The 115,343-nt window shown below is 43.7% G+C and carries 99 protein-coding genes and 8 tRNA genes (1 of these 107 running past the window's edge); 86 read left to right on the top strand and 21 right to left on the bottom strand.

Translation table 11 applies throughout. From position 1 onward, the window contains the following. From MHI51_RS24405 to MHI51_RS24345, 13 genes are all read left to right on the top strand, one after another. Positions 1–6: the 3' portion of a hypothetical protein gene (locus MHI51_RS24405; protein ID WP_076278200.1), read on the top strand. Its footprint begins 288 nt before the window's first position; 6 of the gene's 294 nt are visible here — the last part of the coding sequence; the start codon falls outside the window, past its left edge; its stop codon occupies positions 4–6. An 87-nt stretch (positions 7–93) separates the two neighbouring features. Continuing rightward, positions 94–168 (top strand) — tRNA-Glu (locus MHI51_RS24400). Positions 169–257: 89 nt separating this feature from the next. Beyond that, positions 258–333 (top strand) — tRNA-Val (locus tag MHI51_RS24395). A gap of 89 nt (positions 334–422) precedes the next feature. Further along, positions 423–499 (top strand) — tRNA-Met (locus MHI51_RS24390). A gap of 25 nt (positions 500–524) precedes the next feature. Then, positions 525–602: transfer RNA gene (locus tag MHI51_RS24385), tRNA-Asp, on the top strand. Positions 603–616: 14 nt separating this feature from the next. Continuing rightward, a tRNA-Lys gene (locus tag MHI51_RS24380) sits at positions 617–689 on the top strand. Positions 690–725: 36 nt separating this feature from the next. Continuing rightward, a tRNA-Gly gene (locus MHI51_RS24375) sits at positions 726–800 on the top strand. Between the two features lie 10 nt (positions 801–810). Beyond that, positions 811–887 (top strand) — tRNA-Arg (locus MHI51_RS24370). Positions 888–906: 19 nt separating this feature from the next. Beyond that, positions 907–985: transfer RNA gene (locus MHI51_RS24365), tRNA-Leu, on the top strand. A 201-nt stretch (positions 986–1,186) separates the two neighbouring features. Further along, positions 1,187–1,756, top strand: a complete 570-nt coding sequence (locus tag MHI51_RS24360) for an RNA polymerase sigma factor (protein ID WP_036687464.1) — start codon at positions 1,187–1,189, stop codon at positions 1,754–1,756. Positions 1,757–2,440: 684 nt separating this feature from the next. Then, on the top strand, positions 2,441–3,985 hold the full coding sequence (locus MHI51_RS24355) for a radical SAM/SPASM domain-containing protein (RefSeq protein ID WP_076130852.1): 1,545 nt from the start codon (positions 2,441–2,443) through the stop codon (positions 3,983–3,985). A 69-nt stretch (positions 3,986–4,054) separates the two neighbouring features. Continuing rightward, positions 4,055–4,243, top strand: coding sequence for a hypothetical protein (locus MHI51_RS24350; protein WP_036687467.1), 189 nt, complete (start codon positions 4,055–4,057; stop codon positions 4,241–4,243). Positions 4,244–4,574: 331 nt separating this feature from the next. Next, the gene (locus MHI51_RS24345; RefSeq protein WP_405173314.1) at positions 4,575–6,428 is read left to right on the top strand and encodes an ATP-binding cassette domain-containing protein; all 1,854 of its coding nucleotides are present in this window, start codon (positions 4,575–4,577) and stop codon (positions 6,426–6,428) included. A 226-nt stretch (positions 6,429–6,654) separates the two neighbouring features. Here MHI51_RS24345 and MHI51_RS24340 read toward each other — a convergent pair whose 3' ends face one another. Next, a complete protein-coding gene (locus tag MHI51_RS24340; RefSeq protein ID WP_051491512.1) occupies positions 6,655–7,008 on the bottom strand; it encodes a BlaI/MecI/CopY family transcriptional regulator in 354 nt (117 codons plus the stop codon). Positions 7,009–7,412: 404 nt separating this feature from the next. Here MHI51_RS24340 and MHI51_RS24335 point away from each other — a divergent pair, with 404 nt between their 5' ends. From MHI51_RS24335 to MHI51_RS24310, 6 genes are all read left to right on the top strand, one after another. Beyond that, a complete protein-coding gene (locus MHI51_RS24335) occupies positions 7,413–8,348 on the top strand; it encodes a D-alanyl-D-alanine carboxypeptidase family protein (protein WP_076220371.1) in 936 nt (311 codons plus the stop codon). Positions 8,349–8,391: 43 nt separating this feature from the next. Next, positions 8,392–9,060 (top strand): hypothetical protein, encoded by a 669-nt coding sequence (locus tag MHI51_RS24330; RefSeq protein ID WP_036687472.1) that lies wholly within the window; start codon positions 8,392–8,394, stop codon positions 9,058–9,060. Further along, positions 9,050–9,913, top strand: a complete 864-nt coding sequence (locus MHI51_RS24325; RefSeq protein ID WP_076220372.1) for an ABC transporter ATP-binding protein — start codon at positions 9,050–9,052, stop codon at positions 9,911–9,913. The genes MHI51_RS24330 and MHI51_RS24325 overlap by 11 nt, the downstream gene beginning before the upstream one ends. After that, positions 9,906–11,114 carry a hypothetical protein gene (locus MHI51_RS24320; protein WP_076185530.1) on the top strand — a complete coding sequence of 403 codons (1,209 nt, stop codon included), beginning with the start codon at positions 9,906–9,908 and terminating at the stop codon, positions 11,112–11,114. The genes MHI51_RS24325 and MHI51_RS24320 overlap by 8 nt, the downstream gene beginning before the upstream one ends. Before the next feature lie 18 nt (positions 11,115–11,132). Then, positions 11,133–12,278: a hypothetical protein gene (locus MHI51_RS24315; protein WP_076220373.1), complete on the top strand. Its 1,146-nt coding sequence runs from the start codon at positions 11,133–11,135 to the stop codon at positions 12,276–12,278. A 71-nt stretch (positions 12,279–12,349) separates the two neighbouring features. After that, positions 12,350–13,507 carry a hypothetical protein gene (locus MHI51_RS24310; RefSeq protein ID WP_143761926.1) on the top strand — a complete coding sequence of 386 codons (1,158 nt, stop codon included), beginning with the start codon at positions 12,350–12,352 and terminating at the stop codon, positions 13,505–13,507. Positions 13,508–13,677: 170 nt separating this feature from the next. On the opposite strand, the gene MHI51_RS24305 is transcribed toward MHI51_RS24310, so the two are convergent. Continuing rightward, entirely contained in the window at positions 13,678–14,178 is a 501-nt protein-coding gene (locus MHI51_RS24305; RefSeq protein WP_076221073.1) for a ParA family protein, read from the bottom strand. A 653-nt stretch (positions 14,179–14,831) separates the two neighbouring features. Between MHI51_RS24305 and MHI51_RS24300 the strand changes: the two genes are divergently transcribed. The 3 genes from MHI51_RS24300 to MHI51_RS24290 are packed head-to-tail and all read left to right on the top strand — an operon-like array spanning position 14,832 to position 18,857. Beyond that, positions 14,832–16,817 carry an AraC family transcriptional regulator gene (locus MHI51_RS24300; RefSeq protein ID WP_405173313.1) on the top strand — a complete coding sequence of 662 codons (1,986 nt, stop codon included), beginning with the start codon at positions 14,832–14,834 and terminating at the stop codon, positions 16,815–16,817. Further along, complete coding sequence (locus tag MHI51_RS24295) at positions 16,804–17,853, top strand: FecCD family ABC transporter permease (protein WP_405173312.1); 1,050 nt, start codon at positions 16,804–16,806, stop codon at positions 17,851–17,853. The genes MHI51_RS24300 and MHI51_RS24295 overlap by 14 nt, the downstream gene beginning before the upstream one ends. Beyond that, positions 17,850–18,857 carry an iron ABC transporter permease gene (locus MHI51_RS24290; RefSeq protein ID WP_076098983.1) on the top strand — a complete coding sequence of 336 codons (1,008 nt, stop codon included), beginning with the start codon at positions 17,850–17,852 and terminating at the stop codon, positions 18,855–18,857. The genes MHI51_RS24295 and MHI51_RS24290 overlap by 4 nt, the downstream gene beginning before the upstream one ends. 265 nt (positions 18,858–19,122) lie before the next feature. Here the strand turns inward: MHI51_RS24290 and MHI51_RS24285 are convergent, their stop codons facing one another. Together MHI51_RS24285 and MHI51_RS24280 are read right to left on the bottom strand one after the other, a co-directional pair. Beyond that, positions 19,123–20,415 (bottom strand): GHKL domain-containing protein, encoded by a 1,293-nt coding sequence (locus tag MHI51_RS24285; protein WP_405173311.1) that lies wholly within the window; start codon positions 20,413–20,415, stop codon positions 19,123–19,125. Continuing rightward, a complete protein-coding gene (locus MHI51_RS24280) occupies positions 20,408–21,145 on the bottom strand; it encodes a LytR/AlgR family response regulator transcription factor (RefSeq protein WP_405173310.1) in 738 nt (245 codons plus the stop codon). The genes MHI51_RS24285 and MHI51_RS24280 overlap by 8 nt, the downstream gene beginning before the upstream one ends. Positions 21,146–21,301: 156 nt before the next feature. Here MHI51_RS24280 and MHI51_RS24275 point away from each other — a divergent pair, with 156 nt between their 5' ends. Both MHI51_RS24275 and MHI51_RS24270 read left to right on the top strand, forming a co-directional pair. Beyond that, a complete protein-coding gene (locus MHI51_RS24275; protein ID WP_179087026.1) occupies positions 21,302–22,243 on the top strand; it encodes an ABC transporter ATP-binding protein in 942 nt (313 codons plus the stop codon). Continuing rightward, a complete protein-coding gene (locus MHI51_RS24270; RefSeq protein ID WP_076219804.1) occupies positions 22,240–23,022 on the top strand; it encodes a hypothetical protein in 783 nt (260 codons plus the stop codon). The genes MHI51_RS24275 and MHI51_RS24270 overlap by 4 nt, the downstream gene beginning before the upstream one ends. 210 nt (positions 23,023–23,232) lie before the next feature. Here MHI51_RS24270 and MHI51_RS24265 read toward each other — a convergent pair whose 3' ends face one another. The 3 genes from MHI51_RS24265 to MHI51_RS24255 all read right to left on the bottom strand — a co-directional run bounded on the left by MHI51_RS24265 (position 23,233) and on the right by MHI51_RS24255 (position 26,965). Continuing rightward, positions 23,233–24,153, bottom strand: coding sequence for an aldo/keto reductase family oxidoreductase (locus tag MHI51_RS24265; RefSeq protein WP_038573011.1), 921 nt, complete (start codon positions 24,151–24,153; stop codon positions 23,233–23,235). Between the two features lie 162 nt (positions 24,154–24,315). Further along, positions 24,316–25,506: an enoyl-ACP reductase FabV gene (fabV, locus tag MHI51_RS24260; protein ID WP_341003640.1), complete on the bottom strand. Its 1,191-nt coding sequence runs from the start codon at positions 25,504–25,506 to the stop codon at positions 24,316–24,318. A 523-nt stretch (positions 25,507–26,029) separates the two neighbouring features. Beyond that, positions 26,030–26,965, bottom strand: coding sequence for an aldo/keto reductase (locus tag MHI51_RS24255; protein ID WP_076185518.1), 936 nt, complete (start codon positions 26,963–26,965; stop codon positions 26,030–26,032). 183 nt (positions 26,966–27,148) lie between these two features. Between MHI51_RS24255 and MHI51_RS24250 the strand changes: the two genes are divergently transcribed. The 11 genes from MHI51_RS24250 (at position 27,149) to yajC (ending at position 40,054) form a co-directional block, all read left to right on the top strand. Further along, complete coding sequence (locus MHI51_RS24250) at positions 27,149–28,123, top strand: ornithine cyclodeaminase family protein (RefSeq protein ID WP_076220086.1); 975 nt, start codon at positions 27,149–27,151, stop codon at positions 28,121–28,123. A gap of 14 nt (positions 28,124–28,137) precedes the next feature. Further along, a complete protein-coding gene (locus MHI51_RS24245) occupies positions 28,138–29,298 on the top strand; it encodes a dipeptidase (RefSeq protein ID WP_076277213.1) in 1,161 nt (386 codons plus the stop codon). 11 nt (positions 29,299–29,309) lie between these two features. After that, entirely contained in the window at positions 29,310–31,436 is a 2,127-nt protein-coding gene (locus tag MHI51_RS24240; protein ID WP_076281189.1) for a CocE/NonD family hydrolase, read from the top strand. Between the two features lie 786 nt (positions 31,437–32,222). Continuing rightward, positions 32,223–32,948, top strand: coding sequence for a BofC C-terminal domain-containing protein (locus MHI51_RS24235; protein WP_076130403.1), 726 nt, complete (start codon positions 32,223–32,225; stop codon positions 32,946–32,948). A 245-nt stretch (positions 32,949–33,193) separates the two neighbouring features. Further along, positions 33,194–33,697, top strand: coding sequence for a crossover junction endodeoxyribonuclease RuvC (gene ruvC, locus MHI51_RS24230; protein WP_036677679.1), 504 nt, complete (start codon positions 33,194–33,196; stop codon positions 33,695–33,697). After that, the gene (gene ruvA / locus MHI51_RS24225; RefSeq protein ID WP_036677675.1) at positions 33,694–34,311 is read left to right on the top strand and encodes a Holliday junction branch migration protein RuvA; all 618 of its coding nucleotides are present in this window, start codon (positions 33,694–33,696) and stop codon (positions 34,309–34,311) included. Before ruvC ends, ruvA begins: the two co-directional genes overlap by 4 nt. A 36-nt stretch (positions 34,312–34,347) precedes the next feature. Further along, positions 34,348–35,355, top strand: a complete 1,008-nt coding sequence (ruvB, locus tag MHI51_RS24220) for a Holliday junction branch migration DNA helicase RuvB (RefSeq protein WP_036677672.1) — start codon at positions 34,348–34,350, stop codon at positions 35,353–35,355. Between the two features lie 32 nt (positions 35,356–35,387). Next, positions 35,388–37,487 carry a SpoIID/LytB domain-containing protein gene (locus MHI51_RS24215; protein WP_405173309.1) on the top strand — a complete coding sequence of 700 codons (2,100 nt, stop codon included), beginning with the start codon at positions 35,388–35,390 and terminating at the stop codon, positions 37,485–37,487. Between the two features lie 9 nt (positions 37,488–37,496). After that, on the top strand, positions 37,497–38,525 hold the full coding sequence (gene queA / locus MHI51_RS24210; RefSeq protein WP_405173308.1) for a tRNA preQ1(34) S-adenosylmethionine ribosyltransferase-isomerase QueA: 1,029 nt from the start codon (positions 37,497–37,499) through the stop codon (positions 38,523–38,525). A gap of 21 nt (positions 38,526–38,546) precedes the next feature. Beyond that, positions 38,547–39,683 (top strand): tRNA guanosine(34) transglycosylase Tgt, encoded by a 1,137-nt coding sequence (gene tgt, locus MHI51_RS24205; protein ID WP_036677666.1) that lies wholly within the window; start codon positions 38,547–38,549, stop codon positions 39,681–39,683. A 50-nt stretch (positions 39,684–39,733) separates the two neighbouring features. Beyond that, positions 39,734–40,054, top strand: coding sequence for a preprotein translocase subunit YajC (gene yajC / locus MHI51_RS24200; protein ID WP_076206460.1), 321 nt, complete (start codon positions 39,734–39,736; stop codon positions 40,052–40,054). 95 nt (positions 40,055–40,149) lie between these two features. Here the strand turns inward: yajC and MHI51_RS24195 are convergent, their stop codons facing one another. Further along, complete coding sequence (locus tag MHI51_RS24195; RefSeq protein ID WP_232061443.1) at positions 40,150–40,989, bottom strand: phosphatase PAP2 family protein; 840 nt, start codon at positions 40,987–40,989, stop codon at positions 40,150–40,152. A gap of 93 nt (positions 40,990–41,082) precedes the next feature. After that, positions 41,083–41,475, bottom strand: a complete 393-nt coding sequence (locus MHI51_RS24190; protein ID WP_036677660.1) for a TIGR04086 family membrane protein — start codon at positions 41,473–41,475, stop codon at positions 41,083–41,085. A 226-nt stretch (positions 41,476–41,701) separates the two neighbouring features. On the opposite strand from MHI51_RS24190, the gene MHI51_RS24185 reads away from it, so the two are divergent. Beyond that, positions 41,702–42,466, top strand: coding sequence for a DUF421 domain-containing protein (locus MHI51_RS24185; protein ID WP_076277217.1), 765 nt, complete (start codon positions 41,702–41,704; stop codon positions 42,464–42,466). Positions 42,467–42,470: 4 nt separating this feature from the next. On the opposite strand, the gene spoVB is transcribed toward MHI51_RS24185, so the two are convergent. Beyond that, positions 42,471–44,069 (bottom strand): stage V sporulation protein B, encoded by a 1,599-nt coding sequence (gene spoVB, locus MHI51_RS24180; protein ID WP_076130398.1) that lies wholly within the window; start codon positions 44,067–44,069, stop codon positions 42,471–42,473. 196 nt (positions 44,070–44,265) lie between these two features. Here spoVB and MHI51_RS24175 point away from each other — a divergent pair, with 196 nt between their 5' ends. The 6 genes from MHI51_RS24175 to MHI51_RS24150 all read left to right on the top strand — a co-directional run bounded on the left by MHI51_RS24175 (position 44,266) and on the right by MHI51_RS24150 (position 51,135). Continuing rightward, positions 44,266–44,517 (top strand): post-transcriptional regulator, encoded by a 252-nt coding sequence (locus MHI51_RS24175; protein ID WP_036677655.1) that lies wholly within the window; start codon positions 44,266–44,268, stop codon positions 44,515–44,517. A gap of 221 nt (positions 44,518–44,738) precedes the next feature. Further along, positions 44,739–45,989, top strand: a complete 1,251-nt coding sequence (gene secD, locus MHI51_RS24170) for a protein translocase subunit SecD (RefSeq protein WP_076277218.1) — start codon at positions 44,739–44,741, stop codon at positions 45,987–45,989. After that, positions 45,979–46,881 (top strand): protein translocase subunit SecF, encoded by a 903-nt coding sequence (gene secF / locus MHI51_RS24165; protein WP_052097271.1) that lies wholly within the window; start codon positions 45,979–45,981, stop codon positions 46,879–46,881. Before secD ends, secF begins: the two co-directional genes overlap by 11 nt. Before the next feature lie 143 nt (positions 46,882–47,024). Further along, positions 47,025–47,975 carry a cation diffusion facilitator family transporter gene (locus MHI51_RS24160; protein WP_036677651.1) on the top strand — a complete coding sequence of 317 codons (951 nt, stop codon included), beginning with the start codon at positions 47,025–47,027 and terminating at the stop codon, positions 47,973–47,975. A gap of 29 nt (positions 47,976–48,004) precedes the next feature. Continuing rightward, positions 48,005–50,407: a single-stranded-DNA-specific exonuclease RecJ gene (recJ, locus tag MHI51_RS24155; RefSeq protein WP_076218788.1), complete on the top strand. Its 2,403-nt coding sequence runs from the start codon at positions 48,005–48,007 to the stop codon at positions 50,405–50,407. 209 nt (positions 50,408–50,616) lie between these two features. Then, positions 50,617–51,135 (top strand): adenine phosphoribosyltransferase, encoded by a 519-nt coding sequence (locus tag MHI51_RS24150; RefSeq protein WP_036677647.1) that lies wholly within the window; start codon positions 50,617–50,619, stop codon positions 51,133–51,135. 253 nt (positions 51,136–51,388) lie between these two features. Here MHI51_RS24150 and uraA read toward each other — a convergent pair whose 3' ends face one another. Beyond that, positions 51,389–52,702, bottom strand: coding sequence for a uracil permease (gene uraA / locus MHI51_RS24145; protein ID WP_038572987.1), 1,314 nt, complete (start codon positions 52,700–52,702; stop codon positions 51,389–51,391). Positions 52,703–53,015: 313 nt separating this feature from the next. Here uraA and MHI51_RS24140 point away from each other — a divergent pair, with 313 nt between their 5' ends. The 10 genes from MHI51_RS24140 (at position 53,016) to MHI51_RS24095 (ending at position 63,253) form a co-directional block, all read left to right on the top strand. Continuing rightward, a complete protein-coding gene (locus tag MHI51_RS24140) occupies positions 53,016–55,196 on the top strand; it encodes a bifunctional (p)ppGpp synthetase/guanosine-3',5'-bis(diphosphate) 3'-pyrophosphohydrolase (protein ID WP_036677643.1) in 2,181 nt (726 codons plus the stop codon). 21 nt (positions 55,197–55,217) lie between these two features. Next, entirely contained in the window at positions 55,218–55,661 is a 444-nt protein-coding gene (gene dtd, locus MHI51_RS24135) for a D-aminoacyl-tRNA deacylase (RefSeq protein WP_036677641.1), read from the top strand. A 133-nt stretch (positions 55,662–55,794) separates the two neighbouring features. Next, a complete protein-coding gene (locus MHI51_RS24130; protein ID WP_179087027.1) occupies positions 55,795–55,950 on the top strand; it encodes a hypothetical protein in 156 nt (51 codons plus the stop codon). Between the two features lie 150 nt (positions 55,951–56,100). Continuing rightward, positions 56,101–56,610, top strand: a complete 510-nt coding sequence (locus MHI51_RS24125) for a type 1 glutamine amidotransferase domain-containing protein (protein WP_076105448.1) — start codon at positions 56,101–56,103, stop codon at positions 56,608–56,610. 48 nt (positions 56,611–56,658) lie between these two features. Beyond that, positions 56,659–57,108, top strand: a complete 450-nt coding sequence (locus MHI51_RS24120) for a hypothetical protein (protein WP_036677637.1) — start codon at positions 56,659–56,661, stop codon at positions 57,106–57,108. Between the two features lie 366 nt (positions 57,109–57,474). Beyond that, on the top strand, positions 57,475–57,612 hold the full coding sequence (locus MHI51_RS24115; RefSeq protein WP_155288182.1) for a hypothetical protein: 138 nt from the start codon (positions 57,475–57,477) through the stop codon (positions 57,610–57,612). A gap of 192 nt (positions 57,613–57,804) precedes the next feature. After that, on the top strand, positions 57,805–59,058 hold the full coding sequence (hisS, locus tag MHI51_RS24110) for a histidine--tRNA ligase (protein WP_036677635.1): 1,254 nt from the start codon (positions 57,805–57,807) through the stop codon (positions 59,056–59,058). Between the two features lie 55 nt (positions 59,059–59,113). Next, positions 59,114–60,898 (top strand): aspartate--tRNA ligase, encoded by a 1,785-nt coding sequence (gene aspS / locus MHI51_RS24105; RefSeq protein WP_405173307.1) that lies wholly within the window; start codon positions 59,114–59,116, stop codon positions 60,896–60,898. 61 nt (positions 60,899–60,959) lie between these two features. Further along, on the top strand, positions 60,960–61,715 hold the full coding sequence (locus tag MHI51_RS24100) for a ThiF family adenylyltransferase (RefSeq protein WP_076277219.1): 756 nt from the start codon (positions 60,960–60,962) through the stop codon (positions 61,713–61,715). Positions 61,716–61,954: 239 nt separating this feature from the next. Next, the gene (locus MHI51_RS24095; protein ID WP_342410082.1) at positions 61,955–63,253 is read left to right on the top strand and encodes an NCS2 family permease; all 1,299 of its coding nucleotides are present in this window, start codon (positions 61,955–61,957) and stop codon (positions 63,251–63,253) included. On the opposite strand, the gene MHI51_RS24090 is transcribed toward MHI51_RS24095, so the two are convergent. After that, the gene (locus MHI51_RS24090; RefSeq protein ID WP_405173306.1) at positions 63,248–63,826 is read right to left on the bottom strand and encodes a hypothetical protein; all 579 of its coding nucleotides are present in this window, start codon (positions 63,824–63,826) and stop codon (positions 63,248–63,250) included. The genes MHI51_RS24095 and MHI51_RS24090 overlap by 6 nt on opposite strands. A gap of 194 nt (positions 63,827–64,020) precedes the next feature. Between MHI51_RS24090 and MHI51_RS24085 the strand changes: the two genes are divergently transcribed. From MHI51_RS24085 to MHI51_RS24040, 10 genes are all read left to right on the top strand, one after another. Continuing rightward, positions 64,021–66,204 (top strand): UvrD-helicase domain-containing protein, encoded by a 2,184-nt coding sequence (locus MHI51_RS24085; protein WP_076218484.1) that lies wholly within the window; start codon positions 64,021–64,023, stop codon positions 66,202–66,204. 391 nt (positions 66,205–66,595) lie between these two features. After that, on the top strand, positions 66,596–66,877 hold the full coding sequence (locus MHI51_RS24080) for a CD3324 family protein (protein WP_076129667.1): 282 nt from the start codon (positions 66,596–66,598) through the stop codon (positions 66,875–66,877). Between the two features lie 295 nt (positions 66,878–67,172). Beyond that, positions 67,173–68,477 carry a replication-associated recombination protein A gene (locus MHI51_RS24075; protein WP_076129668.1) on the top strand — a complete coding sequence of 435 codons (1,305 nt, stop codon included), beginning with the start codon at positions 67,173–67,175 and terminating at the stop codon, positions 68,475–68,477. A 379-nt stretch (positions 68,478–68,856) separates the two neighbouring features. Then, complete coding sequence (locus MHI51_RS24070) at positions 68,857–69,873, top strand: ABC transporter ATP-binding protein (protein ID WP_076129669.1); 1,017 nt, start codon at positions 68,857–68,859, stop codon at positions 69,871–69,873. Continuing rightward, a complete protein-coding gene (locus MHI51_RS24065; RefSeq protein WP_036677615.1) occupies positions 69,860–70,795 on the top strand; it encodes an ABC transporter ATP-binding protein in 936 nt (311 codons plus the stop codon). Before MHI51_RS24070 ends, MHI51_RS24065 begins: the two co-directional genes overlap by 14 nt. 4 nt (positions 70,796–70,799) lie before the next feature. Beyond that, positions 70,800–71,762 (top strand): oligopeptide ABC transporter permease, encoded by a 963-nt coding sequence (opp4B, locus tag MHI51_RS24060; protein WP_036677612.1) that lies wholly within the window; start codon positions 70,800–70,802, stop codon positions 71,760–71,762. A gap of 27 nt (positions 71,763–71,789) precedes the next feature. Continuing rightward, positions 71,790–72,695 carry an ABC transporter permease gene (locus MHI51_RS24055; RefSeq protein ID WP_076129671.1) on the top strand — a complete coding sequence of 302 codons (906 nt, stop codon included), beginning with the start codon at positions 71,790–71,792 and terminating at the stop codon, positions 72,693–72,695. A 19-nt stretch (positions 72,696–72,714) separates the two neighbouring features. Next, a complete protein-coding gene (locus MHI51_RS24050) occupies positions 72,715–74,562 on the top strand; it encodes an oligopeptide ABC transporter substrate-binding protein (protein ID WP_076218485.1) in 1,848 nt (615 codons plus the stop codon). A gap of 292 nt (positions 74,563–74,854) precedes the next feature. Further along, complete coding sequence (locus MHI51_RS24045; RefSeq protein WP_076218486.1) at positions 74,855–77,587, top strand: glycoside hydrolase family 9 protein; 2,733 nt, start codon at positions 74,855–74,857, stop codon at positions 77,585–77,587. 32 nt (positions 77,588–77,619) lie between these two features. Next, a complete protein-coding gene (locus MHI51_RS24040) occupies positions 77,620–80,604 on the top strand; it encodes a glycoside hydrolase family 48 protein (protein WP_405174074.1) in 2,985 nt (994 codons plus the stop codon). A gap of 368 nt (positions 80,605–80,972) precedes the next feature. Here MHI51_RS24040 and mnmA read toward each other — a convergent pair whose 3' ends face one another. Then, positions 80,973–82,094, bottom strand: a complete 1,122-nt coding sequence (gene mnmA, locus MHI51_RS24035) for a tRNA 2-thiouridine(34) synthase MnmA (RefSeq protein WP_405174073.1) — start codon at positions 82,092–82,094, stop codon at positions 80,973–80,975. Between the two features lie 293 nt (positions 82,095–82,387). Here mnmA and cymR point away from each other — a divergent pair, with 293 nt between their 5' ends. Beyond that, positions 82,388–82,807, top strand: coding sequence for a cysteine metabolism transcriptional regulator CymR (gene cymR, locus MHI51_RS24030; protein WP_036677599.1), 420 nt, complete (start codon positions 82,388–82,390; stop codon positions 82,805–82,807). A 199-nt stretch (positions 82,808–83,006) separates the two neighbouring features. On the opposite strand, the gene MHI51_RS24025 is transcribed toward cymR, so the two are convergent. From MHI51_RS24025 to MHI51_RS24015, 3 genes are read right to left on the bottom strand one after another with little or no spacing between them, the layout of a single operon-like run. Then, on the bottom strand, positions 83,007–83,462 hold the full coding sequence (locus tag MHI51_RS24025; RefSeq protein ID WP_076179368.1) for a GNAT family N-acetyltransferase: 456 nt from the start codon (positions 83,460–83,462) through the stop codon (positions 83,007–83,009). Positions 83,463–83,504: 42 nt separating this feature from the next. Continuing rightward, the gene (locus MHI51_RS24020) at positions 83,505–84,149 is read right to left on the bottom strand and encodes a YitT family protein (protein ID WP_341003626.1); all 645 of its coding nucleotides are present in this window, start codon (positions 84,147–84,149) and stop codon (positions 83,505–83,507) included. Beyond that, positions 84,146–84,592, bottom strand: coding sequence for a GNAT family N-acetyltransferase (locus MHI51_RS24015; RefSeq protein WP_076129675.1), 447 nt, complete (start codon positions 84,590–84,592; stop codon positions 84,146–84,148). The genes MHI51_RS24020 and MHI51_RS24015 overlap by 4 nt, the downstream gene beginning before the upstream one ends. 128 nt (positions 84,593–84,720) lie before the next feature. Here MHI51_RS24015 and MHI51_RS24010 point away from each other — a divergent pair, with 128 nt between their 5' ends. Continuing rightward, positions 84,721–85,173 (top strand): MarR family winged helix-turn-helix transcriptional regulator, encoded by a 453-nt coding sequence (locus MHI51_RS24010; RefSeq protein WP_076218488.1) that lies wholly within the window; start codon positions 84,721–84,723, stop codon positions 85,171–85,173. Between the two features lie 165 nt (positions 85,174–85,338). Here the strand turns inward: MHI51_RS24010 and MHI51_RS24005 are convergent, their stop codons facing one another. Next, on the bottom strand, positions 85,339–85,782 hold the full coding sequence (locus MHI51_RS24005) for a carboxymuconolactone decarboxylase family protein (protein WP_076179371.1): 444 nt from the start codon (positions 85,780–85,782) through the stop codon (positions 85,339–85,341). Positions 85,783–86,053: 271 nt separating this feature from the next. Between MHI51_RS24005 and MHI51_RS24000 the strand changes: the two genes are divergently transcribed. The 3 genes from MHI51_RS24000 (at position 86,054) to MHI51_RS23990 (ending at position 88,918) form a co-directional block, all read left to right on the top strand. Next, positions 86,054–86,428: a hypothetical protein gene (locus MHI51_RS24000; RefSeq protein ID WP_076129677.1), complete on the top strand. Its 375-nt coding sequence runs from the start codon at positions 86,054–86,056 to the stop codon at positions 86,426–86,428. A 158-nt stretch (positions 86,429–86,586) separates the two neighbouring features. Continuing rightward, positions 86,587–87,795, top strand: coding sequence for a glycosyltransferase (locus MHI51_RS23995; protein ID WP_076185497.1), 1,209 nt, complete (start codon positions 86,587–86,589; stop codon positions 87,793–87,795). A gap of 22 nt (positions 87,796–87,817) precedes the next feature. Beyond that, a complete protein-coding gene (locus MHI51_RS23990) occupies positions 87,818–88,918 on the top strand; it encodes a glycosyltransferase family 4 protein (protein WP_256721839.1) in 1,101 nt (366 codons plus the stop codon). Positions 88,919–89,167: 249 nt separating this feature from the next. On the opposite strand, the gene MHI51_RS23985 is transcribed toward MHI51_RS23990, so the two are convergent. Continuing rightward, the gene (locus MHI51_RS23985; RefSeq protein WP_405173305.1) at positions 89,168–89,836 is read right to left on the bottom strand and encodes an SOS response-associated peptidase; all 669 of its coding nucleotides are present in this window, start codon (positions 89,834–89,836) and stop codon (positions 89,168–89,170) included. Positions 89,837–89,992: 156 nt separating this feature from the next. Between MHI51_RS23985 and MHI51_RS23980 the strand changes: the two genes are divergently transcribed. The 6 genes from MHI51_RS23980 (at position 89,993) to leuS (ending at position 96,781) form a co-directional block, all read left to right on the top strand. After that, positions 89,993–90,448 (top strand): DUF523 domain-containing protein, encoded by a 456-nt coding sequence (locus MHI51_RS23980; protein ID WP_076129681.1) that lies wholly within the window; start codon positions 89,993–89,995, stop codon positions 90,446–90,448. A 128-nt stretch (positions 90,449–90,576) separates the two neighbouring features. Further along, positions 90,577–91,728, top strand: coding sequence for a cysteine desulfurase family protein (locus tag MHI51_RS23975; protein ID WP_076129682.1), 1,152 nt, complete (start codon positions 90,577–90,579; stop codon positions 91,726–91,728). 92 nt (positions 91,729–91,820) lie between these two features. Further along, positions 91,821–92,342 (top strand): PRC-barrel domain-containing protein, encoded by a 522-nt coding sequence (locus tag MHI51_RS23970; protein ID WP_036677560.1) that lies wholly within the window; start codon positions 91,821–91,823, stop codon positions 92,340–92,342. A 14-nt stretch (positions 92,343–92,356) separates the two neighbouring features. Continuing rightward, a complete protein-coding gene (locus tag MHI51_RS23965; protein WP_036677557.1) occupies positions 92,357–92,566 on the top strand; it encodes a hypothetical protein in 210 nt (69 codons plus the stop codon). Positions 92,567–92,745: 179 nt separating this feature from the next. Beyond that, positions 92,746–93,813, top strand: coding sequence for an AI-2E family transporter (locus MHI51_RS23960; protein WP_036677553.1), 1,068 nt, complete (start codon positions 92,746–92,748; stop codon positions 93,811–93,813). Between the two features lie 517 nt (positions 93,814–94,330). Continuing rightward, the gene (leuS, locus tag MHI51_RS23955; protein ID WP_076277227.1) at positions 94,331–96,781 is read left to right on the top strand and encodes a leucine--tRNA ligase; all 2,451 of its coding nucleotides are present in this window, start codon (positions 94,331–94,333) and stop codon (positions 96,779–96,781) included. 61 nt (positions 96,782–96,842) lie between these two features. Here the strand turns inward: leuS and comER are convergent, their stop codons facing one another. Beyond that, the gene (comER, locus tag MHI51_RS23950; RefSeq protein WP_036677548.1) at positions 96,843–97,694 is read right to left on the bottom strand and encodes a late competence protein ComER; all 852 of its coding nucleotides are present in this window, start codon (positions 97,692–97,694) and stop codon (positions 96,843–96,845) included. Positions 97,695–97,881: 187 nt separating this feature from the next. On the opposite strand from comER, the gene MHI51_RS23945 reads away from it, so the two are divergent. From MHI51_RS23945 to MHI51_RS23915, 7 genes are all read left to right on the top strand, one after another. Continuing rightward, positions 97,882–98,583, top strand: a complete 702-nt coding sequence (locus MHI51_RS23945; protein ID WP_076277228.1) for a ComEA family DNA-binding protein — start codon at positions 97,882–97,884, stop codon at positions 98,581–98,583. 113 nt (positions 98,584–98,696) lie between these two features. Next, positions 98,697–99,215, top strand: coding sequence for a dCMP deaminase family protein (locus MHI51_RS23940; protein WP_076137388.1), 519 nt, complete (start codon positions 98,697–98,699; stop codon positions 99,213–99,215). A 114-nt stretch (positions 99,216–99,329) separates the two neighbouring features. After that, positions 99,330–102,020, top strand: coding sequence for a ComEC/Rec2 family competence protein (locus MHI51_RS23935; RefSeq protein ID WP_076277241.1), 2,691 nt, complete (start codon positions 99,330–99,332; stop codon positions 102,018–102,020). Between the two features lie 830 nt (positions 102,021–102,850). After that, complete coding sequence (locus MHI51_RS23930) at positions 102,851–104,914, top strand: glycosyl hydrolase 115 family protein (protein WP_405173304.1); 2,064 nt, start codon at positions 102,851–102,853, stop codon at positions 104,912–104,914. 134 nt (positions 104,915–105,048) lie between these two features. Beyond that, positions 105,049–105,588: an RNA polymerase sigma factor gene (locus MHI51_RS23925; RefSeq protein ID WP_076220530.1), complete on the top strand. Its 540-nt coding sequence runs from the start codon at positions 105,049–105,051 to the stop codon at positions 105,586–105,588. Further along, entirely contained in the window at positions 105,585–106,703 is a 1,119-nt protein-coding gene (locus MHI51_RS23920) for a hypothetical protein (RefSeq protein ID WP_076220529.1), read from the top strand. Before MHI51_RS23925 ends, MHI51_RS23920 begins: the two co-directional genes overlap by 4 nt. A 72-nt stretch (positions 106,704–106,775) precedes the next feature. Further along, entirely contained in the window at positions 106,776–107,792 is a 1,017-nt protein-coding gene (locus MHI51_RS23915; protein ID WP_076179378.1) for a LacI family DNA-binding transcriptional regulator, read from the top strand. 548 nt (positions 107,793–108,340) lie between these two features. On the opposite strand, the gene MHI51_RS23910 is transcribed toward MHI51_RS23915, so the two are convergent. After that, a complete protein-coding gene (locus tag MHI51_RS23910) occupies positions 108,341–109,291 on the bottom strand; it encodes a sugar kinase (RefSeq protein WP_076221033.1) in 951 nt (316 codons plus the stop codon). Positions 109,292–109,637: 346 nt separating this feature from the next. On the opposite strand from MHI51_RS23910, the gene MHI51_RS23905 reads away from it, so the two are divergent. The 6 genes from MHI51_RS23905 (at position 109,638) to MHI51_RS23880 (ending at position 114,680) form a co-directional block, all read left to right on the top strand. Then, complete coding sequence (locus tag MHI51_RS23905; RefSeq protein ID WP_038572952.1) at positions 109,638–110,279, top strand: bifunctional 2-keto-4-hydroxyglutarate aldolase/2-keto-3-deoxy-6-phosphogluconate aldolase; 642 nt, start codon at positions 109,638–109,640, stop codon at positions 110,277–110,279. Between the two features lie 238 nt (positions 110,280–110,517). Further along, positions 110,518–110,754 carry a hypothetical protein gene (locus MHI51_RS23900; protein WP_038572950.1) on the top strand — a complete coding sequence of 79 codons (237 nt, stop codon included), beginning with the start codon at positions 110,518–110,520 and terminating at the stop codon, positions 110,752–110,754. 308 nt (positions 110,755–111,062) lie between these two features. Further along, positions 111,063–111,611 carry an RNA polymerase sigma factor gene (locus MHI51_RS23895; protein WP_036677530.1) on the top strand — a complete coding sequence of 183 codons (549 nt, stop codon included), beginning with the start codon at positions 111,063–111,065 and terminating at the stop codon, positions 111,609–111,611. Next, positions 111,608–112,858, top strand: a complete 1,251-nt coding sequence (locus MHI51_RS23890; RefSeq protein WP_076277231.1) for an anti-sigma factor — start codon at positions 111,608–111,610, stop codon at positions 112,856–112,858. Before MHI51_RS23895 ends, MHI51_RS23890 begins: the two co-directional genes overlap by 4 nt. 276 nt (positions 112,859–113,134) lie before the next feature. Beyond that, entirely contained in the window at positions 113,135–114,154 is a 1,020-nt protein-coding gene (gene holA / locus MHI51_RS23885) for a DNA polymerase III subunit delta (RefSeq protein WP_036677525.1), read from the top strand. A gap of 37 nt (positions 114,155–114,191) precedes the next feature. Next, positions 114,192–114,680 (top strand): hypothetical protein, encoded by a 489-nt coding sequence (locus MHI51_RS23880; protein WP_076219578.1) that lies wholly within the window; start codon positions 114,192–114,194, stop codon positions 114,678–114,680. Positions 114,681–114,838: 158 nt separating this feature from the next. On the opposite strand, the gene rpsT is transcribed toward MHI51_RS23880, so the two are convergent. Next, positions 114,839–115,111, bottom strand: coding sequence for a 30S ribosomal protein S20 (gene rpsT / locus MHI51_RS23875; protein ID WP_036677521.1), 273 nt, complete (start codon positions 115,109–115,111; stop codon positions 114,839–114,841). Positions 115,112–115,343: the final 232 nt, after the last annotated feature.

Here is a 115,343-nt window from a genome sequence, read left to right as displayed (position 1 = left end):
GAGTAAAAAGAAAAATAATTAGTTTAGGTATTGCTATACTTAATAATACATGATATAATCTTTTTTGTTGTCAAAACAATTTGTTTTTAAAACGGCCCGTTGGTCAAGGGGTTAAGACACCTCCCTTTCACGGAGGTAACATGGGTTCGAATCCCATACGGGTCACCATTTCTTCTTGAAACAGCATTAGACTTCTAGAAAAAATGGTTGCATTACAGGTTTGATTGTGGTATGATAATTAAGTTGCTTCTTTACATGGAGGCTTAGCTCAGCTGGGAGAGCATCTGCCTTACAAGCAGAGGGTCGGGGGTTCGATCCCCTCAGCCTCCACCATAACACATCCCCAAAAGTGAAGTTAATGCTTCACTAAGGATTCCGGATACTTTCCGGGGGATCCAAGGGAATTAATACTTTTTTACTGACGCGGGGTGGAGCAGCCCGGTAGCTCGTCGGGCTCATAACCCGAAGGTCGCAGGTTCAAATCCTGCCCCCGCAACCAATTTTCATTAAGCAATTATTCTTCTGGAACCGTGGTGTAGTTGGCCTAACATGCCTGCCTGTCACGCAGGAGACCGCGGGTTCGAATCCCGTCGGTTCCGCCATTTTCTTGCTTTATGAGCCATTAGCTCAGTTGGTAGAGCACCTGACTTTTAATCAGGGTGTCGAAGGTTCGAGTCCTTCATGGCTCACTTCTTTAGTGAGTCGGACATCAATACATACCGTGTGCGGACGTGGCTCAGCGGTAGAGCATCGCCTTGCCAAGGCGAGGGTCGCGGGTTCGATTCCCGTCGTCCGCTCCATATAAATTTTGCGCCCTTAGCTCAGCTGGATAGAGCGTTTGACTACGAATCAAAAGGCCGGGAGTTCGAATCTCTCAGGGCGCGCCATATTTTAACTTAATACTTTGCCGGTGTGGCGGAATGGCAGACGCGCTCGACTCAAAATCGAGAGGGAAACCGTGGAGGTTCGAGTCCTCTCACCGGTATATCGAAAAAAAACTTGTAAGATTGCTTCCAGCAATTTTACAAGTTTTTTTTATTTTCTAAATATAGCTATTTATAGTGGTCTTTTTGTTTCGCTGAATGCTTCTAGTAGCATATATTGTGAATCATACATCACTTCCATAATAAGGTGGATCAACTATTATTATGTATTATAATGTAAATTAAAGGGAGTGAGAATATTCATGTTCTTCACCATCCTATCTACTGTAGAAGTTAACGAGGATGTTGTATTTCTAACAGAGCTATACGATAGGTATTATCCTATTATGAAAAAGAAGGCTTATGAGATCTTGCAGGACTATGATGTTGTTGATGATATGATACAGGAGTCCTTCGTCAGACTAATCAGTAAAGCCGCATTATTGCGTTCCCTAGACCTGCATAAACAAGTATCCTATCTGGTCCATACCGTACATAATACTAGTATTAATCATGCGAAGCAGCGCAAAAGACATCTGAATCATACCTCTTCAGGGATAACCGCTGACAGTATAGAGCAAATAGCCGACAAGCAGCCTAGCATCGAGGAGATGTATAGCCTCAAGGAGGATTACACAGAGATTGCCAAGATACTCAGTGAGTTATCAGAACGGGATCAGACTTTATTGTATAACAAGTACATTCTTGAATGGAGTGATCACAAGCTTGCTGCTTCTATGGATGTCCAAGCGGTGAATATTAGATCTTATTTGACCAGAGCCAGGCGCAGAGCAATGAAGTTGCTTCTTAAGAATGGCGGAAGTGGAGTATGAAGAAACATCTGAATAAGAAAAAAATAGAGGGAAATTACGAAGAGATCTTTATTTGCATGACCTTAGAGAGTAGAATATGCTGAACCTGCTGTACAGGAGAAGATAATAATACCCTTTATAGTATATCTCGGTGACATCTGTTTCGCTGACTATCGAGAGTGGGAGAACAATAAAGATTTATACGGATTATGATACTTCTATTACTCTCACCCTACAAAAGAGGTAAAACAGCAGCAATCAATGGTCTGATGTGAAGACTTGGACCTAGTCTTTCTCGAGCATGGGCTCACATGCTTCGAACGGGTTTAACTATGTCAATTCCGGGAATACCTACCGGGTGGTACATATAACAAAATTTGTGGAAAATAGTACGGTTCTGGAGACAATAAACTCCTATTCGTATGAATTCAAGTATTAAGACTCCGATTCTAGCCTAGCAAAAAAGAGCAGCGCTTATGCTGCTCTTTTTTGATTTAGAGTGTTGCAGGTTTCTATGCGAAGTTGTCTATTAAAATATGGGGCTCGGTTTAGTCTTATCAAGTAGAGTTTTCGCCTACTAAACTTCATAACCTAGATGTGGTAAGACCGAAAGTAACATATTAAAAAAATAATGTGTTGATATTTTTTTAATATGTTACTATAATAATATTCAAGAATTGTATTTTAATGGCAGGAGGTAATGAAATGGATTTATATAAAGATAACTTCGAAAACTTTTCAGAACTCTTTAATTACATCCAAGAATACAAAAAAGAAAAACCAGCACAAACAGCACTTTCCATAGGGAAGATATTCTCTGAACATAACTTTTACTACTTCTACGATAGTGGTACAAGTAAGGTTGTGATGCTTGACAATGATATAGCTCAGTTATTTGAATTGTTAATTTCCTCTAATAAAAGCTTAGATGAATTAAATCAATATATTTATGCTCACAACGTTAATGTAGATGAATTAATGACTTCAATTAATGAGGAGGATTTATTCAAAGGATTCAAAATTAAGCACTTATATAATGATATATCCCTAGAGTATATAAAAAATGAAATGAATACAGGGACAACGCAACTCATTTTAGAATTAACTGGAAAATGCAACATGCGTTGTCGCTATTGTATATACCATGATGGGTATCCTCACAATCGGGCGTTTACTTCAAAAAGAATGTCATCTGATACGGCGCTTAAATCTATTGATTACATGAAACTTTATGGGGATCAGCAGGAAGTTTCTATTACTTTTTACGGTGGAGAGCCTTTACTTGAATTCGAGCTATTAAAAGAAGTTATTGAATACTCGAAGGTTGCTTTAGCAGGAAGGACTATACAATTTTCTTTTACTACTAACTTGTCTGTATTAACCCCCAAAATGGCTGAATATTTTTCTACCGTTGACAATTTATCTATTCTTTGTAGCATTGATGGTCCCAAAGAAATACATGATATGTATCGAGTTTATAAGAATGGCTCAGGCTCATTTGATGACGTTTTCAAGAAATTCAAATTATTAAATAGTGTAGCTAGAAAAAATGGTAAGGAAATGCACATAAGTGCAAATGCGGTGTACATGCCTCCGTTTAGCGAAGAAAAGGTTTCTCAAATAGATGACTTTTTTACAAATTTAGATTTTACTCATGAAGATTTCCGATATCAATTAGGTTATGCCGGACCTGGTACTGTGCCTGAAGAATTGCTTAAAAGCTCCGATTATAATGACCAATCGCTACGACAATGGCAGGATAAGCAAATTAGTATTACTAGCAATTTGGAAGAAATCAAAGAACAAACTATCTTTAATTCACTTGATAGAATTCATAAAAGAAGCGTAACAAAAAGAGCTACTAATTTTGTGCCAATGAACGGTTGTTGTGTTGTTGGATCCCGACGATTATTTGTTTCCGCAGATGGCGATTTTCTCGCATGTGAAAGGATAGGAAACAGTCCTTCAATAGGAAATATAAATCAAGGGATTATTGAGGAAAAGATTTATAAAAAATATGTTTATGAATTTTCCGAAGTTTGGGAAAATATTTGCTCTGATTGTTGGGCTGCTAAACTTTGTAGTAGTTGTTATGTAGACAGAATGGATTCTTCGGGAGTCAGGGAACCTGATCTTGCAGAGTGTGAATATTATAGAAGTACAACAGAACGTAGTTTAAGGAATTATCACAACTTACTTAGGACATCACCGGAACAATTAGCAATCTTTAACGAAGATGTTCTTTTATAACAATTAATTTCTCGGTTTAATTGTTCTCATTTAAACCTGGATAAATACATAATGAAAGGAGGTGAGAATATGCTGAAAATTATGAATCCATATCAACAGCAAGCTATTGACAATGAGAGCATAGCTTTTCGTGCGCCATGTGTGTGTAACTCTAAATTAGCGAACCAAGCAGCTACTAAGGTTTCAGGAACTGGTTGTCAATGCTCTTGCATCGGTTCTGTAAATGAAGCGGCTAACCAAGACGCAGCAAGAAACTAGTTTTACAAACCAGCAGTATGTGTAATTCTCAATTAACGAACTATTCAGTTAAATAAAATTTCAGAACCTGATTGTAATTGCTCTTGCGTCGGTTCTGTAAACAACGCGTATAACTCCGACGCGGCAAGAAATTGAGTTTCACAATACAACAGTGTCTTCGTCCAATACCGACGAAGACACTGTTGTATTCAAATCTAAGGTTGTTAGACTGGAGTTACTCTTCAGAAGGCTATGACCTATATTGAAATACAATAACCATACCACATTATTCTTCAGGGTTTAGTCACGTCCTTAGTACTTAGAACACAATTAATACTGGAGGATAATTGAGATGAAGAAATTCAACAATTTTAGACACTTTAGTAACTACTTTGCTATTATAAAAACTACTCTAAGCGTATTATTCGCCTCTTCAAAAAAATACTTCATATTAATTTTAGTTTTAAGTTCTGTTATGGCTTTACCTGATATCATAAACTTAATTGTATGGCAGCATATAATAGATCAAATAGGTTCTCTTTTAATAAATGACAACAAAGATTATATTATCATAATATATCTCTTTCTTCTTCATTTCATTATTGTACTAATAAAATTAATTATTAATAAAACTACAAATTATGTAAAGGAAATTTATACTGTATTAGTTGATAAGTATATAACAAATAAAACTATTGAAATTGTAGACAGCATGGAAATGCAAGATTTCGAAGATCCAAGACTACATAATGACATCCAAAAAACAAATGACGAGTCAACAGTGAGAAGTATAGGTATTTTGAATAACATTGTTGAGATTATCATGAATATGACTTTATTCGTTGGTACAATAAGTATATTGGCATCTTACCAGATAAGTATAGTGATTATCATCATACTATCAATAGTCCCAAGTACAATAATTAATTTAAAATCTATGTCAAAGTTATTTGAAGTATATGATAAACGATATGAAAAAACTAGGTACTATAGTTCTTTAAAGGATATGATAGTTACATATGAAAATTTCAAAGAAATGAAATTATTTTCCAACATATCTTTTATACAGAATATCATTAATAATATTTTTGAAAAGATAATTGAGCAAGATAAAAATGTAAAAAGAACTTTGACTATAAAATCTACAGTAGGTGATTCTATTCAACATTTACTGACCTATTTATTGAAAATAATTATAGTTGTTAATGGTATTATGAGTAAACTGTCAATCGGTGTGATCATAATGAGTATTGAAACTGCTACCAAGCTGCAAAATGCTTTGATCAATTTAATAAGCTGTGCTTTGACACTATATGAAAATTGTTTGTATTTATTGAGCTTTGAGAGGTTAAACAAAATAAATTCAATAAAAAGCGAGGAAGTTAGGGAGGATTTAATAAAGGATTTTGTCGTGGATTCAATTGAGTTTATAGGAGTTTATTTTAAATATCCAAGCTCATGTAACCATATATTAGAAGATATAAATTTGACATTAAAAAAAGGATTTGATTATGCAGTTGTCGGATATAACGGAAGTGGAAAAACTACGTTGATCAAGATCATTTTAGGGTTATATGCACCAACAAAAGGCGAGATATTAATCAATGGCATTAATAGAACTATGTACGACAAGAAAGCCTATTTTGAGAAAATGAGCGCGATGTTTCAGGATTTTGTGAAGTTTCCGCTTACAATAAGAGAAAATATTGGAATTTCAATGGTTGATAATATTAACAATATGCCAGTTATAATAGAAGCTTCCGTCTTAGGTCAAGCACATGATTTTATTAATGAATTAAATAGGAAATTTGATACAAATTTATTGATTGGATGGGAAAATAGTGAGGATATTTCATCAGGACAATGGCAAAGACTTGCTATCTCAAGAAGTTTCGTCCGGGAAGCAGACGTTATGGTATTTGATGAACCAACAGCAGCTTTAGATGCTAAGACAGAAAGTGAAGTCTTTGAAAATATGGTAAACAAAAAAACAGAGAGGATTAATATAATTATTACTCATAGATTCACTAATATAAAAAATATTGATCAAATAATTGTAATACACGAAGGAAAAGTAGACGCTGTGGGTGATCATGATTTTCTGATTAGCAATAATAAAATATATGCGGAGCTGTATGACATTCAAGCAGACAACTATAAAGGATTCATTAAAGAGCCTGCTCTTGCAGGTGAGTTGTTGAAATAATATAAAGAGCTCAAAGCAGTAATCAGTGCTTGACAAAGTGTCCAAAAGGTGAAAATGGAAAAACATCTGATACTCCTGTATTGTTGTAATTCTCGAAGAAGGAATAAACAGATGTCTATATAATATATCAACAAAATGCTTGACATACTTAATTTTTCAGTTTTCATACTCGTCCTATATGAATTTTATCTTTAACTACGGTGAGATTAAACTTGGATTTGTATAACTACTTCAATTCTTTTAAACAATCTAACTCATTATTTTCTTTAAAATGTTCTACAAAGTTCGATACTGAAAAATTCTTAGCATTTATTTTTAAAATTTGCAACTGATATGCAGCATATTGTTCTGCACTTATAACAGGCTTATAACTTCTTGTTAGTACGGTGCCACTATATACAATGTCAGAAATTTCAATATATTCCTTTTTCAATAAATTCCGAACCGCTGCTTGAACGGTATTAATACCCAATCCGTCCCCTTTATCTGCGATGGCTGATGCGGTTAAATTTCCGCCATCTCGCCAAAAAACCAATAACACATCTTGTTCTTTTTGACTGATTCTAGGCAGTTTTTTCATTTCATTCACCTTTCATATAGTAGGTTGTGTTTATTATAATTGCTAAATTGCAATATATCAATCTTAAAATAGTGACATCATATTTTTTTATTCTTAAAATTTACTGGTTTGTTATTGGAGCATATTAAGGGATATATGAGTGATTTACAAAGAAAGAATCAACGTTAGGCAATACCAACATTGCAGTAAAATATTTAGATGATATTTTTTTGATGTCACTATTTATTTGAAACATTTTATATATAACGCTCGGTTGAAGTTCGTGTACGGCTGGATACTAATGAAGTAGAGAAGAATAGTAAAGCACAAACCATTTATTTAAGAAAAACTTAAGATCTACACACCTAGATTTTTAAGGTGTTGAATCTATACTTTGTACCAAGAAGAATAGGGAGAAAATGGAAATGGAGAAAGGTGAACGTAGCAAGCTAAAGAACAGGAAACCCAAGTTAGTAAGAATATCAGTATTCACAATTGTTCTTCTCGGAGTGCTAATAGGAACAGCAAGTAAACTGAATTTAGATTCACAAAAGGTCTTGCCATTCTTTGGACAGAACACTTATGCCAGTCCATATATTTATGTCTATGACAGAGAGTCTGATCAAGCCATTTACGAAGAAAGTGCGGGAGCCAAGGTTTATCCTGCTTCACTGACAAAAATTATGACCGCAATTGTCACCCTTGAGCATGTTGATGACTTATCTGTAATCGCGCCGGTAGACCGGAGAACGTTCGGTGAGCTTCTTGCAAGTAACTCTTCTATGGCCGGATTTCGCGAAGATGAGGAGGTTACCTACCAAGACTTGTTATATGGGACGCTTCTCACTTCTGGTGGTGAAGCGGCAAACACTTTAGCTGTCCATGTTGCGGGAAGTGTGGAAAATTTTGTTTTGATGATGAATGATAAAGCCGCTGAATTCAGCTTAAATGGTACACATTTCACTAGTCCTGAGGGCCTTCATGATGACAATCAGTATACAACCGCTTCAGACGTGGGAAAGCTTTTGGATTATGCATTAGCTAACGAGGATTTTAAAAAGATGTTTACTCAAGAGACATACCTGACGACATCAACAACAGACCATCCAGAAGGGATTCTGTTAGAATCGACGGTACTGAAGTACCTTAATGAAGATCAGCAAATCGGCTTCAAAATTATTGGAGGTAAATCGGGAACTACATCTGCTGCTGGACAATGTTGGGCAACACTTGGGTTAGTGAATAACCGTGAGTATATAGTCATCGTCATGGGGGCGCCATTAAAGGACATTAGTCATCCAGATCAGGCTCAGATTAGGGATACTTTAAATTTATACGGAAAATTAAGTCAGTTGAAATAAACGATAAAATGTAGAATTACATATAAAAAATGGAGGTGTCTTAGTGAAAAAAATCTTAATGTTTGTATTAACTATAACCATTTTGATTGGAGGAAGCCTCTACTTCCAAAATCAAAGCAGCTACTCAGAATATGCAAGCATACAGGATGATAAAACCATCTCAGAGGATTTAATTACCTTAGATAATAATCCGAAGGATGTAAAGTCAGAGAATAAGAATCCGGGCAATGAGGAATCTCCAAAGGATGCAACGCTAGATGATAAAAGGACTTTTGAGGATATTGCTTTGGACAAACGTCTTGATGAAGGGAGGAAAAAAAATGAAAGAACTTATCGGGAGCAAGGAAGAAAAGAGTCTTCAATTAGGCCAACAATAGAAGTTCCATCTCTTTCTATCGAGGATATAACAGGCATCTACAAAACAGTTGATGCATACATGAGAGAAAATTCAGATCGGTTTCCCGAACCAGCGGATAATGGCACTAGGGGAAACACTGATGATCCGAGAATCCAAAATATTCTATACAAGGAAGAAAAAACAGGTATCATAGCAGGATTCGAAAATGAAAATCTGTTCGCATGGGAAGTGAAAAAGCTGGACGGAGAATATACCAACCTCCTGTTAGGTAGAAAGTCTACGGGAGAAGAATGGCAAGTTCTCTCGGAAGGAGACGTATATCAATTGAGAGAGGAAATTAGCGATGGAAATTAAAGCGGAGAATTTAACAAGAACATTTGGAATGAAACGGGCAATCAGTGAACTAAATTTTACATTGCCTGAAGGTGTGTATGGGCTTTTGGGAGATAATGGGGCAGGGAAAAGCACCTTGATGAGAATCCTTGTGGCAATTGACCATCAAACTAGTGGTAAGGTTACCTTTAACGGCAAGGATATCTTCCATATGAACGACGACTACCGGAATCTTGTGGGATATATTCCCCAGGATTTCGAGGTTTATTCCGCGTTTACAGCAACAGAATATCTGGAATATATGGGAGCACTGAAGGGGTTGTCAAAAAAAGAACTGATGCACAAAGTTCCAGAGGTATTACAGTTTGTCAACCTGGAGAATGTTGCTAATAAAAAGGTCAAAACCTTTTCCGGAGGGATGAAAAGGCGGGTGGGCATTGCCCAAGCCATTATTAACGATCCGAAGATATTAATTTTTGACGAGCCCACCGCTGGGCTTGACCCCCATGAGCGAATCCGTTTTTCAAACATCATAAGCGAAATGGGACAGGACAAGATCATCTTGTTTTCTACCCACATTATTTCGGATATCGAAGCAATTACCACCAATGTGATCATCCTAAATCAGGGGAAAATTAAAGAGCAAGGTAATGTGCAAAAGATGTTATCCGGGATTAAAGGAAAAGTATTTACTGAGGAGATGGACAGAGAGCGACTGGCCTCCTTTAAAAAGGAGCACCTGATCGTACGGATCCGGCAGGAAGAAAACGTTGTTAATGTCCGTTACTTGGGAGAAAAGGAATCAGGCGCAATCGTATGCGAGCCCACGCTGGAAGATTACTACATCTACTTAGGGAGTGGGAGCCATGCGTAATTTCATTCCATTAGAACTGAAAAAAATATTAAATAAAAATACAGTAATTATCAGCCTACTCTTTCTCACTATTATTCTGATCCCCTGGATTCAAACCGCCAAGAGTATAGATGTCTTGGATGATGAGGGAACCATACATAGCGGTCTTGGAGGCTGGAAAATTTTAAGGGAGCGCACGGTTGAGGGCACGATGACGACGGATTATTTATTACAAATGAAACAAAACTACGAAAACAGCGTGGACAAACCTTATATTGAAGGCGAAGTAGATACAGATCGCAAGTTGGGAAAAAGATTAACTTTTCCTCACGATGCGCTGAACTGGGAACTGAACTTTCCATATATAAAGTACCGTGTTCTCGATAACAGCTTAAATTTAACGGATGAGCAGCTCTCCAATTTTTATGTAGATTGGAAGGGCAGTTTTACCGAATATTTATCCACTGAACAAAATCTATTTCCTTATACAGAGAAACAAATCGAAATCATATCCCAGAAAATGCAAAAAGTACCCACCCCATTTTTATTCAAATACGATAGTGGCTGGGAGTACCTGAAAATAGGTTTATTAAATACGATCTACCTTTTCTTTATGTTCTTGGCCTTTATCCTATGCGAAGGATTCTCCAAAAACAGCAGCAAAGGAATTGACAAGGTGACCTTATCCACCAAGGAGAGCAGGAGGAGGCTGCTCAGCTACAAGCTTGGTGCCGCTTGTGTGTTTTCTACGATAGCCTATTTTGTGTATATTGCGATCATACTGCTGTTTATTACCGCAGTGTATACGCTGCACGGCTGGGACTCTTCGGTTCAAATCGGAACAATTACATTTTATTCTATGAATCAGCTTCAAGAGGGGTTACTCTATATTTCCATGGGATACTTTTCCACACTTGTCGTGACGCATCTTATCCTGTTTTTGTCCGTGGTTTTTAAAAGAGGGAAACTGGTATTAGCACTTTCACTGATTTATTTTTATCTCGTAAATACTTATCAGATGGGGAGGGGGGCGCTGATTGAAAAAGTGATGGTCTTCATGCCCCAGAACTTTATCAATAATCTTATAGGCATAGAGAAATTATATTTTGTGGGTAATACTGTATTTCCTTATGTTTTTGTCGCCCTGTTTCTGGGTACTGTGTACATTCTCTTATCTCGAATCGGTATCTCTATATGGATGAGAAGATATTATTTACAGTAGAGGAAGGTAGGTGAAATCATGAGCTATTTATCAAAAGTAAACAGAAGTAAAATCCTAAACATAAACATATTCGGTTTTTTGTTGGCATTGTTTCTGATACTTACCTTTTACAACTTAGACACCATCAAAACAGGTTATTTAAATCAGGCAAGATATGAGGTAACAGATGGGACGGAATACCGGTATTTCTATCAACCGGAGGTATTGGATGAAGTTGAGATTAATAAAATTTTGGAAAAATACAGAGAACTTAGCCTACCAGAAGACAGGAATAAAGCGGATGTTGCAGATTTGCCAGCCTTGGATATAATTATCCAAGTGTATGGCTGGAACTGGACTGGAATACGGGATGTCTCAGCAGAACAATTTTATCAGGACAGGGCAGACATCATCAAAAGTGCACAGAAGGAAGCGGGGAGTTCTAGGGAAGGAATCAGCAACGGGAATTTTGCAGCGGCTTCTCTCTCCGAACCTATCCGGATGGGTTATGCCGAGGGATGGAAGAACGTTAACTCAGGGATGAGCCAGTGTGTTTTTATTGTCCTGGTTCTCATTTCCATTCTACTGGTCCCAATTTTTAATGAAGACGAGACCTTGGGCGTGGACGGACTGGTCAAATCCACGAGGTTTGGAAAACGTAAGCTGAGTAGGATACGGATTATCAACGCCTTCCAGCTCTCTTTATTGCTTTATCTGACGGCGGTAGCGATTTACATTACGCCTATATTCTTTATGTACGGTTTACAAGGAGCGGATTTGCCTATACAAAGTAGTCCACAATTTTTTTTATCAATGGTTGCGGTGAATTATTTCGAGCAGTTTTTAATCAACCTGGTTATTGGATATGTGGCAATCTCACTGATGACAGGGATTACTTTATTGATCAGCGTATTAGTCACACAGATTTATACTGGCTACGCCCTGTTACTATTCACCATAGCCATATCTTACGCCATTCAGATGAGCGAGGTATTCTTTCTGAAACATTATGTGGGCAATTTTCTGCCCATGCAGATAGCCAAGTTCAATAGCTATTACACAAGTTTTGAACCCTATGGAGGTATTTCTAGAATTATTGCCGTTCCTTCCATTACTGTTGCAGTTTTATTTATACTCCTACTATTTTTGCCAAGATGGATTAATAAAATGAGGTTTACTTCTTAGATTGAGCATTACGCATAAAGTTAAAACACATCAAGGATAAAAAAATGAAGTGAAGTTCGGAAAGAAGGTAGATGATGTATTCATTTTTTATTTTATGCGAAGCTGGATCAGAAAAAGATGGTATTAGCAACAACGGTTTAGCTCACGTTCTAGAGCACTTTGTTATACTGGCGATGCTCAAAGATTTTTTCACAGAGAAAGAAAGTAATTTGAGAGGACAAACAAGTTACTGCTATTGCTTATATAGTTGGAGCAATGCGAAGTACCAAGTAGGTTTAAACCTTATCTTTGAATTTGAAAACTATGTGAGGAGGATATTAGATAATAAAAATGAATATTATGACTTAATGTTAATGGCCATTAGAGAGGTCGAGGAAGAAATACTATCGAAACACAATGAGGTGGCAAAGATCAATGTAATGATTCATTTTTTAAATAAAGATATTGTTTCTCGACCAATAGGCCTACTTGAGGACGTAAAAAGTTTGAACGTTGACCAATTATTTGAGACTTTAAGTAGTATTTATGTAGCAGGAAATTTAAGATATTTCATTTTTAATCATGAAAAAAATGAGTTTGTTATTTCTGACTTGCCTCAAAAAACAAAGCGAAGAGGTTGTGTGGAAAAGCAAGAATTCCATGACAAAGAACTGGAACGGATAGCATCTAATTTAAATATAGATGTACAAATATTTAAATTATTTTGTAATAGTGATAAAAAAGTTGCACTTTCTAGTACTTATTTTTCTAAGATTTTTAACAAAGAACAAACGATTCTCAATGAATTGTACTTGATAAGTATTTGCAAATTATTAGATAAAGCTTATGGTGTCAAAAATAACTGTAAATTTGAAATTATATTTTTTAGTAATGAGGACTCTACTAGAATTTACTATATATTTGAATTAACGAGCAGCAATGATATTTACGAGACTCCAAATAAGATAACCATAGATGTGGAACAGATAATAAATTTCATGCTTGAAAGTGTAAATTTCCACGAGTTAAAAGAGGAGTTAAGGATAAATGTATACAGTAATAGATTTAGTCCAATAAGTCGAAGTGAATGCGAAGCAGAGATATTGAATAAAGTTTACTTTAATAATTTTCAAGTAATAAAAGATTATGAAGATTTTGCTGATATTTTACGGAATGTTACGATTGATAAATTCAAAGGATTCTTGTATTTTGCGTTAGGGGAGATAGATGACTTAATTATTTTTGAATAACGTAAAAGACAGGCCGACAGTTTTCCTCGCTTTGGAGTCTAGAGTCCATTTTCATTGATCAAAATAAACTTGCCGGACGACTGACTTCTATGATACACCACACTTTCACTAGATGAATGGTTTCATTATATAAATTGGTACGGGTGTCGCACCTGGTCATCAAGTCGCCCTCAATGCGAATATGTGGATTGATTCGCTTCTTTACCTTCACAATGATCTGAGCAGTTGAGTGCTACCAAAGCATTGATATTGAGTAAGCCAAGTGATGGAGTCGTGTCTATAATGATGTAGTCATAGTTGGCTTTCATCGGTTCCAGTAAAGTGGTCAATGTCTTTTCACAGCCATTTTCATCCCGTAGGTTAATTTCGGCAACAGACAGTTCAATGTTGCTAGGAATCAGGTCAATGTTACCTTGAGAATGAATGCACTCTTCGGGCGATGGAAGCGGTTCGTCCGTCATCATCGCGTTCTTGATGTTGAACATAGAGTAAGGGAGTTTATCAGGTTGTTCGATACCAAAGTACATCGTTAGATTCCCTTGAGGATCAAAATCAATCAGTAATATCTTTTTTCCTTCATTATATAAGGCGTAAGCCAGGTTATAAGTGGTGGTGGTTTTACCTGTACTGCCTTTTTGATTAGCGATAGTGTTTACTGTTGTTTTTCTCATATCAATTCCCCTCCCTGAAGCCAAAGCTTCGATATTATCTGTCAATGATAGGGAGCGGGCTGATCTGTTATAGTTCTCTCCGAGTTCTCTCATTTGTGCAAAAGCGACTACTATTTGAGAAGATTCCCGGAAGCCTTGCGGCGTTTAAATCTAACGAAAGAACCTGCAAAAAAACTTGATCTTACAAGGATTTTCGCGGGCTTTAGATTCCTTTTCTTTGACTTAGTTTCTGCTATCTTCCCGATAGCATGAGCGACTCAAAATCGAGAGGGAAACCGTGGAGGTTCGAGTCCTCTCACCGGTACCAACTAAATCAACTCAAAGTTCATTAGATACTATATCTGATGAACTTTTTTGTTTGTTTTTTTACAATTCCGTTCATGTCTGTGCCGGAAAACTTTTGATACATCCTTCAAGTGTGAATAAGAAATTGTACTTAGTTGTACTGAGGAAGATTAATGTAAGCGGATATGTGAATGAGATAGAGGCATTCCTGAGGAAGCTCCATTTCGAAAGCTATAAGCAATCATGATACTAAACAGCGATTGACAAAATAGAGGAACTACCTAATACTAATTGATAATCATTATCATTTATTGTGAAATATAATTAATTCAAATAGATTGTGGAGCAGATCGGAGTGTATTGCAAAGATGAGGCTGGAAGATCATATTTTCGCATGGAATTATGCCGCTGTTAAAGTACTTGATATTCGACATGCTGTGATGAAGCCTGGGGACAAGCTGCAAGGCTATGTATTACCAGCATGTGGATTTATCTACTGTGTGCGGGGTACGGCCAGCTTGAATCTCAACGGCATAGATTACGACGCAGACCGTCACTTTATTGTGCATGGTGGCAAGGGCATGAGACTAAGTATAGAGACAGGGAAGTTGTTTGAATACTATTTATTATTCTATAGAGCCTCCTTGCCAGGAAGAAAGGATTTAGCAAGACTTTTAGAACGCAGCAATCCATTTCGGATGCAGTATAGCTTCGAGTCTTTGGAGCCATTACCACTGCACTATCAACTAATGGCAATGGAACAACTTTGGGCACAAGGAAGCCAATTGGAAAGAATTCAAGTTAAAGGCTTGTTCTATCAGTTTATACATGAGTTATTAAAGCAGTTCACAAAGGATGGAATTAACCTCAGGCAACCGGATGTCATTGGGCAGGTTGTCCGTTATATTGAGGAGCATTATCGTCATAATTTATCACTAGAATCTATAGCGGAGCAATTTAATTACAGCCCTCGTCATTTATCAACGCGTTTTAAAGGGGAGACGGGGTTCAGCTTGATTGAATACTTGATACGATTCCGGCTTACACATGCAGAAGAGCTATTACGATGTACCGATGCTCCACTTCGCGATATTGCAGAAGAAGTTGGATATAACGATGTATATTACTTCAGTCGCATGTTCAGTAAATACAATGGTCAATCTCCCATCCGGTTCCGCAAGGAAAGCAGGCAGGTGAGCTCATCGGACAATCGTCCATTTACCACCGCCAAATTCTCCATTGGCGAGCACATATCCTCCCGATATAATGTTATTGAGTATGATAATCATTATCATTACTATTACCATAATGAAATAACCGGAGGGTCTTCACCTATGAGATTAACAAAGACGTCAAGTTTTATTGTAGCGATGCTGCTTAGCTTTACCTTGCTATTAAGTGCATGTGGATCTGCAAGTGTTGGTTCTAATGCCACAAATTCTAATGGATCCAAAGCTTCTGAAGTTACATCATCACCAGCAAATAATTCAACTGCAGCTGACAATGCCATTAAGGAGGCTCAGACAAGAACTATCTCTACAATAAAGGGAGATATTGTTGTTCCAGCTAATCCAAAGAGGGTTGTCGTGTTATACCTTCAAGGGGATCTTGTGGCCCTCGGCATTAAGCCAGTAGGGACTTCGAGTGTCTTTGAAGGAGCGGCCTTTGCAGAAGAGCTGGGGGGGATTGAAGATCTAGGTTCATGGTATGAGCCTAATCCAGAGGCTATTATGGCAGTAAAGCCGGACTTGATCATAGCTGCTTCTGAAGAAACTTACGAAATCCTTAAGGATATTGCACCGACCGTTCCAATTCCTTATGAAAAAATGGCGACGGATGAACGTGTAATGAAGATTGGCGAGGTATTTGGCAAGGAGCAGGAGGCACAAGCTCTATTAGATAATTTCCACGAGAAGTTGGAGAAGAGCAAGCAGCAGCTTGATGAACTTGGAATTTTGGATAAGACAGTAACCATTATCGAAGGCGGCAAAAAAGAGATGGCGGTGATCGATAGCAAGCTTTATGGAAGGGGCTCTCAGATCATTTATGAATATTTAGGGCTAAAAGCACCAGAGATTCTTCAGAAAAAGATTGATGGCAGAGAGAAGGCTACTGGAGGGTTTGTTTCCTTAGAGGTGTTACCTGAGTATATAGGAGACTTCGTGTTCCGCTCTGTATGGGATGGGGCTGATGATTTGTCGGACAATCCAATTTGGAACAGCATTCCAGCAATTAAAGAAGGTAGATTGATCGAAATTGGGTTTGATTTTTCATATTATTCCGATATCTACTCTCTTGATAAGCAGCTAGATTTTGTAGTTGAGAAGCTAGTGTCAGCGTATGAAAAAAAATAGAAAGCTAGATGATAGAACAACCGTTATCCCTGATTTAAGAGGGAAATCGTATTTCGGTCTGTTTCTACTCCTAGGGATACTGCTGCTGCTGCTTTCAGTAGCAGCTTCTATCTCATTTGGCTCTGCTTCTATGAGCCTGAAGATGGCATGGACAGCGATTTTTAATTTTGATCCTGAACTGACCGAGCATCAGATTATTCATGCCCTTCGTATTCCGCGTACAGCAGCTGATATTATTGCAGGTATGTGTCTCGCGGTAGCAGGAGCGGTTATGCAGGGCTATACGCGAAATCCCTTAGCAGATTCCGGATTAATGGGAGTAAATGCAGGAGCAGCACTTTCAATGGCCGTTACACTGGTTTTTCTTCCAGGACAACTGCAGACAACAACCTTGCTGGTTAGCTTTATTGGCGCAGGACTTGGAGCAGGATTAACGTATCTTGCCGCTTCATTGAATCGTTCAGGAATGACACCTCAACGACTGGTGCTAGCTGGAATATCAATTACAATGCTATTTGGAGCTGTGGGGTCATTTATCTCATTAAACTATGGAATTGGTCGTGCCCTTGCTTATTGGACTTCGGGTAGTGTGGCTGGAGCAACATGGGTGGAAATTAGGCTAGTTATACCTTGGTTCTTAGGTGGACTGGCTTTGTCACTATTCATTGCACGCTCTATCACTGTTTTAAACTTGGGGGAAGAGATTGCGAAAGGCTTCGGGCAACGGATCGTTCTCGTTAAGATGATAGCTACGCTTGCGGTCCTTTTACTAGCGGGTGTAGCTGTTGCACTTGTAGGGCCAATCGGCTTTGTTGGGTTGATTATTCCGCATATTATGCGTTTTTTTGTAGGTGTAGATTATCGTTATATTATTCCGGCATCAGCCATTTACGGCGGCGCACTTATGGTTGTAGCGGATATCGCAGGAAGGCTGATTAATCGTCCGGCAGAGACAGCACTGGGCATTATTTTTGCAATAATTGGTGTTCCTTTCTTCTTGCTAATTGCGAGCAAAGAGAGGAGAGCCTTCAAATGAATGTTGTTAAATCGCATAAGGCTACAATATGGATTCTATCTCTTTTAATACTGCTTATTGCAGGAGCTATTCTTAGTCTTAATATGGGAAAGGTGTCCCTCAATCCACTTGAAGTATTTCAAGTATTGCTTGGACAAGGTCCAGAGGAGCATAATCTCGTTGTTTATAAGTTTCGTCTTCCCCGGATCGTATTAGCGATACTTGTTGGATTTGGGATGGCACTGGCAGGTGCAGTTATGCAGGCTTTGCTGCGCAATGATCTGGCTGATCCCGGCATGCTTGGTATTAGCTCAGGTTCAGGTCTTATGGTGTTGCTGATTATCTCAACGGTAAGCATTCAAGGCGCCGCTATAACATTATTACTGCCGTCTATGGCATTCTTAGGTGGTCTGCTGGCAGCAGCTCTGATCTATGTTCTAGCCTATAGAAAACGTCGTATGATTTCTTCTACACGACTTGTCTTGACTGGTGTTGCGATCAATATGGGGTTTAGTGCGCTATCGCTATTCCTGACTTTAAAGCTTGATGACCAGAAGTATGAGTTTGCGCAGCGTTGGCAAGCAGGATATTTATGGGGTGACAAGTGGTCTTATATCAGCTTGTTGGCACCTTGGGTATTGCTGCTATTCGCATATATTCTTTCTAATTTCAGGACATTGAACGTCTTGGTGCTAGGCAACGAAATTTCGATAGGATTAGGTGTTGCTGTAAAGAAGAAATTTTTGCGCTTGGCAATTGCGGCTGTAGGCATAGCTTCTGGCTGTGTAGCGCTCGGGGGCTCGATCTTCTTTATTGGATTGATTAGTCCGCATGTGGCTCGCAAGCTGGTAGGTCACGACTACAAAGTGCTTCTACCTACTTCAGCGCTTATTGGTGCGCTATTGCTGCTTGTAGCGGATACGATTGCTCGAACGGTCAGCTTTAAGTCAGATATTCCCGCAGGAATTATTGTAACAATGCTGAGTGTGCCTTACTTCCTATATCTATTGATGCGTTCAAAATAAATACCGATAGGTTCCATTCCTCTCACCGGTATACTAAAAAGGTCTATAAAATTGCTTAATAAGCGATTTTATAGACCTTTTTCATTTTCAGAGCTTATTAAATTCCAGAAAAGTTTGATAAATATAAAAAAAATCCCCTTTCTCCTATCTTTAATAGAAAGGAAGGACTGTTCCCTATCTCGTTAATTGATCAAGATACCGGTGTGGCAGGAACTATATATCTTACCAGTAAAGATGAAGGAATCACTTGGGTTTATGATGAAGCTTATGATAAGCTTCTAAATCCTTTTTTTACAGGGACCATAAAAAGAACAATTTCGACTTGAAATAGATTATTGTTATATGAAATATCTACTAAGCCATTACTATCCTCTACGACCTTCTGGATACTTTTTAAGCCTATACCATGACCGGATTTATTAGTTTTTGTGGAGCAGATGTCGCCAAAACGATTCGTATGAATTTCATTCACATAAGGATTCTGAATCCGGATGAACAAGCTTTCGTTAAGATAATGCATATGTATGGTTATATAGCACTCTTCATTTCTTTTATCGCAACAAGCTTCAATGGCATTGTCCAGTGCATTTCCTAAAATCACACTGATAACTGTGGTGTCGAGCGTCAGCTGTACAGGGATGTTCAAGTCTAACTTGAAGGGGATCTGATGCTTCTCAGCGACCTGCTGCTTGTAGTTGATAATGGAATCAATAATCGTATTCCCGCTATTGCTAACGCCTATTGGATTGTCTATTTGCCCCAGTAAGTTGTCCAACTCATTTAGATTGGCAGCTTCACCGGATTGTACCTTTGCGCGTAAACCTATGAGAATATTTTTAATATCATGCTGGAACTTAAAAGATTCTTCCTGTATTTCTTTTGTCAAAAGATATTGATTTACATAGTAAGCATTTTGTTGCTCAAGTAAATAACTTTGGTTCTGCGCAGATTGGATAACTAACATACGGTCACATAAGATAAATATCAATAAATTTATAATGAGTAGTCCTGTGGATAGGATTGGAACAAGGGTAGGGAAGGACTGCATATAAAGGCTGGATGCGAAGCTGTAGATCCCTAGTGTGCTTATAGAAGGGCAAATAAATAATAGAACCCAATACCATTTAGATAACCCGCCATTTCCAAAGGCTTTAGCTACGCGCACGGATACAAAAGCTAATATAAACATCAGCAGCTTGGAAAGAAACTGGTTCAGAATATATCCCTTTGTCGAGTAAAATAGGGGTAGTGATAACTCACTAAGCGTAATAAGCGCAACCAGAAAAAGAGCGGCAACGATCCGCCATTTGATATTTCCATTGTAAAAAAAAGATAAGAGAGCAATCAGGCCAATATTGAGTATGAGTAGGATTGAGCCTGGCAGTGAGCTATAGTGCAGAAAGACAATACAGAGGAAATATAGAGAGTACACGATAACAAGATTGGCTTTGGTGGTAAGTCGGCTAACGAAACAATGGCTGTAGAAGTAATGAATGATGATAGGTAAAAGTGGAAACGTAACTAGATAGAATAACTCCTCCAGAAAGATATTATCCAACAAGACTCCCCCTGAATTTCAGATATTTTTTCTTAAAATCGGCACTGTATTTTGCACTAATGGGTAAGGCTTCGCCATTAAGGAGAATTACTTCCTGGTTACTGATTTCTTTAATAAAGTAAAAGTTAACGATGTAGGATTGATGGATTCGGACAAAATCGCTCACAGGAAGCTTCTGCTCTTCCTCGTTTAGTGTACTGTAGTAGTCATGTTGATCCTTGCAGGAATAAAGAATAATTCTCCGCCGGTTGCTTTCCAGATAGATGATATTTCGATAGGGGATTAGAATTTCTTTTCCTTTTTGCTGTAGTGATAAGAAGTTTTTTTTGCCTTGCTGCAGCTTGCGAATTACTTTTTCAATCGTAGAAATCAGTTTTTGCTTAAATATCTCTGAATCGATAGGCTTCTTTATAAATCCCGAGGGCTGAACATCGAAGAGTTGCAGATGATATTCATCATGACTAGAGACATAGATAAGCTGCACTAGATCATTTTCATCATTTCCCCGCAGTACATACCCAGCTTTTATTCCATCCATATCCGCCATTTCAATGTCCATAAAAATAATATCAAACGCGCAGGCCTCTTGAATGGCCTTAGTGAAGCTTTCTCCGGAATAAAAGATCGACACCTCTATTTTCCTTGTGAAATTCCTTTGAGTCTCCAGAATAAGTCTCTCTATTAATTCAGTAGTGGGAAAGTCATCATCACAGACAGCAATACGTATCACTTTATCATTCCTTTCGACAAGAATTGTCCAAAATATCCGGGAATTTGTCGACCATATAAGTCACATTATACAAATCCTTCTTAATAATTACATTAACTAACTTGATTGTTACAGTTTGAATGTAGAGTTCATGGCAACATGTTAGGATGTGGAAAAGTGAAAAGAGGAGTGTTTGATTTGACTCAAACGATCTTTGAGGCCAAAGGTTTAAGCAAACAATACGGAGAGTCTTTTGCGCTTCAGGATGTCTATATGACGATTGGGGTAGGAGATATTTATGGGTTTGTTGGCGAAAATGGGGCAGGTAAAACTACATTAATGAAGATAATAGGCGGATTGGTACATCCGACACATGGCGAAATCTCTCTTTTTGAAAAAAAGGACACAAAAGCTGTTCACGAGGCGAGGCGAAAGGTTGGATTTCTAATTGAAAGGCCAGCGCTTTATCCTAATCTAAATGCGAAGCAAAATCTTACGTTTTATTGCCGTGCGTTTGGGATTAAGGATAAGAGCAGAATTGCGGAAGTATTGCAGGCAGTTTCTCTGGCAGATGCCGGTTCTAAGCTAACCTCAGAATACTCCCTTGGGATGAAACAACGTTTAGGTCTGGCTATTGCTCTACTTAACGATCCCAAATTTCTGGTATTGGACGAGCCTATTAATGGTCTTGATCCGTCAGGCATTGTAGAAGTGCGAAAAATCCTGGAGAAGCTATCCAAAGAGCAAGGAGTGACTATACTAATATCCAGTCATATTTTAAGTGAGTTGCAGCTACTTGCGACCCAATACGGTTTTATTCATAAAGGAAGGTTAATCAAAGAAGCTTCTGCGGAGGAACTCTTGCATACGGCGGAAACAAAGATCTGTATTCGAACGGCTGATCCCGCAGCGACACTTCAGATTTTGAAAAGTGAACTCCAACTAGAAACCATTACGATCAGCGAAGCTGGAGAAATTCAAATTCCTAAAGAGAGTACAAATCTGGAAGAGCTGATGTCTTTTTTTCTACAGCGGGGCATCCATATTGAAGGGATTAACCTGTCGGCTCCAAATCTTGAGAACTATTATATGGATCTAATTGCTGGAGGTAACGAATGAGGAATTTTCTTGAGGCTGAAGCTTATTATGTAACCAAGGATCCCATGTTCAAGGGGATAAGTCTTCTTTTGCTGTTTGGAAGTGCCTTATTACTGGTTTGGATGGGGGTACAAGTAGGATTTGATATAGATGGTCCTTTAGAGCCTTTAATCACTAGCATTCAGTTATCTTTTTTTCTGTATTTTATCATCCCGATTTACGTTTGTTTTTTTGCTACCGAGGGATTTGAGTATGGGTCGGTTCAAACCATTATCGCTTCGGGTCAGAGCAGGTCATTATATTTACTGGGAAAATATCTGACCGAATTAAAAGTGGTATTATGGTGGGTAATTCAATTTTTTGGTCTTTTTTATGTATTGTATATGCTGGCAGCGCTTGTTACGGGTTCCCATATCGGAAATGAAAGCTTAGAGGGGAAGTTTATCGTTGCTATGGGGGCTATTGGATTCAATATTTTGTATCTCGCAGCTTATTCCGCTGTCGTGCTGTTGTTAGGAGTATTGATGAAAAAATCGGCTACCGCTGTTATTGCCACGTTTGTTTTTGTATTTGGCGATTTTCTGCTCAGTGGTTATCTTAAAGACTCATCATATGTATATCTGCGAATGGTTTCTGAAAATACGCTAACGACGCAAATTTTTAAATTCTCTGCTGTAAATTCACATGAAATATATACCCTAAACGAGGGTGTTCGTATGATCCTAATCCCTGTTGTAATCATAGGAGTTTGCTTGAGCGTTGCTTTAGTTTCTTTTGAAAAGAGAGATGTGCATCTATAGAAAGGAAGGATGGATTATGAAAAAGGATAACAAAAGAACAACTATGATCTTAAGTATTTCGGTAGTAGTTATTATTTTTTGTGTTCTTTTTGTGAGTATACGAATATCTTGACGCTGTCTATCTAGTTTTACTAGAACGTGAGGATTGAATCGCTCTCTGGTAAAAAAGCCACGGCGTACGTTAATAACGTACCTCGTGGCTTTAGGTGTTTATGGAAGGACATTGCCGGCAGCACGGTAGATTTCATACCATTCTTGCCGAGTGAGAGTAATATCGGAAGCTTTGGCAATATCACGCAAGCGCTGCGTATTAGTTGTGCCAACGACAGGCTGCATATTTGCCGGATGTCTAAGAATCCATGCGATGGCAATAGCTGTATTGGTTACGTCTTTTTCAGCTGCTAAGCGGTTAATGACCTCGTTCAATTCAGGGAACTTATCGTTATCTAAGAATACGCCCTCAAAGAAGCCATATTGGAAAGGCGACCAAGGCTGAATGGTCATGTCATGCAGGCGACTGTACTCCAAAATCCCGCCATCATGAACAACTGAACCGGAGTTAGTCATATTCACATTGAAACCTGTATCAATCATGCCAGTGACCATAATGCTCAATTGCAGCTGGTTGAACAGCAGCGGTTGCTTTACATTTTTCTTAAGCAGCTCGATTTGCAACGGGTTCTGATTGCTGACACCAAAGTGTTTGACCATACCTTTGCTTTCCAGAATATCAAAAGCCTCAGCGACTTCTTCTGGCTCGAATAGCGTATCAGGACGGTGAAGCAGTAGGACGTCGATATAGTCTGTTTTCAAGCGCTTAAGGCTGCCTTCCACGGATTGCAGGATATGTTCCTTGGAGAAATCAAAAAAACCGTTGCGGATTCCGCATTTGGTTTGGATCATCATTTTATCACGCATACCCGGATTGTTCTCCAGTACACCTGCGAATACTTCTTCGGCTTTGCCAGCTGCGTAGATGTCGGCGTGGTCAAAAAAGTCTATTCCGAGCTCGAGGGCACTATGTACATGTGTATCTGCTTCTTTTGCAGATAAATCAGCAATCCGCATACAGCCAAGCGAAATTTGTGACACCTCAAGTGCGCCGTTTGCTACACTAATTTTTTTAACCAAAAGTGACTCACTCCTTCGAATGTTAGTAGAACATGCAGTATTCAATCAAACCATATCATAAAGAGGGGAGGTAAGCCAATGTCTATCTAAAAGAGAAAGAGGTTATCTCAACAGTAGAATTCACTACTTCAGAGATAACCTCATTTGTCTATAGATCAGTTATTAATACATATTTGGAATGTCGACATTAGGATCAATGTCAGCTTCGTAGTCTACACCCTCTGTTCTAAAACCAAACAGGTTAAAGAAATCTTGGCGGTAGCCTTCAAGATCAGCAAGCTCACCTGCATTGTCGGTTGTCAGCTCGTCCCAACGTTTCATAACCTCAGTCTGAACATCCTCACGCATTTCCCAGTCATCAATTCGGATCAAGCAGCCTCCGTCAGCAGTAGCTTCGCCCCCACTGTAAAGATGCTCAGAGAATAAACGGTACATTTGTTCAATACAGTTCTCGTGCAGCCCTTTTTCCTTCATTACTTCATACAATGCAGAGATATAAAGAGGGACTACAGGAATCGCGGAGCTGGATTGGGTTACCAGAGCTTTGTTCACGGAAACAAAAGCACGTCCACCTTGAGTGGACAGGCGATCATTCAGTTGGATCGCTGTTTGTTCCAGATCATGTTTGGCTTGACCAATCGTTCCGTCGCGATAGATAGGGTGAGTGATTTCAGGCCCGATGTAGGAGTAAGCAACGGTTGTAGCTCCATCAGCAAGCACACCAGCTGCTTGAAGCTGATCGATCCACATTCTCCAGTCTTCGCCGCCCATAACTGCGATGGTCTGACGTACTTCCTCTTCTGAGGCAGGCTCAATAGTGGTCATGGAAACTTCACCTGTGTGGAAGTTCAAGGTTTTGTTCGTATAAGCGGTTCCCACCGGTTTAATGACGGAGGAGAAGGTTTCTCCTGTTACCGGATGAGTGCGGCGTGGTGAAGCGACACTATAGACAACTAAATCAACTGAGCCATATTCAGCTTTAATCAATTCAATGGTCTTCTCTTTGATAGCATCGGAGAAGGCATCGCCAACTATGCTGTGAGATTTAAGTCCAAGCTGCGCTGCTTGTTGTTCAAACGCTGCGGAGTTGTACCAGCCAGCAGAAGCTGTACGTTGACCTTCAGCAGCTTTATCAAAGAAAACACCAATGGTGTTGGCGCCCGCACCAAAAGCGGCTGAAATTCTGGAAGCTAGTCCGTATCCGGTAGAAGCGCCAATGACTAGTACATTAGCAGGTCCCTCAATTTTCTTTTGTGCTTTTACATATTCAATTTGTTGTTGTATTTGTTTGGCGCATCCCTCTGGATGGGCTGTTGTACATATAAATCCGCGAGTTTTAGGTTGAATAATCATCAAGGAATTCCCCTTTTTATAAAAATTAAAGTCCAATGTTACTTCAGAGAAAGTATAGCAAACAATATTTACTAATACAAAGAATTTAGGATATTGGAGAAGAATGACTGCTCTCCACTACGATCGACTGCCATCCGCTGCCGCTTACGGACCCAGATGACGTTATATGCAAATTTATCGCCTTTTCAGCAGGGTTTCGGACCCCAGAGACGTTATTGCATAGAAAAAGGTTCATATTAGGTGTATTTTGTGCCAATAGAGGCTATGAGGTCCGTTGGAATTCCAAATGTGCAATAATGCTGCGTTACGGGTCAACTGTGTCCGATAGGGCATTGTGCGGGGAGCTGTGATAGGTCGATCGAACGAACGTACGAAGGAAATAAAACGAACGAATGACGAATCTTACGAATCATGGCAATCGAACTATCTAACCCGAATCATCCGATGAACCAAAGCAGAAAAGGGGCTGCCCCAGCAGCCATTTCGTGGCCATGGGACAACCCCTTAATCTAATGAGGCTAGATTACGCCTTAAATATGGAATCTATAGTTTTGATCTCTTCTGGTGTTAGCTGCACCTTCAGCGTCTCTAAGTTGGAAACGATCTGCTCAGGACGTTTGGCGCCCGGAATAAGCGCATCGATGGAAGGTACGGTCAAATACCAGGCAAGTACGACATGTGCGACTTCGACCCCTTTGGCATTGGCAATCTGACGAACCTTGTCCACCTTCTCCAGGTTCTTGGCAAAGGTCTCCCCTTGAAATAGCGGGTCATTTTTTCTAATGTCGCTGAATGTATCGCCTTGCTTATATTTGCCGCCCAGCAGACCCGACGCAAGTGGGAAATAGGGCACGAAAGAAATGCCATGCTCCTGCGTATAAGGCAGCAAATCTTGTTCCGCATCACGATGCAGCAGATTGTAGTGGGATTGAAGAACATCCACATGACCGTCTTTGTTGGCTTCTTTCAGCTGATCAATGGAGAAGTTAGACACCCCGATGGCTCTAATCTTTCCTTCATCCTTCAGCTTCTTAAGTTCACCTACAGCTTCGTCCTTGGGTGTGCTTTCATCAGGGAAATGAATATAGTAAAGATCAATATAATCGGTCTGGAGGCGTTTCAAGCTGTCTTCTACAGACTGTCTTAGAAAAGCTGGAGAGTTGTCGAGTGTAATCTTGTCACCGGTAATCACGTGAGCGCCTTTAGTAGCAATGACCACATTGTCGCGGCCGCCTCTTTCCTTCAGCACTTCGCCAATCAGTTCCTCGGATCTTCCTGGTCCATAAATAAAGGCGGAATCAATAAAATTAATCCCATGATCCAGAGCGCTGCGCACAATATTTCTGCCGGTTTCATCATTTAAACCCGGAAATAAATTATGCCCGCCAACAGCATTGGCACCCAGACCCAGCGGGAGAACCTGCAGATTGGTTTTTCCTAAAGTTATTTTATTAGCCATAATCAATAGTCAGCTCCTTAAAATATAATACGTACTATATTAAGTATAGAGAATAACTCGGGTCAGGACAAATTTTGCTTTCCAGCTTTATACATGAATATTTAAACCGGATAAGTTATGATAGTAAGAAAAATTTTATATTCGCGTTCGTGCAATCATGATGAGGAGAAGGAGGTCCGTCTTATGCTAGTCATTAATCAAAATGAAGTGGCCGAACTGTTAGCTATGGAATCTTGCATCTCCGTTATGGAATCTGTTTTGAAGGCTCTTTCCGCTGGACAAGCCGTACAAAGCTTAAGACAAGTGCTTCCTTTACAAAAGAGTAATCTGCTCGGCTTAATGCCGGGTTATTTGCAGCATGAAGAGGTGGCTGGTGCCAAAATCATCAGTGTATTTCCCAGCAATCATGGTTCAGGCCTGCCTTCTCATCAAGGTCTTGTTACCCTATTCGATTCATCTACGGGTGTTCTGAAGGCTATAGTGGATGGACAAAAGATTACAGCCATTCGTACGGCGGCAGTCAGTGCAGCAGCAACCCGATATCTGGCCAGAGAGGATGCTGAGATCCTTGCTCTTCTTGGAACTGGGGAACAAGCAAAAAGTCATCTGGAAGCGATGTTGCGGGTTCGACCCATCCGTGAGATAAAAGTATGGAGCAGGAAGCTGGCAAAGGCACAGGATTTCCAAATAGAGATGAGCCAAAAATATGATGTGCAGATCATTGTTGCGGAGACAGTTCAAGCGGCAGTCAGCGCAGCGGATATCATTTGTACCGTGACAGCATCCACCGAACCTGTGCTCAAGGGAGAATGGCTGAAACCGGGTGTACATATCAATGCTGTTGGCGCATGTAGACCAAATGACCGTGAGCTGGATTCGGAGACCGTCCAATTAGCTAAGTTATATGTAGATCGGCTGGAATCCGCTCAGAATGAATCTGGGGATTATTTAATCCCGCTGAACGAAGGCAAAATCACAGCAGATCATATTGTCGGGGAGATTGGTGAGCTGATCAGTGGCACTATCGAGGGCAGAAGGTCCGCAGCTGACATTACTCTTTTTAAAGGATTAGGGCTGGCCATAGAGGATTTAGCAGCAGCTAATTTTATATATCATGAAGCTGTTAGATTACATAAAGGCACTGAAATTGCATTCTAAGGAGCGACTACACGATGAGCACTTATGAAGGTCTGTATGATTTCAAGTTGACGGAGCAAGAGGAGGAGCGGGCTAAACGCTTGCATGAGCAGAACATTATTATCGATCTGCTGTTTCAAGGTCCCTTATCTCCAAGCGCGATTCCAGACTCTATCTCTGACAGAATCAAAGAATTATGTGAGCCTTATAAAGATGAGCCAATGGTATACAGCAGTATGCCTGCAAAAATCATCACAAAGCTATCTGCGTGCGGAGAGATCCCTGAGTATAAAGAAGAGTGGTACAAGTCCGGAATTACAGCAGGGAACCGCGAACTTCATTTGGAATCCTTAGACAGCATCATTACAAGCATGGCAGAGGTACAGCTGCAATTCGATTCTGCAGATTGGTTAATCAAAGCCTTAACTGCCGAAGACATACGTGCTGCCAAGCGTAATGGTTATAAAGCGGGCATTATCACAGCACAAGAAACGGATGGTCTGGGCACGAATCTCGATCAATTAGATGTACTTTATAACTTCGGATTAAGAATTCTACAATTGACCTACAACAATCAGAACCAGATTGGGGCGGGCTGCGCAGAACAATCGAACGCCGGGGTCACTAATTTTGGGAAAAGATTCATTGCACGCTTGAACAAGCTGGGGATCATTGTAGATACGGGGCATTGCGGGAAACAGACTACATTAGATGCCTGCGCTTATTCCACAACTCCGGTGATTGCTTCACATACGGGTGTAGAGGCGATCTATCCGCATATGCGCTGTAAAAGTGATGAGGAGATAATCGCGATAGCCAAGACAGGCGGAGTTATTGGTATTTTTGCTATGCCTTGGTTTGTTCATGAAGATCCTAAACATACAACTATTGACCATGTGCTGGATCATATCGAATATGTAATCCGGCTTGTAGGCGTGGATCATGTCGGAATTGGAACGGATTGGCCGATGAGCGATGTGCTCTGGTCATTGGTTTATTTTAAAGAACATATCGCACCCAAGCTTGGATTCGCCAAAGGAGACGGTCCTTCTACAGAAACCATTGCTGGACTTGAGAAATATAGTTATTTTATTAACTTTACTAGAGGTTTGGTTGCCCGCGGTTATGCGGATGCAGATATTGCTAAGATTATGGGCGGCAACTGGCTGCGTGTATTTGAAGAAATTTGCGGATAGGGGATAAACAGATGACAACCTACTTACACACATCTACATTTAACGTCTACTTTTCTGGTGTTTATACAGGCAAAATTCATTTTACAGAGCAACAGATCATGCTAGCTAAGGTCGATCCGCGCAGAAGAACGCAAATGCAGGACAATGTGCTGGATGGACAGTTCAAGACCGTACTCCCGCTTCAAAAAATCCACAAACATTTGGATGCTTATGCTAAAGCAGAATGGGCAGAAGACGAGGTAGTGCTGAGTAATGGCGATATCTATCAAAAGCATATCCAGTATCAGGCGCAGATTGAAGGCCGCGAACTGACCTCACAAGTATGGGCGCTGCGCAAAGAGACGGCTCTGGACATTGTGACTTTGGACGGGGAGATTATCGCTTTTTTAACGCCGAATCGGTATGGTATTGAGCTTATGGTTAAAGCAGGTTATGAGAAGCTGACTCCTTTAGTGGTCTACGACGATCCTCTTCTATCCAAGGCAGAATATGGGGTGAACGATCTGGGCACTGATCTGATTCCGATGCGCGATGGGGTGAAGCTGGCGACAGATGTTTTTTTACCAGAGGGTATTAAGCCGGGAACTAAGCTGCCGACAATTCTCGTAAGAACATGTTATGACCGCAACGGAAAAAAAGAGATTTTTATGAGATGGGCCAATAAAGGTTATGCAGTAGTATCGCAGGATGTTAGAGGTCGGGCGGATTCGGAAGGCGAACTGATTCCTTTTTATAATGAACGGGATGACGGTTATGATACGATTGACTGGATTATTGCTCAGGAATGGTCGGATGGCAACGTCGGCATGTGGGGCGCATCCTATCTAGGTTTTGTTGTTGTGGCGGCGGCCACCAGTGGGCACCCGAATCTGAAGGCCGTTGTGGATGAAGTGAACGTGGGCTCTCCATTTGTTGATACCGTTCGCAAAGGGGGAACCCTTTGTTCTTGGCCATTGCTCTCTTGGACTCTTGCTCAATCTGTGGGTACTCGGACGGATTTTGATATCTTTGGAGGCATTACGGTGAATCCGGAAGCAGCCGTTGATGCAAGACCGATTAAAGAGATCCCTCAGCAAATGATTGGCAAAACATCAGGTCCATGGGATCTGTGGAGCCAGCATCCGGAGTATGATGATTTCTGGAAAAACTGTACTTTTACCGAGCGCGGTGATCAGGTGCAGGTGCCTATGTATGTTATCTCAGGCTGGTATGACGGCGACAGCGCCGGCGTATCGGAAACATGGAGAATGCTAACAGAACATGATGTGCCAAATCGAAAAATCCGTCTGGGCGCTTGGGAGCACGGGCCGAACAGAGCTAGAGACTACGAAGGCGTGAGCTTCGGCAATGATGCCGTAGTCTATGATTACGATGTTTCTGTGCTGCGCTGGTTCGACCGCTTCCTCAAAGGCATTCCAAATGGAATAGATCAGGAGCCTAGAGCCTCTTATTATGTTGTTGGTGAAAATCAGTGGAGAACGTCCGCGGATTGGACACCTGCTGAAGCCACAACTTCTTCCTTCTACCTTTCCAGCGGCGGGCGAGCGAATTCAGGACAAGGGGATGGGCAACTGCTTGCAGCGCCTGAGGAACATTCTCCTGAAGATACTTATATCTATAATCCTCATGATCCTATGAATGATAGCGGTGAACGAGAGCCTGAGAATTTGCGAAAATACGAGCTGCGCAATGATATTCTTGTCTACACTAGTGATATTCTGACGGATGAGCTGACTGTGGCCGGAGAATTGTCTGCGGTTATCTATGCTGCCAGCACTGGCAAAGATACGGATTGGGTTGTTACGCTTAGTGACGTGAATGAACAAGGGGACTCTATCCGGTTATCCAATTATATTGTCAGAGCTAAATACCGTCATGGATTGGAAGCGCCTGAGCTGCTGATTCCCGGGCAGGTGGAGAAATATGATATTTTCATGCCGAATATTGCTCATAGATTTGCTGTGGGGCACCGAATTCGGTTCTCGATTACTTCGTCCAGTAAATTCGTTGCTTTCCCTAATACAAATACAGGCAGTAATCCGTATGAAGATTCAGAAGCGATTACTGTGCTGCAGACTGTTTACCATAATCGTGAGTATCCGAGCCATGTGAAGCTGCCGGTGGTTCCTAACGCTTAAATGTGACTTTAATACGAAGAAAGGGCTGAACAAAGGTAAAGGGAATTAACACTTGAAGCTGAAGCTGCATTTGATGACAAATGATGCTTCAAGTGGCGTACCGAGTGAGTACCGAGTGAACACCGAGTGAGGCCTAGGTGAAACAAAAAGTGAAGAATGAGCTTATGCTTCAATTGAAGCGAAAAGTAAAACTCTTATAGAGCGATTAGGGAATTTCTCCCTGAAATTCTTTAGGATTCTGGTCGTCAGGCATATAATTGAGGAAAAACTCCCTAATTTTATGTCTGATTCCCCGGAAATAAGGAAAACAGCCTATTTATTAGGGAGGAATTCCCTGGTTTCGTTCATTTAGAGCAAATTTCTCCTACTTTCAGGGAGTTTTTCCCTAATTAGTTTTAGATCCACTCCGCACAACGCGCAAACGCAGAACACATACTCCCAGCACCAGAACGCATTCCCCAGCACGCAAACGCAGAACGCCTACATCGCCACCATCCCAAACGCCATCGCCCAATCCAATGGCATAGCGCACTAAGAACTAATAGTTATTGGCGAAGCAAAAGCTTTGGTGCAAGAAATGGTCGATTGTCATGAAATAGGTATCACCTAAGGCCGGTATGTGAAACCTCTCCCCAGAATCCCCCTTCCAGACTTATACCATAAATCTTGAACTATACTGCAAGGTCAACCTTGTATTTTTGGAGAAATGTCGATTATTCACAGAAAAGCGCATAAATGCTCCCTTCTTAGGTCACAATAGGGAAAAACCAGAATGAAGGGATTAACGTGAACGCGTTTCGCTTAAAAAAACAACTTTGGCGGCGATGGAGACGTTGGAAAAAGGCGCTTTGGGTAGGAGCTGCTTGTATAGCTTTTACTGTACTGGCTTGGCGCAGTATGCAGGTACCTGAGGAAATCAGTGGACTGCTGACGAATTCTAGCTGGGCGGATAGTGCCGATAGTGAGCTGGCCGCAGCTGTCTTTAAAGTAGGCGAGGACAGTGATGAGGCAAAAGAGAAGGGCACTTTAAATAATGAACAACTGCTGCAAACCATCACCCAAAGTGGGCTCAGCAGAACCGTTCATTTAAAAACAACCTATGTGTCCGGAGAAGAGATTCAGACGTTGCCGGGCGTAAAGAACCCGCTTCAGCTGAAGACTATAATCAATGAACACCCTGAATGGAGCGGTTGGATTAGTTCAGAAGGGGATTTGTGGCTGGAACAAAAAGTGAATGATTTATCGACAATGATAAAAAATGAAGCTTACATTGGTGTAGATGCGTTTGGGAATTTGACCTTGTTTAAAGGTCCGCCAGTTCAGGAGAAGGTACTGAAGACTTTTTTTCAAATGGATATGGGTTCCCTGAAATCCTCATTGCCGGAAAATATTTGGAAAGAGCTTCATGAGGGGATTCGTGTTCAGGATATTGAAGAGTACAACAGTGTGCTGTCTACCTTCAGTGATTATGCCCGCGAAGCTGCTGAGCATGTCATGCAGAACAAGCAATAGCTTTGGTAAAGCTGTCCTAAAGTCATTATTAATGGCTGAGGGCAGCTTTTTTGTGTGAAATGAAACGGGGAAGAGTCTTAACTGTAGGCCTAAAGTTGCCATTTCGCTGCAAACAGTAAACTTTTTTTCTCCCGCAAGGGGGATTTTTGCTATAATGGTTAGAAGGAATACATATGTTCGCTTCATGGCGGAGGAATGGATGAAAACGGTGGAATAATCTGCCTGTTATAGAGGAGAGATCGTGTTTGCGTATTTTGGGAATTGATCCGGGGCTGGCGATCGTTGGCTTTGGCTTTGTGGATAAGGAAGGACATAAACTGACCCCCGTCCAATATGGTTGTATTCAGACTGAGGCTCATACGCCTGAAGAAGAACGACTGCTGCATGTCTATGAAGGCATGGGTCAGCTCATTGATAAATATAAACCCGATGCTGTGGCGATAGAAAAGCTGTTTTTCGCTCGCAACGTTACTACAGCATTGCCAGTGGCGCAGGCCCGCGGTGTGACTATATTAGCTGCAGTACAGCGGGGTCTCCCCGTCTCGGAATATACACCTATGATGGTAAAGCAGGCTGTTGTGGGTTATGGTAAGGCTGAGAAACGGCAGGTCCAGGAAATGGTGAAGCTGCTGCTGAAGCTATCGGCGATTCCGAAACCCGATGATGTGGCGGATGCGCTGGCGGTAGCGGTATGCCATGCCCATTCGAGCAGTCTTAATTCTAAATTAAATGAGGTATTACGAAAATGATAGATTTCTTAAGAGGACCCGTCGTTCATTTGGAGTCGGAATATGTGGTGCTGGATGTGCAGGGAGTAGGATACCGGGTATTCTGCCCGAATCCTTATGCTTTTGCTAAAGTAGAAGGACCTGTAACGATCTATATTCATTACCAAACACGTGAGGACGCTACGCTATTATTTGGGTTCCCGACTCGTGAGGAACAAAAATTGTTCCGCAAGCTGATAGAGGTATCTGGCATCGGTCCTAGGGTTGCGCTTGGAATCCTGACAGGTGGAACACCGGATCAGTTGATTTCAGCGATTTATCAAGAGAATATAACGTTCTTAACGAAATTACCGGGCATTGGCAAAAAGACGGCACAGCGTATGATCCTTGATTTGAAGGACAAGCTGGACGGACTCAGTATGGCTTCAATGCAAACGGGATTGTTTGCAGTGCCAACGGAGGAAGCAACGGATGGATTGGCCTGGCAAGAGGCGCGGGATGCGCTTAAGGGGCTGGGTTATACCGAAAGCGAATTGGACCGCGTGTGGCTCGCGTTGAAGAAAGAGGGAGCAGAGACAGGAACTGTAGATGTGCTGATGAAGAAAGCACTAGGGCTGCTATATATAGCTAAGTAAAGCCGTACACATCCTAAAGAAAGGGAGCGATAGGAAATGGATGACCGGATTATATCCGCGAATTTGATGATGGATGAGCAGGCGGTAGAACTAAGCTTGCGCCCTCGTTATCTGGGAGAATATATCGGCCAGACTCAGGTGAAAGAAAACCTGAAGGTATATATAGAAGCGGCCAAAATGAGAAGCGAAGCGCTGGATCATGTGCTGCTGTACGGACCTCCGGGTCTGGGCAAAACAACGCTCGCTAATATTATCGCCAATGAGCTGGGTGTGAACCTGCGAACAACTTCCGGCCCTGCGATAGAGCGTCCAGGCGATCTTGCCGCTCTGCTGACGAATCTGCAGGAAGGCGACGTGCTTTTCATCGATGAGATTCACCGTTTGCACCGCACGGTTGAGGAGGTTATGTATCCTGCGATGGAGGATTTCGCGCTGGATATCATGATCGGCAAAGGGCCAAGTGCCCGTTCGGTACGATTGGATTTGCCGCCGTTCACACTGATAGGTGCCACAACCCGGGCAGGACTATTATCTGCGCCACTGCGTGATCGTTTCGGAGTGGTCAGTCGCCTGGAATTCTATAACATAGATGAGCTGAGTTACATTGTATCTCGAAATGCGGATCTATTAGGCATTGAGATTGTTGGCGATGCAGCAGAAGAGATTGCGCTTCGTTCGCGGGGAACGCCGCGGATAGCGAACCGCTTATTGAAGCGGGTCCGTGATTTTGCTCAAGTGCGCGGAGATGGAATTATAACTCCTGAAATTTCTGGGGAAGCATTGAAGATGCTCCAGGTAGACCCTCGTGGGCTGGACAGTATTGACCACAAGATGTTAAGTGCTATGATTTCAAGCTTTCGAGGCGGTCCTGTAGGACTGGATACGATTGCAGCTACGATTGGTGAGGAAAGTCAGACGATTGAGGACGTATATGAGCCGTACCTGCTGCAGATAGGTTTCTTGCAGCGGAGTCCGCGTGGAAGAATTGTAACCCCGGCCGCTTATCATCATTTAGGGCTTCCGCTCCCTCCGGAGCAGCACTAGTTCGTCACTACAATTATAAAGGAGGATGCTGGATGAAGCATACGAAGAGGAAATGGAGAGGGGTCGCCCCGCTAAGCAAAGGATTGCTTGCGGCTGCGCTTGCTGTAGGAAGTTTCCTGATCCCTGCGGGTGCCAGTCATGCCGATTCTAATAGCACGATACGAGTTGCTCTTTATGCTGATATTGGAAGTAAATATAAATCCACTGTGCCAGCAGTAACACTGCTATCAACGCAAAGCTTTACTTTGTTGTCGGGTCAAGCAGGAAGTGCTCCTTTGGTATCTGTCCCAGCACAGAAGCAAATTCGTGTAAGTCTGGACGGATATAGAGTTAAGGTGATGGAGGTTTCAAGCTGGCAGACAGCAGCGGATGCAGCTAAAAAGCTCCAATCCACCTCCGATAAACCGCAGATTTTTGCAATCTCCAGAAATGGAGCGACTGTGTATCAGTTGTACACGGGCGTCTATGCTAGTGAAGCAGCTGCCAAGGATGGGCTTACCCGTGTAGTCAAAGCAGGGTTGAGCATTCCTGCTGACCAAACCCCAGCAGTGAAAGGTAATAAACATTTATCAGCTGGCCGCTATTCTTCGGAGCAGGAAACAGATGTGGCGCTTAATAGCCTCACCGCAGCTGGTTTGGATGCTTGGAAGGTGTTTCTGACAGGAAACGATGGCAGTGCACAAGTAGAGGTATGGGTAGGCGAAGCTGCCAACGATAGTGATTTAACAGCTGTTCAGGCCGCTGTGTCTACGGCGGCACCACAATTTACGGTTTCGGTGGCGACCTCGCCTGGATTAATACTGCGTAAGGATGCCGGACTGGATTTTAGCAGTGAAACTCAAGCCGATCATTATCTGGTTTCTGGAAGCAATGCTAAATTTCTTGCTGCAGGCAGCGAGGTTGGGATTCAGTTAGTGGAAAGATCCAAGCGTACATATCGCGGAAATTTGGAACTGAGCAATTTGAGCGGATCGCTGGCTGTAATTAATGTAGTGCCGCTGGAGCAATATTTGTATGCCGTAGTTGGAGGAGAGGTTTCCTCCAGCTGGCCAGAAGAAGCGCTAAAAGCTCAGGCTGTCGCCGCCCGCAGCTATGCGCTGTCCCAAGGCAACCGTTTTGATGTAGCGAATGTAGTAGATACCACTCTTAGTCAGGTATATAACGGAATCGGGTCTGAAGCTCCCTCCATTATCAAAGCTGTAGATACTACTGCTGGTGAAGTGCTGATGAGTGGTGGTAAAGTTGTTGAGGCTGTATTTTCATCCAATAGTGGTGGTATGACAGCTGACCCTTCAGAGGTTTGGGCGAATGGTGGCGATGTATTTGCTAGTGTTCCAAGCGTTGAAGATGTTTCGGCAGCTGCTGCTAAGAAGTGGTATTATGTTCTGCTTGCGAATGGTACCTCTGGTTATGCACGTGAAGATAATATTAAATTGACGGGCAGCAAAACCGCTGCCGGACTCGATATAGTTACCGCTACAACCAAAGATGTGAATATACGTCCTCTGCCAGTTATTGAGAGCAGTGTTAGTGCAGTCGGAAAGCTGAATCCGGGTGAGAACGCTGTGGCTCTGGATAAAGTATATGAGTCTGGCAGCTATAGCTGGATCAAAGGGCCGTATACCTCTGCTGAACTTCTAAAAAGCCTGCAGGGTAAAACAACAAGCACGCTCCCTTCCAGCATCTCTAACCTGCAGGTCACCCAGCGCGGTCCTTCTGGAAGAGCGATTCAGGTGAAAGCTAATGGTCAGGCTCTGAATGTGAAATATCCTGATATGTTCCGCTCCGCGTTTAATGGATTACCTAGTACATTGTTTGATATTGTGGCACCCGGAAGTTATACTGTATTAGGCGCTGACGGCGCTACCGCCACAATTAGCAGCTCGCAGAGTGCTGGCGTGCTTTCCGCATCGGGGAAGGTTAATGTGAATGGCAGTGGAACTGTAGTGATGGGCGGAGATTCTGCGGCCAGAGTGATCACTAACAGCTCGGGCTTTCTGTTCATTGGACAAGGCAACGGCCATGGTCTAGGCATGTCGCAGTGGGGCGTGAAAGGCATGGCGGACAGCGGGTATGATTACAAGCAAATATTGCAACACTATTATAAGAACGTTACTATAGTTAAGGAATGAAGACAGACCATGAATGTAGATGCTTATGATTTTCATTTGCCGGAAGAATTGATTGCCCAGACACCTCTCGCTGATCGCAGTTCTTCTAGACTGCTTCTAGTGAATAAGGAGGATGGAGAGCTGGCTCACCGGCATTTTACCGATATTATTGATTATTTTAATCCCGGAGACACGCTTGTTCTAAATGATACGAGAGTCATTCCAGCGAGATTGTTTGGAGTGAAAGAAGATACTGGTGCTAAGGCGGAAGTGCTTCTCCTGAAGAATCTTGGGGATGATCGCTGGGAAGCACTTGTAAAGCCAGGGAAAAAGCTCAAGACAGGCGCGGTGATTATCTTTAGTGATGAGCTTCGTGCCGTTATCGAGGACGAAGCTGATATGGGCGGCCGTACGCTTCGTTTCATATATCAGGGTATTTTTCAGGAGATTCTGGACAGGCTGGGAACGATGCCGTTGCCACCTTATATTAAGGAAACACTGGATGATCGTGAACGATATCAGACTGTGTATGCTCGGCATGAGGGATCGGCCGCTGCGCCTACCGCAGGGCTTCATTTTACCCAAGAATTGTTGAAACAGATTGAGGCTAAGGGTGTAAATATCGCTTATATCACCCTTCATGTAGGTCTCGGTACTTTTCGTCCGATGTCTGTAGAGAAGGTTGAAGAGCATGTTATGCATTCTGAGTATTTCGTAATGTCTCAAGAAACGGCAGATACCATAAATGCTACTAAGGCACGAGGCGGCCGTATTATTGCAGTTGGCACAACGTCTTGTCGGACACTTGAAACGGTCGGAAGACAATGTGAAGGTGGTCCGCTTGTGGAATGCAGCGGCTGGACGGATATTTTTATCTATCCAGGGTATAAGTTCAGTGTAGTAAATGCGCTAATTACTAATTTCCACCTGCCAAAGTCTACTTTGGTTATGTTGGTTAGCGCTTTGGCAGGTCGGGAACATATTCTAGCTGCTTATGAAGAAGCTATAGAGCAGAAGTACCGATTCTTTAGCTTTGGAGATGCAATGTTTATTTATTAAGGTAAGAGGATGGGTTAACTTATGGCAGCAATTACTTATGAGCACATCAAAACGTGCAAACAATCCGGAGCCAGACTTGGAAGAGTCCACACTCCACATGGTGTGATTGAGACACCAGCATTTATGCCAGTCGGCACACAAGCTACAGTTAAGACCATGAGTCCTGAAGAGCTGAAAGAGATGGATGCCCATATTATTTTGAGCAATACTTACCATCTATTTCTAAGACCAGGCCATGATATTGTTCGTGAAGCTGGTGGACTGCACAAGTTCATGAACTGGGATCGTCCGATTCTGACAGACAGCGGCGGGTTTCAAGTATTCTCGTTAAGCGACATGCGCAAGATTACGGAAGAAGGAGTTCATTTCCGTTCCCATTTAAATGGGGATAAGAAATTCCTGTCTCCGGAAGTAGCGATGGAGGTTCAGAACTCTCTGGGTTCAGATATAATGATGGCATTTGATGAATGTCCTCCATTCCCGGCTGAATATGATTATGTGAAAAAATCACTGGAGCGCACCACGCGCTGGGCAGAACGCTGCCTGAAAAGTCATGCTCGTCCTAATGATCAGGGTCTTTTTGCTATCGTGCAAGGGGGCATGTATGAAGATCTGCGCCGTCAGAGCGCGGCTGATTTGACTTCCATGGATTTCCCGGGGTATGCTATTGGAGGGCTCAGCGTCGGAGAGTCCAAGCAGCTAATGTATGAAGTGCTGGATTATACAGTTCCCCTGCTGCCGCAAGGCAAACCTCGCTATTTGATGGGCGTGGGTTCACCGGATGCGCTGCTGGAAGGATCAATCCGAGGAGTAGACATGTTCGACTGTGTCTTGCCTACTCGTATTGCCCGTAATGGAACAACGATGACCAGTCAGGGAAGACTCGTTGTACGCAACGCTAAGTATGCCCGTGATTTCGGACCGCTTGATCCGGAGTGCAATTGCTATACATGCCGGAATTATTCCCGCGCTTATTTGCGTCATCTAATCAAAGCCGATGAAACCTTCGGACTTCGATTGACGACATACCACAATTTGCACTTCTTGTTGGATTTAATGCGTAAAGTGCGTGAAGCCATCAAGGAAGATCGGCTGCTTGATTTTCGCGATGAGTTTTTCGCCAAATACGGATTATATGATAATCTTAAAGGCTTTTAGGGTTTGATTTAAGAGTCATGCTTTAATGTACTTTGAAAGGGGGGAGAAATATGATTCAATCGTTTCAATATGCAGCTAACACAGGTGGTGGAGGTAGTATACTAGGTCTAGTAGGTCCCTTTGTCCTTATGTTTGTAGTATTCTACTTCTTGCTGATTCGTCCGCAACAAAAGAAGACCAAAACTCGTAACGCAATGTTGAAAGCTCTGAAAAAGGGCGATAAAATCGTTACTATTGGAGGGCTTCACGGTACGATCATGGAAATTTCCGATGATATCGTGGTTCTGCGGGTCAACGATGTAACTAAGCTGACTTTTGATCGCGGTTCCATCAGCCACGCTGTGGCGACGGATGTCGAAGAGAAAGTATAGACTTGTTATTTAAGTACATAAAAAGCGGTGTCTTCTCATTGGAGAGGACACCGCTTTTTTGATATTTAAGGTTATTAAGATTTAGCAGTTTAACTTTAACGTACATTTGTTACGCGGCTCGGAACGGTAAGCGATTCTTCACGTCCCCGCAAAGTTAATTTGGCGAGTTGAACGCCAACTGTAGAGGCTAGTACGGCTAGCAAGGTTCCACCAATCATATCTGTAAGCCAATGAATGCCCAGATAGAAGATTCCAAAGACGATTACAACTGCGGAAATACTAGTGATGACCATCCAGCGGCGGTTCCCTGAACGGAAGGCCAGAAGTGCCATTGTAACAGATATGGACGTATGTAGACTCGGGAAGCAGTTATTGAGACCGGATAGCGGTCTATATTCCTGTTCGAATTTCGGAAATACATCCAGCATAGTAAATTTGACGCCTGCTGGCAGATAGGACCAAACCTCGTTTACCGGGAAGTAAAGATAGAATGGAATCGCCAAGGCATAGTTGATAATAATAGCATAGCAGGTGGCATATAACATCACCCGGTTTTTATCTAACAGATAGACTCCTAATGAAGCTGCTAGAACGGACTGAAGCATGAAAATGTAGAAAAAGACGATGATCGGTGTTAACCATGGACTGTAGAATATATCCTGAACGGCTTGGACAAAATGACCCTCTAGGCCAAATATAAACGGCGTATAATCAGAGGTAAGATGCATTTTTTGTTCAATTTGCAGTTCATATTTATTTATGGCTAATACGCCAAACATTCCTGCAATCAGCAACAAAAACTTATAGGATCGCAGCATCTCTTTCCCAATTTCAACCAATGCCATGAGTGGATTACGTTTAGCGCCAATCCATACTAATATCACTACTAATGCAACTGTGTACAAAACAATATGGTTCATTGATTGGTAAAACAAAGCAATCGAAGCCTCCTTGATCTCTTAATGAAGTCAGTGATCACAGTTTAACATATTTTCAAGGAATGTTTCGAATTTAATGGAATTATAATTTTAGCTTTTTTGTAAATTAACGCCAAACATTCCGCCGAGAGCGCCAATTGCTGCAGCTGCCAGAACCCATAGCAGATCCACACCAGAGGGTGCGCTGTCCAGTGCCAAAAAACCGATCAACAGAACGATAATCCCATAAAATGCGCCTGTAAGACTTCCTTGATACCAGCCTTTGCTCGTGGCTCTGCGACCGGCGGTTAGTCCTCCGAATGCTGCAGCTATGCCGTGTACAATGTACGTGTACATTGAGAGATCCTGCTCCTTCAGACTGCTGCCCCATAACAAAAGTGAGAGGACAAACGCACCCATCAGCATCCAAAGGAATGATCGACATAGGCCAGATAACACAGGATTGGCTATTCTCCACGAGAACATGCGCCGGATTAAATACATGGTACAACCTCCTAAAGTTTTTTTGAGGAAAAAGAATCAACATAGTTATTATTCATTGTATGGGATGGCTTGCCCCAATAGTACAAGAAAGGGCATTGCAGCCTTTTTACCATTAATTAATATGCCGGCTTCCGAATGTTCCCTGCACAGAGCGGTCAGAATAGGGTTACATTAATCCACCCGGGGAAACAAGTCTGCGGGTGAGAATGGAGGGGAGCGAAGCTATATGTTCCAGCATATCTCTACCCATATTTTCTTGACCGTGCTGATGTATTTCTTCATATTCCTGTGTATGCGCATCATGGGGAAGAGGGAAATAGGTAAGCTGTCTGTATTTGATTTAACGATCTCCATCATGATTGCCGAGATTGCTGTTTTTGTGCTTGAGGATATTAATCGGCCGATCTATGAGGGAGTCGTTCCGATGGCAACATTGGTGTTGATACAGGTGGTTGTGGCTCAGCTCAGTCTTAAGAGCAGAAAGCTCAGACTTTTAATGGACGGCAAACCGAGCATACTCATTTCTGGCGGCAAGCTGCACCGGGGCGAAATGCGTAGGCAGAGATATAATATTGATGATCTGCTGCAGCAATTGCGTGGACAGAATATCGCCAGTCCTGCTGACGTGGAATTTGCGATCCTGGAGCCTAGTGGGCAGCTAACCGTATTCGAGAAAGAGAAGGGGAGTGCATCCTCTAATCCATCAGGCAATAGCAGTGCAGCTGCTGAGCATAAAAAGAGTGACGATAATAAAGGGAACAAGAACCGTAAGATAGAGCTGCCGAAGAATAAGATCAGATATGAAGGACTTCCAATCCCTCTGATTATGGATGGAAAGGTGCAGGATCAGAATTTAGAGATGATTGGAAAAACCAGATTTTGGCTAAGAACTCAAATTCGCCAAAAGGGAGTATCTGATTTCAAAAATGTTTTTCTATGCTCCATAGATCATAAGGGCAGAATTTATGTCGACCGTTTGGACAACAGATAGCTTTTTAAAGCCTGCGTTTGATAAACGGCAGACGGTCCAAATCACGAATTGAGATGAGGCCAGCTAACAGACTGATTCCGAAATACAGGACCATTCCTATCGCAGAGGCAAATATAAATTGAATCCATTGTACATCTGCAATGGGAATGGAAGTGTATACATAATGCACGCCCGCTCCCATAATGACCATTGCACATAAGGTTTTTATGGTTTCGGTTACTCTTAAAGATAATGAAATAAGACTGACCACACTGTATCCGTGAAGCAGCGTAACCAGAATGCTGTTCACAATAATGGCTATGATGGCGCCGTAAATTCCATATTCAGGTTGCGATGCCAGTATTACGATCAGAATGATTTTGACTACTGCTCCAATTAAGGTATTGATGAGTGCCCTGCCCGGTCGATCCATAGCTTGCAGCGCAGCTTGTAAAGGAGCTTGAACATAAATGAACAAGGCGAATGGAGCCATGAGCTTCAGCATAGGAGCTGTATCCGCGTTACCATATAACAAATTGCATAGCGGAACCGCCAGGATATACATAAGAACAGCAAAAGGAGCCCCTGTTACCAGCGCAAGCCGCAACGCTTGATGCATACGCTTGTGAATGGTGGGCAAGTCCTTTCTTGCCGCAGCTTCTGATATGGAAGGAACCAGAGACACAGCAAGTGAAGAGGTTAATGCCCCGGGCAGCAGCAATAAAGGAACAACCATCCCTTGTAAAGACCCGTACTGAGCTGTAGCGGCAGCAGCGGCTATACCTGCCAAGGCGAGACTGCGCACAGTAATAATAGATTCCAGCAGATAAGAAAAAGAGCCTACAAGCCGACTTGCCGTAACGGGAATGGATATGCCTAGTAACCGCCGTAATATGGGGGAGTTGGCTTTCACACCTTGTGTATCAGATGGGATAACCTCCGGCTCGAGAGCGGGTTGCTCTGGAGTCGGATTTGTCTGCTTTTTATCTTTTTTAGTAATGACATAATATTGCCACAGAATCGCTAACATTCCGCCAATTTCTCCTACCGTCACACCTAACATCGCTCCAGCCGCTGCCATAGCAATACCCTTAGGAAGCAACAACCAGGAGAACCAGAGCATAAAGAATATTCGAACTAAAGATTCGAAGATGGAGGAGAGCGCCGATGGTATCATGTTCTGCTTGCCTTGGAAATAACCGCGGTAAATTGCAGATACGGCGACAATCCCAATCATTGGGATCATGGCAATAAACGTATAATAAACCCGATGGTCTGTTAAGATAACATTGGAGACCCATGAGGCACTTACCAAAGCAACCAATGTAAAGAAGATTGCAAGTCCAATACTAAGAGCAAGTCCAGTACGTAAAATCAGCCGTGATTTTTCAGGCCGATTCTCTCCTTCTGCTTCCGCCACCATCTTGGCTATCGCCAGTGGAATCCCGCCTGTAATGACAGTAACCAGCACAAGAAAAAAAGGATACGCGAGCTGATACAGACCCACACCTTCTGCTCCGATAATACGGGGTAAAGCAATCCGGGGAATAAATCCAAGCATCCGATTAATGATGCCGGCGGCTAGCAAGATTAAAGTTCCTTGTATAAAGCTCTGTTTCTTCAAAGGTCACGCCTTCTTCCCAAAATGAAATAAAACGCTGGCGAACTTGTCTATTCTTATGGATATGCTGTACCCCTATCTCGGCATGCCTTGTTTTAGTGGCATTAACTTTTTGTGACGGAAGAAGGAAAGCGAAGAACAAGAGTCGAATATCTATGGTGAGCATACGAACATGAGCGATCTTTGGAGGTGTCAACACGTGGAATCGGAACAGTGGAATCATGATCAACATAGTGAAGAAATCGAAGCCATGTGCCGCAGCAAAGCTGAAGAATTCCGGCTCCTCGGCTATGAGTATGTAACCAGCAAGGATATTTGGGATTGCATCAGCCGTAATTATGATAAGGAAGGCTTGCCTCCCCTACATAAGCTGGTAAACGACATTTATTCCTTGAAAGCCAATAGTTACATGAATTATTTGACTATTGCGGCCTATCGGGGGTTGAACTGAACAATAAACCACATATTTCTTTTTGCGAACTGCCTGATAAAGCAGTAAAGTAAGAGAATAATAACTCCACATCTCCTATTAAAACGGATGTCTTGCTGATTTAGGCAGGGGCGGCCGTTTCTTTGTGTGAGTATAGCTCTATCAATGCTGTGAATTGACGGTCATTTCGCGTGTAGCTATAATAGGAATATTGAGTTAATGAAAGGGGAACTAGCTAGAGCATGAAGAGACTAATGGGCTTTTTTATTACCGTGCTCGTTTTGACAGGCGTTATGGCATTTACTACTCCTGGACTGCTGGACAAGGTTAGACTGGGTCTTGACCTGAAAGGCGGATTTGAGATTTTGTATCATGCTGAGCCTATGGAAGCGGGAGCAGCATTGTCCCGAGCTTCTCTGCTGAAGACAGCGGAAAGCTTAGAAAAACGGGCGAATGCGCTCGGAACAAGTGAACCAGAGGTAACTACTGAAGGTACGGACCGTATCCGTTTGAAAATTGCGGGCGTAACGGATGAAGCCGAGGTTCGTAAAAAAATGAAAGAACCTGCAGTTCTGACCTTCCGTAGTGCTGCTGAAGGTGACGCTGAGGGAACTTACAGCAAAATCGAACTGGTAGGTAGTGATTTTGTTGAAGGTGCTGCAGAAGTTGGACGGGATAACCTGAATCAGCCAATCATCAGCATCAAGATTAAGGACAAGGACAAATTTGCAGAGATTACTAAACGTCTCTTAGGAAAGAATCTCGCAATTTACTTGGATGAGAACAAACTATCTGACCCTACGGTACAAGCAGTACTTACCGATGGCAGTGCTTCTATTTCGGGCAGCTATACAATTAAGGAAGCACGTGAACTTGCAGACACCATTAACCTAGGTGCATTGCCACTGAAGCTGACGGAGAAATATTCCCAAAGTGTGGGTGCTACCCTAGGTAAGCAATCGCTTGATCAAACGATTCGAGCAGGTCTGCTGGCTTCTGTGATTATCCTTATTTTCATGATCGGAATGTATCGTTTGCCAGGTCTTTTGGCTAGTTTTGCCTTGCTCTTGCATACATGGGCACTAATTGCAGTCTTCGTCTTTGCAGACTTTACCTTGACGCTGCCTGGTATAGCCGCATTTATTCTGGGTATAGGTATGGCGGTCGATGCCAATATCATTACCAACGAACGGATAAGGGAAGAAATGCGCAGTGGAAAAAGTATACTGTCCTCCGTTAAAGCAGGGAATAAATCCTCTTTCCGGACAGTAATGGACTCCAATGTGACTACTATTATTGTGGCAGCAGTTATGTTTGCCTTCGGTACAGGTGCGGTCAAAGGCTTTGCATTGGTGCTGATTGTAGAAATCGTGCTGAGTATCGCCACGAATCTTTATTTCTCCCACTGGTTGCTTAGCCAGCTTGTCAAAGCGGGTAAGCTGAACAAACCGAAGAGCTTCGGTGTTAAGGAGAGTGAAATCCGTGCGCTTTAAGAAAGAGCTTGATTTCGTACATTTGAGTAAATATTTCTATATTTTCTCTATCGCATTGACAGTAGCAGGATTGATTTTCCTGGCGACATTTGGCCTGAATTACAGCGTTGACTTCAAAGCTGGATCTAATGTGGACATCTCCCTATCCAAGAATTTGAACTTGGATCAGGTTAAGACTGCAACTAGTGCAATCGATGTCGATCATGAACCGACGATTTCGTTTGGTGATCAGCGTGTGAATATTCGTTATGACGAAGTTCTTGATGAGGCTCAAGATGAAGCCCTAAAAGCTGAAATCCTTAAACTGGATGACAAAGCATCGTTTGAAATTAACACCGTGGACACTGAAATGGCAAAAGAATTGGCACGTAATGCTATTTATGCAGTTCTGATTTCTTGTCTGGGGATTATTATTTATGTAAGTATTCGTTTTGAATGGCGTTTCGCCGTGGCATCGATTGTGGCCTTGCTCCATGATGCCTTTATCGTAGTCGCGCTCTTCTCTATCTTCCGTTTGGAAGTGGATTTGACGTTCATTGTAGCGGTGCTTACGATCATCGGTTATTCCATCAATGATACGATCGTTATCTTTGACCGTATCCGTGAGAATTTACGTTTTGGTAAACAGAAAACTTATGAAGACTTGAAACACCTTGTGAACAAAAGTGTGGCTCAAACGCTCATGCGTTCTCTCTATACTGCATTTACCGTATTTATTGCGGCGTTCTTCCTGTTATTGTTCGGAGGCGAGTCGATTAAGATGTTCTCGCTTGCGATGGTAATCGGCTTGCTCTTCGGAGCTTACTCTTCCATCTTTATTGCAAGTCCACTCTGGTTAGTGCTTAAAAAGCGTGAAAAGGTTAAAGTGAAGAGCAGCCCGAATAAAGGTTAGAAGAAATTAGCATCGAAGTTCTACTTTTCTTATACGTTTAAGAAAGCCGCGTCAAATGCGACGCGGCTTTCGAAATCTTTAGGGTCATGTCATGTGTATTGAATCATCATGAGATTACTTGCTATTGGTAAGGAGGGCCTCGTATGAATAAAGAACGATCACCGCAAAGCGAGACGGTTGCTTGGACAGGGATCATTAGCGATGTTACTTTGGCAGTAGCTAAGGGGAGTTTTGGCTATATTTCAGGGAGCAAGGCATTAATGGGGGATGCTTTGTATTCCGGAGCAGATGCAGCAGCTAAACTGGCGGATATTCTTCCGTGGCGCTCTGAGCAAGGGAGAAAGAGTAAGCAACGGATCGAAGAACGGCGGGGCACTAAGGAGCCGCTGCTGGCTATACTTTTTTCGGTATTTATTCTTATGGGGGGACTGCAGATCGCATTCTCTGCAATCCGCGACTTAACAGATGGAAAATCATCCACACACGGACAGCTGGCGTTTGTAACCGTCTTAGTATCTATTGTGTTTAAAGAAGCTGTTTTTCAATATCAATATCGCTACTTTAAAAAAATAGGTGATGGCAGTCATGCTGCATATGTTAATAGTCATCGTTTCAGCTTATATACATCTATCACAGTATTAGTCGGAATTTCGTTATCCATGGGTGGTACCTATTGGCATCCTCTATCTTATATGGATCCTATTGCTGCACTCTTAACCGGAGTTTTAATTCTTCGTAAAGGCTATTCACTCATTGCTAGCTCTATTAACACTAAAAATGCGCAGGAGCTTCCTTCGGAGGAAGCCGCTAATTTTATTGAAACAGTGCAACGTGTTCATGGCGTCATTCGCGTAGAACATTTGAAGGCACTTGAGCAAGGGAATTATGTGAATCTTCAAGTGAAAATCAGTGTAAATCCGCGGATTACGGTGATGGAAGCACAGGATATTTCGGAATGCGCTAGGAAGCTGCTGCAGCACCGGTTTGTTCATGTCGGTGAGGTGCATATGGACGTTGTTCCTTATGATCCCGGCTATCCGTACAAAAGCAATTATGAATTGCCGGATAATGATATTCCTACGTTGCTTCAGTAGTTTGCAAGGTGAGAGAAAGGTGAGTTCTATTGCTTTATTCAAAAACAAGATGGCAATCTCCGGCAGCCAATCCCGACACAGTTAGGGATATGGCCCGGAGCCTTTCTATTTCTCCACTCTTATCCTCACTATTAGTAAATAGAGGAATGAACACGCCTCATGAAGCGCTAAGCTTCATGGATGGCAGTGAGGAAGAACAGCATGATCCGTTCCTACTCAAAGGAATGGCTGAAGCGGTTCCTAGAATTAGAAAGGCTTTAAAAGATGAAGAACATATTCTTATTTATGGCGATTATGATGCCGACGGGGTGTCCAGCACAGCACTTATGATTCATCTGCTGCGCTATTTAGGCGCTTCCTTTGATATTTATATCCCACACCGCTCTAATGAGGGCTATGGGCTGCATAATCATGCCCTGGATTGGGCTTTACAGCAAGGTGTCTCCTTAATCATTACAGTAGATACTGGCATTAGCGCTTATCATCAGGTTGCTTACGCTAATGAACTGGGGATCGATGTGATCGTTACGGATCACCATGAACCTCCTGAGCTTTTGCCAGAGGCCTATACGCTTATTAATCCCAAGCTGCCAGATTGCCCTTATCCGTTCAAAGGATTAGCGGGTGTAGGTGTGGCTTATAAGCTTGCTCAGGCTATTCTAGGGGAAGAGACTCCCACAGAATGGGCAGAGATTGCAGCGATAGGAACGGTTGCGGATTTAATGCCGCTGCTTGGCGAGAACCGTGAGATTGTTAGAAATGGCTTGGAAAGTATGCGGCATTCAAGTTTCCCGGGGATTCGTGCCTTACTCGCTGTCAGCGGTGTGAATATGAGCACTGTGAGTGCGGTCAATATCGCTTTTGGCATGGCGCCGCGCATCAATGCCAGTGGTCGCCTGGACCATGCTGGACGGGCTGTGTCCCTCCTCACTACCGAGCATGCGGCTGAGGCAGAGCAGCTAGCTGGAGAGCTTGACCTGCTTAACAAAGAACGCCAATTGGTGGTAGAAAGAATTGTTGTTGAGGCCACTGCCAAGCTGGAGCAGATGACACAGGGTGGCGAAATCCCAGACATCATTGTTCTTGCTGATCATGGCTGGAATGTGGGTGTGGTAGGTATAGTGGCTTCCAAACTGCTGGAGCGTTATTATCGGCCTGTGATCATTCTGGATGTACATCCAGAGACCGGAATGTGCAAAGGTTCTGCTCGCTCCATACCTGGACTTGATATCTACGCTGCACTTTCTTCTTGTTCTGATTTAATGGATCATTTTGGAGGTCATCCAGCCGCTGCGGGAATGAGCCTGCATCGGGATGGATTAGAAGCCTTTGCTGCAGCATTAAATGAATATGCGTCCGGGGTGTTAACGCCAGAGCATTTCGTTCCTGTTGCTTCCGCTGATGCAGAGGTGTCAATCTCGGATTTATCACTGCAGACCGCGCTAGAATTGGAAAGGCTTGCACCTTTCGGAATGTCTAATCCGTTGCCGAAGTTTATTATTCGTGGGGCTACCGTGAAAGAGACACGTACAATGGGTCAAAATGGAAAACACCTGAAGATTGTATTGCAGCATGGGAAAAACAGCATTGAAGCCTTGGCGTTTGGTAAAGGCGCTTTATCCAGGCTGCTACCGGCGGGTACTACGATCAACGTGTTAGCTGAGCTGTCGATCAATGAATGGAATGGCTCACGCAAATCACAGCTGATGCTGCAGGATTTATCTGTGCAGGATGCCCAGTTATTCGATCTTCGTGGTGCTGCTGACGCTGTACGACAAGCCGCACATATTAGAGAACTACTTCTTCCTTATAGTGGTGCGGGTCCGTATCGAGCTGCTGCAGTGTTTCAGAACGGACGTAGTACGCCTGCAAGTGAATTGATAGGAATGTCTTTATGGGTATATGATAAAGAAGCTGGCATTAGCGCTGCTGTTAAGGATGAGCCCCTTCAGGAATCAGGGCATGTCTCTCTGTTATGCTTACTGGATATGCCGGAGACTCCTGAACAACTGGATGCGCTACTCCAAACCTTTCCTAATGCTGATAATATTGCGTTATTGCATTCTATCAAGGATGGCCGAGAACGACTTATTACTCCGACACGGGATCATTTCAAAATACTATATAAACTGTTGGCTTCGATCACCTCAGTTGCAACGCCTGAGAACGAAGTTTTGCTGCGGTTAAGCCGCCAGTCCTCGTTAAGTATCCGCATGCTTAACAACATGCTTGATGTGTTTGAGGAGCTTGATTTTATTAAAAGAAGTCAGGGAAGTGTGGCGTTTATTACTCAGCCAGTAGCTAAAAGTCTGACAGCATCGAGTCATTTTGTTAGACTGGGACAGATGGCGGAGATGGAGCAATACTTCATGGAGGGCAGCCTGTCAGAGTTACAGGACTGGATGTTATCGCGTCGTTTAGGCGTATCATAATCCATGCAAATATGAGATGCTGAGCGTACCCAACGGTGTATAAAAATGCAACGCTCATATAACAAAGTGAATGCTTACGAAGCAAGTTTTGCCGATCTGAAATCAATGCAGCTTATGCTAACAAAACAAAGTGAATGCTTACGAAGCAAGTTTTGTCGATCTGAAATCAAAGCAGCTTATGCTTACAAAACTTATAGGAGATGATAAATTTGGATTTTAAAGATAGTATTCGTGTGATTCCTGATTTCCCTAAAGAAGGTATTAGTTTTAAAGATATCACCACATTGCTTAAAGACGGTGAGGCTTACCGCCAAGCGATTGACGCGTTGAAAGCTCTCGTAGCGCATTTGGAAATCGACGTTATCGCTGGACCAGAAGCACGTGGCTTCGTAGTTGGAGCACCTCTTGCTTATGCGATGGGAGTAGGTTTTGTGCCGATTCGTAAAAGCGGCAAGCTTCCATATGAGACTATAGAGGTAGGTTATGATCTTGAGTATGGCAAGGACACCCTTGCTGTTCATACAGATGCCATCAAGCCTGGTCAAAAAGTATTGATCGCTGATGATTTATTGGCTACTGGTGGAACCATTGCTACTTCGGTTAACCTTGTAGAACAGCTTGGCGGTAAAGTGGTAGGTGCTGCTTTTCTGATTGAACTGGTTGAGCTTGCTGGGCGTAATAAGCTTTCTGGAGTTGAAGTTCTTTCCTTGGTGAATTACGAGGATTAATCTTGTAAAGTTTGTCTTTTCCCGGGAAATAAACGGGGATTCGGCGCTCGAATTATGCTGAAAAGTGCAAAGATTAACGCGTGACACAAAGTGTGGAAGTTAAACATTAATTGGAAAATGTAAGATAATAACAGCAACTCTCTGCCTTGTAGCGGAGAGTTGCTGTTTTGTATCTGCGTTAATAAAAAAAGCTGCCCAAGTCCATAAATGGATGTTGGAGCAGCTTTTTTAAAATTCTATTTTTTATAACCGATTAATGGGCAGTTTTATCACTTTCTCCGCCATCATTAGACAGTCCAAGCACTTCAATGAGTTTGAAGAACAATGCCAATACGATACCAACAATTGTAGCCAGCGCCATACCACTTAGTTTAACGTTGCCCATAGTAAGGGTTGTACCACTGATTCCGACAACGAGTACCAACGTAGCCATGATCATGTTCGTAGCCTTGGAAAAATCAACTTTTTGCTCAACGAAAATACGTAATCCGGAAGCCGCAATTACACCAAACAGCAACAGGGATACACCACCCATTACAGGGGTTGGAATATTAGCGATGACGGAGGAGAAAGTACCAGAGAATGAAAGGAGAATAGCAATCACCGCTGCGCCGCCGATTACATATACCGAATATACTTTAGTCAACGCCATAACCCCGATATTTTCACCGTAGGTTGTATTTGGAGTAGAACCGATAAAACCGGAGATAATTGTAGATATCCCGTTCCCCATCAGAGAGCGGTCAAGTCCAGGATCTTTTGCCAAGTCTCTGCCGACAATATTGCTTGTAACAAGTAAATGTCCAATATGCTCAACAATAACAACTAATGATACCGGGATAATAGTGAATATTACATTCCAATCAAATGAAGGAGTAACAATGGAAGGATGCGCTAAAAATTTTGCATTAGAGATAGCAGCGGTATCCACCATTTTCAAAATATATGCTAAACCATAACCAGTGACGATACCAATAAGGATGTGAATGATTTTTGGAAAACCGCGGAAGAGTACAGCTCCAATTACAGTTACACCAAGTGTCACCATAGAAAGTGCGATTGTTTTGCCATCTGGAGTCCAGTCTGCAACTGCAACGCCTTCAGGAGCAATAAGTCCTGCCATTCGTGCGGCAACAGGTACAAGTTCAAGTCCGATCGTAGCTACGATCGCTCCCATTACTGCTGGAGGGAAAACAACATCAATCCATTTGGTTCCTGCATAACGAATGATCAATGCCACGAGCACGAATATAATACCAGTGACGATAAAAGCACCCAAAGCAAGCGAGTATCCTTTCATGTGATCATTTGGGTAACGACTGAGTACTGACAATACCGGTGCAATAAAGGCAAAGCTGGAACCAAGGTACGCAGGGATTTTACCACGACAGATCCAAATGTACAGCAATGTACCGATACCATTCATAAGCAAAATCATTCCAGGGTCGACCCCGAACAAGTTAGGCACTAGCACTGTACTGCCAAACATGGCAAATAAATGCTGGAGACTTAATAGAAAGCCTGGGCCCCATGGAAGTTTTTCGTTAACTTGAATTTCGCGTTGCAATGGAGTTCACTCCTCTTTCTTATCTGATATTAGGTTGTCCGGCGAAAATCCGCCTTTACTAGATTAAATAGAACTTGGCTTTTTTACAACAACATTTTCACAAGTGTTATTAATTTGTCCGAATTTAATTACTTTTACTTCTGGAATACCATGAGATGGCAAGTGTTGACGTAATCCTCCTTAAGCCTCATAATTATAGACAACTTTGAATAAGGGCGTAAGTAAGCTTGGACAAATGAAATGATTGGAACCTGCAGATTTTTGAACAGTTGCGGGTTCATTTTATTATAGAAAGGAATCGGATACGACGAGAATGGGCATTGAGCGATTAATTGATAAGGCTGGCGCCTATATAAAAGATAAAGATCTTCTCCGCATCCGGGAAGCTTATGAATTTGCCGATCAGGCTCATCACGGGCAGATCCGCAAGTCGGGGGAGCCATACATTCTGCATCCGCTGGCGGTGGCAGATATTGTCGTCAATATGCAAATGGATGTTATATCTATTGTTGCAGCGCTTTTGCATGATGTGGTGGAAGATACGACGGTCTCACTGGAACAAATCCGCGCTAAATTTGGCGATACCTGCGCAATGCTTGTTGACGGCTTAACGAAGCTGGAACGCATTCGCTTTCGCTCAAAGGAAGAGCAGCAGAACGAGAATTACCGCAAAATGTTTATTGCTATGGCCCAGGATATCCGGGTCATTGTCATTAAACTGGCGGACCGTCTGCATAATATGCGAACGTTAAAATACCAATCTGAAGAGAGCCAGCGCCGTATTTCTTATGAGACGTTGGAGATCTTCTGTCCTGTAGCTGACCGGCTGGGGATTTCCGCGATTAAGTGGGAGATGGAGGATATTGCGCTTCGTTACTTGAACCCGCAGCAGTATTACCGGATTGCTAATCTGGTGCATAAGAAGCGGGCTGAACGTGAGCAATTTATCGACAGCGTAATTGGCCGTATTCGTGCCAAGCTGGATGAAATGGGCATTGAAGGTGATCTTTCCGGCCGCCCGAAGCATATTTACAGTGTTTATAACAAAATGAGCACAAAAAATAAGCAGTTTAATGAAATTTATGACCTGCTGGCCATTCGTATCATTGTGGATAATATTAAGGACTGTTATGCAACCCTTGGAATTATTCATACCTTATGGAAGCCAATGCCGGGGCGTTTTAAAGATTATATAGCTATGCCAAAAGCCAATATGTATCAATCTCTGCATACTACTGTGGTAGGACCAGGCGGAGAGCCTACTGAGGTGCAAATTCGCACCTGGGAAATGCACCGCACGGCAGAATACGGGATAGCCGCACACTGGGCATACAAAGAAGGCAGCAGTAATAATGCTAATCCGGAGAATCGGATGCCTTTCTTTCGCGAAATATTGGAGCTGCAGCATGAAGCTAAGGATGCCGAAGAGTTCGTAAAATCACTAAAAATGGATTTTTTCTCAGACCTCGTGTTTGTATTTACTCCTAAAGGTGAGGTTATTGAGCTTCCTGCCGGTTCTGTGCCTCTTGACTTCGCGTTCCGCATTCATACAGAAGTGGGCAATCGTACGATTGGTTCCAAGGTGAACGGGCGGATCGTGCCACTTGATCACAAGCTGAAGACGGGCGATATTGTTGAGATTTTGACGTCTAAGCATTCTTACGGACCTAGCCGTGACTGGCTCAAAATTGCACAATCCTCTCACGCAAGAAGCAAAATTAAACAATGGTTCAAAAAAGAAAAACGTGAGGAAAATGTCGAAAAAGGTCGCGAAGCGATTGAACGTGAGCTGAAGCGCCTGAATGTTGAAGTTTCCGAGTGGATTTCTGATGAAAAACTGTTGGAAGCTGCGAAAAAATTTGCTTTTAATGATGTAGAGGATATGTTGTCTGCCGTTGGTTTTGGTGGGATTACCGCTTCGCAGATTGCCTCCCGTTTGACGGAGAAGCTGCGCAAGGAGCAGGAAGAAGCTGCTAACCACTTGGAGCTTACTTCAGAGATGAAGGAGATCAAGTCTTCCGGCGAGAGACGAAATCAACCCACCAATGGCGTTAGTGTAAAAGGAATTGAAAACTTACTTGTTCGTTTTGCACGATGTTGCAACCCGGTTCCGGGTGACGACATTGTAGGTTATGTTACACGGGGCCGGGGTGTATCTGTACACCGCCAGGATTGTCCTAACATTCCGGGTGAAGGTGACGGAGAAGAAGCAGCTAGAGTGATTGAAGTGGAATGGGAAGGCACGATGGAAGCAAACTATAGTGTGGATATTGAGATTACAGGCCATGACCGCAATGGACTGCTCAATGAAGTACTGCAGGCTGTGTCCGAGAGCAAAACGAACATTTCTGCGGTCACTGGGCGCTCTGACAAGAATAAGATGGCAATGATTCATATGACCATCCTTATTCGTAATACGGAGCATCTGCAATCCGTTGTAGATAAAGTGAAACGAGTCAAGGATGTATATACAGTGAATCGGATCATGCAATAAGGCAAGGAGCGAAGTAGTGCGATGAGAGTTGTAGTACAGCGTTGTAAGGACGCCAAAGTAACCGTGGATGAGACAGTGACCGGAGCGATTGGCAATGGCCTGATGCTGCTTGTCGGCGTTACCCATGAAGATACAGAGAAGGATGCCAAATATTTAGCGGATAAAATAGCTGGACTGCGTATTTTTGAAGATGATGCTGGCAAAATGAACTATAGTGTCACGGATACTAACGGGGCTATTCTTTCAGTGTCCCAGTTTACTTTATACGGAGATTGCCGTAAGGGAAGACGGCCGAATTTCATGGGAGCTGCAGCTCCTGCGGAGGCCGAGCGTCTTTATGATTATTTTAATCAAGAGCTTAGAGCTGGAGGTCTTCAGGTGGAGACGGGCATATTTGGAGCGATGATGGATGTGTCGCTGACCAATTGGGGCCCAGTTACTCTCATTCTGGATAGCCGCAGCTAACGAAATAGAGGATGTCGAAGATTGCTTCTGGCCGGAGCTAACTTTCGACATCTTTTTTTATGCGGATAGAGCTTCTTTGGGCTGGATAAACTAAATGCAGGCAGATATCACGCATAAGGCAGGGAGTTTAAGAATGAGACAATCACAGAAGGCATGGGTATGGAGAAGTCTCCCGGCACTACCGACTGGGAGTCCTATGGAAGCCTGCGCATTAGCCAAAAAGCTAGACGGCGAGACCGAACCACTAGTGATGAAAGGAAGAAGCCGCAATCTCTTGCCGCGTACCTGAAGCGGGTGGAAAAGGCGGCTTTTTCGGTGTTGTGAAGGAAGCCTTTTTTCCGGTTAAAGGTTAGAAAGCATCCTCATAAGGGTAATAGACCACAAGAAAGAATAATTAGAACATCATTAATTGCTAAAGACAGAGAGGAGAAACTATTACATGAGTAACGTTGCTTTCTTACTGGCTAATGATTTTGAAGATTCTGAAATGAAGGTTCCTTATGATGAAATTATAAAGGCAGGACATCAAGCGGACATTATTGGTTTGAAAAAAGGGGAGACCTTGCTAGGTAAAAAGAAAGAAGTCTCCTACGCAGCAGACAAGGCGATCGCCGATGTTCAAGCAAGTGATTATGACGCGATAGTCATCCCGGGTGGTTCTTCCCCCGAGAATTTACGGCAAAATGCTGATATTTTGAAGTTTGTAAAAGAAGCAAATGAAGCAGGCAAGCCTATCGCCTCTATTTGCCACGGACCGCAAATTCTGATCAGTGCAGACTTGCTTAAGGGACGCACTATTACCTCATATCCTCCGCTGAAGGATGATGTTGTGAATGCCGGCGCGGAGTTTAAGGATGAGGAAGTAGTGGTTGATCGCAATTACATTACTTCGCGTACACCAAAAGATGAGCCTGCATTTGTTCGTGAAATATTGAAGGTCCTGAAATAAATAAGCAATATTTAAATTAGAGTCATATAATCCAAGGAGGTAATGGCAATGAGCAGAAAAATCCAAGCGTATTTCAGAACTGAAAATGAAGCAGAAGGCGCAAAAACAGCATTGATTAGCTATAAGGTGGATGGTTTGGAGGTTTGGCCACTCACAGACCCTATCGGCAATGATCGTAATATTCTGTTTCCAATCATTCCACTGGATAGTGCATCTGTAGTCGCAGGCACAACTGGAACGCTTGGAACGGCCAGCACACCTGCAGCTGGAGCTATGCTGGTTCCTGGCATTGCCGCTTCCGATACTCGGGCTGACCCTGAAACACATTATAGTGTGAATGAAGATCAGGTTAGTGCGAACGTGGCAGAAGGAGATCTCGAAGATGGGGATTTAAGTGAACTTCGTTATGTGATGGAGCTAAGTATAGCAGAAGAAAATTATAATGAAGTTGTGGAAATCCTTCGGGGCAAAGGGGCCTATGTTGAACAATTCGAATAGTATTCTATTAAAAATAAACCGCTTTCATGGAATGTAATATAATCGTAATATTACGTACATGATTCCTTAATATAGCGTGTTTATAATAAAGGCATGACCCCCTTTTTAATAATATATGATGATGGACCTGCAGCATTCGGCTGCAGGTCATTTTTTTGTTACAATATAATTGCTGAATAAAAAACTCGGAAGCTGTCAAAATTTATACCAGGCATCCTTTTTACTACCTTGACTTTAATGCAGTAGTTCAGTAGAATATTAACAATATACGATTTTATCATATGGTTTTGATGACGGGACCAAGTAATTCGAGAACCCACAACTCCAGAGAAGAATCCCTTGTCGATTCGGATGACATCTACTTAAGTGGATGATGAACCGGTATCGCTTGGCTGCAAGGATTCTGTTGATGAGCGAATGAATGACCTCCCCGAGAACGTACGGCGAAAGTGGGCAGTGTTGATTGCCGCGATCAGTAGCCGTTTACGCGTAGGCGGGCGTTAACCGCTTTGAGCGGCTTCAGTATATTTTTACTGATCCGGAATGTGGGTGGTACCACGTGGTGTATTATTGGTTATGATAATCCCTCGTCCCTGTTTTTTTATAAAACAGGGCGAGGGATTTTTTGCTTTTTCTGCAATAGAAACAGATGAAGAGAACAGCTTTAGAGGGGTTATTTTTTAGGAGGGATAGACTGTGGCTAAAGAAAGATTCGAGAAACCAACAGGAACGCAGGACGTGCTTCCGGGTGCTGTGGAGAAATGGCAGTATATTGAGGGGAAGGCCAGAGATTTATGCCGCCGTTTTAACTACCGGGAAATTCGCACACCTATGTTTGAGCACACAGGGTTATTCGAACGTGGAGTAGGCGAAACAACGGATATTGTGGAAGGGGAAATGTATACGTTCAAGGACAAAGGCGACCGTGATTTGGCTCTTCGTCCAGAAGGAACGGCTGGTGTCGTGCGCGCTTACGTTCAGAACAAGCTATACGGTGAACCTGATGTAAGCAAGCTGTATTATATCGGACCTATGTTCCGGTATGAGCGTCCGCAGGCCGGAAGATATCGCCAGTTCCATCAGTTTGGGATTGAGGCGTTTGGGGCCGTGGATCCGGCTATTGATGCAGAAGTAATCTCTATGGGCTATCAATTCTATAAGGATCTAGGTCTTAAGGATGTAAGAGTGGAGCTTAATTCCGTGGGTAATGCACCAAGCCGTGCGGCTTACCGGGAGAAGCTGCTGGGATTCCTTAGACCGATGAAGGATAACCTCTGCAGTGACTGTCAGCGTCGAATCGAGCGTAATCCGCTTCGTGTGCTGGATTGCAAGGTGGATCAGGATAAATTTACAGATGCGCCTTCCATTTTGGACAGTTTGGATGATGAATGCATAACTCATTTTGAGAAGGTTAAGATGCATCTGGACATCATGGGTGTGGAGTTCACGATTAATCCTCGTCTTGTACGTGGTTTGGATTATTACACGCATACTGCGTTTGAATATAAAGCAGCTGGCATTGGCTCTATTGATACCGTAGGCGGCGGAGGCCGTTACAACGGTTTGGTTGAAGAAATCGGCGGACCGGATCAACCGGGTATTGGTTTTGGGATCGGGCTGGAGCGTATTCTTCTTATTCTGGAAGATCAGAAGGTAGAGCTGGAGACTGCGAAGCCACTGGATGTGTATTTTGTAGCTCTTGGCGAAGAGGCTGACATTGAAATCTCCAAGCAGCTATACTTTCTGCGTAGCCAAGGGTTCTCGGCAGAACGCGACTACCTCGGCCGGAAGATGAAGGCGCAGATGAAGTCAGCTGACCGTATGTCGGCACGTTATACTGCGATTCTTGGCGAAGACGAGCTGAAGAATGGTGTAATTGCGCTGAAGTCGATGAGCACAGGGGAACAGCAGACTGTGAAGCTCGAAGAGCTGGCTCAGGCGTTGGTATAGAAGAAAACTTTTTAAGTAGAAATGTATTTTTAAATAAAAAGGGGAATGGTGAATTATGCAAAGAAGTCATAACTGTGGGCAATTAACACCAGAACATATTGGACAAACGGTAACCTTGAACGGATGGGTCCAGACCCGCCGCGACCTTGGGGGCGTACTTTTTATTGACCTGCGTGACAGAAGCGGTATTGTGCAAGTTGTATTCAACCCGGACTACTCCGGCGAAGCACTGCAAATTGCGGATAAGGTTCGCAGTGAGTATGTTTTGGCTGTCAAAGGAAAAGTGGTTAAACGTGATGAAGAAACCATTAACCGCAATCTACCAACAGGTGAGATTGAAGTTCAAATTACAGATATCGAAGTGCTGAACGCTGCTAAGACCCCTCCATTCTTCATCGAAGATGGAGTGGAAGTAGACGAATCTCTTCGCCTGAAATATCGTTACCTGGATCTGCGTCGTCCAGAAATGCAAAAAACATTGTTGCTACGCTCGAAAGCTTCTAAGATTTTCCGCGATTTCCTTGACAGTGAAGGATTTATTGATGTAGAAACACCAATCCTAACTAAGAGCTCACCGGAAGGTGCGCGTGATTATTTGGTGCCAAGCCGTGTGCATGAAGGCGAATTTTTCGCATTGCCACAATCTCCACAAATCTACAAGCAGCTATTGATGGTGGGTGGCGTTGAACGCTATTATCAAATTGCTCGTTGTTTCCGTGATGAAGATTTGCGTGCTGACCGTCAGCCGGAATTTACACAAGTGGACATCGAGACTTCATTCCTGTCTCAGGATGAGCTGCTTGGCATGATGGAGAACCTGATGCAGCGTTTGTTTAAAGAAACTGTAGGAGTGGATATTCAACTTCCATTCCAACGTTTGACTTATGCTGAGGCTATGGGCAAATACGGTTCAGACAAACCTGACCTGCGTTTTGGATTAGAGCTTGTGGAAATGAACGATATTGTTGCCACAAGTGGCGTAAAGGTATTCGCTTCCGTGATCGAAAAAGGCGGAGAAGTGAAATGTCTAAATGCTAAAGGCTGTGGGACTTGGACTCGTAAAGAAATCGATGATCTCGGACCTTATGCTGCGCGTTATGGAGCGAAAGGTTTGGCTTGGATTCAAGTGAAAGACGGCGAGTTCAAAGGGCCGATTGTCAAATTCTTCACTGAAGAAGAAATTGCCGCTGTGAAGGAGCGTACAGGCGCTGAAGAAGGCGACCTACTGTTGTTCTCCGCTGATACCAAAAAGGTTGTAGCGGACGTTCTAGGTGCCCTTCGTGTCAAAATCGGACGTCAGCTGGGTCTGATCGACGATAACGTGTTCAAGTTCGCTTGGGTGACTGACTTCCCATTGCTTGGTTATGATGAAGATCAGAAACGTTATGTAGCAGAACACCATCCGTTCACTCGTCCACGTGAAGAGGATCTGCATCTGTTCGACACAGATCCAGGTGCAATTCGTGCACAAGCCTACGATATCGTTCTGAACGGTTATGAAGTAGGCGGCGGCTCCATGCGGATTTACAAACGTGAAGTACAGGAAAAAATGTTCCAAGCTCTCGGCTTCTCAGATGAGGTTGCTTACGAGAAATTTGGTTACCTGATGGATGCGTTCGAATATGGTACACCTCCACATGGTGGTATTGCCTTCGGTTTAGATCGTCTAATTATGCTGCTGGCGGGGCGTACAAATCTACGCGAAACCATCGCATTCCCGAAAACGGCAAGTGCAACGGACCTGCTTATGGATGCACCTGCACCAGTAGACGGTTCACAATTGGAACAACTGCATATTAAGCTGGCTCTTAAACCAAAGAAAGAAAAAGAAAAAGAATAATTAAATAAAGCGGGCGAGGCAGATTTCTGCTTCGCTGTAGCTTTTGAAGGAGGCTGACCTCATGCTGCATCAGTTCTCACGTACGGAACTGGCGATCGGACCGGAAGGTCTGGAGATTATGAAGAACAGCACAGTAGCGGTACTTGGTATCGGCGGTGTTGGCGGTATGGCTGTTGAGGCATTGGCTCGTAGCGGGATCGGCAGACTGATTCTGATTGATAAGGATTCCGTCGACATTACCAATGTGAATCGGCAGATCCACGCACTTACTACAACGGTTGGGCAAAAGAAGGCCGAACTGATGGTAGACCGTGTGAGGCTGATTAATCCGGAATGTGAAGCGATTGCGCTGAACATGTTCTATACGGAAGAAACCTATGAGGAACTGTTCAAGCTGAAACCGGATTATGTGATTGATGCCTCGGATACGATTATCTACAAGGTCCATTTGATTAAAGAATGTCTGGCACGTGGAATTCCTATGATCTCAAGCATGGGTGCCGCCAACAAAATGGATCCTACAAGATTCCAGGTAGCGGACATTTCCAAGACAACGTATGATCCGATTGCCCGGGTCATTCGCCAGAAGCTGCGTAAGGATGGGATTAAAAAAGGCGTGAAAGTGGTTTTCTCTACGGAGCCGCCAATGAAGCCACGTCAGGATGTTACGGACAAGATTGTTCCGGAGAATGCGCCGGATCGACGTAAAGCGAAACAACCGCCAGCCAGCAATTCATTTGTTCCACCGGTAGCCGGCCTAATTATGGTCAGCGTTGCCGTGCGTGATTTGCTTGAGGCTGGAGGCGTCAGCTTGTAAGTGAATCGCTGAGCTGAGGCTGTTTCAATTATAGATATAGGATTAGAGTAATGGACAAAAGGGCGAGTAGCTGAAATCCGGCTGCGTACGCCCTTTTGTTGTCGTTAAACAGGCGGGGTCTGCAAGAAGCAGGCCACAAATAGGCATAATAGCTGAACCGGGATGAACGGCTGATTATTAGGTTTATAATCCGGGTAATATCCGCCTGCGGAACTTAATATCAGTGGAGGTTTTTGTACATGAAATCGAATTTTTGGCGAAATAGTGTGGGGCTTGCGCCTGAGAATGACTGGAAACGGGAATGGGCTGCAGGGATTCTCTCCTATTTTGCTTCAGTTTATATTGTTATGGTGAATGCGACGATTCTCCATGACGCGGGGATGCCGCTTAGACCGGCAATGGTGGCCACACTGTTGACCGCAATTACCGGCTGTCTGCTGATGGCTTTTGGCGGGAAGACGCCTATCATCGTGGTTCCCGGGATGGGAATTAACGCATTTTTCACTTATACGCTTGTTCATTCCATGAAGCTGGACTGGAGAGAGGCGCTTACTGTAGTTGTTATAACAGGCGTGTTATTCGCTATTGTGGCCTTCACATCACTTTATCGTATTCTTAGTGAGGCAATTCCCCAAAACCTGCAGCATGCCATTACAGTCGGTATAGGGCTGTTTCTGACCTTTATAGGGCTGCAAAAGAGTGGGATAGTGATTGCCCATCAGACTACTTTTGTTGCCATAGGACATTTTAGTGATCCTGCAGTTATTACATCCTGTGTGACTTTATTGCTGGCTTTAGTGTTATTTATCCGGGGAACCAACGGCGGCCTGCTGATAAGTATGCTGGTTGGTACAGGACTAGCCTACCTGTTGGGAGCTGCACATACACCGGAAAAACAAGCTTCAGGGCATGTATTCTCAGGTTATGGCGGCTTATTTTTCGGAATGGACTGGAGCGGCATTGTGAGCCTGGTGTTCTGGATTGCTGTATTCCTGTTATTGTTAATCGTTGTATTTGAAAATATCGGTCTTGTAGCCTCGCAGACGATGATGGCAGGCCGTCCAGAACGCTTCAAAAGCAGCTTACGTGCGCTCTCGCTTGCTAATATCGCCGCGGGTCTCTTCGGAAGCAGTCCGGTCGTGGCCGCTGCAGAATCCAATGCAGGAATAGCTGCGGGCGGGCGTTCGGGTCTCACCTCGCTTGTAACAGGGCTTCTATTCGGGGCGACCTTCTTATTCCTGCCGCTGTTATCCTATATTCCTGACAGTGCGATTGCCCCGATTTTGATTGTGATCGGCGGGCTTATGGTACAGAATGTGCGTGAGATGGACTTGAGCGATTTGACCGAGCTGTTCCCGTCTTTTTTAATCATGGTTATGATTCCATTCACCTATAGCATCGTGGACGGTATGGCTTTTGGTTTTATTACCTACCCAATTGTGAAGCTGGCGCTGGGCAAAGGGAAGGAAGTGCCACCTGCGCTGTATGGAATTGCTGGTTTGTTTGTGGCTAACTTTATTTTGCAGGCTGTGCTATAGTGCGGCATCCAGTTTCTTTGATTGCGAGGGACCTGTTGTTGCACTCTTATTAGTTCTATTAGCCAGTGTTGAAATCAAAGAGGTAATTGCCGCTGTGCCGTTGATTGGGGCTAAATGCGTGGAAGCGTCGAAAACAAAGGTATAAATACCGTTGATTGGGGCTAAATGCGTGAAAATGCCGAAATTAAAGGTATAAATACCTCTGATTGGAGCCAAATGTGTGGAAACGCCGAAAACAAAGGTATAAATACCGTTGATTGGGGCTAAATGCGTGGAAGCGTCGAAAACAAAGGTATAAATACCGTTGATTGGGGCTAAATGCGTGGAAGCGTCGAAAACAAAGGTATAAATGCCGTTGATTGGAGCCAAATGCGTGGAAGCGTCGAAATCAAAGGTATAAATACCGTTGATTGGGGCTAAATGCGTGGAAGCGTCGAAAACAAAGGTATAAATACCGTTGATTGGGGCTAAATGCGTGGAAGCGTCGAAAACAAAGGTATAAATACCGTTGATTGGAGCTAAATGCGTGTAGACGACGAAATCAAAGGCAAAAATGCCTTTGGTTTGTCCCAAACATTCGGCGCTTGTGCATGCTAAGGTGCACCAAAGGGCTTTAGGTTGGAGAACAACTTATAAGTTTAGTCAAATCATTTGAAAGATTTGGTATTTAAGTGCTGATTGTGCTACAATGGGTATCCTTTTGCGTGAGAAATGGGCGTAGGAGCATGAAAATTTAAGCTCGATAAACTTTTAGGAGGTAACTGAAATTGGAAGACAACTTTCAAAGTGCCTATCAAGAGGAAGAAGACAGGCTGAATCAAGCGCTTACTGAAATTGACACTTTGCTGGAGAAGCTCCAGCAGACACCAGTGTACACGGGACATGACTATACGGAACAGGTGCTGGAAGCGAACCGTGATCAGAAGCGCAAAGATCTTGCCAAGCTTAGGCAGGAGCCTTATTTCGGACGGCTTGATTTTCAAGGCAATGATGAGAATGAACGGAAGGCACTCTATATAGGCAAAATCGGCGTAGACCGCGAGCAGGTAAGCGACCGTCCGCTAGTCATCGACTGGCGCGCACCGGTAGCAAGCCTGTTCTATTCGTTTACCGGCGGTACGGAGCCAGCCACCTATGAAGCTCCTGAGGGATTGATAGAGGGGCTGGTATACCTCAAACGCAACGTGGTGATTCGGAAGCAAATTCTGGAGCGGGTCGCGGATACGTACAATCGGGAAAGCGATGCACCGATTGTATCGGATGAGTTTCTCGTCTATCGACTTGGGGAGAACAAGGATAATCGTCTACGGGATATCGTATCGACCATTCAAGAGGAGCAGGACAAGATTATCCGTGCTGCCAAAAATACAGCGCTAATCATTCAGGGCGTGGCAGGAAGCGGTAAAACAACCGTTGCACTGCACAGGCTTGCTTTTCTGCTGTATCAATATAAGGATCAGGTTTCTGCGGAAAAAATGATCATTTTTGCACCAAACCGGATGTTTTTGGATTACATCTCGGATGTATTGCCTGAGCTCGGGGTAGGTAATATTGCTCAAAGTACATTTCCGGATTGGGCGGCTAATGTACTAGGACTGGAATTGCCGGAACAGGATGCGACAGAGACGATGAACCGCTGGTTCGAAACCCCTGGGGGCATGCCGGTAATTACAGAAGAGACACCAGGGCGCTTCAAAGGTTCCACGGTGCTGATGGGAATCATAGAGTCCAGCATCAAGCTATTGGAAAGCAGCTCTGTACCTGAGGGTGATTTTAGCCCGTGGGAGGGTGCGGTGCTACGCCGTTCTATGATTTTGCGCTGGCATAATGAGGAGTATGCTCCCTATCCTCCAGCCAAGCGCAAGGAACGGGTAATGGCGCGGATTCATCGCTGGATTGAGATGGAACTGAAGAAGAGTCCGTCAGCTGCTGCTATGAAGGATCGCAAGAAAAAAGGCGCGCAGCGAGAGAAGGCTTATAGTGCCAAATGGCCTAAATATGATCCATTAACGATCTATAAGCAAATTTTCCGAGCAGCTAAACTTCCTGAGGATTGGCCGGTTGAACCGCCAGAGGAAATTCCGGCAGCTGTGTTGAAGGAAACGGCAAAAGAGCTGAAAAAAGGCATCATACGTGAAGAGGATTTACCTCCGCTGCTGTATATCCATTATCTTTTGAATGGTGATGAGGGCGTTACTCGCTTTGACCATGTAGTAATCGATGAGGCCCAGGATTTTTCACCTTTCCAAATTGCCGTTCTGGATTTATATGTGCGAGGCCATTCCTTTACGATCCTGGGTGATCTCTCGCAGGGCATACATGCCTATAAAGGCGTACACGCGTGGGAAGAGATGCAGACGTTGTTTGCCCCTGAGAACACGGCTTATCACGCGCTGACACGCAGCTATCGTTCTACTATGGAAATTATAGACTTCGCTAATGGAATTCTATCTTCAGGTGTGGAGAGCTCATTGCTGGCTGTTCCTGTGTTTCGTAGTGGAGATCCCGTGCGTATGATCGCCTATGGCGAGGATGCCGGGGAACTGGTGGCTGATGAGCAGGCTCGCTTGCGGACAATAACCTCTGCACTGAAGTCTCTGTCAGGAAGGGAATACCGTACGGTGGCTGTCCTAACAAGAAATCTTCATGAGGCTGCAGAACTATATGCGGAGCTGGCACAGCATTTTGAAGATATTCATCTGATTGATGGCAGTATGACACAATATCAGGGCGGGTTATCGGTGCTGCCTGTCTATTTATCAAAAGGTTTGGAGTTCGATGCGGTGATCTTAGCAGATGCCGATCAAGACCATTACGGAGCGACGGCTTGGGACGCGAAGCTGATGTATGTCGGCTGTACACGTGCTCTCCATGAGCTGTGGCTGCTCCATAATGGGGAAGTTCCTTCCTATGTGCAAACGGCGGCTGGAAGCGATTCTGAGGGAGAGTAAGACTGGTGGAGAATGGTTATAACTGTTCTTGGTCTTGTAACTCCCCCATAGGTATGGCTTAATAATAAGTGTCCGGCCGGGCAAGAACACTTCTGGAAGGAGGCTGATTGAAATGATTTCAGTATACGAGGTGGTTTCCGTTTAAGACGGAAACCTGCTTAAAGCGAGGAGGCCTTACGGCCTCCTTATTACTAACATAAGAAGTACCACACTTATCCATAAGAACGAAATTTATGAAATCGAATGTAGACGCTACCAAAAGGTTTTTATATAATGAAATTACGGATTTTTCCAAATATGAGGAGAAGAAAGGAGGCAGGTGACGTGATTATAACTAAAAACTTAGTTGACCGACGCATAGGGACACACCTGTTGAAGGAGGAAATGCAAGTTGAGTTATGTAAATGGGAAGGATGTGCTCCCCCCTGGCTTGCTCGAAGAGCTTCAGGGATACATCCAAGGTGAACTGCTCTACATCCCAAAGAAGACGGAAGAACGGGTTCGATGGGGCGAGAACAGCGGTTCGAGGAAAGAAATAGCGAACCGGAACAAGGAAATTTTCAGTTGTCATCGAAGCGGTGATTCCGTAGCGGAACTTCAGAAGAAGTACCATCTATCGGAAGAAAGCATTCGTAAAATCATATCAAAAATGCGGCTGGCAGTAAATTGCTAGCTTGCAATTCAAGCATAAACGCCTCTGGTGTCCTTAGAAGGACGGTAAGCGTTATGCGAGAAATCATAAGGATAAAGTATAGCGTGAAACCTATACTTTCTTATATTTTGAAAAAAGAGCATGGCTCCCGCCTTTCTAAGACGAGATCATGCTCTTTTTATTTTGGCGCAAAATAAGTCTATGCTGATACTGTTACCTTGAACCGGCAGGACATCCTAATCCTTCCCTGTGATATGGTATGATAGAGAGGGATTTACATTGAGCTTTTACAAGAATATAGCAAGGAAGTGGAGTTATGGATTTATTTTCTTTTGGAGAGGACACTGGGGGCGGACGGCTGCTTGCAGACCGGATGAGACCGGAGAATCTTGATGAATATATTGGTCAAGAGCATATCATAGGTCGGGGGAAGCTGCTGCGAAGAGCGATTGAGGCGGATCAAGTCTCTTCGATTTTGCTCTATGGCCCCCCGGGATGCGGCAAGACGACACTCGCGCATATTATTTCTCATCACACGCAAGGAGAGTTCGTACGTCTGAATGCGGTGGAAGCTACCGTGAAGGATGTACGGGAGGTTATTGAGCGAGCTCAGAACAATCAAACATTGTACGGCACTAAGACGATCCTGTTCCTGGACGAGGTGCATCGATTTAATAGCTCACGCCAGGATGCGCTTTTGCCAGCAGTAGAAAAAGGGACTATTACCTTCATTGGAGCGACTACAGAGAACCCGTTCCATTATGTTAATGGGGCGCTTATGAGCCGCTCCACCTTATTTCAGCTGGAGGCATTAACGAGTGAACACAGCTTGATCGCAATGCGCAGAGCCTTGGCGGACAAAGAGAAAGGTCTTGGATTTATGGAGCTTCAGGTCGATGAGGAGGCATTGTTGCATATTGCAACAATGGCTAATGGAGACATCCGGCGGGCACTAAACGCGCTGGAGCTGGCAGCCCTGACTACCGCGCCGCAAGTTGATGGAAGTGTTCATATCACGCTGGAGGTGGCGGAGGAATCCATTCGGCGCCCCATTGTGAAGGCTGATGAATCTACGCAGTATGATGTGCTATCCGCTTTTCATAAAAGTATTCGCGGTTCCAGCGACGCCGCGTTGTTTTGGTTTCTGTATGCGGTAGAAAAGCTTGGAATGGACCCTATGACTTTTATTCGGCGCCTGATTGCAGCCAGCAGTGAGGATATCGGCTTGGCTAATCCCCAAGCTATGGTTCAAGCGGTGAGTGCGCTGGATGCGTATCGAAACAATGGTTGGCCAGAGGCGAAGCTGAACATTGCCCAAGCTATTCTTTTTGCAGTGGAAAGTCCGAAGTCTAATGCTGTGGTTATGGCTATTTCCAATGCAATGGCAAGTATGGATGAGATCAAATCAGCGGAGGTACCGCTGCATCTGCGTGATACGCACTATAAAGGTGCAACTGCGTTAGGGCATGAAGGATATCAATATCCGCACAATTTTCCGGGGCATTATGTGAAGCAAGAGTATTTGCCTAAGGAGATTTCTCAGCGTGTTTTTTATCAAGCTACTGAGCAAGGCAATGAGATTAAGATTCGTCATAATCAAAAGCTTCGGCGGGAGCAGTAAGCAGCTAGCGACTGTAATACCTTCCAATTTCATGCTGGAAAGCCAAAGATTTTAACTTTCAGTCGAACTAAATAATTCCCAAAAAAAGGCGGCCTAGAGCCGTTTTTTTGTTATCTACGTTACTTTTAATCACATCGATTGAAAATTTTTTATAGGAAAAGATTGATAATTTACCATAAGTTAATTAAAATGAACTACAAAGTTACGAGATGTTCATTTTTATTTCCGATTGAACTACTGGTAGTATTCTTAACAGTGTTAATTATCATCACATTGGTTATTTCAAAATGTTTCATGAAAATCAACACTATTTATATCAAAATTTACATAATATTTTCATTGTGTTAATTTTGAAATCCTTGTCGTTAGGGTGATGAATATGGGCGAAGAACTACTAGAAATCAAAAATTTGTCGACATCGTTCAGAATTGCAGACGACTATTATGCTGCGGTTGATGATGTTACCCTGTCTGTTCGCAAAAATGAAATTCTGGCTATCGTTGGAGAATCTGGTTCAGGAAAAAGTGCGCTCGCCTTTTCCATTATGGGGCTGCATACCAGAGCCAGAATTGACGGACAAATCAAATACAAGGGCCAGGACATCGTTACTATGTCTCCTGCTGCACTAAACAAGCTGCGCGGCCAAGAAATGTCTATGATTTTTCAAGATCCTTTATCCGCTTTAAACCCGCTAATGATCATCGGTTCACAGATTGAAGAAGTACTTATCCTACATGATTCCAAGCTTTCTAAGAAACAGCGAAAAGAGAAGGTCATTGATCTTTTGACCAAGGTTGGAATTTCCCGTCCCGAGCATACATATCAGCAGTACCCCCACGAATTATCCGGTGGCATGAGGCAGCGGGTGGTTATCGCCATTGCGATAGCCAATGGACCCAAGCTTTTGATCGCCGACGAGCCTACCACAGCACTAGATGTGACTATCCAATTACAAATCCTTGAACTTATTAAAAAATTAAAAAACGATATGGAAGCAGGCATTATCTTAATCACTCATGACTTAGGGGTTGTAAGCGAAATGGCTGACCGTGTTGCGGTGATGTATGCCGGACAAATCGTCGAAATCGCAGATATTTTTACGTTGACGTCTAATCCGAAACATCCATATACGAGATCCTTATTAAACTCCATTCCAACGGCAAAAGAAGAAAAATCCAGGTTGCATGTGATTCAGGGGATTGTTCCACCACTGCAAAACCTTCCGCGTAAGGGCTGCCGTTTCTCGGCACGGACACCTTGGATTCCTGAATCGGAGCATGAGGAGAACCCACAGCTGCATGAAGTCGCACCCGGACATTTCGTTCGCTGCACCTGTTATAACAATTTCCATTTCCCTGATACTAACGAGGAGGCAATCCACAATGGGACTTCTTGAGGTTAAAAATTTAGCAGTACATTTTCCGATCCACGGCGGTGTTTTTCGAAGGGAAGTTGGCGTAGTTAAGGCTGTCGATAATGTTAATTTTACCATTGAAGCTGGGCAAACCTATGGTCTGGTTGGTGAATCTGGTTCCGGAAAGACGACAACGGGTCGCGCGATTATAGGTCTTAATTCTATTACTAGCGGCAGCGTGATTTTTGAAGGGCAAGATTTGGCCTTGAGGGGTGTACGAAAGCAAAGAAATGTCCGCAAAGACATTCAGATGATCTTTCAGGATCCGTACTCTTCCTTAAATCCTAAGAAGCGTGTACTCGATATTATTGCAGAACCGTTGCGTAATTTCGAAAAAATGTCTCCAGGGGAAGAAAAACGCCGGGTGCAGGAATTGCTTTTACAAGTAGGCTTAAGTCCTGAGAACATCCTGAAATATCCGCATGAATTTTCTGGCGGCCAGCGGCAGCGGATCGGAATTGCCAGAGCAATTGCACTCAAGCCAAAACTTATTATTGCTGACGAGCCGGTATCTGCGCTAGATGTCTCAGTACAGGCACAGGTGCTTAACTTCATGCAGGACATTCAAAAAGAGCTGAATCTTACTTTTCTATTTATCAGTCATGATCTCGGGATCATCAGGCATATGTGCGATCACATAGGGATTATGTATAAAGGACGACATGTGGAGCAAGGGACTGCTAAAGATATTTTTGACAATCCTCAGCATATTTATACCAAACGACTCATTGCCGCCATTCCTGATATTGATCCGAAACAGAGAGAAAAGCAGACGGAATTCAGAAAATCAGTAAGCAAGGAATATGAACAAGCGCACCGGAATTATTTTGATGAAGAAGGCATGGCTTATCCATTAAAATCAATTTCCGAGACTCATCTGGTAGCCTTGCCTGAGAAAGGTTGAGAATATGTGGAAGATTATCGTTCGTAGAATTCTTATAATGATCCCTCAAGTAGTTCTATTAAGTATTCTTGTTTTTCTTATGGCGAAGGCGATGCCTGGTGACGCACTCTCAGGAATGCTCGATCCGAATATTGATCCGGCGGCCATTGATGCGATGAGAGAAAAGCTCGGTCTAAATGATCCATGGTACATCCAATACTGGGATTGGATCACTAAAGCGATACAAGGGGATTTCGGCCAGTCCTTCCGTTTCAAAATGCCGGTCTCAGAGCTAATCGGACAACGCCTGATGAATACACTTTGGCTGGCCATTGTTACGCTGATTCTTACATACCTTATTGCTATCCCGCTTGGTATTACCAGCGGACGTTATAACGATTCGTGGCTGGATCGCTTGATAACTGGCTATACCTATATTGGATTTGCTGCACCGTTGTTTATTTTTGCACTTTTAATGGTATGGGTTTTCGGATTTCATTTTCATTGGTTTCCTACCAGCGGCAGTGTCAGTCCCGGGGAAGTTCCAGGTACACTAAGTCACTTCTGGAGTAAATTCTATCATCTGCTTCTGCCTGCGCTATCTATGGCGCTAATTGCAACGGTTGGGACCGTACAATATCTGAGAAATGAGATCATTGATACGAAGCAAAAAGATTTCATTCTCACTGCTAGAGCTAAAGGGGCTTCAGAGTCACGCGTATACAATCGTCATATTTTGAGAAACTCCTTGCTGCCGATCGCTGCATTTTTTGGATATGAGATCACTGGGCTAATTGGTGGTACGGTGTTCGTTGAAACGATCTTCAGCTATCCAGGAATGGGTTTGCTGTTTCTAAGTTCGATAACGATTCGGGATTTCAGCGTGGTAACAGCCCTCGTTCTTCTGTATGGGGTTGCTTCCATCGTCGGTGCGTTGTTATCAGACATTATTTTAAGTATCGTAGATCCTCGTATCCGGATTAAATAAGAAGATGAACACTTTGGGGTGAATGAAATGGCAAAGACGAGCGCAGAGATAGCTCTGCTGCAGGAAACTGATAAAAGTCCATCGGGCTTCAAAATTGTTTGGCGGGAGATGGTGCGGGATAAGCTGGCACTGGTCTCATTGATTTTCCTATTTACGATTATTGCTGCTGTATATGGGATCTCCTTATTTTTAGATCAGAAAGAAATTGTCACGGTTGACTTGTTCGCCCTATATGAGAAGCCTTCGGCTGTGCATTGGCTGGGGACTGATTATGGAGGACGGGATGTATTCGGTCAATTAATTATAGGAACACGAAATTCCATGTCTATTGCCTTTATGGTTACATTTTTTACGGGAATTATCGGTATTCTGGTAGGTTTAGTCTCAGGTTACTTTGGGGGAACGGTAGATAATGTCGCGATGCGTATTGTGGATTTCTTCATGATTCTACCTTTTCTAATGATTGTTATAGCTTTTGTCAGCGCAGTTCCTAAATACAATACGTTGACCTTCTCCTTTATCATGACAGCATTTCTTTGGATGGGGATTGCCAGGCTAATTCGTTCCAAGACATTGCAAGAGAAGGAATTGGATTATGTTCAGGCATCTAAGACCCTAGGCTCCTCCAATCTAAAAATTATGTTTACGCAAGTTCTGCCGAACTTAAGCTCAATCATTATCGTAACAATGACCTTGAATCTGGCAGCTAATATTGGATTGGAATCAGGCCTATCCTTTCTAGGTTTTGGTTTTCCAGAAAGTACACCCAGTCTGGGTACTCTAGTAAGCTATGCGAGAAATCCGCAGACTCTTGAGTTCAGATGGTGGATCTGGTTACCCGCATCATTGCTGATCCTGGTATTGATGTTGAGTATAAATAATGTGGGTCAAGCGCTAAAACGTGCGACCGACGCAAGACAAAGAAAAGGATAATAAGGGAGGAAATGATTAAATGAGAAAAGCCATTCGTTCAAAAGCTTTACTAGTTTCATTAATGTTTGTAATGTTGTTCGCTCTTGCGGCTTGCGGCTCCAAGAACAACAACGAAGCGGCTGAATCAACAGCAGCTCCTAACGCCAGCGCACCTGCGGCAACCGCAGAAGCAACGGCCGCGCCTGAGGCAGAAGACGGACTTTATAACATTAAAGATTTCAGTAACGTTAAGACTAACCAAGGTGAAGCTATTGACGGAGGGACAATTACATTTGGACTTGTTTCCGATAGTCCATTTGAAGGCACTTTGAACTGGAACTTCTATTCTGGAGATCCAGATGCTCAAGTTCTGAACTGGTTTGATGAAGGTTTGTTAACTTGGGATAAAGACTATGTTTATACTAATGATGGTGCGGCTACTTATGAAGTTGCAGAAGATGGACGTACCTTTACCTTTACGATTCGCGACAATGTAAACTGGCAGGATGGTAAGCCAGTAACGGCTGAAGACTGGTTGTTCGCCCATGAAGTTATTGGTAATCCTGCTTATGATGGTCCTCGTTACGGTTCTGACTTCACTAATATTGAAGGCATGGATGAGTACCATTCCGGTAAGGCCAAGACCATATCCGGGATTAAAGTGCTGGGTGATAAGAAACTGCAAATTACTTATAAGCAATCTACACCTTCCTTGTTAACGGGTAGCGTATGGATTTATCCATTAGCCAAACATATCTTTGGCGGCATGGATGTTGCCAAAATCTCCTCTTCCCCTGAAGTCCGCCAAAAGCCAATTGGCTTCGGAGCTTTTAAAGTAGAGAGTATCGTTCCTGGTGAGTCTGTAGTATTTGTTAAGAATGAAGATTACTGGCGTGGAGCCCCTAAACTGGATAAAGTAATTTTGAAGGTTATCAACCCAACAACGATTGTACAAGAACTGAAATCTGGTGGAGTTGACTTGGTGGATTCCTTCCCTATTGATCAATTCCCTGATAATGCGAAGCTATCAAATGTTGAGTATCTCGGGGCTGTTGACCGTGCGTATACGTATATTGGATTTAAGCTTGGCAAATGGGATGCAACGAAAAAAGAGGTTGTTACCGATCCTAAAGCTAAAATGGCGGATGTGAATCTTCGTAAAGCAATGTGGGCTGCGGTTGACAATGATACTGTTGGTAAAAAGTTCTATAATGGTCTGCGTTGGAATGCGACTACCTTGATTCCACCGTCCCATCCAGAATTCCATGATACTACCAATCCGGGCGTAGCTTTTGATCCAGAAGCAGCTAAAAAGATCCTGGATGACGCTGGTTACAAATTAAACGGTGAATTTAGAACGAATCCAGATGGCAGCGAGCTGAAGATTAATTTCATTTCGATGACTGGTGGAGACATTGCTGAGCCGCTGGCTCAATATTATGTACAATCCTGGAAAGCGATTGGTCTGAATGTAACTTTGGAAATGGTAGAGTTTAATACCTTCTATGATCGTATAGGTCAAAATGGTGAGGATGATCCTACTGTTGATGTGTACCAAGGTGCTTGGGGGGTAGGGATTGACGTTGACCCATCAGGCCTGTACGGTAAAGATGCAATCTATAACTTCCCACGTTACTCCAGTGCAGAGAACGATCGTTTGCTCGCCGAAGGGATCTCTGAGGCTGCATTTGATGTAGACAAACGTAAAGAAATCTATAAAGAGTGGCAACAATTTATGGTTGATGAGATTCCAGTATTCCCAACACTTTATCGTGCTGTGATTGTGCCGGTTAATAACCGTGTTCTAAACTTTGCAATTGGTGATGGAACCGGACTCTATTATAACGACATTGCGGTTTCTGCAGATAAAGCTGCGGTGGCTCAGTAAGAGGGGATTAATGAACAGCAGTTCAAGGAGAAATCCTGAGCTGCTGTTTTTTATTTTCTGTTAAATTAACAATTATTCCTATATTTTGTGCATTATTTACTGTAAAAATATAGTGTTTTAATGAAAGATATGGTATATTTTGGGTGAGAGCGAAACTTTCGCTTAAATATAGCTCTTAGAGTGAGGTGAGTGGATGATCGCAATGACAGGTACCTGATTCAAGTGAGGGAGGTGTTACGGGACTGAGGTGTAATCTTTCTTGTGGCATTCACTGAAGAGAGGGGCAGTAGAAATGATCAAGAGGTATAGGAAACAAGGACTGGTGTTCAGTTTGTTGTTTACGCTTACATTTTGTTCAAATGCTGCATTTCAACCGGCGATAGCAGAGGCAGCGGCCGGAGACTACAACTATGCGGAGGTTCTACAAAAATCTATTTATTTCTACGAAACCCAGCGGTCTGGTGAATTGCCAGATAACAATCGGGTGGAATGGCGGGGCGATTCCGGTCTTTTGGACGGGGCGGATGTGGGACATGATCTGACTGGTGGTTGGTACGATGCCGGTGATCACGTTAAATTCGGTTTGCCTATGGCTTATTCTACAACGATGCTGGCATGGTCAGTTTATGAGTACAAGCAAGGATATGAGGGGTCTGGGCAGCTGGAGGAAATTTTAGACAATATTCGCTGGGCAACCGATTATTTTGTGAAAGCTCATACCGCTCCTAACGAGCTGTGGGGACAAGTTGGTAACGGAACAACCGATCATAATTGGTGGGGACCCGCAGAAGTCATGCAGATGCAGAGACCTTCCTACAAAATTGATGCCACTCATCCCGGATCAGATCTTGCCGCAGAAACAGCTGCAGCGTTAGCTTCAGCATCCATTATTTTCAGGGATACGGATGCCGTATACGCGGACAAGCTGCTGCTGCATGCTAAACAGCTTTACAATTTTGCAGACACTTATCGCGGCTCCTATTCCGACAGCATTACCGACGTCAAACAATATTATAATTCTTGGAGCGGTTACGCGGATGAATTGAGCTGGGGGGCTGTCTGGTTGTATTTGGCGACTAACGATCAGCAGTATCTCAATAAGGCTATTGCAGCAAGCGATCAATGGGGAACGAATCAGGCTGGAAACTGGGGGTATCAGTGGACACAGTCTTGGGACGACAAGCATTATGGCGCTCAATTACTGTTGGCACGAATCACCGGGCAGACCAAGTTCATTCAATCCACTGAACGGAATATGCAGTATTGGACGACTGGAGTGGGTGGAACAAGTGACCGTGTTGCCTATACACCTGGCGGACTAGCCCATCTGGATCAATGGGGCGCATTGCGTTATGCAGCCAATCAGGCTTTTATGGCCTTCGTTTACTCAGACTGGGTGAGCGATCCGGTGAAGAAAGATACAGCGCGCTCTTTCGCGGAGAGACAAATTACGTATATGCTTGGCGACAATCCACGAAACAGCAGTTATGTTATCGGTTTTGGTAATAATTCTCCTCAGCATCCCCATCATCGAACCTCACATGGATCATGGAATGATAGTCAGAGCGTTCCGGTAAATCATCGCCATGTCTTGTACGGAGCGCTAGTTGGAGGCCCGTCCAAAACAGACAGCTACACCGACTCCATTAACGATTATGTCTCGAATGAAGTTGCAACCGATTACAATGCTGCTTTTACAGGAGCTATTGCAAAAATGGTGCTGCTGCATGGACAAGGGCAACAGCCCCTTGCACAATTTCCGCCTGCAGAGACACGTGAAGATGAGATGTTTGTCGAAGCCTCTGTGAATGCTAGTGGCAGCAACTTTGTAGAGATTCGAGCATTGCTGAATAACCGTACGGGCTGGCCGGCAAGGGCCAGTAAAGAGATGTCTTTTAACTATTATGTGGATCTTAGTGAAGCGATAGCGGCTGGTTATGGTCCTGAGGATATTACGGTTACAGCGGGAGGCTACAATCAGGGTGGAACGGTGTCTGCACTTCAGCCTTACGATGCAGCTAACCATATCTACTATACTAAGATCGATTTTACAGGTACTTTGATTTATCCGGGTGGACAATCTGCTCATCGTAAGGAGATTCAATTCCGAATTGCAGCTCCGCTGAACACTAACTTCTGGAATAATGCTAATGATTTTTCATTCCAAGGGGTGGCAGCTCAAGGAGTAACTCCTGTAAAAACAGCGAACATTCCGGTGTTTGATGCAGGTGTACACATGTATGGAGAACTTCCAGCGGGTGGCGGACAACCTGGAGAACCTCAAGTCCCTGCACGTCCGACAAATGTTCAGGCTGTAGCAGGTAATGGAACGGTCCATTTGACTTGGAATGCGATTAGCGGGATCAGTGAATATACCGTTAAACGCAGTGAAGTGAGTGGAGGCCCGTATACGGTGCTTGAGAATGTCACGGGAACGGATTACATGGATAGTGGACGGGTGAACGGAACCACTTATTATTATGTGATCACTGCCAAGAATGGTGTAGGGGAGAGCTTGCCATCTATACAGGTTAGTGCCAAACCCCAAGAACCGACACAGCCCACAACGGGAAATTTAAAGGTGCAATATCGTACGAATGATACGAATGCCAGTGATGGACAGCTGCGCCCTCAGTTCCGAATTATGAATACAGGAACCGAGTCTGTGGCACTTAGCGGCTTGAAGCTGCGTTATTATTTCACTGTGGATGGGGATAAACCACAACAGTTTCATTGTGATTATGCTGTAGTGGGCAGTGGTAATTTAAGCGGCAGTTTTGTTAAGCTGAATCCCGCCAGTACGGGCGCGGATTATTATCTGGAGATTTCTTTTGGTGCAGGGGCTGGAAGTATAGCGCCTGGTGGAGATAGCGGCGAGATTCAGGCTCGCACCAATAAGACGGACTGGACGGCTTATAATGAAACGGATGATTATTCCTACAGCGCGGTTCAGCAGACATTTGCCGATTGGAATAAGGTTACACTTTATCAAGGTGAAACACTTGTATGGGGCTTAGAACCATAAATATATCCAAGAGAGGGAGCTTGCCTAAGATGATGAAATTGAGCTTAATAAAGAAGCCTGTTTCTGTAATAATGGCCGCAGTCCTGTTTCTCTCACTCATGACCGGTCTATTTAATTTTAGACCTCAGACTGCTCACGCTTCAACTACGGAGCAGACGCGATTTCTGCAATTATATGCGCAGCTAAAAGACCCCGCAAATGGTTATTTCTCTGCCGAAGGAGTACCTTATCATGCGGTAGAGACCTTGATGAGTGAAGCCCCTGATTACGGACATATGACGACCTCAGAAGCTTACAGTTATTGGATGTGGCTTGAGGTACTCTATGGTTATCACACAGGGGACTGGACTAAGCTGGAATCCGCTTGGGACAACATGGAGAAGTATATCATCCCTATTAACGAAGGTGATGGCAAGGAAGAGCAGCCAACCATGAGTTATTACAATCCGAACAGCCCGGCTACGTATGCAGCGGAGCATGCTCAGCCGGATCAGTATCCAAGTCAGCTAGGTGGCCAGTATACAGCAGGTAAAGATCCGCTAGATGCTGAATTGAAGGCGACGTATGGCAACAACCAGACCTACTTGATGCACTGGCTGGTAGACGTGGACAACTGGTACGGCTTCGGCAACTTGCTGAATCCTACGCATACAGCCGCTTATGTAAATACATTCCAACGGGGTGAACAAGAGTCCGTTTGGGAGGCGGTCCCTCACCCTTCTCAAGATGACAAAACGTTCGGAAAAGCAAACGAAGGCTTCATGAGTCTGTTCACAAAAGAAGCTAACGTGCCTTCCGCTCAATGGCGTTACACGAATGCTACAGATGCCGATGCACGGGCAGTACAAGCAATGTACTGGGCTAAAGAGCTCGGCTACAACAATACAGTGTATTTGAATAAAGCTAAGAAAATGGGCGATTTCCTGCGTTACGGTATGTATGATAAATACTTCCAAAAAGTAGGGAGTGCTGCTACTGACGGCACCCCTGATGCCGGGACTGGCAAAGACTCTAATCAATATCTTCTGGCTTGGTATACCGCATGGGGCGGTGGACTTGGAGCAACAGGAAACTGGGCTTGGAGAATCGGTGCGAGCCATGCCCACCAAGGGTATCAGAATGTCGTGGCTGCCTACGCACTTTCTGATTCGGATGGTGGTCTGATTCCGTCATCAGCTACAGCTGGGCAGGATTGGGAAAATTCTCTGAAACGTCAATTGGAATTTTATACTTGGCTGCAGTCCTCTGAAGGGGCAATTGCCGGTGGAGCGACCAATAGTTATCAAGGCGCCTACAAGGCTTATCCAGCTGGAACCAGTACTTTTTATGGCATGGCCTATGACGAAGCTCCAGTCTACCACGATCCTCCATCCAATAACTGGTTCGGAATGCAGGCATGGAGTGTGGAGCGGGTAGCAGAGCTGTACTATATCCTCGCTTCTAACGGAGACACTACATCTGAAAACTTCCAAATGGCAAAACAAGTTATAGAAAATTGGGTAGATTGGTCTAAAGATTATGCCTTTGCCAACAAACGTCCAGTTACGGATGCTGAAGGTTACTATCTGAACAGCCAAGGAAATCGAATTCTTGGAGGCGCCAATCCGCAAGTGGCTACAGTCTCTGCACCAGGAGAATTCTGGATTCCAGGTAATGTGGAATGGACAGGACAACCTAATACTTGGAATGGCTTCAGTGGTTCTACTGCAAACAATAACCTGAAAGCCGTAACTAAGAGTCCAAGCCAAGATACAGGTGTACTGGGCAGCTATATTAAGGCACTTACCTTCTATGCGGCTGGCACCAAAGCTGAACATGGCAGCTACAGTACTCTGGGAGGAGAAGCTCAGGTACTGGCTAAATCTTTGTTAGACACGGCATGGGGTTATAACGATGGAATTGGTATTGCAACTACCGAAAGCCGTGCAGATTATTCTCGCTATTTCACTAAAGAAGTCTATTTCCCAAGCGGCTGGACAGGTACATTCGGCCAAGGAAATACAATCCCTGGTACATCAACAGTGCCTTCCGATCCTGCTAAAGGCGGAAATGGGGTATATGCAAGCTACACCGATATCCGTCCAAATATCGTAAATGACTCTAAGTGGCAATATCTGCTGGACAAATACAATACTTCTTTTAATAAACTGACTAAAACATGGGACAATGGAGCCCCTGAATTTACCTACCATCGCTTCTGGTCGCAAGTAGATATGGCAACTGCTTATGCAGAATACGATCGATTGATCAACAGCAGCGTGCCTACGGAGCCAGTAGCTCCAAAAGCACCTTCCAAACCAAGTGCGGTCGCTGGTAACCAAGTTGTAGATCTTAGTTGGAACAACGTAACTGGAGCTACAAGCTATACTGTGAAAAGAGCTGCAACAACTGGTGGCCCTTACAGCGATGTGGCTGTTGTCACTCAAGCTACTTACAGTGACACTTCCGTGGTTAACGGTACGGATTATTACTATGTAGTTAGTGCTTCCAACGTGGTTGGAGAGAGCCCGAATTCGCCTGAGGTTCACGCCAAGCCTATGGATGTACCGATTCCGGCACAAGGAGATTTGGTGGTGAAGTACCGGACAAGTGATACCAATCCGGGTGATAATCAGTTCCGCCCGCAGCTGCAAATTGTTAACAATGGGGATACGGCTGTAGCGCTTAGCGATGTAAAGCTGCGGTATTATTACACGATTGATGGCGATAAACCTCAACAATTTAATGTTGACTATGCTAACATCGGTGGAAGTAATATACAGGGAACATTCGTGAAGGTAGACCCTGCCAAAACTGGAGCGGACTATTATTTAGAAATCTCCTTCGGCGCAGGTGCAGGCAGTCTTGCACCGGGAGCCAACACGGGTGATATCCAGATCCGGGTCAACAAAACGGACTGGAGTAATTACAACGAGGTTGGAGACTACTCTTATGACCCTACCAAAACATCGTACACGGAATGGAATCATGTGCCGTTGTACTTGAATGGTGCTCTAGCATGGGGACTTGAGCCTTAAAGTCTAAATGAGGGAAGCCCTAGCCATTTGGCTGGGGCTTTTTTTGTTATTGGCTGGTTAGCGACTGCACTTCGACTAATTGTGGCTTCATGTCCATTTTAATTGTATTTCCTACAACTAAAATAGGCTCTAGCCGCGTCAACGTAATTTAATTGCACTTCATACAACTATTTATCAGTATATGGATACTTATTAAGATATAAGCTCAGTTTAACTGTACAATGTGCAACTAAAACCCAAAAAGAAATAAAAAAGCACGAAATAGCTGTATTAAATACAACTATTTCGTGCTTTTGGTATGTTAGTTAGATATTGTGAGTTACTACGATTACTTGTAGATCAAGCTTTTATAGAAACTTGGGTTACATTCACACTTGTGCTGAAGGAACAACCTTCTCCGCGTATTCTATCGTTCCGCCGCCGAGACATTGCTCGCCGAGATAGAAGACAACGGCTTGACCAGGTGTGATCGCTTTTTGTGGAACATCAAAGGCTACATTTATCGTTCCATCTTCACGCGCTGTAAGGGTCACGCCTTGATCTGGCTGGCGATACCGGAATTTGGCGGTGCATTTCAGCGGTTCTTGCCCAAGCGCTTGACCGTCAATCCAGTTAACACCGGAAGCAATCAGGCTAGTGGAGTACAGGTTGTGGTGCTTGTCTCCTTGTACTACATAAAGAATGTTGCGGCTAAGATCTTTTTCAGCTACAAACCACGGTTCGCCGTTGCCAGAGCCACCAATACCAAGGCCTTGGCGTTGGCCTAACGTGTAATACATAAGTCCGTCGTGGCGGCCTTTGATCTCTCCAGTTACTATGTCAACCATATCGCCAGCTTGTGCCGGGAGATATTGGCTGAGGAATTCGCGGAAGTTGCGCTCGCCGATAAAGCAGACGCCTGTGCTATCTTTTTTCTTGGCAGTGTAAAGTCCTGCTTCTTCAGCAATTCTCCGCACTTCAGGTTTCGGCAGATGTCCAATAGGGAACATTGTTTTAGAGAGTTGATGTTGCCCCAGTGCATTCAGGAAATAGGTTTGATCCTTATTGTTGTCTACGCCGCGGAGCAGCTTGTACACACCATCTTCTTCTATAACACGTGCGTAATGTCCAGTTGCGACATAATCGGCACCAAGCTGAAGAGCTTTGTTCAAAAATTCTCCAAACTTAATCTCGCGGTTGCACATGACGTCAGGATTTGGCGTCCGGCCGGCCTTATATTCATCGAGAAAATAAGAAAATACCTTATCAAAGTATTCCTTCTCGAAATTAACGGTATAGTAAGGAATATCAATCTGCTCGCATACGCGGCGAACATCCTCTGCATCGCTTTCGGCCGTACATACTCCGAATTCGTCGGTATCGTCCCAGTTCTTCATGAAGATGCCGATGACGTCATAGCCCTGCTGCTTGAGCAGAAGCGCCGTGACGGAGGAATCGACCCCTCCGGACATGCCGACGACGACACGGGTGTCTTGTTTTGCTTTTGTCATCGTAATCACCATTTCTGTACCCAAAATACCGGTCATTCATGGAACACCCGGCTCAAAATGTATTATAACATACCTGTCTACTCTAAACCTCTGAAATAAGAGACTGGAAACAACAAAATGTCCACCTGGGGTGAACATTCTCGTAAAATGTTTTGTTTTCCATTTCATTTGTGACTTCGGATATGATAACATAAACTGAGAGTAATTATCGGAATACCTTGATATGACAATCAAAAGACTTGCCGAATCAATAGTATACAATAATCAGACATTAAACTGAAAGAGGTGCCCCTTTGAAAATATCAACCAAAGGTCGTTACGGACTAACAATTATGATGGAGCTTGCACTGAAATTTGGTGAAGGACCAACTTCACTTAAGAGTATCGCTGAGAAAAATGGTCTTTCCGAGCATTATCTGGAGCAACTAATTGCTCCTCTGCGCAATGCAGGACTTGTAAAAAGTATTCGTGGAGCATATGGCGGATACATTTTGTCGCGTGAGGCGAATGCTATCACTGCCGGTGATATCATCCGTGTGCTGGAGGGTCCTATCTCTCCTGTAGACTTCACGGAAGAGGACGATGCAGCGAAACGGGATTTATGGTTGCGTATTCGCGACAGTATTGCCGATGTGCTGGATTCCACAACACTTTATGATTTGATTAACTACAAAGAAGAGAGTTTGGCTGACAATTACATGTTTTACATTTAAGATTTGGAAATACATTCCAAAAAAAATAATGTGTCAACCTTAGGCTCCCATTTGGGAGTCTTTTTTTATCTTTTATTATCTGTGATTCTATTTGTTCTTACGTTTATTAAGGAGCGCAATCCAGCAGCAAAAGGCTCCGATGAACGCTGCGAGAATCGGTATCCATTGATTAGTAGTCAAGTTAGCACCTCTACAGTACTTATAATTCTTTCGTCATAAAAACACTATAGGGGTCTTCAATGTAATCTGCAAACGGACTACAGTATTCAAACCCATATTGTTCATATAGTTTTCTAGCCGCTTCGAACCCTTCAGTGGATCCGGTTTCCAAGCTCAGCCGCCGATAGCCTTGTTGCTTAGCTTCTTTAATAATATGGGCAAGCATTTTAGATGCAATGCCCTTTCTAAGATGCTTGGTAGAAGTACGCATGGATTTGATTTCACCATGATGGCTACCCATGTCTTTAAGAGCACCGCAACCTAAGAGTTCGCCCTGCTCCCAGGCACTCCAGAAGGTGATTTCAGGTGTTTTTAATTTATCTAAATTCAACGCATGTACACTCTCTGGGGGAGATTGCTCAAACATGCTCTGAAGATGTTCACTGATCAATGCTATGATTTCGGTTCCGGTTAAGTTATCGATTCTAATCTCCAAATTATTCACTCCCAATGATAAGATTATGGTTTGTTGTATATATCAAGTTTCTTTAGCGGAGTTCGCTATTATATGTTGTAGCAATCGGTCCAAGGCTTTCTGTGTAAGTGGCATAAAGTAATTAAGAATTAATCCGCCTAAACAAATGGTAAGTAGAGTGCCAATCCCAATAGGCCCATTGAAAATAATGGCGGCAAATAAGAAAACAAGATAAATGATTGTTCTAGTAAATAGTATACTAAGCCTAGTTATCGTTTGCAGTACTAATGTTAGCCGGTCCACTGGAATCGGTGCGAAATTTGCGTATAAATAAATGGATGTACCTAATCCAATTGCGATTAAGCCTAAACCATAAAAAGCAATTTTACTGATCCACAGATTAGGCTCGATCAGATTATTAAACAAAAAAAGCCACATATCAATACCTAAGCCTGCTATGAATGCAGTTACCAGCCCTAATAATTCTGGTCTTTGCTTGGATAAACATGAATTACATCCAATCAATAGGCATGCGATCAGCACTTCCCAACTGCCTACTGTAAGACCGACATTTTTGGATAGACCCACTAAAAGTGCATCAAAAGGTGACGCTCCAAGGTCAGAGATTATTGTTAGTGAAACGCCTAGGGTTAAGATGAAAATCCCGCAAGTGAAAATGGAAAACGTAGTTACACTAAACTTCTTCATTCTTTTGAAGCAGAAAGATCTTTAGTCATTAAAAGATGAGGGATGCCATCCTCCATAAATTCAGTAGATGAAGCCCGATAACCAAGTTTCTTATAGAAGCCCTCCGCCTGAGTTTGCCCGTGCAATTTAACCTTTTGATGTCCCTTTTCCACCACGATCTCTTCTAATGCAGAAATGATTTTTTTCCCAATTCCAAATTTACGATAAGGTTCTAGGATGCAAATACGCTCTAACTTACCTATACCATCAAGAACGCGGATCCTTCCTGTGGCAACTGGTTGCCCATCATAATAGGCCAGGACATGTTCACATTCTCCATTCAGTGTATCGAATTCATCAAATTCATCATTAAGGGGAACGCCTTGTTCCTCAACAAATACTTTTTTTCTGATTGAAAATGCAGCTTCAAGTTCCTCGATTAGTGTAATTCTTTTAAGATTCATTCTTGCTTACTCCATTCTGTATTTGTTTTTTTTAGGAAAAACGTCATAATGAATTAACGACAATTATAAGTATATATACAATCAATATTGTTGTAAATACAACATTATTGGAACTGGTAGGTGATTGAATGAAAGAGATCCTTCGTGAAGTTGGAATGATAGCGAGGGCATTAGATTCCATAAGTAATATAGAGTTCAAGGAATTAGAGCTTACAAAGGGGCAGTATTTATATCTGGTCCGGATATATGAGAATCCGGGCATTATTCAAGAAAAGCTGTCGGAAATGATAAAGGTGGACCGAACAACAGCAGCGCGTGCGATTCAGAAGCTTGAAATCCAAGGTTTTATTGAAAAGAAAGACGATGAAACGAACAAAAAAATAAAAAGGTTATTCACAACTGAAAAAGGCAAACAAGCCTACTCTTTTCTGAAGAGAGAAGGGGACCATACCGACTTGGTTGCGTTAGCAGAATTATCTGAAAAAGAAACGGAAGTCTTGTTTCAACTTTTGCAAAGAGTTAGGAAAAATGTTGAGGTTGAGTGGGAATACGTAAAGAAGGGAAATAAAAGAGAGTACTAAAATCAGCAATTGTTATTGAACTAACCCAACACGATTGCATAAAAAAATGCCTTGCTAGTGATATACTGGCAGGGCATTTTAATAAGATGATTCATATATCAACGGAGCCGTGGAACGTACGGAGCGGAGAAAAAAAGAACACCCTAAGGAGTTCTTTGGGGGTAATTATTGTGCTGCGGGGGTATTTCCCATTGCAATAGAAATTCTGTTCCAACTGTTGATTTGATTAATAATCAGCACAAGATCAACATATTGTTTCTCATCGTAATGTTCACGTACTTGTTTATATAGCTCATCCGGAACTCTTTTGGAAGGGATCAGCGTAATATGCTCAGCTAGTTCTAGAGCAACCTTCTCTTCAGGTGTATAAAAAGTACATTCCTCCCAAACATTTAAACAATAAATTCGTTGTTCGGTTTCACCCATTTTACGAGCTTCGGATGTATGCATATCTATGCAGAAAGCACATCCGTTAATTTGAGAAACTCTGATTTTGATAAGTTCTCTTGTAGTCCGATTAATCGTAGATTTTTTGGTGTACATCTCCATATCCATCATGATTTTCATACCCTCAGGTGCAACTTCATTGTAAGCGACTCTTTGACTCATTAGGCAAGACTCCTTAGGCTTTAGTTTAGGAATAGTATAACTTTATTTTAACACTATTATTCTTTATATGCGAACATTTGTACTTATTTTTGTTTATAAGAAGGCAGAAATCACCCGCCGACATATCCTCAAAGCGGAACGGAAATGATATCAATATAATCTTCTACCTGTCTAATTGGCTGTTATTCCACGAGTTTCCCCTTCCTCTTGCCTCACAACTATCGGCTTCCTGGTGAATAAGTTGATAGAAACCAAAAGGAGGAGTGAGGAAATGCCTTATACAACAGGTCTTATTACAAATACAAGAGCAACTGGTACTGCAGCAAGTAATGTAGTAGTCAGTGTTCGTAACACAAGTAATGCGAGTGCAATGATGATCGTCGAAGTTTTTGGTGTTCCATATTCGATGCCAGCTCTTACTCCGCTTTATGTCACAGGGTATTACGTTCCTGCAAAGAGTTCTGATATTAGAGAGTTTTTCATTGGGGGCAATTTGGCTTACGAGGTACAAATTAGTAGTCCTTTTCCTTTGGCAGAAGTAGTTACCTCCGTGTATGGGCTGGACGAGTTCGGAAATCTAGTTACTGATCAGCGAGTGCTTCAATCTGAATTGACGCAGATTACGGCATTATCTATCCCTATATAATAGTAACGTTTAGACCATTAAGCAGCAGTCGCTGAAAGAAATAGGGCGATTGCTGCTTTTTTAGGCGCAATAAAGTATTTTAGGGGCATTCACACAATCATATGAGAGGAATCAAAATATACTGATTTTATACTCCAATGTAGAGAGAGGTAAAAATCATGGCGGATGTAGGAGTAGTTATGCCTGTGTATACCCAAAAGCCGGAGTTTCTGCGGCAAGCTCTGCAGTCTGTTCTACACCAATCTTTTACCAATTTTCGGCTGGTTGTTGTGATCGATGGAGCACCAGATATGGAACCGCTCGTGAGATCCATTATTGTCGAAGATCCGAGGGTAACGGTTATCTCTTACGCACAGAACAGGGGTATAGCACATGCACTGAATACTGGCTTTGATCTTTTGTTTAGTGAGCCCAGTATTCAATATTTGAGTTGGGTTTCCAGCGACAATGTTTATGAACCCCGTTTCCTCGAAATCCTTCGGGGGGCGCTAGTTAGAGGTCCACAGGAGTTAGGCATCGTGTTCAGTTCTTTTCAAAGCATCGATAACGAGGGAAAGTTTCTTCACAACGAACATCAATTGGCTACGCAGCGTAATTATCAGTCACAGCCCAAAGAGAGATTGCTGGATTATTCGCTCATTGGCGTATCTTTTATGTACAAAACACAGATTGCGAAGCTTGTTGGAGCCTATGGAATGGAACCGGTGGAAGATTATGATTACTGGCTGAGACTGGCTGAACATTGTGAGATTCGCTTTATACCGGTGGAACTGGTGAATTATCGTGTGGATTCTACCTTTAGTGTATCTGCCCAGTTACATTCGGTTGAAAATCATCGTAGATGGAGATATGCCTATCATTTGACCCGCCATCAGGCGCGGTTTCGCAGAGGAATTCCGGCGATGATTACCGTTTTATATCCTGTAGTGAATGCTTGTGCGGATGAAATAACGAGGATAGAGAATCTGTACGAACAAACGTATAGCAATTATGAATGCCGGGTGCTGGATTTATCAACTACACGTCAGCCATCAGCTCTATTGGAAACCATACCTCATCCTGCGACAGCGTTCGCTTGGCTGCCTGGGGCTGTGGAGTCACACGCGATTTGCAGTGCTATTGAGCAGCTATCCACCCCATTTACGATAGTTTTAGGTCCAAAGGTTTTTATAGGAGCGCTCGATATTGAGTACATGCTGGAAGCTTTGATTACTACGGGTGGGGATACGATTTCCAACTACTACACGGATGATCATAGCTTGATTGGATTTCGACACAGACATGTCCCCTCGACCAAAAGCCACTATTATAATGAGCTGTTTCGCAGCGCAGATTTGTATGATTTGTTGAAGACCTCTTTTACCTAAAATAATTTGCGAATGAGTGATCATGATGAAGATTTTGTTCACTTTTTATAACCCGAGTGGTGGTATGCAAACTCTGAACCGAGTTCGCTGCCAAGCGTTATATGCTCGCGGTGTAGAGTGCCATTTACTGTATACACACCATGGAAAAGGACAGCAGAATATCCGTAACATTCAAACGCATATTACCAATAGTGATGACGAGATCAGGGCAATGCTTGCTCGTGAAGCATTTGACTTAATTGTAGTGTGTACGGATATTAACTTAGCAGAGCGGATTCGAGGGTTTGGGTATAAAGGGCCGCTTGTTTTTGAAGTGCAGGGTTTAGGTACCTTAGATGAAGCTGAGCAGGTCGTTAATAATTTTACAGAGCGCATTTACAGGCTCACCGATGCACTGCTGTATCCGGAAACAACCCATTTGCAGGCGCTTTTCAAAGGCGGATTTCCAACCATTCCACAATATTGTTTTGATGATCCGATCGATTGCGATCAGTTTGGATATACCAATTATCCCGCGAAAAGTTTCCCTATCCTCAGTTGGGTAGGACGCATTCAAACGAATAAGAATTGGCGGGAATTTCTGCAAATCGGGCAAAGGCTGCTGACGATCCATCCCGAGCTTTATTTATGGATTTTTCAGGATGACACGTTGTTTGATCCAGAGCAAAAAGAAAGCTTTGATCAATTTGTAGCTGAGACAGGGATTTCTTCACGATTAATTTCGTATTCCAATATTCCTCATGAGCAAATGGCAGATTATATGAGCATTATTGGTGATTCGGGAGGTTTGCTCCTTTCCACCTCAATTCTGGAAGGATTTGGATATGCGGTTGCTGAGGCGATGTTGTGCCGTTGTCCTGTACTTACTACAGATTCAGACGGCGTTCGAAGACTCGTCATTAACAATCACACTGGAAAAATATACACGAGAGGGCAGCTGGATGAAGCTGTGAATGCTGCTCTATCCTTAATGGATGATCCGGCACTGCGGGCCAGAATCAGGATGAATGGAGAATGGCATATCCGGACTAACCTGTCCTCCGAGCTGTATGCAGACAGATTTCTACAGATGTATCATCAATTGATGGGACGTAGAATTCAAATTGAGCGGCGCTGGTCTTAACTCTGCGGTTAATCTGCAGGGTTAAGATGTTTTTTCATGGATTAACAACGAGGTCAGAATTAGTGTCAATAAAAGGGTGACAATCATTCCCACCATTTGAATAATATTGTTATAGGGATCAGGGAGAGTGACATAAGAAAAGATAACCTCTTTTAATATAAAGAACAGAATTCTAAATAAACTCAGAAATACTAACCCTGCTACGATCCACTTTTTTAAATGTGTTTTATAAATATGACTTCCTCCTGTCTATATCTCATTGATTAATTCCTTCGTATTATTCCGGACATTTCCCACTGCAGTGGAAACCGGATAGGCTCTCATTTGATGCTGATCATAGGGTTTAAGAAGCTTTATTAACGAAGTTGCGTCCTGATTGCTCCGGCTTAGCCATTCAGGCTCATCCTCAGGCTTCAAAATAACTGGCATACGGTTGTGGATTTCAGCCATAAGTTCATTTGGGGTAGTCGTTATAATCGTGCAGGTACTTAATTTATTACCTTCAGGGTCCATCCAAATATCATACAATCCGGCCATTGAAAAAATACCCCCATCGCGCATCACGATTCGCATGGGTTGTTTGCTGCTGCCCTGTGCCTTCCATTCATAGAAACCATCAGAAGGGATGATGCAGCGGCGGGAGCTTACTAATCGCTTGAAAGAAGGCTTCTCAAGGAGTGACTCTGCCCGGGCATTGATCATTTTACTGCCGATTTTATCATCTTTGGCCCAAGAAGGAACCAGACCCCAGCGCAGTTCCCCAAGTTTATTGCTGGACCCTGTGTTAATGACTGCCGGAATTTGCTGCATGGGTGCTGCGTTATATGTTGGAGCATAGTGGATAATGGTAGAATCATTGGCAAAATATCTGACCATCACCTCTTCCATGGTGACTGTTATTGTATATCGTCCGCACATTTTATACACTTCCCATTCGGTCGTTTTTGAGGCTAGATTTGTTTACAGCTTGTAATCAGCATGTTATGCTCGAAATATTTCTTAGCTTGAACGGCTGTTGAGGGTTGTATCTTATTATAAACGAAGCACAATGAATGAAGAAAGCGGTGCATATAGGTGATTTTGGTAAGCTCTTGTTTAGCTGGCATGAAGGTAAGATATAATGGTACGGATTGTTTGGATGAGAAAATTCAGAAGCTATTGAATGAGAATCAGGCTATTGCTGTGTGTCCGGAATTATTAGGGGGATTCTCTACGCCTAGAGAGCCAGCTGAAATTGTCGGCGGGGATGGTGAGGATGTGCTTGCAGGAACGGCAAAAGTAGTGGACCGGTCGGGAACAGATGTAACAGAACTATATTTAAAAGGGGCCTATATTACACTTGAAAAAGCTCAAGAGGTTTCAGCCACGATGGTAGTCCTCAAGGAAAACAGTCCTTCTTGCGGCAGCACCATGATTTATAACGGAGAGTTCAAAGGGAAGAAGATCGCTGGCAACGGCGTGACTGCGGCTTTACTTAGAAAAAATGGCATAGAAGTTACCTCTGAAGAGAATTGGCTGTCATTATCCTAGCCTATGTAGGGAATTGATTACAATATTGTGTTCTTTAGTTTGTGGAAAACTAACTTCTCGCGCGGTATAATTTAATAGTTCTTAAAAACGAACTATTGTCCTATACCCTAGAAGTGGAGAAATGAATGATGAAAACCATCTATTTGGACCACGCCGCATCAACTCCGGTTCATCCCGAGGTGGCCAAGGTCATGCTGAATATAATGACAGAACAATATGGAAATGCGTCCAGTGTACATCAGTTCGGACGTTCAGCCAAGAAAATATTAAATGGGGCGCGCGATACTATCGCCGCCTTTTTAGGCTGCTCGCCGGAAGAGTGGGTGTTCACTGGCGGCGGAACCGAAAGCGACAATCTAGCCCTCTATGGAGCTGTCGCTGCTGTTGCCCAGAAAGGCAATCATATTATCACCTCTGCGATAGAACATCATGCGGTGCTACATACCTGCGAAGAGCTGGAGAAGGAAGGCTTTAAGGTTACTTATCTTCCTGTGGATTCTACAGGCCGAGTATCCGTTGCAGACGTAGAAGCAGCGGTGCAGGAAGACACGGTGCTAATCAGTGTAATGTATGCCAATAATGAGGTAGGAACCGTTCAGCCGATTCAGGAAATTGGCCAGCTTGCCAGAGAGCGGGGAATTCTGTTCCATGTTGATGCTGTACAAGCTCTTGGTGCCTTACCGATCACACTGCGGGAGCTTCCGGTAGATTACATGAGCTTTACAGCTCACAAAATCAATGGACCTGGGGGGATCGGTGGCCTTTATGTGCGGAGTGGAGCACCGCTGCATCCAAGACTCCACGGTGGCCTTCAGGAGCGCGGCAGACGAGCCGGAACAGAAAATCTAGCAGGTACTGCTGGATTTGCCAAGGCTGTTGAGATAGCAGTTACAGGTCTATCAGAACGTCGACAAAAAGTGCAGCTCCTGCGCAATAGACTACTTGAAGAGCTGGATACGCTGATTGGCCGGGAAAGTTATTCGATTAACGGCAATACCGAGCATTTTTTGCCAAGTATACTGAATTTGAGCTTCCCGGGAGCTAGAACAGATGTTATGCTGATGAACCTGGATATGGACGGGATTGCGGCGGCAAGCGGTTCAGCCTGCACGTCAGGATCACTGGAAATATCCCATGTTCTGAGAGCAATGGAGCTTCCAGAAAATATTTTAGGGTCCGCGATTCGATTTAGCATGGGTTTGGGTAATACTACTGAAGAAATTGAGTACGTTGCTCGAAAAGTTGAAACCATTCTGAATCGGCTGCGTATCAGAGACTAGTTACTTCTAGGCTATGATAGGTATCCCGATCATTCGGGCTTTCACTTTTTGAGAACTCGTAATTACACTCAAAGTGAGGAGACCGAGCAGCCATGAAACTTCAAGATCTGATCGGCTTGGCTGTATATGAAGTTGAAGAGGGTAACGCAATCGGCAAAATTGTCGATATTTTGCTCGATTCAAACTGGAATATTACGGGTATTGAACTGGAAAGCAAATCTTTTTTTGGTGGCCATGTGAAATTTGTGGCATGGGAAGATATTGTGGCCTACGGCGAGGATGCTGTCATGATTCGCAGTAAAGAGTCGATTGATAAGATAGATGCCGATCATATACCTTGTACTTTTCTACTTGGAAAGAACAAACTTAAGGATTTAAAAGTGCTAACTACAACTGGAACTATACTCGGACGAATATCTGATGTTTATTTTGACCAAAAGTTGGGAAACACAATAGGAGCGCTGGAAATTAGTGACGGGCTTGTCACTGATTTGATCGAAGGCCGCAAATGGCTGCCTTGTTCTGACGAGATGTCCATTGGTGAGAATGCATTAATGGTTCCTGCGATGAGCGAAGAACGGCTACAAAAAGCCATTAATATTGTTAACGGATAGGTGGAATGTATTATATGAAGTGTCCAAACTGCAACTCTAAAGATATCGGAAAGATCGGTTCCCACCAGTTTTATTGCTGGGGCTGTTTCATCGAATTGACGGTAAATGGCGAGAAAATGTCGGTTTATCAAGTTGAAGAAGACGGCACACTAAGCTCACTGGACGACCTGTTCTCCGGGGATGATATGACTCAGGATTTCCCGCAAATTCATGCGTCGTCTTAACTATGAATCTTGCTTTGTAAGCAAGACTGCTCTATGTACTTAAGCGTCAATTTCCTTTCAGCTGAAATCAGTTGCAAGGTTATTGACGCTTTTTTGTGTGTTTGATGGTTATTTTGCTGCGGCCATACATATACTTATTTACGAAGCTAGTCCAGGCTCTACCGCAGGAGGGTACTCTCATGGAACAATGGTCCCAAAGTAAATGGTTCCGCTGGATGATCGGAGTGCTGCTATCCCTGATCATTTTGTATTTTGTTTGGTTGCTTCGCCCGATGCTGCAGGGGATTTTTGTATTCTTAAAGGCAATCCTTGCTCCATTTTTGGCAGCTATGATTATTTCCTATGTGCTGAATCCCGTGGTTAGTATGCTGGCCGGACGGAAGATGCCGCGTAGCGTAGCTGTTCTACTTATATATGCAGTGTTTCTAACAGCGATTACCGTGATCGCCATCAACCTTATCCCGATGTTTATTGAGCAGCTTGAAGAGTTAAATGAACACCTGCCTGAGATCACACTGCAAGCCCAAGGCCTGATGAGCCATATGAATACAAGGCTAATACCACCTGGGGTTGAAATGGGGATGAACAACTGGTTTTTTCAACTGGAGAATCGTCTGGCCGAAGGGATTTCGCATTTTCTCGATAACATAGGGACAACGATTAATTTGCTGTTCAATGCTTTTATCGTGCCGTTTCTGGTGTTCTATATTCTGAAGGATTTTGATGTATTTGAACGGACGGTGGTCTCTTGTCTGCCCCGCGCACGCCGCAAGTCTATTGTTACTTTGTTAAAAGATATTGATGCCGCGCTCGGCAATTATATTCGCGGACAATTTCTGGTCTGCATCATTATAGGTGTGCTCGCCTATATCGGCTATGCTATCGTCGGAATGCCTTATGCCTTACTGTTCGCCAGTGTGGTGGCAGTATTTAATATTGTTCCGTATATGGGTCCTTTTCTAGGGGCTGCACCTGCTATTGTGATGGCTTCGACCGTCTCTTTTCGATTAGTTCTACTGGTTGCTGTGGTAAACACTTTATGCCAAATTGTGGAGAGCAATATTATTTCTCCACAGGTAGTAGGCAGGACGCTACATTTGCATCCGCTGCTTATTATCTTTGCATTGCTGGTAGGTGGTGAGCTGGCAGGGATGATTGGACTGATCCTTGCTGTACCGTTCTTTGCAGCTGCAAAAGTCGTTATTCAACACTTTATGGCGTTTTTAATCAAACGAAAGCCTGTATAAAGGGATAATCATTGACTATTGATAACAGTTTTGTATATAATGTTGGGGAATATTACTGATGACTCAGTATATAGTTGTTCGATGATGAGGAGTATTAATTCTATACCGTTATTGCAGAGAGCCGGCACTAAGGTGCGAGTCGGTTAACGGAACAGAGTGAACTCACCTCGGAGTAACGGTGCAAGTTTACAGGATATCCATAAGAGATAATGGATGTCATGAATGAACCGCCGTCGCCTCACCCCCGCTAAAGGGTGCAAAGTGAGTGGCAGAATAAAGTATATTCAGCCGCTAACTAGGGTGGTACCACGGGAATTATAACCTCTCGTCCCTAGCGATAATACGCTAGGGATGGGAGGTTTTTTTGTAAATATAAGAGAGTATACGTTTCACGCAATACTTCATGTCTTATATTTCCCGCATAAATGCTTACTGTCCTTATAAAGACAACGAGGGCGTATATGCTTGGTTAAGAAATAAGAAATCTAAGAAGTAACACTCCAAGGAGGAGCAGACAATGAGCGACAATCAAACAAATAGCATACCCGCTACTGGATACCGGGCGCAGGCTATTGAGCCGAAATGGCAAAAATTCTGGGATGAGAACAAAAGCTTTAAGACAGGAGAAGATCCTGAAAAACCCAATTTTTATGCACTGGATATGTTTCCGTATCCGTCAGGTGCAGGACTGCACGTAGGTCATCCAGAAGGTTACACAGCGACGGATATCGTTTCTCGCTACAAACGGATGCGCGGTTTCAACGTTTTGCATCCGATGGGCTGGGATGCTTTTGGACTTCCGGCAGAGCAGTATGCGATGGATACCGGCCAGCATCCACGTGATTTTACCGATAAGAACATCGATAATTTCCGCCGTCAGATCAAATCGCTGGGTTTCTCCTACGATTGGGACCGCGAGATCAGTACGACAGATCCGGATTATTATAAATGGACACAATGGATTTTTATCCAGTTGTATAACAAAGGCCTGGCTTATGTAGCAGAAGTACCTGTTAACTGGTGTGAGGCACTGGGTACGGTACTTGCCAACGAAGAGGTTATCGATGGTAAAAGTGAGCGCGGAGGTCACCCTGTCGTGCGCAAACCGATGCGTCAATGGATTCTGAGAATTACAGAGTACGCTGAGCGTTTGCTGGAGGATCTGGAAGAGCTGGATTGGTCCGAAAGCATCAAGGATATGCAGCGCAACTGGATCGGGAAATCAACAGGTGCAGAAGTGAACTTTAACATTGAAGGTCACGAAGCTAACCTGACCGTGTTTACTACACGTCCAGATACACTGTTCGGGGCAAGTTACTGCGTATTGGCACCAGAGCATGAGCTTGTTGATGTGATTACAACTGAAGCACAGCGTGCTGCTGTGGCAGAATATCGTGAAAAAGCTTCTCGTAAGAGCGATCTGGAGCGTACGGATTTGGCGAAAGAGAAGAGCGGTGTCTTCACAGGCGCATATGCAATTAATCCTGTGAATGGTGCGAAGGTGCCAATCTGGATTGCAGATTATGTGCTTGCTGGTTACGGAACGGGAGCAATTATGGCAGTTCCGGGTCACGATACTCGCGACTGGGAATTTGCTAAACAATTCGGTCTGAATATCGTGGAAGTCGTTCAAGGCGGTAACGTTGAAGAAGAGGTTTATTCCGGAGATGGTCCGCATGTCAATTCTGATTTCCTGAATGGACTCAAGAATGAAGAAGCGATTGCTAAGATGATTGCTTGGTTGGAAGAGAAGGGCGTAGGTAAAGGCAAAGTAACCTATCGTCTGCGTGACTGGCTGTTCAGCCGTCAACGCTACTGGGGAGAGCCCATTCCAATTCTGCATTTGGAAGACGGCACAATGAAGACTGTTCCGGTTGATCAGCTGCCGCTGGTACTGCCAGATGTAGAGGCAATCAAACCTTCGGGTACAGGGGAATCTCCACTTGCTAATGTAACAGAGTGGGTGGAAACTATCGATCCTGAGACTGGCATGAAGGCTCGCCGCGAGACGAACACCATGCCGCAATGGGCGGGCAGCTGCTGGTATTACCTGCGTTATATTGATCCGAAAAACGATCAAGAGCTTTGCTCCCCTGAGAAGCAAAAAGCATGGCTTCCAGTAGATCTGTATATTGGTGGAGCGGAACATGCCGTGCTTCACTTGCTCTATGCACGTTTCTGGCACAAGGTGCTTTATGATCTCGGCGTAGTTGAAACAAAAGAACCTTTCCATAAGCTGGTTAACCAAGGTATGATTCTTGGAAATAATAATGAAAAAATGAGTAAATCACGCGGAAATGTCATCAACCCTGATGAGATTGTGGAAGCATTTGGTGCAGATACGCTGCGTGTGTATGAAATGTTTATGGGCCCTCTGGAAGCAACCAAACCTTGGAATGAAAAGGGTGTAGAAGGAGTTCACCGTTTCTTGTCCCGTGTATGGCGCCTGTTCGTGAGTGAAGATGGTAAGCTGAGCACCAAAATCACAGCAGACGGTGGCACTGACGAGTTCAAACGCACTTGGCACAAGACCATTAAGAAGGTCACTGATGATTTCGAGCATCTGCGTTTCAATACCTCAATTAGCCAATTGATGATTTTTATTAACGATGCTTATAAGCAAGAAACTTTGTCCCAAGAAGCTGCTGAACACTTCGTACAAATGTTGTCACCACTGGCGCCTCACATCGCTGAAGAGCTGTGGCAGCTGCTCGGTCACGAAGGAAGTATCAGCTACGTGGCTTGGCCAACGTATGATGAAGCATGGACGGTGGATGCTGAGGTTGAAATCGTTATTCAGGTAAATGGTAAAATCGTACAACGCGCGTTGATCCCTCAGGATATGGGTCAAGAAGAGATGCAAGCTCATGCGTTGTCACTCCCGAATGTGAGTGCAGCAGTAGAAGGTAAAACCGTACGCAAGATCATTGCGGTTCCTGGCAAGCTTGTAAATATCGTAGTGGGTTAAGCGAAGAACGCAATATTGCCCGCAGCAACGGAGAATTCCGTGCTGCGGGTTTTATTGTTTTCTAACGGTCTACGGGACTTTGAATAATACCGTCATGCCCAAATAACGCATCCAGCTTGGTAACATCCTCATCGTATTTATCATGGGTAGTCATGATGAGACGTTCGAATACGCCCTCAAGGCTAATGCGAAGATGGTTCAGTGCCTCTGCGGTAATCCCACCACGGACAGCTACACGTTCTTGAAGCTCTTGCGGGGTGAATTCTCCTTCTGTTAGCAGCTTGCCTGTTCCAAGCAGCATTTCACCTGCAAGCCGGCTGATTAACGTCTCTTCAATCCCGGTAACTTCCACCGCAGCTTCAATCCAGCGTTCAATGAAATAGCTCAAGAACGCAGGTCCGCAGCTGGAGAAATCAGAAGCGATTCGGGTATGGGCCTCTTGAATTTCCAAAGGAACACCTATGAAAGACAACAGCTGCAGCAGCACGAGCCTGTCTTCTTTATTAAGCCTGCTGCCAAATATGCACAGTGATGTCCCACTTTTGACACAGTGTGTAATGCTGGGGATGATCTTGGCTATTTTGGACGGCAAAGCGGATTCCAGATGTTGCAATTGAACGGGACTTGTAATGGATACGACGATTTGATCGCTGCGGAGATAAGGGCCGATCTCATCTGTTAAGGTTTTGAATTCCAGCGGTTTTACACATAAAAAAACAATGTCACTTCCAGTCGCTGTTTCACTATTGCTTCCGCATAAGTTTATGCCGGGATGACGATCTTCTAGCTCCAGCAGTTTATTCAGACTGCGGTTGCTGGCGAGTACATCGCACGGATTCAGGGCTCCGGAAGAAAGAAAGGCGTCAATCAGCAGGCTGCCCATGCTGCCTGTTCCGATAAATCCAACTTTCACCTGTGGTTCCTCCTTTCTAGCGTTGCTTATTTACTAACTGACATGAATGCTCTTCGTTATATGTATGCAGGATAGACTTGGACAGATGACAGGTTTTGTATGAATTATTAAAGGAGTTTCCAGCCGCAGGAATGTATGAAGATTCACAAAAAGGCATAAGAAGAATTTTTGTGAGGAGGAAAGTAATATGAATAAAGGAAGTATCGTACTCGGAGTGGCTGCTGCTGTAATAGGAAGTGGGCTTTTATGGGCGGCAGGGAGCAAGGGCGATTCCGGGATTGCCGGGTGGGAGACTTTGAATGTTGGTATGGAGCAAGCGGTTGGAATCGCTGAGTCTGGTTCCGCTCCAGCTGCTGGGGGCAGTGAGGGAGGTCATCAGACGAAGGGAAATAAGCTACATTTAGAGAAAGATGCAGGGCAGGCTGAAGCTGCTGGGAATGCTGAAAAAGGTGAGAAGGTTAAGGAGGCAGCGCAAGCAGAACAAGCTGACCAAACTTCGGCAGCTGAAAAAGCTTCGACAGCAGTTGCGGGGGAGAGAGCAGAAGGAGCGGGCCAAACGCCAATGGCAGAAGGCCAAGCACCAGCAGGGGCAGAAGTTCAAACGCCAAACATTGCAGGGAAGCAAACGCCGGCAGGGGATAAAGTTGTTGCGGCTAAGGAGACGACTGAGCTTTCCATATCAGCAGCTTCACAGGAAGGTAAAGTAAATGTGAATACTGCGGGTGTTAAGGAGCTGATGGATCTTCCGGGCATCGGAGAAAAGAAGGCTCAGGCAATTATGGATTACCGCAACCGTGCAGGGACCTTTCGCAGCCTGTCTGATCTGGGGAAGGTAAAGGGGATAGGACCTAAAATGCTGGAGAAGTTAAAAGCTTTAGTAATATTTTGAAGATAAATAAGAAATGAAGATCGTTGGAAGTGCCACAACCGTTGTCCTAGTGAAAACTTGCGGGGATGTGCTACAATAGTTAACAACTATTTAGAAGGATATGGAGATTGATTATGACTACTGCCTATCGTAAAGACTGGGATACTTATTTCATGGACATTGCCTGTATGGTCTCAACTCGTTCACGCTGCTCACGACGACATGTAGGTGCTGTACTGGTGCAAGGCAAGAAGCTGCTTGGTACCGCGTACAACGGGGCGCCAATGGGCGTACCTGATTGCTCAGAGGCAGGTTGTATGCTCTCGGAGCAATATGAGATGGAGATCGTGGATGGCGTAGAGACTATGGTGAAGAAACAGCGCTGCATTCGCACGATTCATGCCGAACAGAATCTTTTGCTATTCACAGACCGGATTGACCGGGAAGGCAGTACCGTCTACGTGACGGATGAGCCTTGCTGGACCTGTGCAAATATGCTGGCTAATAGCGGTATTGTGGAGATTGTGTATTATCGTCCTTACCGTAAGGATATGGAAAAGGTAGAAGCAATGATGGCTGCCAAAGGCATCGTATTTCGCCAATTGGAGAATTATGAGCCGCCAAGTGAAACGATGATTAAAGTAGCGGAGTAGCTGTATTGTACAACCCTAATTGAATAAGATGGCTTGAGGAAGAACCTCTCGTGCGCTTTTATGGCGTATGCAGAGGTTCTTTTTTTTATCTTGCGAAAGGAGGAGAATGGAGGCTTGAAGGAGAGACCCTTATTAGGTTTTACAGTGTGTTGGTTGGCTGGAAGTGCAGCAGCGTGTTTATTCTCAGGGATTAGCTTATGGTTGGCGTGGGCTGGATTACTATTTTTACTGGTTAGTATGAGAGTTTGGGTGAACATAAGCTGGAAACAGCTGGCGATATTTTGTTTGGCGATTAGTTTATCCGCTGGATATTGGGAATGGAATGAAGGCCGTAATTTAAGTCACCTGCCTGAAGCGCTAGGGAGATTATTGTCGGAGTTGAATGAGACTGCCGTGGAGGCTAAGGGGACGATAGTTTCCGTTGTGGAACGGGACGGGGACCGGGTTGATTTCACGATGAAGCTCTCAGAGTTATCGTTGATTACTGAGGAAGATGCCGCTTCACCTGATCCGCGGGATGAACAAGATAAAAGAGTGCATGGGGAGTTAATTATGGTGCAGATCAAACTACTTGCCGAGCAAGAAATCGCTATTGCTGCGGAGTGGCGCAGAGGGGATCAGGTGTCGCTAAACGGTGTACTTGAAGAGCCAGCAACAGCGCGGAATTACGGAGGGTTTGATTATCGGGCCTATTTGCATACGCAGAAGATTCACTGGCTTCTAAAGAGTCAAGGTGCAGAAAATGTGCAAGCAACTGCTCCAGATTCATGGAATCCGTTAATGATCTTACGCTGGAATGATAAAGCGCGGGCAGTTCTTGGAGCGGAGACGGATCGGCTGTTTCAAGCGCGCCACTCTGGATATATGAAGGGTTTGGTGATTGGGATGCAGGATGATCTCGATCCGGATACCTTTAAGCAGTTCTCACAACTTGGTTTGACACATATCCTCGCCATTTCAGGTATGCATGTTGCGGTGTATGTTGGTGTTCTTTTATTTATATTCAGGCGCTTACGGATGACAAAAGAAACCACGCTAACAGTCACCTTAGTGCTCGTTCCTGTATACGTCCTGTTGACAGGTGCGGGTCCGTCTATCGTGCGTGCGGGATTAATGAGTATGATTGCATTGCTCGCTGCACGAGTTGGCATGCTGAAGGATGGACTGAATATTTTGGCTGCAGCGGCACTGGTTATGCTGATTTGGAATCCTTACATGCTGCTCAGTGTCAGTTTCCAGTTGTCGTTTCTGGTGACCTTAGGATTAATGGTCTACGTTCCGCTTATGGACCCTCTGCTGAGCGCACTGCCACGCTGGCTTAAAAGCGCCGTCTCTGTGACTCTAGTTGCCCAGTTAGTCTCATTTCCATTGACGATTTATTATTTTAATCAATTTTCTCTCCTGTCTTTAGTGGCTAATCTGGTTTTTGTGCCCTTTATTACTTTTATCGTATTGCCGTTAGGAACGCTTGCGCTACTGCTTGGACGATTGTGGGGAGATGCCGCGATTTTTTTGGCACATATTACGGAGCTGCTGAATAACGTTACTTTTTATGCGGTTGAATGGATTAATGGTTTTGCTGGCGGAGTTCTGATTTGGCGCTCGCCTTCACTGTTGTGGATCGGAGTGTATTATGTCTTATTGTATGGGCTGTTGTATGCTGCCAGGCTAAGAGTAGAAGCCCGCGCAACACCTCAGTATATGGAGGATGAGACGAGGCCGTTAGCTGAGATTGGTTTATCTGTGAACAAGCACGGCGGGTTTGGGGGAACGGGGAGCGCACAGTATTTTTTGGATGAACCTAAGATTGTACGTTGGAGCGGAGCGATTGTTCTACTATCTGCGGTTGGACTGGGCCTAATGCTGTACAAGGGTTATCAGTCAGAACGTCAGGCGGTTAAAGGGACGATTAGTTACCTGGATATCGGGCAAGGCGACAGTATCCTCATCACTACACCAAAAGGAGCTCATATTCTTGTAGATGGTGGAGGAACGTTAAATTTTGAGCAAAAAGAAGAATGGCGCATTCGCCGCAGCCCGTTCGAGGTAGGGGCTAAAGTGTTGGTGCCTTTGCTTAAAAAACGTGGGATCCACCGTCTGGACGCGATTATTTTGACTCATGGGGATCAGGATCATGCCGGGGGACTCCAAGCCGTTATGGAGGCGATTCCGGTTTCGGCACTGCTTTTTAATGGCACACTCGCTGACCGTGAATCTTATATGGAGATGATGCGGACTGCGCTGGAGAACAATGTTCAACTGTATGCCGTACATCAGGGAATGAGGCTTTCCCCGGATGATAAGACGGAGCTGTCCTTTTTATGGCCGGAAGAACAAGATAGAGAGGGGGCAGCGTCAGGTTCTTCTATGCTGAATAGCATCCCACTGCTGGAGGATCAGAACCACGATTCTGTAGTTTTTCGTCTAGAGATGAACGGAAGAAATTTTCTGTTTACCGGAGATATGGATCTGGAAGCCGAGGAGGAGATTGTGCAGCAAGCCCTGCAAAAGGGCATTAACGCAGGACCTGCCATTGACGTTTTAAAAGTAGCTCACCATGGGAGCAAAACTTCAACAGGCGAGTCTTGGCTGCAGTTTTGGCACCCAGCCGCTGCTGTAATTTCTGCAGGAGTAAATAATCTATATGGTCATCCGAAAGCTGAGGTATTGGAACGTTTGGAAGCTAATCAAGCTGCTATTTTTAGAACGGATCGGCAGGGGGAGATTCAGATGCGTGTGCGGGCCGACGGGATTATTGTGCGTCATAGTTTGCGGAGGGAGCGGATTAGAGAGGTAGTCGAGTAATGTGATTGAGCGCTGGGTGGTGTATGTTAATTTTCGCAGACTCTATAAGCTCCTTTAAAGTCCCTTTAAGGCCCCTTTAAAGCTCCTTTCGTGGTCTTTTACACCACTATAAAATCTAAAACCTTGTTTAGTTGCACTTTGTGCAATAGATCGTAATTTAAAGTAGCTGGTTCTTCATTTAGTTGCACTTTGTACACTTAAAATCTGGAAAAACGCCTATTTTCTAATTTTGAGCAGAAATAGTTGCATGTAGTGCAACTAAATCACTTTATGAGCTGGAAAGATCTTTTTTAGTTGCACAAAGTGCAACTAAACGCTCCATATGAACATATCAAAGCACCTCAGTTACATATTATCGTTGTAGCGATACTAACTTTCACATAAGTTCCTGTTACTTGCTGATGATCCCAGTCCATTTGTTCTAGCACCAGCTGCTCTAAGTATGTAACTGTTGTCCCTGTCTAGCACCAGCTGCTCTAATAATGTAACTGTTGTCCTGTCTAGTACCTGCTGCTCTAACGCAGTAGCTACTGTCCCTGTTCTAGCACCAACTACTCTAATACTGTAACTGTTGTCCTGTCTAGCACCAGCTGCTCTAATACTATAACTGTTGTCCCTCTCTAGCACCTACTGCTCTAACGCAGTAGCTCCAGTAGCCGTCGTCCTCCTCCAGTAATTATTACACGGGCATGCACAATTTATGTAAACGCTTTATAATAGAGATAGAAGATTCTGGTAAACTCTATGCCTACTTAAACTATGTTGCAAAGTGCGGTGGTGAGAAGCTTGTGTCCTCCGTGTTTTGTAGCGAATTAGGAGATGAAGCGATAGTGAATACATATGCAGAATTTAGAGTCACAGCGGAAAGTGTATATGATGTTCAAGTGGAACGCAGTAATCCAATTGGACATGCTTGGCGGATGATCGCCAGGGATCATGAGCAGGTGTTCGGAAAAGCTCCGGTACAAGGAGCAGCAGCTATTGTAATTATTCGTTATGCGACAGAGGATGATGGCTGCCCGGAATGGGCGGAGGGTTTTTGTTTGCGTTTTACAGGTAGTGAAGAGGATCGGATCTTGCATATTATCGGCCGCGATGAATTGGGCATTATTTATGGGATGCTTCATTATAGCCGCCACGTGCTTGGTGTCGATCCCTTCTGGTTCTGGGCGGAGCTTCCTCCTGTTAAGAAAGATGCGATCAATCTACCTGTTTCTGATTACAACAGCATTCAGCCAAAGGTACGCTACCGAGGTTGGTTCGTGAATGATGAAGTGTGTCTTATCGGCTGGAAGGAGGATTATCCTCCGACGGCGGAGGTATGGGAGCCTGTTTTTGAAGCGCTGCTGCGCTGTGGTGGAAATATGGTAATCCCCGGGACGGATTTGCCGAGAAACGGAATTCATCATCAGCTTGCGGTGGATATGGGACTGTGGATCACACATCATCATGCGGAGCCGCTTGGCGCGCAAATGTTCCTGCGTGCTTTTCCGGGCAAGCAAGCCAGCTATAAAGAATATCCAGAATTGTTTGAACAGCTGTGGAGAGAGGCCATCGAGCGGCAAAAAGATGAAAAAACACTCTGGGTGCTCTCTTTCCGCGGACAGGGTGATAAACCTTTTTGGGAGAATGATCCCTCTTTTGATACTCCGGAGAAACAGGGCGATTTGATCTCATTTGTAGTTCGCAAGCAATACGAAATGATCTGTGAATATGTGGACCAGCCTGTGTGCTGTATGGCGATGTACGGAGAAATTGCGGAGCTGTATAAACAAGGAAAGATCGAAGTGCCAGAAGGTGTTATTAAAATATGGGCGGATAACGGATACGGTAAAATGGTGTCGCGACGACATGGCCATCTGAATCTGCGCGTGCCTGCTCTACCCGAGGCAGGAGATCAAGGCAAAAACGGGGTATATTACCACGTCACCTTCCACGACTTGCAGGCCTCCAATCATCTAACACAATTCCCAACGGATTCGTCCTTTATAGTGGAGGAATTACAGGGGGCATTTGCGGCAGGAGCTAGTGAATATCTGCTAGTGAATTCAGGGAATATTTTGCCTCATCTCTATACATTAGATCTGACAGCAAAGTTGTGGATGGATGGAACAGCAGATGCTGATGAACAGCTTCAGACCTTCGTTAACCGTTTCTACACAGCGCAGCAGGGGCGAATTGCACAATTGTACAAAAGCTACTTCAAAAACACCATAGTATATGGTCCTAATGCTGACGACCGCGCAGGCGATGAATTCTATCATCATCCGGCAAGGCAGATTATAGGGCATTGGCTGCAAAATAAGACGGAGAGCGATGAGCGACTGCGCTGGGCCGCAGGGGATGTTCCTTTTGTAGAGCAGGTTCGATGGTTCAGGGATCGAGCTGAGCGAGTAATACTAGTTTGGTATCTGCTGCGAAAGCAGTGCCTAGAGGTGATGGAACTTTTACCCGAAAAAGAGCGAAACAGGCTGCATGTTCAACTGCTAGTTCAAATTGAGCTGCATTGGAGCGGGTGCAGAGGATTATCCTCTCTTTGCCAGGCGTATATGTGTTACCAAGAAGAGCGATTTCCAGAGGCGTTTATCGAAGCTTCTCATGCGGTTTGGGATTATAAGGAGGGCCAGCAGGCTCTTTTACGGGCAGAGATCGGCCAGTGGGAGCATTTTTATCGGGCTGATTGGTTGACCAATATTGCCAACACTATAGATCATGTAGAAACGGCCCGTAAATTTTTGCGGATTCAGGGGGATAGTCCGGATATGTTTTTATGGTATAAGGAATATTTGATGCCCGAGACCGAAAAGCATATCTACCTGGAAAATACGCATCGTAATCCGTTATCAGACGATGAGCTTGCACGGCGGCTACAGGAGAAATTCAGCTCTCTTTAAAAAATATCCACACACCACTAGTGAACGCTTAAACGTTCATCGGTGGTGTTTTTTAATAAATGACCTATTTTTTTATTTTAGAGGGAACTTTTTCAAGTTTGGAAAGTCTTATTAGGCAAGAGGTGAGGCGAAACATGCTAAGCGAAGAGATACCATATACAGCAGCGTACGCGCCCGCAATGAGTTTGCGGGAAATGATGGAGGCGTATGGCTCGGATGTGTGGAATTATGCTTTTTTCTTAACTAGAAGTCGAGAGCAGGCAAATGATATCAGCCAAGAAGTATTTTTGAAGGCGTATAAGAATGTTGGGAAATACCGGGGGCAATCTTCGATGAAAACCTGGCTGCTTACGATTACCAGAAATACGGCCTTCAGTTGGAGCAAAAATAGCTTTTGGCGCAGATTCATAGCCTTGGGTGATCAACCTATTGCTGTTAATGCACCTTCTGCGGAAAATGAAGCCCTTGGCAATCAGTATGCGAACCGTATCTGGGAAATTATTATGACCCTTCCAGAGAAGAACAGAGAGGTGCTTGTGCTAGATATTCAACATGGATTATCCATTGCCGAAATGTCAGATTTGCTGAATGTAGCACAAGGAACCGTGAAATCTCGGCTCGCGCGGGCGAGAGATAAGGTTAAAGAGGCTATCCAGAAGGAGGAGAGGGAATGAAACGCAACGCCGATGATAGTAATCCAGTGATGATCGGGCAGACGGATTGGTATGCGCAAGCAGGCAAAAATCCTTTCATTGAAGATGGTTTTACGCCTGAGTTAATGATGCGGATCGAACAGGCTGCTGCGAATAAAAGTTCAGCTTACAAACGTTATTGGATAAATAAAAATATGGTGTTAACCAGTCTGGCTACGATTTTGTTGATAGGTGCGCTTACCTTCCCTATGGGCATATGGAAAAACACAGGGCCAATCCATTCGTCATCCGTTCAGTCACAAGGCGCAGGCATACTGCCTTCTTCTAGTCCTGCAACTAATGATAAAGCGATAGAGCCTCCGACAAGTCCAGTAGAATTTGAGATTAGCGGTAAGAAATACTACATGCCTTTGCCAATGAACAGAGATAAGAGTAAAGCGTATGCCGTTGAGACAACAGCGGGAATCCTTTGGTCGCCGCCACCCCCGATGGTGGACTACAAGAAGCCAAAGTACACACATCCTACAGAACCGTTCACTCTTTACCTGAGCTCGAAGGACCAGACGGAATTATCGGCTTCTTCAGCTACTAGGATTTATACTTTACCTCTTTATGCAGGAGGGGCAAGTACTTATCAATATTTGAGTGGATTTTTTGGAGCGGGCGATTACGCTCTGCTATTTACCTATACGAAGACTATAGGTTCAGGCATTATGGAGAATGGTAGATTTTTTATTCTAAATGTTAAAAAAGCAGCGACAGGAGAATCTTTGGTACCGAAAGAGCTTACGTCCTTTGATTGGGAGCTATTAGAATATAAGTCAATAATCGCAGTGGATAAGGAGCATGACCTGATCGTATTTAGTTACCTAGAATACCCGGTAGATAAGACATACCAAGACAAAACAGTGCTTTATGATATGGAGACCTTAAGCATTCAAACACCTGCATCGACCATTGGATTTAGAGACATTAATGGACAATCGTTAACCATGGAATATGAGATGAATGGAGAACTTTATAAAGCGGATATTCTTACGAAAGGTGGACCAGGGTGGTTAGATGAAGATTGGGCATTTTTATCAGAAGAGCGACAAAATGAGCTGTATCAGGAATTTTACAGTCAGACTCCCTAGTAGATAAATCACTAAATAAAAGCTATACTTTTTGATAAAGTATTTTCTTTTGAGAAGAGTGGAGCCGAAGCGATGAAGAAGTTAACGATTGATGATGTGGCTCAAAAAGCGGGAGTTTCGAAAAGTACGGTCTCCCAATTTTTGAACAAACGTTTTAAATATATGAGCGAAGCGACGAAAAACCGGATTGAGGCCGTAATTGAGGAGCTTAATTATCAGCCAAATGGTCTGGCACGCAGTCTGAAGCAGAACCGGACGCATATGGTCGGGATCATCGTAGCTAATATTGACTACACGCTGTCAATCCAATGTATCCGGGCGATTGAGAATGAGCTGCAGCATCACGGAATCCAAGTGATCATATGCAACGCAGATGAGAATGCGGAGAAAGAAAGCAAATATGTAGAAACCTTAATCGCTCGTCAGGTGGATGGGCTGATTATTTTTCCTACAGGGAATAACCCGTCTGCCTATAGCAAGCTGGTAGAGGCTGATTTCCCGCTAGTCTTTATGGATCGTCTGGTAGATGGAATCACCACGCAGAGTCTATTGCTGGATAATGAAATGGCGGCAAAGATAGGCGTAGGGCAGCTAATTCAGCAAGGCCATGAGCGGATTGCTCTGGTGTCCCTCCCAATTGGGGAGCATGCGATTACCCCTCGGAAAGAGCGGATTAGCGGCTACAAAAAAGCGATGGAAGAAGCGGGCATAACGCTGCGTGAGGAGTATATTTGCAGTGTATCCAAAGAGGAATTAGCTTCGGGGCTGGAACACTTATTAGCACTGCCGGAGCCGCCAACTGCACTGCTGGCTACGAACGACATCACACTAGCGGAAATTCTGAAATATGCGAATCGAAATGCCATCTCTATTCCAGAACAGTTGTCGGTTATCGGGATAGATGATGCGGAATTCGCGCAAATTTATAATCCGGTCATTACGACAATCCGTCAGCCTGCTTACGAGATGGGGATGCAGGCTGCCAAGATTATACTCTCTTGTATCGAGGATAAGGGAGCTTCTGTTCCAATTACATACCGTTTCCCGCCGACCTTGCAGCAAGGGCAGTCGGTGAAGTCTTACAAATAAGTTTGAACTATAAAAAGGGGAGTGCCCAGCAGCTATTTCTTAGCTTGTTGGGCACTCCCCCTTTTATTGGACCTAACTTTATCTAAACACTAAACTTGGGTTTGATTGGGTAATATTTTCGCGTAAGAAGTCGCTATCGGACTCAGCTGACCTTATATGCAGTATAATCCCATATTTGGAGTACTATCGGACCCCATCGCAGCTATCGGCATGGAAAACATGCTAAATGCCCTTTTTCATAAGGAATAGTGTCACTGGAGTCCGAAACTACGCCGCAAAGGTAAAAAAATTGCAAATAGCGTCTTTTGGGTCCGAAAGCCCCAGAGCGAAGTGATTACACTGCTGAAGCATAGCAATAGCAATAGCAATAGCAATAGCAATAGCAAAAGCTTAGCATAGCAAAGCCAAAGCCAAAGCCAAAGCCAAAGCCAAAGCCAAAGCCAAAGCCAAAGGCATAGCATAGCAATAGCAGCCAATCAGCAACCCAAAAAGCAGAGCAGCGCTCCTCCAATAACGGAGAATCGCTGCTCTGTGTCTTTTTGCAATTATTAGACTTCTTGTTGCATAAACTTCGCAAGTTCCTCACGGGTGGGAAGTCCATCCATATCGCCTGGCGACATGACGGCTAACGCACCGATCGCATTGCCGCGTTTGACGGCCTCAGCAATCGGAAGCTTTTCCAGCATCGCACTGATTACGCCAACCGCAAATCCATCACCTGCACCCACCGTATCAACAACCTGCTCCACCTTGAATCCGTCCACGTAACCTTCCCCAGCAGAGGATTTATAGTAAGCGCCTTCAGGGCCAAGCTTGATGACGACTAAGCTTACGCCACGCTCCAGGTAATAGTCTGCAATCTCTTCGGGTGTGCTCAGTCCGGTAAGGATTTTACCTTCACCGAGTCCCGGCAGGAACCAGTCGCAGCGTGTAGCCAGATCATTGATAGTACTCACCATTGTTTCTGTATCCGGCCATAAGCTAGGACGCAGATTAGGATCCAGAGAGATCGTCTTTCCTTTACTCTTCATAAATTCCATAGCGTGAACAGAAAATTCATGACAGCTCTTGGACAAAGCGGCGGAGATACTTGTAACATGCAGATGTCCTGCGGAATTGAAGTAGGCCTCGTCGAAATCCTCCAGACTAAGCGTGGAGGCCGCGGAGTTTTTGCGGAAGTATTCGACCTTTGGATCGCCGGTAACCACTTTCGATTTGATAAGCATGCCTGTTGAATACTCTTTAGTAAAAGTAATATTGTCCGTATTAATGTTCTCATTCTTCATCGCCTGAGCAATGAATGTGCCAAAGTTATCTTCGCCAAGCTTCGTAACATAACCGGTAGGATGATTCAAACGCGACAAGCCTGTAGCCACGTTGCTTTCTGCACCTGCTAATGCTTTGGAGAACGAAAATACTTCATGCAGAGGACCGGCCTCATTCGCATAAAACATCGCCATCGGCTCCCCGAAAGTGACGGCATCCAGCTGTTTACTCATTTTTAGTTCCTCCTAGGGTAATGATTTTATCCCAGTATAATGATTTGTAATTTGAAATTATCACATAAATCGGTTTTGTACAATAAAAGAATGATTGTTAACCAAAAAACTTTTTTCGTGAAAAGAAAATAATATTTCCGTAAACCCTTGTTTTATAAAGGTTTTTCATATATTTTATTACTTATTTCCACCTGATGTAATAAAAATGTATTGACTGTTAATCGTATTGTTATTACTATTTCCTTATAGAACAAAACGCAATAATTAGTAAATTTAATAAAAAAGTTTATCTAAAAAAGTATTTCCTGTTTATCTATGATCGTACCAAGAGAAAGGGAGTCTACTGATGAAGAAAATGAAAGTATTGCAGAATGTGGCATCCGTCGGGGTTGTAGCGGTTATTCGAGCAGATAGTGCTGAGGAAGCTTTTAAGATGTCCGTTGCTTGTATAGAAGGCGGTCTAAATAATATTGAGGTAACTTTTACTACACCAGACGCGGATGTGGCGATTAAGAGATTGGTTGCTGAGTACGGAAGTCGTGCGGTGATTGGCGCCGGAACTGTCTTGGACCCCTTAACAGCTAGAATAGCCATTCTTGCAGGTTCAGAGTTTGTGGTTAGTCCCTCCTTTGAAGTGGAGACAGCTAAGATGTGTAATCTTTACGGCATTCCCTATATGCCTGGTTGCATGACATTAAATGAAATGAAGGAAGCGCTAAAGTACGGCGTGGATGTGCTTAAGCTATTCCCTGGCAGTGCTTTCGGGCCGGATTATGTAAAAGCGGTTAAAGGTCCTATGCCACATGTGAATATTATGCCGACCGGTGGCGTGGATTTGAACAATATGGAGAAGTGGATTGCAAACGGCTGCATGGCTGTGGGCATTGGGGGGAATTTGACTGCACCGGCGAAGAATGGCCGATATGATCAGATTACCGATCTTGCCGCCCAATATGTGGCGAAGTTTAAAGAGATAAAAGGGATTTAATGTATAGTTCGAACGGAGATTGAAATCCGGATTCGCGTTTTTATTTATAGGCTGTGTGGCTGACAGACGTTGGCCATACAGCCTTTTTATGTTGATTTTCTTTGAGCTGTCCATATTCCTTTTATTCTATGCTTTTTAGAAAGTATAGAATCGGGATAAAGATAATAAACTATATAATAGAAGAGTAGTGATACATGGACTGAACGTCAGGATTTATTATCCAGCCGGGAGTGAGTATATGCCTGCTTATAATGATAAAAAGCTGTATCAAGCAGCGGATGAAGATGATGCTGAGTACGTAGAAATTGAGTCGGCATTCCATGGTTGTAAGGTGACGGAAGGGCAGATCTACAGATTAGAGCGCAATTACAATAACCCTCAATTATTTGAGAATGGAGAAGCCTATGTGGTGGATGATGAGACTAGGGAAAACTACGCGGTCTTTATGCTCTGCAAAATTGCGCTCTATAAATAGAGTTTCTTGCTCGATACCGGAGGGTAATATTTAAGACAGACGGCTTCATTTCCGACAAGGGGATAGGCCGTTTCTTTTGATGTCATTTTTGTTACTAAGATAGTGAAAAAGAGTATTTGAATGATTGTTGTTTCCCCTGTATGCTTAGTAGGAATTATTGGCTGTGCAATGCGGGATAGCGCGTTGTAACGGCTGGCTTAACATGACGTTCTAAGAAAAGTTTGGTATTCTAAAAATATTAATTACACGGTTGCAACAAATTCGCAGTCTTGCGCGTCAGTAAGATTGCATAGAGAGGGGGAACCTTCGTGGTGGAGCAGGGACTCATCAGAGCCGCTCAAGCGGGCGATCGCGACGCTCTAATCACCCTATTGCGAGAAATTGAAGGACATGTATATAAAACGGCCTTCTACATTTTGCATAATGAACAAGATGCGTTAGATGCATCTCAGGAAGCCTTGATCCGGGTTTATACAAAAATCGGCTCATATGAGGAGAAGGCCCAGTTCAAAACGTGGGTTCAGCGAATCGTCACTAACATTTGCATTGATAAATTCAGAAGAACTAAACCTACAGTTTCTATTGATGAACATGAAATGGTGTTTCAGGATAAACACAATGTGGAACGTGAGGTTCTATCCTCTTATTTAGCTGAGGATATACGCGAAGCGATTGATCAATTGCCCGAGCATCATCGGACAGTCATCGTCCTGCGCTATTTACAGGATTTTTCTTACAACGAGATTGCAGATTGTCTGGATTTGCCCTTGAATACAGTGAAATCGTACTTATTTCGGGCTAGACAGCAACTGCAGAATAGACTTCAGGAGTACCAGAAAGGTGGTGTATCGGGATGAAATGCGCGGAGGTGATGGAATGGATGCACCGCTATTTAGACAAAGATTTGAGTCAAGATGAGATTGTTGAGATGTTCCGTCATATCGATAATTGTCCTTCCTGCGCGGAAGTCTTTGAGCGCCTGACACTTCTCTCCAATGAATTGGAGCAGTTGCCAGACGTGAAACCCCCGTTTAGTCTGGTTGACTCTATTTTACCTCAGCTTGCAGAATTGGATCGAAGCAGTCGTGAACAGAGTGCTGTGAGATCTGAGGAGCCGGTTGTTGTCCCATTTTCACGTGAAAGCTCCCGCGGTAAACCTTCCAAGGGAACCTCTATAGCAACACGGACAGGCATTGGAGCTATTGCAGCTGCCGTTCTATTAGGGATCGCAATATTTAATATGCCCGATAAAATGCCTGGGGCAGAAGTAGAACAAAGGATGCAGGATAGTGCTAAAACAGCCAGCGATGATACTAAGGATACAGCAATGGAATCACAAGCTTCTATTACTGCTAACTCTGATGGAGCTTCACCTGCAGCTGGTGGAGAGAACGAGGGCGCTGCGCAGTATAAGACGGATGCACCGGAGATGAACGAAGATAACGCCGCTTTAGATAGAGCGACGGGACTAGTGGACCCTACCTCGATGCCAAGTGCACCGGCGGATGCAGCTGATGCGGGAGCTGGAGGGCGGTCGATCACTGAACCGCCTCAAAGCGCAGATCCTAAGCCGACAGCGAAGATTGCTCCGCCAAGGCAGGATGTCGCCACGAAATCTCATAATTCAGATTCTAGCAACGCCAGTAGCAATCAGCTAAAGGTGGATAATAAGGAACAAACTGCTGATATGAATTCAGACAGCGCAGCTGATTCTGCTCCGCTGATGGAGGATTCTTTAAAGATTCCTTATGACTATGGACGGGAAGTTATGAGCTTAAGCAGTTCTGAAGATCCTAATGTGCAGACCTGGACTTCTCCTGATGGTCAGTATGCTATAGAATTTGTTGGGCTGCAGCTTGTGATTTATAAGAAGTCGCCAGAGGGCTCAGCGGAAGAACGGTTAGCCGTAAACTCTTATCCGCTAGAAGGAAATTGGATTTCTGGTGAATGGTCTGCGGACAGCTCGAAGTTTACGTACGTGACTGAAAAAGATGGTGTGAATGTAACCAAGGTGTACACTGTACAGGAAGCAGCTTCTTCAAGTCCGGCTGTATCCCCTGGGGCGACACCAACGAACACTCCAACCTCATCTTCAACAAATTAAAGTGGGGTTGGAACTTTTTTCGAAGTTTCTGAATATACTATATCAACAGGACAGGAACTAGAAAGTATAGGTTTTGCAGAACATCGGTATGACCGCCGGATGTGGAGTTTCTAGAGCTTCGCACTCCGTCGTTTATATAGATGCGCCGCTTAAACGGAGAGGCTTTGGCCATGGCTGCCAGAGTTTCTCCGTTTTTGCATGCATTTTTGTAGTTTTTTTTGCTACAATAGAACTCTGGACAAAATGGGCTAGATGAATGGAAAAGGAAGTGGCGGGATGGATGCCAAAACGGCGATAAAAGAAATCAAACAAGGGAAGATCTCACCGTTATATGTTTTATATGGCAGTGAGAAATTTCGAATGAATGAATTCACGGCACTGCTGGAAGAACAGCTGATTGCTAAAGAGGATCGTGATTTCGCAGTTATTCCCTTTGATCTCTCTGAGACGCCGGTGCAGGCTGTGGTAGAAGAAGCGGAGACTGTGCCATTTATGGTAGAACGTAAATTATTGCTGGTGCGGGATGCCTCGTTATTTACAGCGGGCAAAGAAAATGCCAAACTGGAGCATCGTATAGATCTTTTAAGTGACTATTTGCAGCATCCTGTAGACTTCAGTGTAATCGTCTTTATGGTGAATAATGATAAGCTGGATGAGCGTAAAAAAATTGTGAAGACTGTCAAATCAGTGGGCACAGTATTAGCCTTTAATCCGCTGGGAGCAGAAGAGCTGCTGCGCTGGGTGGAAAAAGGAATTCGTGAGCGGGGTTGTGTAATGGCACCTGGCACGGCAGAAATTCTTATAACGAATGCAGGCACAGGCTTGCAAGGTTTATCTGCAGAGATGGACAAGCTTTGTTTATTCGCTGGTAAGGGCGGCACTGTGGATGCGGGGGCCGTAGAGAGTCTGGTACACCGTGGAACAGAACAAAATGTGTTTACGCTTGTTGAGGATATCGCTAATCTGCGTCTTGATAAGGCGCTTGATACCTTATATGAGCTGCTGAAGCAGCGTGAGGAACCGATCAAGATCGCAGCATTGGTTGCGCGGCAGTTCCGCATTATTTTGCAGGTTAAGGATTTATCAGCACATAGTTATTCGCAGGGACAGATTGCGTCACAGATCGGATTGCATCCATATGCGGTTAAGCTTGCTGGGGAGCAGGCCCATAAGTTCTCCAGTGAACGATTGCGGCAAATCTTAAGTGCATTGGCGGATCTGGATTATAAAATGAAAACAGGGGCTATAGACAAAGTGCTAGGGCTGGAGCTGTTCATGCTGCGTTTAGGTGTCTGAGCTAAGAAGGGGAAAAAGTATTGGAGATGATCTGACTATGAAAAGAATATTTCAATATTCGGCACTGCTGTTACTCGTTCTATTAATTAGTTCCTGTGGCAAAACGGATACTAATTCACCGTCAGGTTCAGCTTCTGAGTCGCCTGCGAATTCGAATACCTCTGCAGATGCACCTTCTTATTTTGGGGAATGGAGTGTACAAGGTCTAGTAGGTTCTACACCTGTCTCGGCAGCGGAGGATGAAAAGCTTATTGGCATGCGGGTAACTTATTCGCAAGAAAAGGCATCTTTTGATAAAGATGAAATTATGAACCCTGAATATAAAGAAGAGAGCATTACAAAGGATGACTTTTTTAACGAATACAGAAATAAATTAAGTGACCTTGGCATCGAGACGGAATCGGTTAAGACGGTATCTATAAATAATTGGACGAATCCCGGCAGCAGTTTTATTGTTAAAGACGATCAAACGATGATTTTCTTATGGGATGGTAACTATTATGAAATGAAAAAAGAGAATAAATAAATGAAAGAAGACCGCCTCTCTGAGGCGGTCTTCTTTCATTTAATAAACATCTCTTAAAAGTAACTAACACTACTTATTATTAATTAATAGACACAAAAAAACCTAACCGTATGAAGCATAGCGGTCAGGTTCTTCAATTGCTCATTATGAATGTCGTCTTAGGCTTGAGCCGTAAGAGCGTTCAATTTCTTCGCCAAGCGGGATTTTTTGCGGGCAGCCGCATTTTTATGAACCAGACCTTTACTTACGGCCTTGTCCAGCTTTTTGGAAGCAGCTAGGAAAGCAGCTTGAGCAGTTTCTACTTCCGTACCAGTCAGAGCTACATCAGCAGTTTTCACAGCTGTACGAAGCGCGGATTTTTGGGAAGCATTCAGTGCACGGCGTTTTTCGTTCGTGTTTACGCGTTTAACCGCGGATTTAATATTTGGCATTGCATTCACCTCCTGTAAGACATTCGAAATCATTATCAAATGATTCACAACTTAAAATAGTTTAGCATGACCGGTAGCAAAAAGCAATACTTAAAGCTTTCAAATTAAACCTCCGTATCCTGCATAAACATTGGCTTTCTCTCGCACACTATCGACAAAAGAGCATAGGCAGAAGCTTGCCAAATGAGGATGAACTCATGGAAGTGTATGCTTACAAAACTAAGCAGCCGCT

It is taken from the genome of Paenibacillus sp. FSL H8-0260 (genome assembly GCF_045040625.1).
Taxonomy (GTDB): domain Bacteria; phylum Bacillota; class Bacilli; order Paenibacillales; family Paenibacillaceae; genus Paenibacillus_AQ; species Paenibacillus_AQ odorifer.
The sequence above is the reverse complement of the archived record's forward strand: the minus strand, read 5'-3'. Positions and strand labels throughout refer to the sequence as shown.

What these genes read in the sequence shown, in the direction of transcription:
- MHI51_RS24360 (WP_036687464.1), top strand. Translation starts at nt 1,187, where the DNA reads ATGTTCTTCACCATCCTATCTACTGTAGAAGTTAACGAGGATGTTGTA.
- MHI51_RS24355 (WP_076130852.1), top strand. Translation starts at nt 2,441, where the DNA reads ATGGATTTATATAAAGATAACTTCGAAAACTTTTCAGAACTCTTTAAT.
- MHI51_RS24350 (WP_036687467.1), top strand. Translation starts at nt 4,055, where the DNA reads ATGCTGAAAATTATGAATCCATATCAACAGCAAGCTATTGACAATGAG.
- MHI51_RS24345 (WP_405173314.1), top strand. Translation starts at nt 4,575, where the DNA reads ATGAAGAAATTCAACAATTTTAGACACTTTAGTAACTACTTTGCTATT.
- MHI51_RS24340 (WP_051491512.1), bottom strand. Translation starts at nt 7,008, where the DNA reads ATGAAAAAACTGCCTAGAATCAGTCAAAAAGAACAAGATGTGTTATTG.
- MHI51_RS24335 (WP_076220371.1), top strand. Translation starts at nt 7,413, where the DNA reads ATGGAGAAAGGTGAACGTAGCAAGCTAAAGAACAGGAAACCCAAGTTA.
- MHI51_RS24325 (WP_076220372.1), top strand. Translation starts at nt 9,050, where the DNA reads ATGGAAATTAAAGCGGAGAATTTAACAAGAACATTTGGAATGAAACGG.
- MHI51_RS24320 (WP_076185530.1), top strand. Translation starts at nt 9,906, where the DNA reads ATGCGTAATTTCATTCCATTAGAACTGAAAAAAATATTAAATAAAAAT.
- MHI51_RS24315 (WP_076220373.1), top strand. Translation starts at nt 11,133, where the DNA reads ATGAGCTATTTATCAAAAGTAAACAGAAGTAAAATCCTAAACATAAAC.
- MHI51_RS24310 (WP_143761926.1), top strand. Translation starts at nt 12,350, where the DNA reads ATGATGTATTCATTTTTTATTTTATGCGAAGCTGGATCAGAAAAAGAT.
- MHI51_RS24305 (WP_076221073.1), bottom strand. Translation starts at nt 14,178, where the DNA reads ATGAGAAAAACAACAGTAAACACTATCGCTAATCAAAAAGGCAGTACA.
- MHI51_RS24300 (WP_405173313.1), top strand. Translation starts at nt 14,832, where the DNA reads ATGAGGCTGGAAGATCATATTTTCGCATGGAATTATGCCGCTGTTAAA.
- MHI51_RS24295 (WP_405173312.1), top strand. Translation starts at nt 16,804, where the DNA reads ATGAAAAAAAATAGAAAGCTAGATGATAGAACAACCGTTATCCCTGAT.
- MHI51_RS24290 (WP_076098983.1), top strand. Translation starts at nt 17,850, where the DNA reads ATGAATGTTGTTAAATCGCATAAGGCTACAATATGGATTCTATCTCTT.
- MHI51_RS24270 (WP_076219804.1), top strand. Translation starts at nt 22,240, where the DNA reads ATGAGGAATTTTCTTGAGGCTGAAGCTTATTATGTAACCAAGGATCCC.
- fabV (WP_341003640.1), bottom strand. Translation starts at nt 25,506, where the DNA reads ATGATTATTCAACCTAAAACTCGCGGATTTATATGTACAACAGCCCAT.
- MHI51_RS24255 (WP_076185518.1), bottom strand. Translation starts at nt 26,965, where the DNA reads ATGGCTAATAAAATAACTTTAGGAAAAACCAATCTGCAGGTTCTCCCG.
- MHI51_RS24250 (WP_076220086.1), top strand. Translation starts at nt 27,149, where the DNA reads ATGCTAGTCATTAATCAAAATGAAGTGGCCGAACTGTTAGCTATGGAA.
- MHI51_RS24245 (WP_076277213.1), top strand. Translation starts at nt 28,138, where the DNA reads ATGAGCACTTATGAAGGTCTGTATGATTTCAAGTTGACGGAGCAAGAG.
- MHI51_RS24240 (WP_076281189.1), top strand. Translation starts at nt 29,310, where the DNA reads ATGACAACCTACTTACACACATCTACATTTAACGTCTACTTTTCTGGT.
- ruvA (WP_036677675.1), top strand. Translation starts at nt 33,694, where the DNA reads ATGATAGATTTCTTAAGAGGACCCGTCGTTCATTTGGAGTCGGAATAT.
- ruvB (WP_036677672.1), top strand. Translation starts at nt 34,348, where the DNA reads ATGGATGACCGGATTATATCCGCGAATTTGATGATGGATGAGCAGGCG.
- MHI51_RS24215 (WP_405173309.1), top strand. Translation starts at nt 35,388, where the DNA reads ATGAAGCATACGAAGAGGAAATGGAGAGGGGTCGCCCCGCTAAGCAAA.
- queA (WP_405173308.1), top strand. Translation starts at nt 37,497, where the DNA reads ATGAATGTAGATGCTTATGATTTTCATTTGCCGGAAGAATTGATTGCC.
- tgt (WP_036677666.1), top strand. Translation starts at nt 38,547, where the DNA reads ATGGCAGCAATTACTTATGAGCACATCAAAACGTGCAAACAATCCGGA.
- yajC (WP_076206460.1), top strand. Translation starts at nt 39,734, where the DNA reads ATGATTCAATCGTTTCAATATGCAGCTAACACAGGTGGTGGAGGTAGT.
- MHI51_RS24190 (WP_036677660.1), bottom strand. Translation starts at nt 41,475, where the DNA reads ATGTATTTAATCCGGCGCATGTTCTCGTGGAGAATAGCCAATCCTGTG.
- MHI51_RS24185 (WP_076277217.1), top strand. Translation starts at nt 41,702, where the DNA reads ATGTTCCAGCATATCTCTACCCATATTTTCTTGACCGTGCTGATGTAT.
- secD (WP_076277218.1), top strand. Translation starts at nt 44,739, where the DNA reads ATGAAGAGACTAATGGGCTTTTTTATTACCGTGCTCGTTTTGACAGGC.
- MHI51_RS24160 (WP_036677651.1), top strand. Translation starts at nt 47,025, where the DNA reads ATGAATAAAGAACGATCACCGCAAAGCGAGACGGTTGCTTGGACAGGG.
- MHI51_RS24140 (WP_036677643.1), top strand. Translation starts at nt 53,016, where the DNA reads ATGGGCATTGAGCGATTAATTGATAAGGCTGGCGCCTATATAAAAGAT.
- dtd (WP_036677641.1), top strand. Translation starts at nt 55,218, where the DNA reads ATGAGAGTTGTAGTACAGCGTTGTAAGGACGCCAAAGTAACCGTGGAT.
- MHI51_RS24130 (WP_179087027.1), top strand. Translation starts at nt 55,795, where the DNA reads ATGAGACAATCACAGAAGGCATGGGTATGGAGAAGTCTCCCGGCACTA.
- MHI51_RS24125 (WP_076105448.1), top strand. Translation starts at nt 56,101, where the DNA reads ATGAGTAACGTTGCTTTCTTACTGGCTAATGATTTTGAAGATTCTGAA.
- MHI51_RS24120 (WP_036677637.1), top strand. Translation starts at nt 56,659, where the DNA reads ATGAGCAGAAAAATCCAAGCGTATTTCAGAACTGAAAATGAAGCAGAA.
- aspS (WP_405173307.1), top strand. Translation starts at nt 59,114, where the DNA reads ATGCAAAGAAGTCATAACTGTGGGCAATTAACACCAGAACATATTGGA.
- MHI51_RS24100 (WP_076277219.1), top strand. Translation starts at nt 60,960, where the DNA reads ATGCTGCATCAGTTCTCACGTACGGAACTGGCGATCGGACCGGAAGGT.
- MHI51_RS24095 (WP_342410082.1), top strand. Translation starts at nt 61,955, where the DNA reads ATGAAATCGAATTTTTGGCGAAATAGTGTGGGGCTTGCGCCTGAGAAT.
- MHI51_RS24075 (WP_076129668.1), top strand. Translation starts at nt 67,173, where the DNA reads ATGGATTTATTTTCTTTTGGAGAGGACACTGGGGGCGGACGGCTGCTT.
- MHI51_RS24070 (WP_076129669.1), top strand. Translation starts at nt 68,857, where the DNA reads ATGGGCGAAGAACTACTAGAAATCAAAAATTTGTCGACATCGTTCAGA.
- MHI51_RS24065 (WP_036677615.1), top strand. Translation starts at nt 69,860, where the DNA reads ATGGGACTTCTTGAGGTTAAAAATTTAGCAGTACATTTTCCGATCCAC.
- opp4B (WP_036677612.1), top strand. Translation starts at nt 70,800, where the DNA reads ATGTGGAAGATTATCGTTCGTAGAATTCTTATAATGATCCCTCAAGTA.
- MHI51_RS24055 (WP_076129671.1), top strand. Translation starts at nt 71,790, where the DNA reads ATGGCAAAGACGAGCGCAGAGATAGCTCTGCTGCAGGAAACTGATAAA.
- MHI51_RS24050 (WP_076218485.1), top strand. Translation starts at nt 72,715, where the DNA reads ATGAGAAAAGCCATTCGTTCAAAAGCTTTACTAGTTTCATTAATGTTT.
- MHI51_RS24045 (WP_076218486.1), top strand. Translation starts at nt 74,855, where the DNA reads ATGATCAAGAGGTATAGGAAACAAGGACTGGTGTTCAGTTTGTTGTTT.
- MHI51_RS24040 (WP_405174074.1), top strand. Translation starts at nt 77,620, where the DNA reads ATGAAATTGAGCTTAATAAAGAAGCCTGTTTCTGTAATAATGGCCGCA.
- mnmA (WP_405174073.1), bottom strand. Translation starts at nt 82,094, where the DNA reads ATGACAAAAGCAAAACAAGACACCCGTGTCGTCGTCGGCATGTCCGGA.
- MHI51_RS24020 (WP_341003626.1), bottom strand. Translation starts at nt 84,149, where the DNA reads ATGAAGAAGTTTAGTGTAACTACGTTTTCCATTTTCACTTGCGGGATT.
- MHI51_RS24015 (WP_076129675.1), bottom strand. Translation starts at nt 84,592, where the DNA reads ATGAATCTTAAAAGAATTACACTAATCGAGGAACTTGAAGCTGCATTT.
- MHI51_RS24010 (WP_076218488.1), top strand. Translation starts at nt 84,721, where the DNA reads ATGAAAGAGATCCTTCGTGAAGTTGGAATGATAGCGAGGGCATTAGAT.
- MHI51_RS24005 (WP_076179371.1), bottom strand. Translation starts at nt 85,782, where the DNA reads ATGAGTCAAAGAGTCGCTTACAATGAAGTTGCACCTGAGGGTATGAAA.
- MHI51_RS24000 (WP_076129677.1), top strand. Translation starts at nt 86,054, where the DNA reads ATGCCTTATACAACAGGTCTTATTACAAATACAAGAGCAACTGGTACT.
- MHI51_RS23995 (WP_076185497.1), top strand. Translation starts at nt 86,587, where the DNA reads ATGGCGGATGTAGGAGTAGTTATGCCTGTGTATACCCAAAAGCCGGAG.
- MHI51_RS23990 (WP_256721839.1), top strand. Translation starts at nt 87,818, where the DNA reads ATGATGAAGATTTTGTTCACTTTTTATAACCCGAGTGGTGGTATGCAA.
- MHI51_RS23985 (WP_405173305.1), bottom strand. Translation starts at nt 89,836, where the DNA reads ATGTGCGGACGATATACAATAACAGTCACCATGGAAGAGGTGATGGTC.
- MHI51_RS23975 (WP_076129682.1), top strand. Translation starts at nt 90,577, where the DNA reads ATGAAAACCATCTATTTGGACCACGCCGCATCAACTCCGGTTCATCCC.
- MHI51_RS23970 (WP_036677560.1), top strand. Translation starts at nt 91,821, where the DNA reads ATGAAACTTCAAGATCTGATCGGCTTGGCTGTATATGAAGTTGAAGAG.
- MHI51_RS23965 (WP_036677557.1), top strand. Translation starts at nt 92,357, where the DNA reads ATGAAGTGTCCAAACTGCAACTCTAAAGATATCGGAAAGATCGGTTCC.
- MHI51_RS23960 (WP_036677553.1), top strand. Translation starts at nt 92,746, where the DNA reads ATGGAACAATGGTCCCAAAGTAAATGGTTCCGCTGGATGATCGGAGTG.
- leuS (WP_076277227.1), top strand. Translation starts at nt 94,331, where the DNA reads ATGAGCGACAATCAAACAAATAGCATACCCGCTACTGGATACCGGGCG.
- MHI51_RS23945 (WP_076277228.1), top strand. Translation starts at nt 97,882, where the DNA reads ATGAATAAAGGAAGTATCGTACTCGGAGTGGCTGCTGCTGTAATAGGA.
- MHI51_RS23940 (WP_076137388.1), top strand. Translation starts at nt 98,697, where the DNA reads ATGACTACTGCCTATCGTAAAGACTGGGATACTTATTTCATGGACATT.
- MHI51_RS23925 (WP_076220530.1), top strand. Translation starts at nt 105,049, where the DNA reads ATGCTAAGCGAAGAGATACCATATACAGCAGCGTACGCGCCCGCAATG.
- MHI51_RS23920 (WP_076220529.1), top strand. Translation starts at nt 105,585, where the DNA reads ATGAAACGCAACGCCGATGATAGTAATCCAGTGATGATCGGGCAGACG.
- MHI51_RS23915 (WP_076179378.1), top strand. Translation starts at nt 106,776, where the DNA reads ATGAAGAAGTTAACGATTGATGATGTGGCTCAAAAAGCGGGAGTTTCG.
- MHI51_RS23910 (WP_076221033.1), bottom strand. Translation starts at nt 109,291, where the DNA reads ATGAGTAAACAGCTGGATGCCGTCACTTTCGGGGAGCCGATGGCGATG.
- MHI51_RS23905 (WP_038572952.1), top strand. Translation starts at nt 109,638, where the DNA reads ATGAAGAAAATGAAAGTATTGCAGAATGTGGCATCCGTCGGGGTTGTA.
- MHI51_RS23900 (WP_038572950.1), top strand. Translation starts at nt 110,518, where the DNA reads ATGCCTGCTTATAATGATAAAAAGCTGTATCAAGCAGCGGATGAAGAT.
- MHI51_RS23890 (WP_076277231.1), top strand. Translation starts at nt 111,608, where the DNA reads ATGAAATGCGCGGAGGTGATGGAATGGATGCACCGCTATTTAGACAAA.
- holA (WP_036677525.1), top strand. Translation starts at nt 113,135, where the DNA reads ATGGATGCCAAAACGGCGATAAAAGAAATCAAACAAGGGAAGATCTCA.
- MHI51_RS23880 (WP_076219578.1), top strand. Translation starts at nt 114,192, where the DNA reads ATGAAAAGAATATTTCAATATTCGGCACTGCTGTTACTCGTTCTATTA.
- rpsT (WP_036677521.1), bottom strand. Translation starts at nt 115,111, where the DNA reads ATGCCAAATATTAAATCCGCGGTTAAACGCGTAAACACGAACGAAAAA.